Raw genomic sequence first — 115,343 nt, forward strand, 5'->3', positions numbered from 1 at the left:
GATGGACAGAAAGCCAAAAGCACCGTGCAGAACTTTTATTCCAGCGATTTCCTCTTCTAAAAAAAGCGTATGATCTGGGCATAGCATTGGGAGATATCTTCAATAAATGCAGAGACAAGAAAGTCGCATTTACCAAACTTGGCCTATGGCATAATCAGGTAGAAGCCTCAGGGATAGCACCTTTTGAAAGCGTGGCCAGATCTATCGCTGCCCATCATCCCTATATCCTACATTACTTCGATAACAAAAGCACCAACGCTTCAGCAGAATCCTTCAATGCCAAACTGAAAGCATTCAGAAGTGTCTTCCGGGGTGTTAGGGATACTCAATTCTTTCTTTATAGGGTAATGAAATTATATGCTTAAAAATTATCTTCCCCCAAAGATTCCGCTTGATCCCAATTTTACATTTATAGCCGGGGCGGTGGCTGCAGGGAAATTTGTACTTGATCCGGAAATACGCCTATAGGCATAAAAAAAGGTCTTTTTTTTAAAAAAGACCTTTTAATAAATTTATTGCTCCTGAAGCTGGGCTCGAACCAGCGACCCTCTGATTAACAGTCAGATGCTCTAACCAGCTGAGCTATTCAGGAATCTGGCTATTTGTTTCCGAGACCTCATTTCCGTTTCGGTGATGCAATTATCGGAAGTTTAAAGGATTTGTCCAAATATTTTTTTCATTTTTTACACAAGTCATTCATTGCCAACAAGAATAATTTTTAAAGCAAAACACCCGATAAAAGTAAGGTTGCAAAAGTGAAATAAATAATTAATCCGGTAACATCAACAAGTGTCGAGACAAAGGGAGCGGACGAACTAGCCGGATCAGCTCCCATCTTCCGTAAGATAAAGGGAAGCATAGAACCCGTTAAAGACCCCCACAGCACTACACCTACTAATGAAAAACTCACAACCAACGCAATCAAAAACCAATGTTCACCGTAATGATCTGTAAAAAACTGCCAAGTGGCTATCCTGATAAAGCCTAGTGTTCCCAAAATGAGTCCAAGCGCTAAACCCGATAAAATCTCTCTTTTCATGACACGCCACCAATCGGCGAGAGATACTTCTCCTAGTGCCATAGCCTGAATAATCAATGTCGACGCCTGAGAGCCACTGTTACCCCCGCTAGACATAATCAATGGCATCAAAGCAAAAAGTATCACAGCGCTCATCAATTGCGCTTCAAAATGCTCAATAACTGTCGCTGTTAACAATTGTCCTAAAAAAAGAACAACAAGCCAACCTGCGCGTTTTTTGACGAGGTGCAGTACAGATACATCCAGATATGGTTCATCCAGCGCCTCTGTACCCCCAAAACGTTGCATATCCTCTGTATACTCTTCGTTGGCCACCCAAAGGATATCATCAATAGTCACAATCCCTAACATAATCCCTTGCTCATCAATAACCGGAAGTGCAACCCGATTATTCATACGGAACACATTGACGGCATCTTCTTGGGGATCATTCGCATTTAAAGAAATTAAACGATTATCAATCAAGTCGCCCACCATCGTATCTAGCTCCGCCAACAAAATATCTTTTATCCGAATATCATCCATGAGCTTACCATCCGAATCAATGACGTATAATACGTCAATCGTTTCCGAGGCGTTACCATATCTACGGATATGATCCAGTATTCGTGAAATAGTCCAGTGTGCTTTAACAGTAATATAATCGGGGGTCATCAAACGACCAACGCTGTCTTCGGGATATCCCAAGAGAGAGAGGGCTTCTTTGCGTTCCTCTGGCGAAAGCATAATGATCAGACGCTTTACCACGTCACCTTTTAGCTCTCCGAAAAATGACGTCCGATCATCGGGAGGCATCTCATTAATTATCTCTCTAATCTTTGAAGCAGAAAGCTTTTTGAATATCCGCTCTTGTGTCGGAAAGTCCAAAATTCTAAAAACATTGACAGCCCTTTTTAGATGAAGCGTTTCGAGAAATAAAGCACCGTGCTCCGGAAGTTCATCGATCAATTCCTCAACATCAGATATGTTCAACTCATTAAGAAAATCCTCCAGTCCAACCCGATTGTTTTCGTCAATCAACTGTTCAACTTGCGCGACTTGCATTTCCAATTCTTCCATTTACGCCCTCCTAAAAAATATGATCTTACATCGGTCTGTTAATTATTTTTTTATGCTGCAAAAGTCGTTTATTTTAATGAAAAAAAATAATGTTTTTTGTCTAAGTTACAAATAGTATTTTTAAAATATACACACGCACCTCTCAATTAAAAAAACAAAACAACGACATGTTGTCAGAACAAATATCCTATGTTCTAAACATTTCTTTTTGTTCTGTACACGTTTAGAAAAATGATACCAAAATAAAACTCCGAGATTCCGCATAAAAAGCAATCTACTACTCTCTCCATTTTTCATGTTATGCTCTTTAACACATTTTTAAGATATAGCGAGCGCTAAAAAAAACTTAATAACGTCTCACAACTATTAGGTTTTAAAATAAGGACACCTCACAAAAGACTATACATGAAATAGAAATATTAATAAAAAAACAGTACATTCGTTTTGATGTAAGTGATTGCAATTTACCAACATGAACAAGCGCTTAAAAATCAAAATTAACGCAAAAAAATATGACATATTCAATTATAAATAATTAACCATAACACACATATAATCAAATCTTAAAATACAATAACTAAATTAAAGATAAATATAAAAAATTATATTTTAACTAATATTTTTAGCAAACAACAAGATGACCTCAATATACAAAAACAAACATATATATATCAGCATTTTAACACCATTTATATTAACAATAAATTTATCAATAGCATTTGCTCAATTATTTGATGGCTCACAGTCCCATTTTCGTATTAAATGGAGACAGATAAACACCGACAAATTTCAGCTTATCTTCCCGGAAGAATTCTCTTCGGCTGCCCCTACCCTTGCCAACAGACTCGAATTATTTATTGACCAGACAGCTTCCAAATTGAATCGACCCTCAAAAAAAATAAGCATTATATTACAACAAAACCATATCGCACAGAATGGCTTCGTTCAACTAGCGCCTCGTAAATCAGAACTCTACGGCACGCCTTCTTCTATTGCGGATAATCAGGAATGGCTCCCGAATTTAGCACTTCATGAGAGTAGACATTTCGCACAATTTGACAATTTGACAGGAAATTTAAAGAAACCATTTTTTGAACAATTTGCTCTGGCTCTCTTCGGGCTTAATCTTCCTGCTTGGTTTTTTGAAGGTGATGCCGTGCTTCAAGAGACTCTTTTTTCAACTGGCGGACGAGGAAGATTGGCTTCATGGAACATGCCTATCCGCGCGAACATCCAGTCTGATCTATCATTCGATTTTAACAAATATGTCCACGGTTCTTTCAAGGATCTTGTTCCGAGTTACTATACCATCGGGTATTTTATGAACAGCTACCTCTATGAAAAGGACCCCGAAATCCATGGCAAAATTTTGGATGAAATGAATGGAAAATTAGTTCGACCTTTCAACTTTGAGCATAGTTTAAAAAAGTATTCAGCGCAAAAGAGTAATCAACTTTTTAAATCCACAATGCAAGATCTCACTAAAAAGTGGGAGAACCTAACCGGTATAAATTCGCGAAGTTCAATTGAAATAGTGGATCGATTCCCTACGGATTACCTTCTTCCTCAAATGGCAAATAACACCGTATACGCACTTCAACATAGTCGACAGTTTACACCGAGAATCGTCCGTTTAGAAAGCGATGATACGAAACAACGCTATAAAAAAGTCGTGCAGATCGGTCAACAATTAACACCTTACTTTCATTTGCAAGGCCATCTCATGGTATGGGATGAATACCGAAAGGATCCGAGATTTGAAAAACAGACGTATAACATCATTAATATATATGATATCAACACAGGAAAAATACGCAGTCTTACCCACAAGACACGCTATTATTCTCCCGTGCTTTCAACAGATTTGAGTGAAATAGCCGTTATAGAAGTAAGTTTAGCAAACCGTGCTCAAGTTATTTTTCTGGATATTAATAACGGCAACAAACTTGACTCGATTCCCATGCCAGCGGGCACCCACATTCAGCAGCCACACTTTAACAGAGCTGGCGACAAGCTTATCGCGATAGCGGTGAATGAGAAAGGCACTAACCTTATTGAGATAAACAGAAAGAATAAAGAACTAAAATACCTGCTCGACTGGTCTAATTTTCAATTGGAAAGACCTGTATATGCTGGAGAACGTATCGTTTTTAAAGCCAACTTTAACGATAAGGATGACATTTATGTATTTGAGAACAACAGTATTTCATCATTGACAGATAGTCAATTTGGGGCGTTTAATCCTTCTGTAGACAAAGACACCTTGTATTACAACACGTATACCACCAACGGTTATAAAGTAAAGAAGAAGTTGTTGGTAAATGATACTGAAAAGAGGACCATCCCTTCGATTGCACATACGCTATATCCCAGCCAAAATGAGGCTTCATACGATTTACTATCCCCTGTCAAGGATTACCCTATTCAGCATTACAATGTCACAAAACACAGTTTTAACTTCCATAGCATTACATTAAGTGGTAATGATTTCGAAAGTTTTGACAATTTAAAACCTGGAATATTTTGGATTTCGAATGACATATTGAATACCACCACAGCAAAACTTGGCTATGAATACGATACCGAAATCGAAAAAAGCACCTATTCGGCAGAAGTAAGTTATCAACGATATTTCCCTAAGATATCTCTTTCTTATAAAAACAGAGGACAATTGGGACAGGCTACACGTAACAGTAACCGGGATTCGATTATTAATTTTGATTATCGGGAACATTATTTTGCAGCAGATATCCAACTTCCCTTTAGCATATATAGGGGAAATAAAATATACAGTTATGGCGTCAACATGGGAACTTCTTATCAAAAAAGATACGACCTTAGCCTGACTACGTTAAGCAACTTCAACGATGTCATCAGCTTTCCATTAAATTACCAAATCTATTTTAATAAAAACAGCTTACGGGCGACCATGGATCTACTCCCCCGCTGGGGACAAAACGTTAGTTTTATCTATCGTCACCTTCCATTCGAAAACGAGTTAAATGGAGACATCTGGTCGCTCCGCACTAATTTCTACTTTCCGGGAATCCTGTTAAACCACAGCCTACAGGTACGTTATTCCATGCAGGAATCCTCGGGAAGGTATTTATATTTGAATGATATCCCTCTCGTAAATGGATTTGCTAATTTTCGCTCTCCGGTAGTAAAAAACACATTGCTATTTGACTACAGACTGCCAATTGCCTATCCGGATTGGTCTATCGGTAATATAGCCTATTTAAAAAGAATTAGAGGGGTTGTTTCCGCTGACTATCAAAACCTGACAGAAGCGGATTTGTCACCCAAAACTGTTGGTGCAGGTATTTCATTTGACTTCAATGCCTTTAAGTATCCTCTCCCCTTATTTACACTGGGTTCTAGATTGACATATATTAACGACAACACGGCAAAAACCCGAATAGTACCTACGTTTAGTTTGGGGTACAGTTATTAGTGGAATACTCATAGAACATTTGGCGGTTATTGGGAAATAGTGAAAGACTTGACTTAAATTGGGCATTTTCTCTGAAAACTTTAAAACAAAAAATATGTGAAGACGTTATATTAATTACAGCAAATAGTAAATCCCTCAACAAAACAAGTTATAATATGGCAATTATATCTACTGAGGCTGAGATACAAGAAAGATTATCCGCCGTTTATGAAGAATTAATAAATACAAAAAATGTCATCCGGAATGAACTCATTGAATCTCGGCTAAATTATAATAAAGCCTGCGACAAGCATATTCAAACAGGTTTTAGTTGCGAATACGAATGGATTGATGCAGAGATCTCACACCAAGAACACTTCATAAAATATGACATCTATTGCCATCTTCTCGAAATTGTGAATGATTTCCGAGATCTGTACGGACAATTCCCTGAATACCATCAAATGTACGTGACACTAAATTTAATCATGCTTCAATTGGCTAGAGAGGAGAAATATGAATTAGCCGCAATACTTAAAAATTGGGTAGACCGGATAAAACGTATAATAAAAGAAAGATCTCCACAGCTGGCTGATTGATGTATTATCTTTTATTTTATTAGACCCGATCAAAAATCTGTATACCAGGGAAAACATCCGGAATATTACAATTACTATGCGTCTATTTTTTAGCGAAATGTAGGACAGAAAAAATGATATATAGAACAAATATCATGGGCACTGCCAATACTTTGACTATTAAAACCAGTATAAAGGACACTATAAGGAAGAGGTATTTGAATTTATTCTCCATCCATCCTAGGGAAGAAAGCTTCATCGAAAATAACCTCAATTCGCAAACAAGCAAATAACTACATACCAATACAATGGTCAACAGCACGTATATATTTTGCAATATAGATGGGTATTGTACCCCGACAAAGGGCAGCGAAATAATAAAAAATGTATTCATCGGTGTATTTACACCTATAAAATCAGAACTCTGACGTGCGTCTATATTAAATTTTGCTAAACGTAATGCCGAAAAAATGGTAACAATAAAACCTAAAAATGGGATATATTCATTTGTTGTCACATTTTCCAATAATTTAAACATGACGGATCCGGGAAGAAATCCAAAACTTATTACATCAGCTAACGAATCCAGCTCTTTACCTATCAACGATTTCACATGTAGTAATCTAGCAACCATACCATCAAAGAAGTCAAAAATACCGGAAGCCAACACGCAATAGAAAGCTGCTACAAAATCTCCGTTCAAAACAAACAGGATCCCAATACATCCGCTAAATAAATTCAAACATGTAATGGTATTCGGTATATATTTCTTCATCAACTGCAAATAAAAAAGCCATCTAAAATTAGATGGCTTAAACTTAGATAAATTTGCCTTTATATGCAATTATAATCGCATTGAATATAAAGGCAAATTTTCGGTCTCTCCTCCGCCTTTAAAAACTCATTTATAGAGGAAAAATATTAATAATTCAGGGATTATCCATTCATACTTATTAAAAACTCTTCATTGGATCTTGTTCCACGCATTTGTTGTAACAAAAACTCCATTGCTTCAGTAGAATTCATATCTGATAAATGGTTTCTAAGCACCCAAAGTCTTTGTAAAGCATCTCTATCCATTAATAGATCATCACGACGCGTGCTTGAAGCAGTCAGATCGATAGCAGGGAATATACGCTTGTTAGATAATTTACGATCCAATTGCAATTCCATGTTACCTGTTCCTTTGAACTCTTCAAAGATTACATCATCCATCTTAGAGCCTGTTTCCGTCAATGCCGTTGCCAAAATAGTTAACGAACCGCCATTTTCGATATTACGTGCCGCGCCGAAGAAACGTTTTGGCTTATGTAATGCATTTGCGTCCACACCACCAGATAAGATCTTACCAGATGCCGGAGCGACCGTATTGTAAGCACGAGCCAAGCGGGTGATAGAATCCAATAAAACAACTACATCATGTCCGCATTCTACCATGCGTTTCGCTTTTTCTAAAACGATATTTGCAATTTTGACATGTCTTTCAGCAGGTTCATCAAATGTTGAAGAAACTACTTCAGCACGTACATTACGTGCCATATCTGTCACCTCTTCCGGACGCTCATCAATTAAAAGAATAATCAAATAAACTTCAGGGTGGTTCTTTGCGATGGCATTAGCTACTTCCTTCAATAAATTAGTTTTCCCCGTTTTTGGCTGTGCAACGATCAATCCACGCTGGCCTTTACCAATGGGTGTAAACAAATCCATGATACGTGTAGAATAGTTGTTTGATCCTAAGTCCAAATTCAACTTTTCATCCGGAAATAATGGTGTCAAGAAGTCGAAAGGAACACGATCCCTTACTTCTGCAGGATTTTGTCCGTTGATAGATTCGATACGTACTAACGGAAAATATTTTTCCCCCTCCTTAGGAGGACGAATACTACCTCTTACATTATCTCCTGTTTTTAGTCCAAAAAGTTTAATCTGCGATTGAGACACATAAATATCATCCGGAGAAGTCAAATAATTATAATCTGATGAACGTAAAAAACCATAACCATCAGGCATAATTTCCAATACACCTTCATTCACGATAACATTATCGAAATCAGCGCTTGAAGCAGAAGAAATTTCTGTTCTTTTTATTTCTACTGTAGTTGATGATACAGGGGTATATTGTTCTTCAGCTTTAGAACTATCTGTAGGGAATAAGATAGGCTCGTTGTCAGTATCTGCTTTTATACGCTTGGTTACCGGAACAGGATCGGTCTTTAAAGTTCTTGTTCTACGTCTAGGTCTATCTTCTGATTCCTCTTCCACAAGAACAGGTTCAGCTATTGCACTTTTTTCCTCAACTGGTTGTTTTGCTATATCTGAGATCTTGTCGATAAGTTCTTGTTTACGAAGCTTATCAGCATCTGCGACTCCCAAGACCTTAGCTATCTCGCGTAATTCTGACACGAGTTTAGAATTCAATTCGGTGATATCCATTAATGATATTTATGAGTTTTGGATTTTATTTTTTGAAACTCATTCTAGGCAAACTCAGATATCTTTTTTCTAAGCTTTTTTATTCAAAACGAAAAACAAGTAGTTTCTTATTTCTGAACTAGAACAAATTTGAGAATGCACAAAGAAAAACATAACTATTGTAAAAACAAAAAAAAAATAAAAAAAGTTTTCCAAAACAGGACATATTAATGGCTTACCTGTTAATAAATTGATTTAGCAATAAAATGAATTAAGAAAAACTATTTTAATTCTCAAAATTAAGTTCGTAAGTTTATCCCCCGATAAAACCACGAAATATGAATGATAAACTGAAAGAAACCAATTATCCTGCTTTATACACCTTAATTGTTGTATTCTTTTTTTGGGGATTCATTGCAGCCGGCAATAGTATATTTATCCCATTTTGTAAAAACTACTTCCATTTAGATCAATTTCAATCGCAATTGATAGATTTTGCTTTCTACACAGCTTATTATATAGGCGCATTACTCCTTTTCATCTTCAGTACATTTTCAGGAAAAGATATTGTTGGCAAATGGGGCTATAAAAAAAGTATTGTTTATGGTCTTCTTTTTTCTGCATTAGGTGCCGGCGCGATGATCATTGCAGTAGAAGTCAATTTGTATATTGGCATGCTTATAGGGCTATTCATAGTCGCGCTAGGCTTTTCTTTACAGCAAACCGCAGCGAATCCTTTCGCTGTTCTATTGGGAGACCCCCGCACAGGTGCATCCCGTGTAAACTTAGGCGGTGCGGTTAATTCATTCGGTACGACAATAGGGCCCCTTGTTATTGGTTTTGCTTTATTTGGCACATTCGAAACTATCTCGGATACGGAAATTGCTAATTTACCACTTAACAAAGTAATATATCTTTATATCGGAGTCGGATTGCTCTTTATATTGGCTGCGGCTTTATTCCATTTTTCGAAAAAAGTTCCTGCCGGAATGAACAACGAGCCAATGGAATCAGCCAATAAAGCAAAAAATATGCTGATCATTATGACCATCCTGTTGTTACTGATGTTTGTTCCGGTATTCTTAAGTTACAAAAGTGATACAGCTCTACAGCTTGAAGCTTTAAGCGCACAATTAGCGGGCACGACCGATGCAAATACGGTCACGCAACTACAGCATCAAATTACAGACTTAAGTCATCCCCTCGAACTCCAACGCATGTCCTGGTTATTAGGTGCTTTAGTCGTCGTTGTGGGGTGTTTAATATTTGCCTACAACAAGGCATCTAAAAAACCGCAAGGCTGGGGTGCTATGAAATACCCACAATTGGTTTTGGGTATGTTAGCCTTATTTATCTATGTAGGTGTAGAAGTAGCTATTGGCAGTAACTTGGGTGAACTTTTAAAACTGGAAGAATTTGGAAACCTACAATCTTCCGAAATCACGCCCTATATTTCGATGTATTGGGGTGGTATGATGATCGGTCGGTGGGCAGGTGCTATTAGCGCGTTTGAATTTTCCAGATCAACCAAACAAATACTGCTGGTTGTCGTTCCTCTTCTTGCTTTTGCATTAATAATCGGTGTTAACACCGTGGCAGGATTCGATATGTCGCACCTCTATTTCTTCCTTGCTTGTGTAGCTGTTCAAATTATTGCATTTTTTCTAAGTAAAGAGAAACCCGTTCGTACGTTAATTATTTTTGGCACGTTAGGCCTGTTATCCATGCTGATCGGGTTATTCTCGGTTGGAACTACAGCGATATATGCGTTCTTAACGGGTGGTTTAGCCTGCTCTATCATGTGGGGATCTATATTTAGCCTTTCCATTTTAGGGATCGGGAAATATACGGAACAGGGATCGGCTTTTTTGGTAATGATGATCTTAGGTGGTGGTATCATCCCTCCTATACAAGGAAAGCTGGCAGACATTATTGGTATCCATAATTCGTACGTATTACCGTTATTAGGATTTATTTATATTATATTATTTGCTTTCTTAGCAAGAAACTTCTTGAAGAAGCAAAATATAGATACGGATAATATCCAGGCCTCAGCTAGTCATTAATCAATTACTAATTGTACAAAATACACTAAGAATTTTGATACAAAAAACGGCTTCCAAACATATTTGGAAGCCGTTTTTTATTCCTAACGGATTCCTGTGTTAAAATTAAATTAAAGTTGTGTGCTGTTTTTTGTTTAGAAAAATGTATCTTCGGAAAGCATATAAACATTGAATACTGAAAAAATTTTAAACAAACAACAATGATAATTATTGCAGATGGCGGATCTACCAAGACCAATTGGTGCCTATTAGATGATAATCAAAAAAAGATTTATTTTAACACAGAAGGGTACAATCCTTACTTTGTAGATAGCGAATACATTCTTAACTCTTTGAAAAAAGGTCTTCCGAATGATTTGCCTCTTGACAAGGTAAAAGAAGTAAATTATTACGGAGCGGGAGTTCATAATGATGAAAAAGCCAAAATCGTAGCAACTGCGATTGAAGCGTTATTCCCGAATGCAAAAGTTGAGATTGGACATGACCTTCTTGCTGCAGCACGTGCATTACTAGGTGATGAAGCAGGTTTTGCGGCTATTTTGGGTACAGGCACGAATACATGTATTTATGATGGCAACGAAATCACGTTCAATATTAATTCAGCTGCGTATATATTAGGTGATGAAGGAAGTGGTTGTTATATTGGAAAGAAATTATTAACAGATTTTGTCCGCGATATAATGCCAAAAGATGTTTCGAGAGTCTTCTTCGAGACCTATCAGCTTACTCCTGATGAAATCATTGATAATGTATATACAAAACCATTAGCAAATCGCTTCTGTGCAAGTTTCAGTAAATTTGTGTACGACAATAATGTAAACATTGAATATACACGTAAAATTGTAGATGATGCATTCGAAGCTTTCTTTGCGAATTTGGTAAGTAAATATCCAAATTATCAGGAATATACTTTCAACTGTATTGGATCTGTTGCTTACAATTTCCGCAACGTACTGGAATATAAAGCGACTCAATATGGAATGAAAGTCGGAAAAATTATCCGTTCTCCGATAGACGATTTGGTCAAATTTCACATTGAAAGAGCTGTTGAGAAGAGCTAAAACAAAAAGCCACATTTAAAAAATGTGGCTTTTTGTTTATATCCAAATTCTTATTTTCTTATAAGATGACCGTTTCTCCTATAGAAGGAAGTTCTAATCTCAACCCTGATTCATGAAATAATGCGGTTGCTGCCGTTTTATTAATAACAATGGGAGGAAAAGTATCATAATGTATACCAACAATGTTATTACAATTTATAAATCCGGCTGCCTTTATCGCATCGAACATATCCATTGTATAATAGCCTCCTATTGGTAAAAAAGCCCAATCCAAATCTAAATCATCTAATAATTTCATCTCCAGTGTCAAGCCAGTATCGCCTGCGAAATAAATTCTTCTTTCCCCTACAAAGAAGACATAACCACACGGAAGTCCACCATAATTTCCATCCGGAGTGGAATTGGTATGGAGCGCATACACCATTTTTACCTTCCCAAATGGCAACGCTAATGTTCCGCCGAAATTAAATTCAATGACTTTTTCAGGGACGATGCCTTGCTTTCTCACCCATTCTGCAGTTTCAACAATAGCCACAACAGTCGCATTGCTATTCTTCTGAATCAGTTCCACGTCAGCTACATGGTCTTGATGTCCGTGCGACAAAAAAATGTAATCCGGCTGTATAGAACTAACATCAATACCTTTTGCCAGAGGATTATGGGTAATAAAGGGGTCTAAAAGCACCTTAACCCCATTAAAATTAAATTCTACACAAGATTGTCCATAATATGTTACCGAAATCTGATCTGCCATCTGATTATAAATTTAGTAAGTATAAAAAATTTGCTGCTAGCCCTTGTTAAACAAATTACCCAATCCCCCAAACATATCCTGTGTAGCAGCCTGCATTTCTGTTTGACTTACATTCTCCGCTTGCGTCAATGCTTTATTCAATGCCACAATTAGTAATTCCTCTATTTGTTCCTTATCTCCATCCTGAAATATTTCCTCACTGATGACTATCTCTTTAATCTCCTTATTAGCGGTAGCAACGACACGCACTTTTCCACCTTCTGCCTCTCCCGATACAGAAATATTATTCAATCTAGCTTTGATTTCTTCTGCTTTTTGTTGAGCTTGAAATAATTTATCGAACATAGTTTTTATGTATTAATATTTAAGGCAAGTTACGAAATCAGTATTGTAGCTCAAAATTCGGATTTGTATTAGGTTAATACAAAAGACCTAGTTACCTTTGCAACATGGCAAAATACGAAGAACTGATCGAGGAATTAAAATCGGTTAACCCGGAAGAAGCAGCGCGTTTGGAAGAAGAAATTGACATTATTGTACATAAGTTAAAATTCCTTCCTGCAGAAAGTTATTCTAATGTGATTTTATTGAATCAACAGGAAGATTTTGAGCCGTATACATCTACTGCCATAGCTGAAAAAGTGAAAATCGCTGGCGGCAACTTGATGGATAGTCTAGATGCTAATCCCGATAAAATCATTATTATACAACAAGACGAATCTCTTTATAGTACGCTTCCATTACTTCTTAATCAACCCACGATTATACATTCGAAAGCGTTCACAAATAATGAAATTTATATCATCCATCGCATCGAATTCGATAAAGAAGATATAGACTACCTCGCCGATACCGAGATTTTAGCCGAGATATTACAGCCAAAATATTTCTTCTACGGAAGAGATGGGGTCGACTGGGTTAAGTTTGAAACAAACTAAACAATAAGGGCTTGAAAAATTTTCAAGCCCTTATTGTTTAGTTTAAGAATTTCTTCCGAAGAATGACATATAATTTATCAACAGTTTGCGGCTTTTCAGACCAGCCGTTCTTCAATGCGTAATTAGATTGTAAAAAAGCATCCGCCTCGGCAAAATTATCAAAACGATTTAACAGCTCTACTGCTTCACTGTAAGCCAAGCTGTAGCCATTGAACAGGTCTTTTATAAACAACAGTTTATCATTTAAACTTATGGCAGATTTCAAATCTAAGATGCGATCACTTGATGTAGAAGTCTGAAATTGTTGTGTAAAATTCGTTCCGGTTTGTTTTTGTTGTTGAATCATCTCATTTAGTGTAAGCGGACGGGACGGTTTCACAGCTTCTTCAAACCTCACCGACTTCTCCTCCACTACCACATGATTGACAATCGGGTCTTCGACCGTTTTTTTAACCACTTCGGCTTGTACATGAGATACAGGCTGCTCGATTGTTTGTTGCTGGATGATAGGCTGCTCTTGTTTTGGAACTTCGGTGATTTCTGCTATCACTGTTTCTTCAACATCGCTCTGAACGACTTCGGCTTGTACCGAGATTTCATTAACGGTACTAACTTCTACAATCTCTTCCTTTATTTTTTGTGTATCTAATTCTTTTTGTCCCAATACAGATGGAGGTGTAAAAACAGGATCAGAAAAGTCTAAGGTTGCCAAATTTCTTAAAGCGTCTATATGGACAGACAGATAATCTATTTTACCGGCAAGCAAAACCAATTCTACCGCATCGGTATTCTCTTCTGCTTTTATATCGGCATATTGTGCATGTATTTCTGCTAATAAAGTATCGATTATCGCTAACAATTGTGATTTAGACTTTGCCATTAGATATATTAAAATTTATAGTAATCATTAAATTTGTTTAAGAAATATGACACATCAAATCTCTTTATTATGATGCAGTTCAAAAATATCTCTCACACTCATACCTCAAAAATAATATATAATTTCGATATTCGTGCAGAAGTATCGCAGGTTTTATAGAAACTTAACAGTTTCTGATGTACATTCAAATTATGCTTTTTTCGGAACACAATTTCAACAATGAAAATAGACAGGCCGGGAGTATTGAGGTCATTTGTGGCTCTATGTTTTCGGGGAAAACAGAAGAATTAATACGTCGGATGAGAAGGTCACAATTTGCGAAACTCAAAGTAGAGATTTTCAAACCTTCTATGGATATCCGCTATGCGGATAAAGAAGTCGTATCTCACGACAGCAATAGCGTCCCCTCTACTCCTATCAGCCATTCGTCTGCGCTATTACTACTAAGCAACGATATAAAGGTAGTTGGAATAGACGAAGCTCAATTTTTCGACGACGAATTGCCTAATGTTTGTATTCAATTGGCAAATAAGGGTATTCGTGTAATTGTTGCCGGGCTAGACATGGATTATCAGGGAAGACCCTTTGGTCCAATGCCGAATCTCCTAGCTATAGCCGAACATATTGTGAAAGTTCATGCCGTGTGCATGCAATGTGGAGCACCCGCAAATTATTCGTATCGTTTTAACGATAATAAAGATATCGTTTTACTGGGCGAAAAAGAAAGCTATGAACCGAGATGTAGATATTGTTACTATAAATTAGTCGAATCTATTTAATAGAGTACTCTCTTACAATTTGCTAACAATGCTTTTGTCAAGTGGAGTCACTGCTGAGCGATACCTGTGTACCAATGTACCCTTTTCATCGATTAAATATTTCTCAAAGTTCCATTTTATATCACCTGTAAAATCGGGATTAGCTTGTGTATTCAAATACCTGAATAACGGATCTATATTATCGCCCTTCACCTCTACTTTCTCAGAAAGAAGAAATGTAACACCGAAATTTTTCTCACAAAACGATTGGATCTCAGCATTAGTGCCCGCCTCTTGATTTCCAAAATTGTTTGCCGGAAAACCAATGATGACAACCTTATCACCGTAAAGGGTATGCAATTCCTGCAATTCTTTGTATTGCTTGGTAAAGCCACATTTTGAAGCGGTATTCACTATCAAAATTTTCTTCCCCTTGAAATCTGACAGACTTACTTTTTCTCCATCCATAGCGGTAAAGGAGAAATCATAAATAGATGTTGGTGGAAGAACCATATTCAACATTACGATTAAAGACATGATAAGCATAATTTTTTCTTTTTATATTACAGCTGCTGGTAATTCATTTCACGTTGAATTACAAATTCATACAGTTCTTCTATTGGTGATTTCAAAATTTTACCAACCCTTACACCATGTACTTCACATACTTCGCGCAGGTGCATATCAAAATAGTAGGCTATCCTTCCCACAAAGTTACATTCGTATTCCCAATAATTGGGATAGCTCATTATATGCGTCCGCACATATTCGTCAAATCCGTTTCTCAACAAGTTATCGATAAAGGGATGCAGCCTATTTTCATTCATAAACTCAGCAAACGATGCTAAATATGAATTAGCGCGTTCCTTTTGGTATATATTTTTAATAACAATTTCTTTGGTCAATCTGTATTTTTCGCCAAATATCTTCGCTAAATCACGGGGCATTTTTTCATATAGATAACTTGTTATCAACTGCTTTCCAAACCATGCCCCTGAACCTTCGTCTCCGAGTACATATCCATTACCATGATGACTTGGTGATAGATTTTCGCCGTCAAAAAAACTAATATCTGATCCGGTCCCTACAGTAGAGACATAACCCTTCTGATGCCCACAAGTAGCGTATGCAGACCCCAATAAATCACTCTCTACAGCTATAAAAGCATGTGGAAATAAATTTGTAAGTGCATTCGAAACAATTTCCCGCCGATCGGGTGTGACACAACCTGCACCAAAAAAATATACTTCTCGTATTTCATCGATATAAGGAATAATTTCAGGAACTTCTTTTATCACTTTTTCAATATCTTTTTCATTCATAAAGAAGGGATTCAAACCTTTAGTTCTAAACTGCAAAGGTTTGCTATCCGGAACATTCAACATCCAATCTGAGCTTGACGAACCACTATCAGCCACTAATATCATAGTTATACTATTTTTTAGGTATCTACACGTACCTCAAACTTAGATAAAATGCTTTGCATTCACGAATACTTGATAAAAAAAATAATTTATGAGTAATTTACTTTTATATGCAACAACCTCTCTCCTGAATCCCGTAAATATTTATTTTGAAGTAGGCTACTTTAAAGTTAATTTTGTCAATTAACGTCATTCACGCAATAGCTTTTTTCTTATCATGTCTTTACCATCCATATTTTTCCAGATATCCTTTGTCGAACCTCAAGCTCATTATGCGGAAATAACCATGCAAATTGAGGGACTACAGAAACCTTTTATAGATGTAAAAATGCCTGTATGGGCACCAGGATCTTATCTAATACGTGAATATGCCAAAAATGTAGAACGGTTCCAGGCATATCGTTCTTCCGAAGAGTTGATTCCACATGAAAAGATCTCTAAAAACACGTGGCGCATATATTCGGACAATAGTGACATCCGAATTCGGTATAGCATATATGGTTTTGAAAATTCGGTACGTACAAATTTCATAGATGACTCCCATGCTTTTCTGAGTCCAGTGGGAACATTTATGTATGTAGACGGTTGCCTGGACTATCCTGTACATGTTCACATTGAAATGCCTGATTATTGGTCAAAAATATCCACCGGATTGGAAAAATCTGTCGATTTAGTGAATACCTATACAGCACCGAATTTTGACATTTTATTCGACTCACCTATTGAAATTGGCAACCAAGATACCTGGTCATTTGATATCGAAGGAACATTGCATGAATGTGCTATGGTAGGTGAAGGAGCTTACGACAAACATAAACTTACTCAAGATATAAAAACCATTGTAGCCGAAGAAAATCGGATCTGGGGATCCAATCCCAATGCATACTATCTCTTTATTACTCACAATTACCAAAGTAGCACTGGAGGGTTAGAACATCTCAATTCGACCGTACTTGCCACTTCAAGATTTGGTTATAGTCAAGAGTCTACCTACAAAAGCTATCTAAGCCTGATCGCACATGAATATTTTCACCTCTGGAATGTAAAGAGACTAAGACCGCAAGCATTAGGACCCTTTAACTATGACGCAGAAAACTACACAACCGGGCTTTGGATCATGGAAGGGTTTACATCATATTACGACAATCTGATCATCAGGAGATGTTCTTTTTATGACGAAAAAGAATACCTTCAGATGCTTGCATTGGATTTCAATACCGTATACAACAGACCGGGACATGAAGTACAAAGTGCGGCATTAGCCAGTCATGACACATGGATAAAACAATATAGGCCAGATGAAAATTCACACAACACCAGTATTTCCTATTACAATAAAGGGGCGATGCTTGCCGCTGCCATAGATTTAAAAATACTCGCAGAGACTCGTGGTCAACAACGGCTAGACGATGTACTCAAAAGGGCTTATCAGAAATTTTATCTGATCGAAAACCGTGGATTTGAAGAATACGAACTCATGGAACTCGTACAGCAGGTTACCAATATAGACGTGTCCGAAATATTCCATGCTGCACACACCTTGGAAGAACTAGATTACAATCTGTATTTCAACAAGGTGGGCTACGAAATTATTGATCTTAATGCCGATGTACAACCTCTTTCAATGGGTATAAAAACAGTGAATAACGACTCACGGATAGTTGTTAAAAATGTAGATCGTGACTCAGGTGCTTGGAAAGGAGGAATCAATGTGGACGACGAAATTCTTGCTATTAATGGTTACCGAGTAGATCCGACCGGTCGCATAATCGATTACATTTTAACGAATTCCAAAGAAGGTGATCGTATAAATATGATCGTTGCACGTGATGGGTTAATCAAAAATCTGGACATACAACTCCAGTATTCCAATAAAAAAACTTTCATCATTCAACGCAAGGAAACCGCTACTGTAGATGAGAGAAGATTGGGAAATATATGGCTTTCTTTAGATTAACAATAAAGGGTGATAAAAAATCACCCTTTATTTTGTTAAAACTTATACCGTATAGAGAGCCCAAAAGGATCAATCAATCGGATTGAACTTTCCTGTATAAAATCAAAATATGGTTTTACATCTAACGATACGGCTAAAGGCGTTGTAGGTATGTTATACTCCACACCTATAATACCATCCACACTAAGGGCTAATTCTGAAGAAGCATTTATTTCATCTCCGGCTGCATTTTTAAAAGCCTTATATGTATGACTCCCTACACTGCCACCTACACCGTAAAACCACGAAAAATCTCCCGTGAGGGGTTTATGCCATTCGTATAAACCAATTACTCTAAAACGACTTGATCTTGAATTACTCTGCACGCTCATGATACCTTCTATTGCGCGATCTTCAGCCAACGTATACCGATAAGTAATACCGGTCGCACTACCGAATCTTGCTCCTACTGCGTGCTGGCTAGGAAGCTGGGCAAATGCATCTTTACAAAAAAATAAAACTGTACCTAATAAAAAAATACTGCGTAGTGTGTTCTTCATATATAAATTTAAAATATTCAACTGTCAAAAGTAATACTATTTTTAAACGTATAAAATTAAAAATAGGTATATATTTAGTGACAATTTATGCGCACTAAAAAGAGTTATTTTGTTATATTCCCGCTATATATAAATTTCCCAAGACAGAGGAGACCTGCCTGCCGGTAGGCAGGGATCGAAAACCGCGTAGCGCTCATTCATCCCATCAAAACTCACATTGATGAATAATTTGTTTTTTTACAAACGTTGTTTCTTTGGAGTTCAAGCCGCTCCGCTGGTATATTCAATGCGATTATACTTGCAAATAAAAGCAAATTTCTCTAAGTTTAGAACAGTTGATCAAAAACAAATTATAAACACACATTAAATTCCACCTATATGAGTACTGCAACTAGATTATTCGACTTATTAAAAGGCAATATTCACGCTTCTTCTGAACAACTCCTTGTTGCAAAACGCCATGAAAACGGGTGGCGTGAATACGAATTAAAGGAAATACTACATATAGTAGACAATCTGAGTAGAGGACTGTTGGCTAAAGGCTTAAAAAAAGGCGACCGCATCGCGCTAATGTCTGGAAATAGACCTGAATGGAATTTCATAGATTTCGCCTGCAATCAGTTAGGTATTGCATCAGTTCCCCTTTATCCCACATTATCCAGCCAAGATTTATCATACATTGTAAAAGATGCAGATGTAAAATATGTCTTTGTCAGCAATGCAGATCTAGCCGCAAGAGTCGACACCGCAATAGCAGAAAGTCAACTTAGCCTTGCTGTCTATACCTTTGAGGATGTCGCTGGCAAGCCAAACTACCAAGAGCTTATCGAACTGGGAAAAAGCCAGGAGACAGACCTTAAACCTTATAATGATGCCGTGGATGAACAAGATTTGCTGACACTGATTTACACTTCAGGTACCACCGGAAAACCTAAAGGTGTATATTTAACACACAAAAACATACTAAGTAATGTAAATGCTTCTGCACATCTACTGACAGATGATTACAGGAAAGCACTTAGCTTTTTACCACTGTGCCATATTTTTGAGCGGATGGTTGTATATCTCTATATTTCGAAAGGCCTCCGTATCTACTATGCAGAAAATCTGGATAACATTGTTTTAGATATCAACAACGTAAAACCCGACCTATTTACCACTGTACCACGCGTTTTAGAAAAAGTGTACGACAAAGTGGTAGAAAAAGGAAAGGCATTGACAGGCATCAAAAAATCCCTGTTTTTTTGGGCGCTGGATTTAGGCCATAAATATCAAGAGCCTCCTTTAAACAGTTGGTGGTACAACTTTAAATTAAGTATTGCGCGCAAATTGATTTTTTCCAAATGGAAAGAAGCGTTAGGGGGAAATATTAAATTAATTATTTCTGGCGGAGCAGCTTTACAAGAGCGTCTTGCCCGGGTATTCTGGGCTGCAGACATCAAAGTCTTAGAAGGCTATGGTCTGACTGAAACATCGCCCGTAGTCGCGGTAAACTCATGGGTTGAAACGGATGTAAAATTCGGAACAGTAGGCCGTGTGCTTAAAAATCTGAGTGTAAAAATCGCGTCAGATGGCGAAATTTTAGTAAAAGGCCCTTCTATTACACCTGGTTATTATAAAAATGAGGAAGCAACCAAAGAATCGATCGATGAGGATGGGTACTTCCATACCGGAGATATTGGCGAATTGACAAAAGATGGCTTTTTACGGATCACCGATCGTAAAAAAGAAATCTTTAAAACCGCCGGAGGTAAATATGTCGCCCCTCAGGTACTGGAAAACAAATTGATGGAATCTACGTTAATAGGTCAGGTAATGGTAGTCGGCGAAAATCAACGTTTTCCTGCTGTCTTGATCGTTCCGGCGTATGAAGAGCTGGAGAAATGGAGTAATTACAAAGGGATATCCAGCACTTCACGAGAAGATCTCATAATAAATGATAAAGTTCTTGCCAAATATCAGCAAGAAATAGAAAAAGCAAATTCCAATTTTGGTCAGTGGGAAAAAATTAAAAAATTCATACTGTTAACGAAGGAATGGACCATTGACAATGGCGAGCTAACACCGAAATTATCTTTGAAGAGGAAGGTTATATTACAAAAATATGAGAGCCAAATAAAAGAAATATATGCAGAGCACCAATAATGCAAATACAACAACCGAGAAAGAATCTTTTTTAGTAAAAGCAAAAGGATTTGGCCGATTATTAATAGATGCAGGAAACGGATTTCTGGAAGACAAGTGCATGAAACTCAGTGCATCCTTAGCGTATTACACTGTCTTTTCTATCGGACCGTTGATTATAATCTTGATTTGGGCGCTCGGATTCTTCTATGGCAATCATCTGGATACATCAGGTGGCGCTCGTGAAGAAGTAATGGATGAACTGAATCATCTTTTTGGGCGGGATATTGTAATATTGCTGGAAGGAGCGATTCAGAAAATATCATTTGAAAACAAATCTAACATAGGTTTGATCATCGGTATATCCACTTTGGTCATCACTTCGACAACCATATTTCTAGATATACAGGTTTCGATCAACGAAATTTGGAAAGTAAAACCAAAACCAAAAAAAGGATGGTTAAAATTAATCATCAACAGGCTCATTTCCTTTTCAATGATATTGGGTTTAAGTTTTCTATTAATGGCCTCCCTTCTAATTAGTAGTATTATTGGTGTCTTCACCTCACATTTGGAAAAGCTATTGGAAAATTGGAATATTCAATTGTGGGATTGGTTAAATACAGGAATCACTTTTCTGGTTATCGCTGTATTATTTGGTTTTATTTTCGCTTTTTTACCTGATGCAAAAGTTCGCTTTAAGGATATTTTGGGAGGCTCACTATTTACGGCTCTCCTGTTCATGATAGGTAAATATGGTATATCATTTTATTTGATCAATAATGCAACTGCAACAGCGTATGGTGCTGCAGGGTCTATTATTATTCTTCTGGCATGGGTTTATTACTCATCAGCTATATTATATTTCGGAGCGGAATTCACAAAAGAATATGCCATAAAATATGGACATGGAATCCAACCCTCTTCCTTCGCCGTTCTTATAAAGCAAACCGAACTAGAAATTGATCCGGAAACAGGTAAACGAGAAGTCGTCAAAAAGCACAATGAGCCCGTACAATAGTGGTTCGATAGACCCGGCTAAGCGCCTAACCTATCAAACTGCTTATTTCACATTGTAATAATAAACTGCGCGGCCTATTTTTCCGGCATCATCTATTCCTTCTACTACTACTTTGTATTTACCATTCCCATCCGCGTTATAGTACTCCAGAGTAACCTGTCCATTCTCATCAATCGCCACAGAAGGATTCCAATATACTGTGCTGCGATAATCATTCGTATTCCGACTTTGATCGGTATCGTATTTTGGAGAGTAAAATGTACGTTCTTTGATATAGCCCAACGGATACATGTCAATAACGTTAGATTTTGGCAACAAGGCTTCTATTTCCGCCAACGACATACGTGGTGCTTTTGGCTTGTCCTTTTTTGTAATGATAGACACTACACCGTCATTTTGATACATACGGCTCACTGTCCCCAGATCATCCCGCAGAAAAATCTCAATAACCTCTATCTCAGCGGGCTGAATGGAATTGAGCGAGGGCTCATCAATTGGCATCCCATTTAAGAAAAACTGTACGGGAACACGGCTACCTTGATTATAATTTCGGGAAATGTAATATTTCAATGTTTGCGAATCATATATGATCCCTGTAAGCATCGAGCTCAAGCACATCGTCAACATATTACATCCGCTAAGACGCTCTCCTTCTATACGATGATCGGACATCGATAGTCCTGATAAAGCCGAAAACTCCTTACTTGTACGCTGCTGTTTAACTACGCCGGTAACTGTTACCTCGTCAATTAGAACAGATGTTCTATACTCATTCTTACTATTCGTAAGGTATGCAGTAAGCTGTTGATCTATATTCAGAACTTCGTTGCTAGTATAAGGATTTCTCAGATCTATAGCGGGATAAAAAGATTGATCCATATTAATCACCAAATTGCGGTAATTGTCATTACTTCTTGCATTTATAGTTACTTTGACAGAATCGGGAAAGACTAAGTTTTCAAACGAAAATCGTCCATTCTGATCCGTATAGGTATCTTTACGTAAAGAACGGGCCGGGATCGACAATAACAGCCCCCCATTTGGATACGGTCTACCTGTATTCAGACGTAATGTACCCGATAGGGAAATACCCTGCTCCGGCAAAAAACTTACTTGCGGAAATTTTTCAGCAATCAAATCATTGTAATCAAATCTCCGGAATCCTTGAGTCATCATTAAAGCATCCAGTGCTTCGGCACGATTTTCTACTTTTTTGTCAAAATAAAAGTTAGGTTTTTCAACATATCCTTTTAAATCCGAGGTCAATAACAAACTACTTATAATTGTATTTTCCTGATGGTCATCATACGGGACTTTCGCTTCATCTATCACGGATACCGAAAGGTGACTAGGTAATTTTTCCGTTGAAATATTCGTAATATCTAATTTAACAGCTTCCTTTTTGCTATAATCCTGCTTATTTAATTTCACCTGAATATTCAATTCAGAATTTCCATTATTAAAGATTAACCGCTCACTAATGGGTTTGCCTTGAGGAGTCAAAACGGTGAATTGTATAATACCACTTGGCAATTCTTCTTTGGGTACAGAAATCAGTAAGGATGAATTTTTTAGCGTAGCCTGTGCTGCGTAAACCAAATGTCCGTTTAGCTGCGCTAAAATATAAAAAGTAGCGTTTTGAATTTTCGAAAAATAATTTTCACTGGTAACAAGACCTATCTGAATAGCCTTATCATCCGATTTATGATAGACTAAATTTACGGTCTCTTCTTTAACGGCAGGCAAATCAAATGTACGGTCCTGTTCACCTTGAATAGTTATCACCGCTTTATAGGATTCGCCCGCTTGAGGATGTAGTAAGAAGTACCCCATTCCCATACCTAAATCTGAAAATTCCGCTACTGTATTTTTTTTACCATCTATCACTACCCCCTTTACAGCTAAGCCCTTTCCATCGGACCCAATAGCTTTGAAGGCAACATTTTTGGCAACCCCGGCAATTAAGTCTCCCCCTTCCGGAAAAAATTGAACATCCGTATCTTTCAGCGCATTTTTAAGCGGAAAGTCACCGACCAAAGCATTCGTACTCTCTCCTTCGACTTTTACGATCAAACGCCCATTTTTCAACAGTTCTTTCTCTTTTGAAGAGAAGGTAATCGTCGCTCTTCCCATATCATCAGTTTCAGATTTTCCTTTGTCAAACGAATCCCATCCATCGATCGCCTCCCAAGTGATTTTGCGTCTGCTTAATAAATCGCCTCTGCCATCTTTAAACTGAATCTGTGCTTTAGTTTTATTGCCTTCGGGTATATACGTAATCGCCGTTCCTAATTTTTTATTAATCGCATCACCTACAGGAACGATTTTATTAAAGAAATATGAACCATCAAAATTCATCATCCATTTTGTATATGCTCTAAATCGATAGTTGTCTTGCTTTACATATTGCGGATCAAGCACCAGATATCCATTTCCGGTACCTTTATTATCTAACGGAATCCGCAATGTTTGCACGAGGGAATCTCTTCCGTTAATAATCTCCACATAACCTACTTTACTGGGGTCGTACTCTACTAAATTGCGGTGTAGATACATTTTAAACCACAAGGTATCACCAACTGCATAATAAGGTTTATCAAAATGAAGATGTACTTTCTCTACCGGATAAACACCAAAATACTTTTGCACACGCTCTACAACAGTATTAATTGGAATTTTAGGTAATTCTTGCCCCTTAGCAGGCAAAATGATCAGCACAAATAATAAAAGGAATAATAAACTTTTGATTTTCTTCATAATACTAAATTAACAGAAATAAAATGATTCATCAAAAAAGGACACGTCTTTCTCTTTTCTCGATCAACCATTTAATTTAGCTAAAGATAAAGAATTTTATTTTTCCAAATCTTTAAAAGAAGTTAAGATTTTTAAACAGATTAAAGTAAGGGTGCAAGAAGCCTGCAGACAGAGTCGATTCCTCGCTTCCAACCAGGCCGCGATTGCCACAGATCTAAGGTCAATAAATCACAAGACAGCTTGTCGATTTCAAATTGTTGCTCCATTTCGATACATAATTTTTGATCCGAAACTACCGCTGCGACCTCATAGTTGATATAAAAACTGCGTATATCTAGATTTACCGTCCCGACAAAAGCCAACTTTCCATCAACCGTAATTGTTTTTGCATGCATAAATCCTTTATTATACAGATAAACTTTTACGCCACGTTCCAGTAACGGTTTCAAAAATGAAAACGAAGCGTGATGTACAAAATAGGAGTCCGATTCTGCCGGGATCATTAATTCAACCTCCACTCCCGATGAAGCTGCGATCACTAAGACAGAAGCCAGCTCATCGCTAGGTATGTAATAAGGTGTGCACAGCTGGATTTTCGTATCCGCCTCGCCCAAAGCAATAAGGATCGCCTCCATATTGAACGGTCCTTTGGAAGCAGGATCACTTGACACAAAAGCAACAGCTGCGTCCTCTTTGCTATCCTGATACTGTCTTGGTTCTTTTAGATAACCTTTTTCAAGCATAAATGGTTCGCCATCGGCTTGATTCCAAGAATGCCAAAAGCCAACTTGCAACATGTTGATTGCCATCCCTTCAATACGTATCGAAGTGTCTCTCCAATATACTGAATTATCGTTTTTTGGATCATTGATATATCTGTCCGAAATATTAATCCCGCCAATAAATCCGACCTCTCCATCTATTACCGCTACCTTTCGATGATTTCGATAATTACTATTTGCCAGAGAAGAGAATGTAACCGGTAAAAACGCTTTAAATTGAATATTCGATTTGGCACATTTCATGTATCTAACCAAAGCCGGGGAACCAAAACTGTCTACAACAAGCCTAACTGCAATACCCTCATTTGCCTTACTCTCTAAAATATTCAAAATCTGAAGCCCGATATTATCCGGTTCGAAGATATAGTATTCCAAATGGATAGAATGTTTAGCTGCGGCAAGCGCCTCTATAAAATATGCAAATTTTTCCTCTCCGTTTACTAACAATTTCACCGTATTATTCATCGTGGGTGACGATAATCTTTCATTCTTTAAAAAAGTAAAAACCCGCGAAAGATCGCCTATGTCATCACGAATATCATGGATAAGTTCCTCCATTATAGGATTCAAGCGTTCCCATTCTTTTTTTAACCGTACCGCCTGCCGCTGATTAATCCGCTTCATCTTTTTTACTTTGGAGAACTTTTGTCCAAAAAAATAATACAGTATGAGGCCGAAAACAGGCAAAAATACAATAACAAGAACCCAAGCCATAGTTTTGCTCGGATTTCTATTTTCAATTAGAAGAGTACTGATTACGCCGATATATAGCAATAATGCGGGCAACCAATACCAGTCATGCAGTATATGAAATAACTCCTGTATTTTTTCAGTCAGTACGATATTTTGCATATTCAGCGATTAATGTGGCAGCTATTCTATCAAATAAGCTACTCAACTTCCTAAAGTTAATCAGAATTAAATGTAATTGAAAACCGGAATAGCTATTGCTGCGACAAGGGGTACTTGCTTAATGGGGCAAGGTTCGCGCCAGCATGGAGTAATATAAAAGCTTCCGTATTAAATATGGAAGCTTTTATATGATTTTAAATCGTTCGGTCAGAATCCCAATTTTCCAGATAATCAGCGACTCTTTTTATAAATGTACCACCCAACGCTCCATCTATGACCCTATGGTCATAGGACATGGTGATATACATCATTTGCCTTATGGCAATTACATCGCCATGCTCCGTTTCGAGTACGGCAGGTTTTTTCTTAATCGTGCCCACCGCTAAAATCGCAGCTTGAGGTTGATTAATAATAGGCATTCCGAAAATATTTCCAAATGCGCCAATATTTGTAAATGTAAATGTGCCTCCCTGCGTGTCATCCGGTTTGAGTTGATTGGCACGGGCTCTATTAGCGAGATCATTTACAGATCTACTCAGTCCAACCAGACTCAATTGATCCGCATCTTTTATAACAGGTACAATCAAATTACCAGTTGGCAGTGCTGCCGCCATTCCGATGTTAATATGTTTACGCTTAATAATATTATATCCATCGACCGACACATTTACCATCGGAAAATCTTTCAACGCTTTGCTTATCGCTTCAATAATCAACGGAGTAAATGTAATATTCTCTCCTTCGCGTTTCTTAAATACATCTTTTACTTTATTTCTCCAGTTGACAAGATTGGTAACATCTGCTTCTACGACCGAAAAAACGTGTGGCGATGTTTTCACGCTATTAACCATGTGATCTGAAATCAACCTACGCATTCTATCCATCTCAATGATCTCGTCTCCATTCATACTTTTCACAACCTGAACCGATGTTGATACGTTTGCATTTGAACTACGTGGAGGAATTATCGGCTCTACTGAGTCGATATGAGCAGATGATTGATTTGAATTTGAATCTCCTTTCGCAGCAATATAATCCAGTACATCCTGCTTTGTAACACGACCATCAGTACCAGATCCTAAAATTCTATCCAATTCATCCTGCGCAATTCCCTCTTGTTGTGCAATACTTTTCACCAAAGGTGAATAGAACCTGTCGTCATTTGTTATAGCCTTCTGTGAGGATTCCGGAGTTAGAAGTTCTTTATTTTCCAATACGGCTAAACCAGGTGTCACAACATCGAACTTGTCGTGTACTTCTCTTTGCTGTTCTACTTCTTCAGCAGCACTTTCACCCTCCACCTCCAGGATTGCAATCACGTCGCCCACTTGTGCAACCTCTCCTTCTCGAAAAAGAATTTCCTTCAGTTTACCCGTCACGGGCGAAGGAACATCAGAATCAACCTTATCCGTAGCGATTTCCACTACCGCTTCATCTTCTTGAATAGTATCTCCTACAGCCTTTAACCAATTTGTTAAAGTTGCTTCAGAAACACTCTCCCCCATTTTTGGAAGCACTAGTTTATATATTCCCATATTGATTTCGTCTTTAAAACCCCTAAATTAAATATTTATGAGTAAAATATCCGCAAACAAAAATTAAATATTTAGAATTAAACAAAATTCAAAATATAATTTCAACACCTAGACCAATTCCTTTACATACAAATTCCATAGCAAAATGAGCGCCTGGATTGTACCTCTTTCTATATTTATTTGTCGATCATTATTAAACTGGAATTTCTTTGTAACCGTTTCATTTTTACCTGCTACCGCTATCCAAACTGTGCCAACAGGTTTTTCAGGTGTCCCCCCATCAGGCCCTGCAATACCGCTTGTAGCTACCCCGTATTCCGCACCACTTACGCACTGCACGCCCCTAGCCATTTCAACAACAGTCTGCTCACTTACTGCTCCAAATTCGTCAAGCGTATTTTTTCTGACACCCAACACATCTTGTTTAATATGATTTGCGTAAGCCACTATTCCACAATCAAATACTTTACTTGCTCCGGTGTATTGAGTCAAACTACTTGCAATTGCACCTCCGGTACAACTCTCTGCAAACGCAATTTTCAAATGGGCTTCACCAAAATTTTTGATGATCGCTTCCTCCAAAGAAATATCCTCATTCGCTACCACATATTTTTTTAGTCGTTCCGAAATACGATTTGCAAAGTTTTCCGTCTCAGTTTGTAATAATTTCACATCTGTTCCGGTAGCCGAAAGTCGCAGTCTCACTAATCCAATTTTGGGTAAATAGGCTAATTTAATATAATGAGGTAAAGACTCTTCAATATCGCCGATTTGTTCTGCCAAAAAAGACTCGCCTAATCCTACGGTAAGAATATGACTGTGATAAACGTGTATATGGCTTTTCATAGCCCTCAATCTTGGCATTACCCGTTTTTCCATTAAAAACTTCATTTCAAATGGAACCCCGGGTAAAAACGCGAAGCAGCTATTATCTTTTTCCAGCCACATGCCGGGAGCAGTACCTACATCATTAAATAAAACTTGTGCACATTCCGGCACATCGGCTTGTGCGTAATTGGATATTGGCATCTCACCACGACCTATGCGCAGAAAGAGTTGTTTAACATGATCGAGTACCTGCTGATTTCGAACGAATGGGGACTTAAAAAATTGTGAAATAGTTTCCTTGGTTACATCGTCTTTTGTGGGACCTAAGCCACCCGTTACAATCACAATATCCGAACGTAGAGAAGCCTCCAGCAATGCTTTTAAAATATCTTCTTTACGATCAGATATTGAGGTTATACAGCGGATAGCAATATCTGCCTCTCCTAGATACCGGGCAATCCACGCGGAATTGGTATCCACGATTTGACCAAGTAAAATTTCGTCTCCTATGGTTATGATATCAGCGTTCATAGCACATAGTTACCAAAAAAATATTAATAATTATAATGACTGTTTCGCTTCGTCAATTTAAGATCTTGCAGAATACTGGCTTTAGCTCGAATGGTTACATTATAACTTTGATATCTACCAAAAGGCACCCAACCAAAGGACATGTCCCAACAGTGAAGATCACGATAAATAGAAAACTGTGTCAAAGAAACTTCCATTTGCCTAAAATCGTATCCGCTATTGAATTGCACCTTCCATTTCGGTGTCACATTAAAATCACCATGCAAATTTACCGTAGCTGTATAGTTTCCCGTTTCTTTACGTTCCACTGCATCAAATCCACGGGTATACTGAAAACTGAAAGATCCGGCCAAATTCCAGGGAATATTAAAGTCTACAAAGGCATTTGGATCCGTGCTTATCCGGGCTAAAGCATCGGCCTGTTCTTGCGTCATGGCAGGCATTTTATTGCGAAGGGAATCAAGATTATCGTTTCTGCTTTTTGAAGCATCGGGATTAAAAGTATAGTCAAAAGACAAACCAAAATTGGTAAGACGTGCGAGCTTACCATCCTCAATAGTAAACCGATTGTAACGTTGTCCCCGTTGATCAAGCTGATAAGGGTCAAATGATCCGTTAAAATTCAAATTTATCTTCTGATTAAATAAAGAGGTTCTTCCTGAAAAACTGATCGTCGAAAGTTTCAACGAATCGGCTGCGAAATTGTAGTTCCCGCTGAACGTTAACCCCTGTATAATCGGGACTTTCTTAAATCCTTTACCAGTAGTATCATTCTGTGTTCTAACTTTTGCTTCGATATTGTTATCTACAGAAAATCCTATTCCTGCCGATTGTCCTGATGAAGGAGAACCGTAAATCCCGCCTTCAAAAATGGAATAGTTTCTTAGTCTACCGCTCTCATCAATATAAGATTTATAAAAACCATACATCGGATCAGAAAAATCGGGGCGGTAGTTAAAATTCACAGATGGTGTTACTACATGACGTATGGCTTCTACTTTACCAATTTTGGGATACATACCATATACTTTGGTAGAAAGTCCGCTCGAGAAAGAATAATCATACGCCCTTCTAAATCCTTGAATCGTATCTCTTACAGTTTCAAATCCGTTAATTGTATTTTCCAAACCATTTCGAACGGTCTGAAGGTACCATCTTTCCGTATAATTCATCGACGTATTAAATTGGAAATGTTTAAACGCGTTCAAACTCAAACTAACGGGTACACTATGTTGGAATCCATTTACAAAACGTTTTAAAGATTCTTTCTTAAACAAGGTCGAATCTCCCGTAGAGATGGTATTTCTTCCCTGCAAACTATATCCCACCGTAATACGCTGATACCACTTCTGTTCACCTACATGATCTTTAGATTCAAACGGATTGAAAGTGGCCACATTTAAACTAAAAGTAGGTAGCTCCAAATCCACTTTACCGGAAGTCATATCTTGACGATGACTCAAACTGGACGTAAAATTAACTTTACCATCTGCAAAAACTCTACCGTAACTGATTGAAGAAGACATGTTATTACGGGTCAGCTGGTCATAGTTGTACGTACTATTTGCGCCGGTATTTTGAAAATATGAACCAGTACCAAAATTAACGGATGCTGAAAAAGAAGTCCCGGGATTAGCCTCTTGACGTTGCGTATGATTCCAGGTCACGTTAAAATCCTTATTGGTACCATAATTATCAGCACCTTCAACCCCCGTCTTGGTCCAGGCATAGCGTAGATTAAAACCACCGCTATATTTATAATTCACCATGTAGTTGGTCCGCATAGAAGCCTCCCACGATCCTTTGGAATAAAAGCTTCCTCTAAATTCGGTGTCCCAATAATCATTAAATGTCAAATACCAACCCAGATCACGTAAAGCAAATCCCCTCGCTGCATCCTCACCAAAAGACGGAAATAAAAATCCGGAAGATTTTTTGTCCTGCTTCGGAAAGAAACCAAAAGGAATTGCTACAAATTTAATGGGGATACCTTGTACAACCAAGTAAGAGGGACCGGCTATAATCTGTTTATCGAGAATCAAGCCTTTACTTATATGAATACCGAAGTGGGTATGTGGCTCCGGAAGGTCACAGGTACTGTATAAGCCGCGATAGATAGACATCTCATCATACAAATTTTTACGAACTGCACGTGCTTGAATAAAACCGCCATCCACCTCTGTCATTACACCAAAGGTCTTACCTTCTTGTGTTTTATAATTATACATCAAAGAATCTACAGCTTTAGGGGTATCATTTGGAAACAAAACCACAGGTCTCCCCACGTACTTACCATTGTGATCTGTTGCACCACTTGCATATAGCAGGTTATTATTGCGATCTAAACGGATATAATCCGCAGACAGCTCAAAGTCTTGGTATTTTACTTTCGCACCCTTGTATAAATGGACGATATTTTTGCTGACCTCATTCCAGGAGGAGTCATTCGCCACGATAGTCACTACCGTTTCTAACCCACTTTCATCCTTCATCATAACAGTATCTTTACCAGAGGAAGTCCGCAAGTTATTTTTACTGGTGTCCTGCACAATTAAACTTGTATCTTGCACGTTGTTGGCGGTATTTGGTGTTACGACTTGTCCGATGACGGAATAAGATCCTAACAAAAGGAAAATAAAATAAAATAAAATACAAGTTAACGCCTTCAAAATGAATTACGAATATTATTTTTGTGGTAAATTTAAACTGTTGTTGGCAAAATTAGTCAAAAAACAGTTAGAAAAAACTAGTATTTTTCGCATGTTCCATTATTCAATTTATCGTTGTCGCACATCATCAATGAAACTACAACGACAAATTTGTAAAATATTATACAGATGAAGTTTATAAATAATGTTAAAAAATTAAGTTTAGCCGTAGCACTTTGTTTTATAACCCTCATTTTTACAGCTTTTCATCCAAATAAAAGTGACATCGACCCTCCAAAAAACAGTTTCGTTGTGGTTATAGATCCAGGCCATGGAGGAAATAAACCCGGGGCAAAAGGCAGACAATCTGTTGAAAAAGACATCGTTTTAGACGTATCCAAAAAACTAAAAAAAATGTTAGAAGACAGTATCCCTGAGGTAAAAGTTATTTTGACTCGTTCCACAGATATCGATGTTGAATTCTATAAAAGGACAGATATTGCCAATAAAAACCACGCTGATATTTTTATATCTATACATGCTAATTCAGCGGATCGGGATATTCGTGTTAAGAATAGACAAGGGCGATTAGTCAATTCCGTCAAACGTAATCCGGGTGTAACAGGCACCGAAACATTGGTATTGGGTTTCCATCGAATCAATGAACAAGATGTAGCCATCCGTGAAAATGCAGATATATTGTTAGAAGACAACTACGAAGAAAATTATCAAGGCTTTGATCCCAAAGATCCCTCAAGTTATATTGTATTCAAATTGATGAAAAGACAATTTAGAGATCAAAGCATTAAATTAGCATCGCTCATGCAGCACGAATATAGTAAATCCTCCCGTGGCAATCGGGGTGTTAAGGAACAAGGGCTTGCTGTTTTATCCAAAGCAGGGATGCCGGCTGTATTGACAGAAATCGGATTCATAAGTAGTCCTGATGAAGAAGCTTATATGCTGTCTCAAAATGGACAACACGAAATCGTAACGAACCTTTTTCAGGCTATCAAAACGTTCAAAACTGCAAATAAAAAATAACGACCTTACTACCTCAACGGGGAAGTAGCTAAAATCTAAAATAATACTGACATTGAAAAATTACCATAGAAAAAACATATCGCATTCAGCAAGCACAGCCATACTACTATCCGTATTCATATTGGTCACCGCGTGGATGCCCAGCAGGTACTCCGAGCCTATTTCATCGGGAGGTATGGAATATAAAATGAAAACCATTGTCCTTGATGCCGGTCACGGTGGCAATGACCCGGGTGCGGTCGGCAGAAAATCAAAAGAGAAGGATATTGCCCTGCAAGTGGTATTAAAGCTTGGAAAGCGAATAGAAGAAGACTTACCCGGTATAAAAGTTATCTACACCCGTACGACAGATGTGTATCCCAAACTATACGAGCGTCCGGCATTAGCCAATAAACATAAAGCTGACCTATTTATTTCTGTACATTGTAATTCTGGAGGTGCGACTACCCGCAGGGTTAAGAATTCAAAAGGCCGATACGTGACGACATCTGTATTGAACACGTCCGCAAAGGGAACGGAAACACTGGTATGTGGTTTCAACAGAATGGATCAGCAAGATGTGGCTATTCGCGAAAATGCCTCCATCTTATCCGAAGAAAATTATCAGGACAACTATAATGGATTCGACCCCAATGATCCGTCCAGTTATATCGTGTTCAAATTGATGAAAAGACAATTTCGAGATCAAAGCATTAAATTGGCTACGTATATGCAGAATGAATTTTCAAGTTCGTCGCGTACCAACCGTGGTGTGAAAGAACAGGGGCTTGCCGTATTAGCTACGGCTGGTATGCCAGCAGTATTAACGGAGATCGGTTTTATCAGCAATCCAAGTGAAGAAGAATTTATGATGTCATCCGCTGGGCAACGAGAAATTGTCGAAAATCTTTTTAATGCTATTAAAACTTACAAAACATCCGTCGAAAAATAAATAATTTACTATTTTCGTATACTGACGTATTAGAGTTCCCTAAAACATATCATTTTGAAAATATCAAACGAAACAAAAGTAGGTGCCCTTACAGCAATAGCCATTGCTCTTTTATTCATTGGATATAGTTTTCTCAAAGGAAATGATGTTTTCAGCAGTGAAAGCATCTATTATACCGACTACGACAATGTAGACGGACTGACGGTATCCAAGCCTGTAATGGTAAATGGGTATCAGATCGGTCGTGTTTCAAAAATGAATCTGTTGACTAATGGTAAAATAAGAACTGAATTCAAGATCAACGATGACTATAATATTCCATCCAATACTGTAGCACGTATCATAAGTGCTGATTTGTTGGGAAGCAAGGCTATTGTTTTCGATCTGGGAAATAGTAAGACATTTGCAAAAAGTGGAGATCCGCTCCTTTCAGATGTACAAGCCAATTTGATGGAAAAGGTGGAACCCCTTCAAAAAAAGATCGAAAATTTAGTCGTCAAACTGGATTCGGTATTATCAGCAGTCAATACCGCATTAGATGACGAATTTCAACGAGATTTCAAAAGCAGCTTAAGCAGTATCTCTATCTCTTTGAATAATATGGAAAAGATCACAAGTGAAGTAGAAGGGTTAGTTGGATCTGAACGAATTAGGCTAGCCAAAATTATGCAAAATCTGGAGTCAATTACAGGTAATTTCAAAAACAATAACAGTAAACTCAATTCCATATTATCTAATCTGGATAATTTTTCAGATGATTTAGCGAAGACCGAAATCAAAGCTACTATCGATCATGCAAATAAGGCGGTGAAAGATGTCCAGGCTATAACGGACAAGATTAATAACGGAGAAGGCTCAATTGGGCTATTGGTCAACGATGACCAACTGTACAACAATCTAAATAATGCTTCCGAAAATTTAGACCAATTGGTTGAAGATGTCAAAAATAATCCGGGTAAATACCTAAAGATTTCAATCTTTGGTAAAAAGGACACAAAATAATAAAAAAGAATCCCGATTTGAGCACTCAAATCGGGATTCTTTTTTTGTTGCTATTTTACAGCGTTTCTTTCAACCATCCAAAAAATTCACGTTGCCATACCTGAGCATTATGCCCTGAAAGAACCCAGTGATTTTCTTCCGGCAGATAGACCAGTCTACTTTTGACACCTTTCAATTTTGCCGCCTGAAAAGCTTCCAAACCTTGCCCGATCGGAACGCGATAATCCTTTCCTCCCTGAAAAATTAATAGTGGTGTATCCCATTTGTCTACATGATTAATAGGATTGAACGCCGTATATGTTTTCTCATTTGCTTTATCCCAGTATGGTCCACCTAAATCATGGTTAGCAAAAAACAATTCTTCTGTAGTGCCATACCATGAAGTCATATCAAACAATCCGCAATGCGAAATAAACGATTTGAAGCGCCCCTCATGTACACCTGCCAGCATAAAAACTGAATAGCCTCCGTAACTCGCTCCCACCGCGCCTATACGCTCGTTGTCTACATAAGGTTCCGTCGCCAGATCATCAATCGCCGACAGGTAATCACGAATAGATTGTCCGCCCCAATCTTTGCTGATATCTTCATTCCATTTCACCCCCCAACCCGGCATACCCCGACGATTAGGTGCGATAACAATGTATCCCTGTGAAGCCATTAGTTGAAAATTCCAACGAAAAGAGTACGATTGCGTTGTTGCGGATTGAGGTCCTCCCTGACAAAATAATAGCGTAGGGTATTTCTTAGTGGGATCGAAATCCGGAGGATAAATAACCCAGGAAAACAGGTCTTGCCCGTCCGAAGCTTTTGTGAACCGGCCCTCCACTTTCGTAGGAGCAATTTGTGCATACGCTTCATCGTTCACTTTGGTGATCGGATTCAATTTTTTAGATTTAAGATGATACAGATACACTTCCGTTGCTTGCGTTAACGTAGTAGACGTAACCACTAAACCCTCCTTTGTTTCTCCTACAATTCCTGTAATATCAAACTGCCCTTCTGAGATCTGCTGAATCTTAGACAGCGCTCTGCTCTTAAGGTTAGTCGGAATTTCGACTTCAAACAATTGTACCGTACCCTTTACTGGTGCTACAAAATAAATCTTACGATTATCTTTACTCCATGTAAACGAATTGATGGTTCCGTCCCAATGTGCGGTCAAATTCAACTTGCTATCTGCATCAGCATCCCAAAGGATAATATCATTCTTATCTGCCTCGTATCCGTCGGTTTTCATGCTCAGCCAAGCCAACATCCGTCCATCTGCGTTATACATCGGGTTGGTATCGTAGCCGTTCATTCCTTCAGTAAGGTTTGTTGTCCTTTTCGAAATCAGATCGTAACGATAGATATCGGTATTTGTACTTTGCGCATAATCCTTTCCGAATTTCTTTTTACATACGTATAAAACCGACTTCCCGTCAGGCGACCATGCGAAATCTTCAGCTCCTCCAAACGGAGCCTGTGGACTATAATACGGTTCGTCTGCCAACAAGTCTATTGCTTCGCCAATCTTACCCTGATCATAACTCGCCACAAAAGGGTGATTAAAACGTCCATCATTGAATGAATCCCAATGCCTATAGTCCAAATCGTCATAGATATACACATTCGATTTAGACAAATCTGCATATTTGTCTACACTGTGATTCTTATTTATTAGCACCGACTTGCTAAAGAGGATATGCTTTCCATCGGGCGAAAACTTCACATTCTCCAATCCACCTTCAACATCCGTTAATTGTACTGCTTCACCTCCTTTGATATTTTTACGCCACAATTGACCTTTGTAGGAATAAATTGCATCACCATTGTCTTCTATATGTAGCAGCGACTCTCCTCCAGCCTCGGAAGTAAACTGAACAGGACTCCCTCCTTTTACCGGTACTACGAAGAGATTCTTCTCTAATTTATTTTCATCAAAGTTGTAGTTTGAAACCCCATAAATCAGCTGGGTGCCATCGGGGGTTAATCCTTCCGCAGACACACGCCCCAGTTCCCACAATCTTTCAGGACTCATGACTTCTTTGCCTAAACTTTGCATCCTATGGGTAATAAGGGATTTATCAATTGTTTTTTCCGGGGTACGCTGTGCAAATGTTGATGAACTCAACAGCAGTGTAAACACCAGAATAGAACTCTTTCTCATCATAACCGTTTTATTAAAGCCGCAAGATAACAAAAACTGATGGTTTTTATCACATCATCTGTACCTCCTCTGCATGATCCACAGCACGGTTAAGTACATTTTTATATAACACCATTTCGTACCCATCACATTTTATTTTCGATCAAATTGATACCAATTTATTCGGGTCGACACGCGCATCAATACCGCTAGAATAATAAATATCCCGATAGTTCCTACAATTAAAGAATAGTCACGTAATTGCATTAAAACAAATATAAATCCGTAAAACAAGCTCAGAATTCCGGTAAAAAGCAATGCTATTTTTAAATCTTTTGTGATCGACTTAATAAAAGAAGCAATCAATCCAACGGTGGCAACAGCAGCCAAAATATATGCGGTGTTAAAATTTAAATATTCAGAAATCGCTAACAATAACGAATAGAATAATACCATAGACACACCAATTAATATATATTGGATAATATGGATACGCTGCTTTTTAATCATTTCCGTAAAGAATAAGGATGCAAAAGTGAGGATGATGACTAATATACCATATTTAGCGACCCGCGTTGTCTTCTGATAATTATTTACTTCGGGTAAGAAATTGATTTGCACCATATCCGCATCGGATGATTTGGCAAAAGACGATGGCGTATTTCCAGATGGATTTATTTCGGGCGTTACATCGTCTGGGGTAGAATATCTGTTTTCAGTTAAATCGATGCCTGAAAAAGAATACAGGCGACCGGGGTTCCCCACCCATTGTGCAGGCAGACTTCTGCTGAAACTTGGTATTTGCCAAGTCGCTTGAAATTGATTAGCTTCTACATTCCGATCCTCGGGCAAATATCCGCCGTTAAAACTCGGATTATTCCATTTTCCTGCAACGTAAATAGAAGTTTGATTCGCCAGGGGGAAATAATTCAACGACTTGGAACCTCTTAAATCCATTTTTATCGCGAAAGACTTTTTCGTATCCATTATTGACGACAGCGAAACATTGGCCACCAGATTGCTTTCGAAAAGTTGCAACGTTTTCTCGAACGTTCCTATTTCCATTACCGTAGTATCCCAGGTTAATGTTGGAGAACTCAGCAGCCCCTTGAGATCACGGATACCAAAAACCAGTTTTGCGTCGTTCCAACGCACACTCGTAAGATCCATTCCCAGTTTCTCCGGTTCAAGTCCTGAAAAATCTCCTTCCATTTCAATCTGAGCATTATACACAACAGATTGATAGATCCCTCTTTTCAAATATTCAGGGGTCACATTCGTCTTGATATTAACTTGATTCGGCAATAAAAATAGCCAATCCTGCTGTATACTTTTTATCGTATTCTCGTTCCCTTTTTCATCTCTTTCAGTAGTTTCACGCACATAGTCATAAGGTATAGCAAGTACCGGGCTCGAAATCACTTGTTCTCTTCCCCATTTGGAAGAAATTTCTGCGGTGACATCTTGCTCTCTATATTTCCTTTCTCTAATGAGATCATCTACCAACGACATTGGTAAAAGTAGCAGTAGAATGAGAAAAAAAATAACACCCAGTTTCAAGAGAACAGAATTAAACACCCTTTCCCAAAACGGAGGTTCATTTGGAGGTAATTGCGGAGGCATGTTGTGTGATGTAGTTTCCATATTAATTTATTTTATTGTAATTAAGTTTGTTTTTAACGTCAAAGAAGCGCGCAGTTCGTCAACAGAACGATGCAGAAGCACTTTAAATTCGATTTCGTAAAAAGGAGCCATGTTTCTTCCCTTTTTAAAGGCCTGCATGTAAGACGAAAAATATTCCGGGAAAATGAATCCGCCAATAAAAATCATTGCAAACAAGTATACACTCAATTTCCCATTGCCCAACAAGAGATATTGCATGGCAATCTCGTCTTGAATTTTCGTGTCCGTATCCGTAAGGATATGAAATACATCGTGATTTTCTAACTTAGGCATCACATCAAAATCATTGCGCGAATAAAAATCACCTAACGCCTTTCCCAACGTGCCCTCTGGATAAAATGAGAACTCGGTCGTAGTTATTCCCCACGCTTTCTTATTGATTTTAAACGTATTGGCATACACTCGTGACGACCATCCGTATAGGTGTAACATAAATTTCAAACGTAAACCTCCCATATATTAACAATTTAAAAGAACTTTGAATTTCAAAGTATATAGTTAAAAAAATTATTTGTATTGTTGTTTTATTAAATTTTCTAAAGCTTTTAAGTGGTTTTCAAAAGATCGTTGTCCTTTTTCCGTCCTGCGGTAACGCGTATTGGGTTTTCGATCAACGAAACTCTTGAATACGGTTAGATACCCTTCTTTTTCCAAACTTTTCAGATTAGATGCCAGATTTCCATCGGTTACATCCAACAAATCCTTCAATGAATTAAAGTCGTATTCCTCATTTGCGACCAATACGCTCATGATCTGAAGACGTATCCTGTTCTCCAACACCTTGTCATATAATGAAAAATCCAAACTCACTATTCGTATCTTTTATAGACTATCAAACCATAAATAATATGCAACACTCCGAAACCGAAAGTCCAAAACCAGAAGCCATAACCCGGAAAACAAAGTGCCAGAAGACCTAATATGATTTCAAAAATACCGAGCCATTTTACCTCCTTAAATGTATAGGTACTTGCAGCAGTTAATGCTAATCCGTAAAAAATCAATAAGGAAGATGCTATTAATCCGTAGTATCCTCTGGCAAATACAATCAGCGAAAATATTCCTCCCGCCATCAGTGGAACAGCCAGTGCAAATAGCAACGAACGGCTGCTGACATTCCAAATCGATTGATTTACTCGTTTGGCCTTACGTTTGGCCATTAACACACCCGTAATAATAGAAATCAGTAAAACTGTTAAGGCAATGAGCAGTAGCTTAAAAATAATATGCTCGTCAGTAACAAAGTAATCGCGATATCCAAATTGACTTCTAAAACCATATACTGTTATATAGCCCAGTGCAGCTCCAATTATTGCGTAAGTACCAATAAGCACGCCTGATAGGCCGCTAATAGAAATGAATTTGCTCGATTTTTCCATAATTGAGCGAATTTGTCCTATTTCTTTTATAATGTCCCGTTGATCCATAAAAGTACTTTGAAAAACAAAGTAAAAGAATAATAACGACTTACACAACATAATTTTCATAAATTATTTTTTTTTGAAAAAAAATCAAAAAAAGACTTGACAGATATAGTAAACGTTTCTATCTTTGTGGCACAAAAGAAATCCTAACTGCGGAAGTGGCGTAATTGGTAGCCGCACCAGACTTAGGATCTGGCGCCGCAAGGCGTGGGGGTTCGAGTCCCTTCTTCCGCACTTGATATCCTCCCGAACACAAAGACATCGGGAGGATTTTTTATTATAATGCGAAAAATAACGCTAAAGAAGAGTATGAATATTTCACACCAAAAAATTGATGACATCAACGCTAACATTATAGTTGAGTTAACGCCAGAAGATTATAACCCCACGGTTGACAAAGCTATCAAAGATCAAGCAAAAAAAGCAAAATTACCTGGATTCCGCCCTGGATTAGTACCAACTAGTCATATTAGACGCACCTTTGGTAAATCCATTTTATTTGATGAGGTCAATCGCATTATCAATGATAAAATCTCTGAATATATCGGTGAACAAAAATTAGAAGTATTAGGCCAACCTCTTCCAAAAGAAGAAGATGCTGAGGTCACTTACAACTGGGATTTTAAAGACACTTTCAAATTCAACTATGAAATTGGTTTAGCGCCGGAATTTGATATCCCTTTTACAGCAGAAACTGAATTTATAGAATACGATATCAAAGCCGACGAAGCTACCTTACAAGAGCGTATCAAAAACTTACGCCGCAGCTATGGTAAAATGACAAATCCTGAAGTTTCTGAAGAGGGAGATGTCTTATACGCCGCTTTAAAACAAGATAAAGAAGAAGGAATTGAAAAAACAACTTCTATCCGCACAGACATCATCGAAGATGCTAAGATCAAAAAATCGTTAGCGGGTCTTAAAAAAGAAGACACAGTGAAGATAGATGTAAAAAAAGCATTTAAGGTATCTGACTTAGCTCGCATTTTGGGTGTAACAGAAGAAGAAGCCGGGAATCTAGATGTCACAAAATTTGAACTGACTGTTCAAAACATCAACCGTCTTGAAGAATCTGATTTAAATCAAGAATTCTTTGACAAATTATTCCCTGCCGGCGAAGTAACGACAGAAGAACAATTTAATGCGAAAGTCACAGAAGAAGTAGAAAGCTTATTCAAACAAAATTCAGCACAAAAGTTGCGTAACGATATGTATACTTTTGGAATGGATAAAGCAAACACTAAATTTCCGGAAACGTTCTTAAAAAAATGGTTAAAAGCAACTAATCCAAATCTTTCTGAGCAAGAAATTGAAGAAGGCTTTGCTGACTTTGTTAGCAATTTGAAATGGACGATCATTGAAAACCGTGTGGTAACAGCCAATAATCTTGAGGTAAAATACGATGAAGTTATTAATTTAGCTAAAGAACGTATCTATGCGCAAATCAAGATGTACAACATGAACGAAGAACCTACCGATGAGCAATTAGGTCAGTTTGCACTTCAATTATTGTCTGATAGAGAGCAAGCAAATCGCTTATTTGAAGAAGTAAAAGCGTTAAAGGTATTTGACAAGTTGAAATCAACAGTTAAAATCAAATCGAAAAAAATCGATTATGATAAATTCGAAAAGCTAGACAAATAGCCGAATTTATTTCGACTCATATACAGGTACAAGAGGTTAACACAGTATAATGCCCCCAAGAAAGTTAGAAGCTTTTGGGGGCATTTTTATTATCCCCTATTTTTTAAATCACCCCCTAAAACTGAATATTATAACCAATAGAAATGCGGCCAAATGGAAATTCACGATGAAAATCATCATATTGTGGGTCATCAAAATTCCCTTGTAATGAGAAATATCCTGAACTGGCATTCAGTGAGAATCGATTAAAAAGTCGAAGACTCGCTTCTATTGTACCAGCATGCAGTACATAGTGCGAGTCATTACCACTAATGGTATAGAATACTCCGCCGTTATAATCCGCCGTGAGCATCAGTCGATTCAATACGCTCAATTCACCACGGTAGCGATAACTTAAACCCGAACCGTAATTATAATTCCGACTTTCGCCATACAGCAGGTAGGGATCAGGAACAGCTGCCAACACGACAGCACCAGCCCCGGCGCTCATATTGAGTCTGTTGTTTTTCCTATATCGAAATTCTGAGACCCAATTATAATTAATACTTTGAGCTCCATAAAAGAACGCATCATTATTATAGAAATCATAATTTGCATTTAACGTTCCAAAATGGCTACTTTTCCTACTTTTAAAGAATTCGGCACCATACAATAGCGCATATACATTCACGGCATTGATAAACGTGCTATCACCATCCCCTACTTCGAAATTAACATAAAACTGATCGAAAGGTCTTTTATAATTATGAGCCCCATTACTGTATTTAAAGCGTAACCGGGCATAAAATGTATTTTTCCCTTTTGTTAAGAAATCTCCTTCCTTGGCATCGTGTCGCCGTAAGCCTGCATCTACTTCGGCACTGATAACGGAAGAGTCTACTGAGTTGTAATCGTCTACTTTTCCCCATTTACCATCTAATAATCGATTAAGACCATTAACAGGATTGACAAGCAAAGCAACAATCTCATTCCCGATTCGATTCCCATATTTCCCCCTCGCCAATATATTCCGCGAAACCCGGTGTGTCATTTCTCCCAAAATAATTCCTCCGAAAGTTGTATTTACCAAATCATTAATGGAGGGATGTTGTGTTTCAGCTGCTGTTTCCCACATATACGAACCCAGCACAGTGGCCACACTTGATTGGTAAAAGTTATACCCATTACTTCGAAACGCATTAAAATACAATTGTCCGTGATAGGGATGATCGATTTGATTGGTCGTGAATTGATTATCATCCCAGTCCCAGGCACTGATACGCTGGTGATCGATAAAATTTTGAAACGAAATATACGAATATGGATCGCGTGTAATAAATCTATTGAACGATGCCGGAATAGCCTGTGCTAAAAACCACTCTGCACCAGCCCGCCAAAAATGTTTTGGTCGAATAGGGTCTATATTTTTAGTAAACGTATCCTGAATAGAATAATTAGTCGGTATATCACTCTGCCTCTTTCCTTGATCCGGTGACATAGGATCCACAATGTGCTGTGCGAAAGATACGGAATGGTAGCAAAAAAACAGAAGTAAAAACAATTTATCCACAATAGAAACAACGTTTAATCGATCTAACTTTTGTCACCTCGTAATTTACTCAGAAATTCAGGTGTAATGCCAATATAGGAAGCGATTTGCTTCTGTGGCAATGTATTAATTAATGTAGGGTATAGGTCGCAAAATTTTTGATAACGCACCTTCGCGGGAAGGCTCAGGTAGTCCAACGTTCTGTGGTTACTACTGGCCAATGCGTTTTCGGTTAATATTCGGAAATAGCGTTCAAGTTTCGGAATCCGATCGAAAATATGTAATTGACAATCCCGACTTAAAATCAATACTTTTGAATCCAATAAAGCATCGATGTTCAATTCACTTGGCCTTTGTTTCACAAAACTGTACATATCTGAAATCCACCAATTTTCGGGAGCGAATTGTAAAATATGCTCGAATCCATTTTGGTCGATGGTATAAGAGCGTAGGCAACCTTCCAGCACAAAAGCCGAATACTGTGCTATTTCTCCCGCCCTATGTACGAAATGTTTACGTGGGACATTCTTCTCTCGAACCAGTTCCTTTACGATTTCGCCCTCTTCCTCCGTCAAAAGACATATCCCATTAATATGAGAAATTAATTTATCAACCATAGATGCAAAATATCAATTTTCAGGCACTAAAACAATTTCATCCTAAAACAAAAAAAACCGGTAAATGTGATTTTACCGGCTTTTCATCTCTATGTAGGATCAACTGCTTTCTATTTGATTTCTTTGTATCCAACTCCCATATTTTGAAGCATAAAAGCCCATTTATCCACTTGTTCGGCAATGACCATAGCGGTAGATTTACCTGCACCATGTCCTGCCTTGGTATCAATACGAATCAGAACCGGATTCGATCCTGTATGATATTCTTGCAGGCGTGCTGCAAATTTAAACGAATGAGCCGGTACAACACGGTCGTCATGGTCTGCTGTCATCACCATAGTAGCCGGATAGGTTGTATTTGGCTTTAACGTATGATATGGTGAATACCCATGCAAACAGGCAAACATATCTTTATTATCGTCCGCTGTTCCATAGTCAAATGCCCATCCCGCTCCGGCCGTAAATTTATGATACCGAAGCATATCCAACACTCCCACCGCAGGAAATGCTACTTTAAATAACTCCGGTCTTTGCGTCATACATGCTCCCACTAACAGTCCACCATTCGATCCCCCCGAAATAGCCAACCTGTCGGAAGATGTATATTTTTCCTGAATAAGGTATTCTGCCGCTGCAATAAAATCATCAAACACATTCTGCTTCTGGAGCTTGGTACCCGCTACATGCCAATTTTCACCATATTCACCTCCACCACGCAAATTCGCTACCGCATATACACCACCTTGTTCCAATAATACGATATTGCTCGTGTTAAAGGAAGGTGTCAAACTGATATTAAAACCACCGTATCCGTACAACATCGTAGGGTTGGTACCGTCTAATTGAATACCCTTCTTATAAGTAATAATCATGGGCACCTTCGTGCCATCTTTAGAGGTATAAAACACCTGTTTCGATTCGTATTGTGAAGGATCGAACTTAATCTGCGATTCTTTATACACTTCCGAACGACCAGAAGCAAGCTCATACTTATAGATCGTACCCGGATTCACATAATTGGCAAACGAGTAATACAACATTGTATCCGTTCTTTTAGCACCAAAACCAGCCGCTGTTCCAACACCGGGTAATTCGATCTCACGTTCTAAATTACCGTTACGGTCAAATTGTTTGACTTGAGATGTAGCATCTTTAAGGTAAGTAGCAAAAATCTTACCCCCTCCTATCGATGGAGAAAGCACTTGTTCTGTTTCAGCAATTAAATCCTTCCAGTTTGCTGTCGCCGGATTAGAAAAATCAACCGTCACTATTCGTCCATTAGAAGCATTCAACTCGGTATAAATAAACAGTTTATCCCCCTCATTATCGACAACGTAATGATTTTTCTCCATATTACCCACCACAGTTACAAAAGTTGCATTCGGGTTTGATAAATCCTTTATATACAACTCATTTCCGGAAGTTGTATTTGCCGCTGAAACAACCAAAAAGCGTTCATCCTCCGTCAGACTGGCTCCTATATACCTTCTGGCAAGCTTATTCCCTCCAAAAACCAATTCATCTGTCGATTGTGCCGTATTCAACCTATGGAAATACAGTTTGTGCTGATCGGTCATAGCTGATAGAGCAGAGCCATCTTTTGGCTTATCGTAACTTGAATAATAAATACCCTCATTGCCCTTCCAAGCCAGCCCGGAAAATTTAACATCAATTAATGTATCGCCGATCACCGATTTATCTGACGTGTTCAAAATAATGACTTTCCTCCAATCTGAGCCACCTTCAGATATCTGATAAGCGACCAGGGAGCCATCCTTACTAAAAGAAATACCTGCCAGCGATGTAGTCCCATCCGCCGAGAATTTATTAGGATCCAGAAAAATCTCCTCCTTTCCGTTATCGCCTTTTTTACGCCAGAGCACATATTGATTCTGGAGTCCGTCATTTTTATAAAAATAGATATAGTCACCCTCCCTGTTCGGTGCCCCCACCTTCTCATAGTTCCACAAACTTTCCAAGCGCTTATAAATAGCATCACGGAATGGAATCTGTCCTAAATAATCTTGTGTTACTTCATTTTGGGCGGTTACCCATTGTTTTGTTTCATCAGATAAATCATCCTCTAGCCAACGATACGGATCTTCTACATCTGTTCCAAAGTAGCTATCCTTTACATCTACTTTTTCTGTCTTTGGATATGGTTTCAGATTAATTTCTTTGTTCGCTTCGATCCTTTTTTGCCCCTGCTGTCCGCATCCCACGACCGTCAATACTGACAATAACATAATACTAAATGATTTATTCATATTCTAATACTTAATACGACAAGATAGAAGTTTTTTTAGGATATAACAAAAAAAAGGATACCCACACGTGGATATCCTTTTTTGAAGCGGTCTGGACGGGACTCGAACCCGCGACCCCATGCGTGACAGGCATGTATTCTAACCAGCTGAACTACCAGACCTAAGATTGAATTTTAAAAAGAAATTAGCGGTCTGGACGGGACTCGAACCCGCGACCCCATGCGTGACAGGCATGTATTCTAACCAGCTGAACTACCAGACCTAAAATCCTTTTAATCTTTTTTAAGAACGTTTGAAAGCTAAATCTTTCTCTTTTTTGAAGCGGTCTGGACGGGACTCGAACCCGCGACCCCATGCGTGACAGGCATGTATTCTAACCAGCTGAACTACCAGACCTCAACCCTTCTTGTTAGAAGGTGTGCAAATATAGCGCTATTTTCTAATAAACCTAAATTTTTTTAAAAAAATCTTAGTCTACGGTACCGTCTTTCATCTTTTCCGCGTTCTCAGCAAACTGTAATGCATCGATAATATCCTGAATATCACCATCCAAAATAGCCGGCAAATTGTATGTTGTCAATCCAATTCTATGCTCTGTAAATCTTCCTTGGGGAAAATTATAGGTCCGGATTTTTGCAGAACGATCGCCCGTCGAAACCAATGTCTTCCTCCGAGCTGCAATATCGCCATTCTTTTTATTCAGTTCGATTTCATAAAGTTTGGTACGAAGCATTTCCATTGCCAGTTCACGGTTCGCTAATTGCGAACGTTCCACCTGACATACGACTACAATACCAGAAGGCTTATGCGTCAATTGCACTTTAGTTTCTACTTTGTTGACATTCTGTCCACCTGCTCCTCCGGAACGGGAAGTCTGCAACTCGACATCAGCCGGGTTGATCTCCACGTCTACTTCTTCAGCTTCGGGTAAAACCGCAACAGAAGCAGCGGAAGTATGCACACGACCCTGTGTTTCGGTGTCCGGAACACGTTGTACACGGTGCACGCCTGATTCATATTTTAGCTGGCCGTAAACATCTTCACCAATTACCTTCAAAATCACCTCTTTGTAACCACCAGAAGTTCCTTCTGTTACATCCATTACTTCATTTCGCCATCCTTTAGTCTCGAAGAACCGTGTATACATACGGTATAGGTCACCGGCAAATAAAGCAGCTTCATCACCTCCTGTACCGCCACGGATTTCAATTATCGCGTTTTTAGCATCTTCCGGATCCTTAGGAATAAGCATCAATCGTATCTCCTCTTCTTTTTCTTCCTTTTGAACAAAAAGAAGATCCTGCTCTTCTTTTGCCATCTCCCGAAGTTCCTGGTCTTTTTCGTTGGAGAGGATATCTTTATTCGTATCGATATTGCTAACAATGTTTCTATAGATATGGTATTGATCTACGATTTTGCCGAGGTCTTTATATTCCTTATTTAATTTAGCAAAACGCTTCATATCGTTGATGGTTTCCGGGTTGCTTAATTCAGCTTCCACCTCTTCCCATCGTTCTTTAATGGCTTGTAATTTTTCTAACATAATACTTTAACTAGGGGGCATATAAGCCCATTAGGGAGTACAAAAGTACTTAAAATTTATGTTATAGAAAGAAGTAATTTCTAATGGCTTGAAACAACTTTAAGCCCCACGATCGAAGCTATTAATGTAAAAATAAAAAACACTCGCCAGAAGTCCGCAGGCTCTTTAAAAAAGATGATCCCCATCAATACCGTTCCTACAGCACCAATCCCCGTCCATATAGCATACGCTGTACCTAGCGGCAATGTTTGTGTCGCCTTTATCAATAAAGCCATGCTGACAAACAGGGAGATAATAAACCCTCCGTACCACAGGTACATTATTGCACCGGAACTTTCTTTAGCTTTACCAAGGCATGTTGTAAAACCGACTTCAAATAATCCAGCAATAATCAGTATAATCCAATTCATAGCATATTTAATTACAAATTCGTTTGTTAATTACGAATTACGAATTGCTTTCTCACTACTTCTCGTAATTCATCAATCGTAATTCTTCACCATCCCATACCGCATACGTTAAATAGTTGATCCACTCGCCTAAATTAATTATTTGCGTATTGTTACCCAATTTAATGTTATATGGAAAATGGCGATGTCCAAAAATCAGGTAATCGTAATGCTTTTTTGTAAGCAACTCTTTCCCATACTGAATAAGCCATTCGTTTTCCTCTCCAAGGAACTTCTCTTCTGCGCTGCTTGCGGCTCTGCTGTGTTTAGACCAACGCTGTGCTATTCCAATCCCCAAATTTGGATGAAGCCGAGCAAAAAGCCATTGACAAGCCTTGCTTCGAAATATTTTTTTCAGAAACTTATAGTTGTGGTCGCCGGGGCCTAATCCATCACCGTGATGAATATAGAAACTTTTTCCGTTGAGGTTTAATTCCAATTCATCCGAAATAATAGTAGCACCTAATTCCTGTTCTAAATAGCCGAACATCCACATGTCGTGGTTGCCCTTAAACAGCGTGATTTTAACACCCAGATCGGCCAGCTCCGCCAGCTTACCCAAAAACCGAATATAGCCTTTGGGAACAACTGTGGCATATTCAAACCAAAAATCAAAAATATCACCCACCAAATATAATTCTGCCGCATCAGACTTAATCGAATCCAGCCAGGAGACAATGGAACGTTCCCTTTGTTTAGAAGATTCATACGGATATGATCCTAAATGAAAATCTGAAGCAAAATATATGTGATTACGAATAGACATCTTTGCGAAGCTAGGCAATTGCCGCGAATTTTCAAACTTTGGAATAGCAGAAGGAGATCACTAACAAAAGAGGGCGCACACTGCGCCCTCTTTCATATTTATCAAATATATCTATTGATCAGGTTTTCTAAATACTCCTGTCTTCCGCTTCGTACTTCAGGTTCACCGTGCTCTATTGCATATTCACGCAGGTCTTCCAAGCTCAGTTTCCCGGCTTCAAATTCCTTTCCTTTACCACTATCAAAAGACACATACCTTTCCGTCCTTATCTTTTTATATTCTGAGCCTTCCAGGATTTGGTCAGCTATAATGAGAGCACGCGCAAACATATCCATTCCACCGATATGGGCATAGAACAGATCAGCCGGATCGGTCGAGTTTCTGCGGATCTTCGCATCAAAATTAATACCACCACCTTGCAAACCACCACTTCCGTGAATAATCAGCATAGACTCTACAATCTCATTGATATTATTTGGAAATTGATCGGTATCCCAACCATTTTGGTAATCACCTCTGTTAGCATCTATAGACCCAAGCATTCCGGCATCTGCGGCAACCTGAAGCTCATGCTGAAAAGTATGCCCTGCAAGTGTTGCATGGTTCACTTCCAAGTTGAGTTTAAAGTCATTCAGCAGGTCATATTTCTGAAGAAAGCCAAGTACCGTTGCCGAATCGTAATCGTACTGATGCTTTGTCGGCTCACAAGGTTTAGGCTCGATGAAAAACGTTCCTTTAAAACCATTCTTACGGGCGTAATCCTTCGCTGTATGCAGAAATCTGGCCAGATGTTCCTGTTCGCGCTTCATATCCGTGTTGAGCAAAGACATATAGCCTTCGCGTCCACCCCAGAACACATAATTCTCTCCTCCAAGCTGGATGGTTGCATCCAGGGCTGTCTTTACCTGTGCGGCACCGTGGGTCAGTACATGGAAATCAGGATTTGTAGCAGCGCCGTTCATATATCGCCTGTGCGAAAACAAATTAGCAGTTCCCCACAATAACTTTATCCCGGTTTCCTGCTGCTTTACTTTAGCATAATCCACCATGACCTGCATCCTTCGCTCATTTTCTTTGATATCATTGCCATGATCTACTACATCGGTATCATGAAAACAGTAATAAGGAATATCCATCTTAGTCAGAAATTCAAATGCGGCATCCATCTTATCCTTTGCACGTGCTATCGGATCATCTTGAACATCCCATGGGAAAATATGTGTCGCACCGCCAAATGGATCTCCTCCATTTCCACAGAACGAATGCCAGTATGCACCTGCAAAGCGCAGGTGATCTTTTAAGGTCTTCCCCGCAACCATCCTTTCAGGATCATACCACCTAAAAGCAAGCGGATTGTCAGTTCCTAAACCTTCAAATTTAATTTTTTCAATTCCTTTAAAATATTCGCTTTCAGCACTAGCCTTTGTCATATAATATAGTATTATTTGTTCGATGATTAATTAACAACTTGTTTAGCTCTTTTTGACCGCATATAAATCACCAGTCCACCGAAAGCTACGATCAGCACAATAGGAATGACTAATGTAGCCTGCAATACTTCAGGTCCGGCCAAGTTTTTAGCTTGAGCCAGGGCGAGCGAAGCTGTCGATCCTTCCGGTGCTTTTGAATACGCATCGAGAGTAGCATCTGCAGGTAAGTGTTTAACGATGAGGTCATCGTAAAAACCACCCATAAAAATGGTATAAATGGAAACAGCAAACATCCCGGCACCCCCCATCAGATTTAACCCTAATGCACCTGATTTGGGAATATTTTCAGCAACAAAGCCGATCATGGTAGGCCAGAAATAACAAACACCTATTCCAAAAATAACTGCTGCAAAAAAGATAGAATTGCCCGTCATCGTGCTCAGCATATACAGTCCGGCAGCTGCAAATATCGCAGAAAGCAGCAATACACCCTGCGGAGCCAGGCGGTGAACAACAGGCTCCGCAAAGCCACGTCCGATAACCATAATCCCGGTGGTAAGCGTCAGTAGTAAAATAGCATTATCTGTTACATTTTTAAGAAGGAGGCCTATCCATTGTCCGGTAAACAATTCAGTAATAGCTGTTCCGAACATACATATAAACATAAAGATAAATAAAGGCGAGAATACGGCTTTGTACATATCGGCGTTTGAATAACCCGAAGAAACCCTTTCTGTAACCGGAAAATCGAGTTTCGAAAACAGATACCCGTAAATTATAGTCGGGATAAGCATCATGGCAACCTGTATTTTCCAACCCAGACCTACATGGATGAAAAAGGTAACCAGCAAGGTTCCGATTACAATACCGCCCGGGAACCATAGATGGAAATAATTCAAGCGTGTAGTTTTGTTTTTAGGATACAAAGCCGCGACAAGAGGATTACATGCCGCTTCTACAGTTCCGTTTGCAATACCAATGAGCAAAGTCGAGAAAAACAGCGTCCAGTACCCTTGTGCAAAAATAGTAAGTACAATACCTGCAAGATGAAAAACAAAGGCCAAAACCAGTAAGCGTTTCATCCCAATAGCATCTACAATAAATCCTCCGACAACAATCGCTAATGGGAATCCCCAGAATGCTGTTGCAGTAATGGTGCCCAATTGTGTTGCATTTAACTGAAAATCGATACCAAGCTGATTCATCATCCCGGCACGAATACCGAAAGAAAGCGAGGTTACGAGTAAAGCCAGGCAGCTTGCCCAGAATAATTTAGTGGTTTGAATGTTAGACATATATTTGGTTTTTAGTTTAATTTACATGTATTAGTTCCGGAGTGTTAAAATTGCTTTTCAAGCAAATCTTTCCAATCCAGGTAGTACTCCTCCAGATCTATCCCATCAGGCTCTATTAATTTTACCGGCTTTTTATTTACAAATGCTTCGTCTACAGCATGAAATACGTCGGCGCCAAGTCCTGCACCTATTGCTGCCCCGTAGCTGCCATCATTTTCATAAAGTTCCACAGGCACACCGGTAATATTTACAAAACTCTGCGTAAACACCTCACTTAAAAAGAGATTAGCACGTCCTGCCCTGATGATTTCAGGTTTCATATCGTTTTCCTTCAAAATATCGAGCCCGTATCGGAAAGCAAATGCTATCCCCTCCTGCACCGCACGGTAAATATGCGATTTGGTATGCTGATTAAGGTCGAGATGATGAAAATGAGCACCCACAAGTCTGTTGTTCAGCATCCTTTCGGCACCATTGCCAAATGGCAATATGCGCAGACCATTGCTCCCGGCCGCAATACCCTCGGCGGCTTTATTTATCTGATCGTAGCTGATAACATCTCCAAAATTGGCTTTAGTCCATCGGTTCATACTACCGGCCCCGTTTATACACAGCAGTACACCGAGTCGTTGCTCCTCGGCGCTGTGATTAACATGGGCGAAAGTATTGACACGGGAGCCCTTATCGCAAACCAGCCGATCTGTAACACCATAAATAACACCTGATGTCCCTGCTGTTGCAGCAACTTCTCCCGGCCTTGTTACATTAAGTGAAAGTGCGTTATTGGGTTGATCTCCCGACTTATATGCTACAGGTATCCCTGACTTTAACCCCAGGAGCTCTGCTATAGATTTCAACAATGTCCCGTGTGATGAAAAAACAGGTCTTATCTGCGGAATCATGGAATAGTCGAACCCAAAATAAGTCATCACATCATCTGAAAGTCCATTCTTTTTAAAATCCCAAAAGATCCCTTCTGATAAAGCAGAACTGCTTGTCGTGATTTCTCCCGTTAGTTTCATGGCAATAAAATCACCCGGCAACATCAGCTTATCGATTTTAGCGTACAATTCAGGTTCATTTCTTTTCACCCAGGCGAGCTTGGCCGCTGTAAAGTTACCCGGTGAATTGAGTAATCTTTCCTGCAAACAGGCTTCACCAAGTATAGCACCAGCTTCCGCTCCTATTCCAACAGCCCGACTATCGCACCATATAATACTGTTCCTTAAACTGTTTTGATCTTTATCAACCACTACCAGTCCGTGCATCTGATAGGCAATTCCTATCGCTGCAATATCTGCCGGGTTATAAGCATGCTGCTGATTACAAATCAAGATAGCCTGTTGCAGATGGCTCCACCACATTTCCGGTGATTGCTCTGCCCAGCCACTTTGCAGACTAATGATCTCCGACTCAACCGGAGGATAGCTTGATGTACCGATAATAGCACCCGAAGAGGCATCTACTACAGATATTTTAATGGATGACGTACCTAAATCAATACCGAGTAATAACATTTATTTGGTTGTTTGAAAGATGAAGTTAAGCAAATAATCAATTTATGTCCTCAAATAAAATGACATTTTTTTAATTATCTTTTATTTTTTCAAACATAGTAATCGCTGTAAACAATACACCGGCCTCTCCTCTAAACGTACCGGATCCTCTTGGTTCGTTATCTACCGAATACCATTCGTAGAAACCATTATTGTCTTTCACCCGTTTTACCATAGGAAGTATCTGTTCGTAGGCTTCTTTAATAAATCCATATTTGATCAATTGCTGAATCGTTCTTCCTCCAAACCAAGTCCAGTCACCCCCATTTTGGTAACTGTATTCCGGATTCATGATTTGGTTCACAAAATAACCATTAGGATAAGGAGGATAAAGTGTTAACCCTATAGAAGCCGCCCCCGCCTTTTTTACTCTTTTCACCATTTCATCCAATGAAGCTTTTACCTCCTTTTTGCTTAACAATCCCGCTTCCATGGCCACGGTAGTTCCTCCAAAATAGAAAATATTGTTCTCGTCAAAATCGGCCGGAAAAGGAGATCCGTCCAAATACAGATGCGGAATAAATTTTTGTCTTTTGGAGTCCCAAAGATACTTACGACAGTTTTTAGCTATGCTGGCTTTAATTTTTCCCCATTTCGCTTTTGTTGATGGAATCATTTCTATCATATTGTCCAACGCTACAATAAACATCGCATTATCATAAATATCACAGGCAAGATGTGTATTTTCGTCCATATCTACCCCATAGCCTGGTTCAGGCTGCACATCTCCCCAATCGGCAGTTGTAGCACCGATAATTAAACCATATTTCTGAGTATATCTTTGTTCCATCAGGAAATCCATAGCCCATTCCAATCTTTCGGCAACAGTTTTATCGCCTACATTTTCTGCTAAGATTGATTCATCCCCTGTCAATTGAATATACTTATAAACCGTCTGCACCAGAGAGGTTTCCTGATCGGTTTCGACCGTATTTTTATGTGCAGCATACCTCGGCTCTAATTTCGAATAAGAAAGATCTGTTTCCTCTGCACTGATATTTCTTTTAGGCGTATAACCGTCAATAATATTTCCGTCATCGCCCTGCATTCTAAAAAACACCAAAATATTCTCTTTAATATCTTCTGTTTTCATGACTTGTGCAGCCAATTCGATAAAGGTATTATAATCACGGATCCACACTTCACGGTAACCATCTCCGGCATTCACCCCGGTTTTCATCACCTCCAAAGCCTTGTCTTTCACAAAAGGAAAATAGACCTCACTTTGTGCTTTTGCGGCCAGGATTTTATCACCCTCCTTTTTCACTTGTGCCGCGCTTGTAAAAACAAATAATATAGCCAGCAACGCTGCGTAATAACTTTTCATTCTATTATATTTTTTATATATCTAAAATTTATTTACCCGTACTCATTGATGGAGGAGGCGTTTTTATTCCCCATCTGGTATTGGCATTCGCCCCCATATCAAAAATTAAGGTTCCCCCATCTGTTAATTTTTTACGGTCGACCCAGGCATTGTCTACATTTTTTCCGTTAAAAGAAGCCGATTGGATATACATATTTCCCTTCGAATTGTTGTTGGCTTGAATAACCAGCTCATTGCCTTTATAATATTTCTTATCTAATTTAATGGTTATTTTATCAAATAGCGGGCTTCCAAATTGGAATGTCGGGTTCATGGCTGCATGCCCCTGCACATCAAACAATCCCATCGATGCCATCACAAACCAAGCTCCCAATTGACCTTGATCTTCATCCTGACCAAATCCATAACCATGCAGTGGTTCAGCGCCATAGAACTCATCGCAAATGGTGCGCGACCATTTTTGCGTCAACCAGGGTTTTCCAGAATAATTAAACAAGAAAGGCTGGTGTAAACAAGGTTGATTGCCATGATTATACAATTTTTCCAATCCTGAAAAACTATCAATGTCTTTTCCTCCGCCAAATGTTGACTTTTGGCTTTCATCAAAGGTCGTTTCCAGGCGCTTGTTGAATAATTCCAAGCCCATTGCGTTGATTAATCCCGCCGGGTCTTGCGGTACATACCACGTATATTGGTAAGCATTTGCTTCCTGGAATCCTTCCCAAGCTTTCATTGGGTTAAAATTCTCGATGAATTCACCATTTGGATAGCGTGGTCGAATGAATTTAGTTTCGGGATCAAAAAGATTTTTCCAATTCCCGGCCTGTTTCATTAGTCTTTCGTAATCCTCATTTTTGCCCAACGCTTTTGCAAATTGAGAAACACCATAAGAAGTATAAGCAAATTCGACCGTGTGCGATGCCCCGAAGTTGAATTTCCATCCGTTTGATATAATGGTATCTTGAAAAGGGATATATCCATCGTTCACAAAATACCTCAAATCGTATTTTCCCGAACCGAAAGGACGATCTTCATATCCTGTTTCATTTTTATAAGCAATATGGTATGCTTCTTCCACATCAAAATCACGGATCCCACTGTTATAAGTCGCAGCGATCATCAAACCGAAACAGTTTGTTTGAACCCCATTTGCATTTGCTCCGGCTGCGACCCCATCATGTAGCCAACCGGTTTCTTTTGCAAAATCGAGATTCGATTGAATATATTCACTCAAATAATCAGGATACGCCAAGGCCCAAAGCTGGCCCAAATTCCAAAATCCGCCCCAAATTCCATCTGTGTTGTAATGATTGTATGTTGGTTTTCCGTTTACATCCAAAGGAATATACCCTATCGTTCCATCGTGTCTTGGATAACTTCCATTCACATCACTCGCTAAGCCACGACCTAAAAGAGCATGGTACAAACCCGTATAAAATTTCACCTTATTGATACTATCCTGAGTTTCCACTTTGATCCTTCCCAATTTCTCATTCCATTTTTGATGCGCTGCTGCTTTTACCACATCAAAAGTTTGCCCTTCGGTTTCGGTTTTTAAATTCAGCTTTGCATTTTCGATACTCGTATACGAAAGCCCCACCTGCATTTCAACAATTTCTCCTTGTTTAGTCGCAAAGTTAACATACATACCGTTTCCGATACCTTTAGTTTCAGCCTGATTGTCGAAAGCTTTATCCTCCACAAAAGCGCCGTACGATTCAGGTATTTTGTTCATCCTAATCACAAAATACATTTTCACACGTTTTTCGGGATCACAAAATTTCAGGTATTCGGGATAGGTTTCTATCGACCCTTCCAACATATTTTTGCCCGAAAACTTCATTATTGCTTCAGTTACCCCACTGCTTTCACCTTGACGATGGCCGATGTCGAAAATAATACGTGATTCTTTTGATTCAGGGAAAGTATATCGATGAAAACCAACTCTTTCAGTAGCCGTTAATTCGGCTTTGATACCGTATTCCTTTAGAAAAACTGAATAATAACCAGGCTCGGCATGTTCGTCTTTTTTGTCAAAAGCAGCACGATAACCCGTTTCCGGATTTTCTAACGTTCCCGGAGTAGTTTGCAATTGACCCGTAATTGGCATAGCGACCAATCCGCCTATTTGGAATTCGTGAAAGTGACCAAAACCTTCAATTGAGTTATGGCGATCGTCATAACCACAAGGTGTCCAGCTACCGCCACTTCCATAAGCATTGGTATGCGGAGCCAATTTAGCCATCCCAAAAGGCAAGGAAGCCGGTGTATAAAAAAACCAACGGCCGTGCACCGAACCAATTTGCGGATCTACCCATGCAGATGGCGTAAAAGAATCAGTTTTTTCCGGAGCTGTACATGCAATAGTCAGCATTAGCACCACAATTTTAAAATATACTTTTTTCATTTTTGAGTTTTATTTTAAGATCTACGAATCCAAGTTAGAAAAAGAAAATCACTATTTAACATTTGTAATGTTTCGGGTGTAATCGCAAATACAACTTCCTTTTCTTCACCTGCTTTCAATTCAGAACAACTCGGGATAATATTTTGCAATCAGTTGTCGATCCTCTTCGTTCAAGTCTTTCAGGGACACAGGAACATCTTGTGGGCGTAATCCCTTCTGATTTATCCGATTCATCAAACTCCAATCTTTTACCGGATGTTCGGGACTTGGATCAGCTGGTTCTGAAGCCGGAAGGTCGTATCGTGTAAAGTCGATCACCATTTCTGGCGTGTTTTTATGCCAGTTGCGCAGTAATGCCAACCTGAAACTTTTATTCATAAACCAACGTATTTCTTCGTTGGCATAGGAGTTCCCAATACCTAGCCCTTTCTCTTCAAAACGATAATTCCATTTATCATTGTTCGGATATTGCTTCCGCCAAATCTCACCATACTCTCCGAATGTGATAAATTGAACATCCGGCCATCTTTGTTTCGTATCAACAACCCACTTTTCCATCGCTTGCATGATAAATTTATCTCCCCTATCTTTTCGTTCAGGAGCTTTCACCAGCGAGGCCTCCCAAATATTTGGTATCCATCCAAAACCATTCAGTTCAAACCCACGATCGAAATGGAGAGATTGTGTATGCATAACGGAGTAATGACCCATTTCCAATCCAAGTTCACAGTAGCTTTCTATCGGCCCTACCCCACGTCTACTAGAAACCGCATTAAAAGGTGTAGTTCCCGCCATACCCCCACTCACTTTGGCACATAAGAAATCTACACTCCAACCATCCAAGTTAACGCAATCGATAAAATCAGCTTTGCTTTGGGCTGGTTTACAATAATGTTCCTTTGATGGATAATATGGATAACTAGGAGAACCATCTGCCCCTCCGGCATCAACTGCGTGTTGGCTCCATATTACTCCATGTGCTACATGTATTTTTTCTACTTCAGCAAGATAGCGCAAACTTTCAGCCGACATAAATCCTCCAATTATGCATTTTGGACGGTATCCACGGCCCACAAAATTGGTAATAATTCGTAATGCTTCTGTTATTTCTTGATTAACTCGCTGCCTAGGAAGGTACATTCCCGGGAAATAGCCTGGAAAATAGGTAACTTCATCACCATATTTCTTTTGGCACTCAACCACATACTTTCTAATATCTACATAATTAGCACGTTTATCTTCCAATGCGTTAAGGGTAAAGCCCCATGTAAGGCGTCCATTAGGATTATTCTTTGCAAAAGCTTCACGCATACTACGAACGACATCCAATGTGTGAATAGCCGATTCGTCATCGGGAAGCAATTTAACATCTCTTGAAACTTCCCATGGCGTAGTACGGATCATAATGCAGAGTGTTACAAATCTACCCCCCATTAATGGCTGTACAGATAAAAAAGGTAGAGGTTCATTGGCTGCCAATAAATTATTTCCCACTGATGAGGCCATTAATCCTGCCGATGCTAGCAGTGAATTCATAATAAATTTACGTCGTTCCATATTAAAGTTTTATTTTAAGATCTACGAATCCAAGTTAGAAAATGAAAGACTATTCAACAACAGTCACTATATCTCTTAGCCTGATATCTTTTGATGAAGCGCCAATCATTATTCTGAATTCTCCCGGTTCAACTACCCATTTCATTTCACTATTTAACATTTGTAATGTTTCGGGCGTAATCGCAAATGCAACTTCCTTTTCTTCACCTGCTTTCAATGAAACCCGCTGAAAACCTTTTAATTGTTTAATTGGCTGCGCTATCGAGGAAAGCAAATCTCTAACATACAATTGCACTACTTCGTCGCCATCACGGGAACTTGTATTTTTAACCGTGCAATAAACCATTGTAGAATCCCCTTTATCAAATTGCTTCTTCTCAAATCTTAAATTACTGTATTCAAAACTGGAGTAACTCAGTCCGAAACCAAAAGGGAATAAAGGCTGTCCATTAAGGTTCACATAGTCATCCGTTCGACCTGTTGGCTTGTGATTGTACACCAACGGTAACTGCCCTTCGAATACCGGGAAAGTAATAGGGAGACGACCTGCCGGGTTATAATCTCCAAATAATACATTGGCTACAGCATGCCCGCCATCTTCTCCGGGATACCAAGCATTCAAAACCGAAGAAACATTATTTATCCACTTAGACATCGTAATTGCGCTTCCCCCAATTAAAACCACCACTACGGGCTTTCCTGTTGCAGCAACCTGATTAATCATTTCTTCCTGATGCCCCGGTAAATTCAGATACGCTCTATCAAATGATTCTCCTTCTTCAATACCCGCGACAATAACAGCGACATCGGCATTTTTGGCTGCAGCTACCGCTTCATCAATTTTTTTCTGCCATTCATTGGTAACACCAATGTTCCACACCAGTTTGAATTTTGCATATCCCTGAGATTCAAAAAACTCAATTCTTATATCATACAGTTTATCTTTTTCGAAATAATAATCAGCTAATTGGGTGGTAAACGTTTGGCTTTTCCAATTATCAATAATTAATTTTCCATTCATAAAAAGTCTATAGCCATCATTTCCTTCTATCCCAATTTTAAATGTCCCGGTAGCAGGTGATTTTATTTTCCCGGTCCATTTCACTGAATAAAAATCATAATTAATGGCAGGATCCGGACCATATAATGTCCATCCAAAATCTATTGCATTATCAATTCGTGTAATTATCGGCTTTCCTGTTAATTGAACATTATTAAAATACTCTCCCAGTAAACCATTTGATTTTTCACCATTTACGGTAGCAAATAGATTCGCTGAAGGCACTGTCACCCATTCCGGAGTGCTACGTCCGCAACCATCTGTATAAGATACGTTAGCAGATTTGACTAGTTTATTTCTAATCCCTTCAAGAATATTCACTTTCCCGTTACCCTCGCCACTGTATCCTCCCAGCCTGGCCTCTACAGCATCCGTACCTATAACAGCAATAGATTCTATTGCTTTATTAAGTGGTAGTATATTGTTTTTATTTTTCAACAATACCATCCCTTTTTGGGCAGCTTCCCTAGCTAATAGTTTATGATTGGGATTCCCGTTCCATTTGTTTACTTCTTCCTCCTTAGTATAAGGATTTTCAAAAAGTCCCAACTCAAATTTCAATCTTAATACCCTGGCAAGCGCCTCGTCCATCGTTTTATCAGCTATTCTGCCATCCAAAAAAGGAGGTTGAAATAGCTGGTAATGTTCATAGTGACTTTGAAAAATAACATCCAATCCATTATTCATCGCATTAGCCGAGGCATCCGGATAATCGTTGGCGGTATAATGTAATACATTGGCTCCACCTACGGCATTTGCATCCGAGATAATAAAACCCGAAAAATTCATCTCCTTTTTCAACTTTTCGTTCAACAACCAATTATTTGCTGAACACGGACTCCCACCAATACTGTTATAAGAGGTCATTACACTTCGACTCCCACCTCGCGTAAAACAAGCTTTGAAAGGCGGAAAATAGATTTCTTCTAAGATTCTTTCATTCAAATCTATAGGATAACTATCCCTGCCTCCATCACCACTATTCGCTAAAAAATGTTTGGGTGTGGTAATCACTCCCATTTTTTCGAACGAGGAAACGAAAGCAACGCCCATTTCAGCACTCAAAAAAGGATCTTCTCCATAAGTTTCTTCAACGCGTCCCCAACGCACATCGGTTGCAACATTAACAACAGGAGATAATATCTGGCGAATCCCACGACTTTTCGTTTCCAATGCAATTGCGGTAGACACCCGTTCCATTAGAGGAACATCCCAACTTGATGCCAGTGCAATAGATTGAGGGAATATTGTAGCACCATCTCTCACTAAACCATGTAACGCCTCATCAAAAGCAATAATTGGTATACCAAGTCTTGTTTCTTCGACAAAATATTTTTGAATACTATTAATCAGCTTGACGGTTTCTTGGGCATTTCCGGCAGCGCTATAATCTAATATTTGTGCGCCCCCGTCAGCTCCACCTTTTGCACTTACCTGAAGCCCGAATATGCCGTTTTTATATCTCTCTTTCCCATCCGTCAAATCTCCCGGCACCATAAAGAGCTGCCAGAATTTTTCTTCCGGAGTCATTATGGAAATAAGATCCTTAACCCTTTCTTCAACGGATAGTTTTGGATTTTTATACTTCGGGATACCGGAGGAATTATTTTTCACTTGTGCTGTACCGGCAAAAGCAAGCATTAACAACACAATTTTAAAACATATTATTTTCATTTTTATGCGTCTTAATTTACCCGATTCATCAAACTCCGATCTTTTACCCGATACTCCGGACTCAGATCAGCAGGTACTATAGCCTGAAGAACGACATATCGCGTCAAAGTCAACCACCTTTTCGGAAGTGTTTTTATACCCATTCGGCGACAATGCCTCTCCTCAACATTTAAATTAAAATAAAAGAAGCCGGCTGATTCGCATTCATCTTGACTTCGAACACATTATTTTTAACAGGAATTGCCTCCCCTGTTTTCTCCCCTCTCAAATTACACGGTTGCACTGATTTATATGTATTTCCAGCCGGCAAAGTAACGGTACACAAACTTGCTTTACCATTTTGTTCCCACAAACGGATTAAATCACCTTCTCCATCCCTGTTTTTCCCAAAGAAAGTCACTAAAACACCTTTTTCAGATACAGAAACCCCTTTCGAACTGTTTGCTTGATTTCCTGCAGCACCGCCTGTGTACCCGGCCATTAGCGGATTTCTGATTTCTTCTGACGGGATCACGATTGCACTTCCGTCAGCATAGTTATCAATACTCCAGATATAGAATTTTGCACTCCAGGAACCTTCCACCCATTCCGTAAAATTGGTACTCCATTGGTTATTGTACAAATTAAAGAACACGTTCCCTTTTTGTGGCACAAAATCAGTTGAATATTTCCATAGTCCCGGACGGTCCAGGCTTACACCCGGTACATCAGGAGAGGTCACTCCAAATCCCTGATTGCTTTTATCCAGAACACCAACTCCTGTAGTTACAAAGCCATAATCCAAATTAGAACCTTTTACAAAATCTTTGGCCGGATCGACCACAGCACCCAAACGCCCTAGCTTAAACTGTGCTTTTTCAATATTAAAAGGAAAGCTAATCCATCCACCTTCGGGCCAAGCCTCGGCAGGCTTTCCATTGATACTCCAAATCACCTCTACAGCAGGCTTATTTTCATACAACGTGAAAAACATTGAATAATTGTGGTTCAAATCAGCATCTCCTTTGAAAGTCATCATCGCGGTAACCGACAAATCATCTTTCGAAAACTCGATTACTGCATTTTTACCCGATGCTTTCCGGTAAGGCGTATCATCAAGATTTATTCGCCCTAACTCCGCATACGCCCAGTGCCAACCTGCTTTGATGTAATCCTTAGCATATTTGTCAGTTTGTGTTTTCGCGAAGCGCTCATACACGTATTGCCCAAATTTGAAATCAGCATTCGAATTCACCATTTCTTTATTCGATTTTTTGTCAATCAACGATTTTATCGTTCCACTTTGCTCATCGAAAGTAATTTTAAAAAACTCATTCTCCATTGTTACTTTTTCGGCATCAAAAGAAAGATTCGATGCTGGCACCACTGCCTCCTCATCTGTAGCAACAAAGGTCATATAGCCCATTGCCGGAATACGATTGGCTTGGAATTGAAGGATATTTTTATTTTTCACAAAGGAGACAATCTCTCCCGTTGCCAGATTTTTTAATGCCTTTTTAAAAGAAGTACCCGTTTGAATAGTTACCATTCCACTACGTTCCCATGGTAATGGATTATAAACCACTATACGATTCCCTTCCACGTTTACAGCAGCAGCCAACCGTTTCAGCTCTCTGCTGAAAGTCGGAAGAATTAATTTTTCTGAATTGGTGACGTAATCCCCTTTTTCTTTCCACGAATATTCAATAACATCATAATATCCCTTGGCCCTCAATTTTTCAAATTCCGTACCATACGCCCAGTACCCCGAATGGCCGTGGCTCATAGACAGGCCCCAGGTATGCTCGTCAAACAGATTAATATTCTCTACCGATTGGTCAACAATGGCATGAATCGGCTCTTCCGGTTTTCTTCCCCAAATAGCAGACAGTGTCGTAAAGGCTTCTAAACTCAATGTCGATTTACTCAGGCCTCTACTTGACTTCATTTCGCGTGGCATCGACATATACCCATGGATCCAGGTGTCCGGCATGTCACCCTTTACGGTGGTCAACTTCGGGTTTTCCTTAATAATAGTGTTGTAAAAATCAGCCATACTACCCACACGAACTTTTGCCCCCGGATTTAGCTTTTCAACATTCTCAATAGCTTCCCGATATTCCGTATAGGTAGGTGCCCCTTCGTTATCGTTAGTCTGGATAATAGCCAACCAGGTTTTATGTGGCCAGTCTTTTGGCGGTGCCGGACTTGTTCCGTAGTATTCACCATAGTAAAAAGTCATCAACTTTGACTGATCCGGCCCTTCCCACCAAAACAACAATGGCACTTCGGGCGATCTTGATGCAGGGTTACAACCTATATGAAGAAATTTAGCTCCGGCATTATGCAATAAAGTAGGCATGATCCAGGAATAACTCGGCACATCCGATACTTTAGCATCTATAGGTAGCGACAGCCCTGCATCTCTGCTTATTTTTGAAGAATAGCCCAACGACTGTACCAAAGGTTCCAAATCACTAGCCTCGGTTTCCACTGAAAAAGGCAAGGCATGAACGAAAAAGTTTCCTTCTTTAATTGCACGCTCAACCCTTGCTTTCACATCGGGTTTCGCCTTTAGCAGAATCTCCTTCATTGGCCATCCCGAAATTGTCCATTTAAATTGTTTGTCTTTAGGCAAATCCTTTGACTGGTCTACGGTTTTTAACGCACTTGCAATCATTGAATTGGCATAATTGTACCGCACATTGTCCGACCAATCCGTATACCCAATATCAAAGTGGGTTTTAAATACAACAATCACTTCCTTTACCTGTGTCGTATTTGTTTGGGCCACCATACCGGTACTTATCAGCAAAAGGAAGAGTAAACCAAAAATAGAATATTTCATTTTTTGAATGTTAGATTTAAAAAACTATACCGTTCGAATTATTTTATACCGGCATCATACAATTCCTTATAGTCGACCTTAGGGATTTTGTCGCCCAAAGCCTCCAATTCTTTGTCACCATCAAATAACAACGGAAAAAAATTACTATCAAGAATTTGATCCTGAGGCATATCCGGAAATGTTTTCAATGCGTCCAGCCGATGATATCCTGCTGTATTTCCCAACGTAGTAGAACTCATAGCGTTAATTACGGTAGCCCTCCTCGGACGGTCGGAGGTATTGGCATAGGAACCGTGCATCATAAGCGGATGATGAAAACTACCATATCCTTTTGGCAACTCATTCGCTACCCTGTTATCAAAAGCTTCCAGTTGTTCCGCATTCAGCACCCCTCTTACGGCATCCATATCACCTGTAAGCCCTGTAATTGGAAGCAGGCCCCATTTATGACTTCCGGGAACAAAGTAAAGGCAGCCATTCTCTTTATTGGCATCATCTAAACCTATCCAGCAAGTCAGATGGTGCATGGGTTTGGTAAACGTCCAATACGAAAAATCCTGATGCCAGGCCACCACCCCACCGTGCTTAGCCGGCTTACAAAACAACTGGTCATGGAAAATCCGAAACGATTGCCCCAACAATTGATAGGCCGCCATCCGAAATGCCGGAGCCCATAGTAAATCATGAAATCCGGGTGTTAACCGCCATGCGCCAATAGCATGAAAAAGCACTTTATTTGGATCTTCTGATTCGTTACTTTCGTAATGATAAAACAGCTTTTTCTCCTCTTCATTCAGGGATTGCAATTTTATAAGTTCAGCATTAAGCAAATCGACCTGTTCTTCTGTCAGAATTTTAATCCCTTTTATAAACCCTTCGTTTTTAAAAGATGTGATTTGTTCTTCAGTCAACATATAGGGTTCCCATTCCGCTGCTGTTTTGGGTTGATTAAATAGGGTACCAATTGGATGGCCATAATCTGCCAGATCTTTAGAAAAATTTAAACTTTCCATCATTAATATTTTAAAGTTTATACCATTGTTTTTTAATTCCCCGCTTTACTTGCAATATCTCTCTTTCAGCAGATGCTTCATGTATAAGTTAATATCCCATTGACTGGCAACAGGCATATTGGTAAAAGGCAGATGAACCATATACGGTGCTGGACCAAATTCGGTCGTAATTGTTAACACCTCCCTTTTTTGATCCTCATATACTTTTACGATGGCATCCCACCATTTTATATGTGCCTCCAATTCATTCTTAAATGCAGGCAAACGCGGGTCAATTACCTGTGCCCCTTGCGTGTGTCCGACTCTTGAATGGATGTGTTCTACTTTTTCACAAGCCGCTGCCATAGCCTCTTCCTGGTCTTCCAATAAGCTTTCGGCTACGTTACACCAATGCGAAAAATCAGCTGTTATCTTCAATTCGGGCAACTTCTTTAAAAAATTATATGCTATATGAGCCGCAAATAACGCCTTATTCCGATGCGTTTCGTGACCTATAGCAATACCTGTTTCCCTGGTAATGGCATCAGCAATGGCAAATAACTCGGCATTTTGGTCAAAACTGAAATAATCTTTACCCGTTTGCGCATTAATTTTTACCGGTTGTGCCGAAGCAAGCAAATACAATAGCCTGGTATAATTAGCTTTATGCTCTTCGAAATCTTTTTCAAACGACTGATAATATTGACCAATCAACTGCAAACCACTATCTTCAAGCACACGCAAAATTAGTTCCCGCTCTTTTGTATCCTCGGGAAGAGGTGCTTCAACACCATCATAACCTGCCTCTTTGACATTCTGGCAAAAGGTATCCCAACTTATATTTTCCGACCCCCATCGAGGATAATAGAATTGTATATTCATTCGCTATTTAGTTTCCGTATTCCATGCTTTTTCGATTTCCTCCAAACTTTTCCCCTTGGTTTCAAATAATTTCCTTTTGGCATATATAAAAGACAGCATACAGAAGAACGCGAAAATGAAAAATGTAGTTGCGATCCCTAAGCCATCCCTCATCATCGGAAACAGCAGGTTTACTACCCAGTCAGAAACCCACATCGTCATAATACAGATCGACAAAGCCGTTCCCCTGATGTGCGTAGGAAATATCTCTGTCGAAATCACAAATTTTAATGGCCCCAAAGAAAAGGCGAAGAATAAAAGGAACAAAATGATAGTCGCTAACATAAACCATCCTGTGATATCCATTAAGAAGCAAACCCCGGTTAACGTTAACGCGACAGCAGCACTTATTGAACCATAAATATACAAGGGCCTGCGACCCCAGGTATCCACTTTTAAAATAGCGATAAATGTAAAAAGCACATTGGCTACCCCTAATATTACCTGATAAAATAAAGCATCGCTGGTTACAATACCTGCCGACTTTAAAATAGTCGGGCCATAAAAAATAACCCCGTTAATACCGCTAAATTGCGACAATGCGGTCAGTATCATAGCCAATGTTAAAAGTTTACTTAGCGGCAAACGCAGGAGCTCCCTAATACCACCCGATTTTTGACTGGCCATTTCATTTATAGAAACCAATTCCGACTGCCCTGTTTCTGTTCCGTTTATTTTAGTTAGGATACGTAAAGCTTCTTCATTTCTTCCATATTGTACCAACCAGCGTGGACTTTCGGGTACGATGAGTAACAATAAGCAAAATGCCCCGGCCGGGATCACCCCAACCAAAAACATGCCTCGCCATACATCTTCAACGAATAACCAATGCAATATACCATCACCGGCACCCGCATTTGCGGTCGCATAGCGTTGTAAAAACAAATTACTGATATAAGCAGCCAAGATCCCAACGGTAATAGCGAGCTGATAAAAAACGACCAACCGACCTCGATTTCTTGAGGGCGCTATTTCTGAAATGTAAAGTGGTGAAACATTAGAAGCCACCCCTACAGCTACACCGGCAAGCACACGGTAGAAAATTAACATCGCGTAGTCGGTTGAAATCGAAAAACCGATGGCACTTATTAAAAACAGTACCGCAGCGATAAACAATACTTTCCGTCTGCCAATTTTATCACTGAGGTAGCCCGAAAAAGCCACACCACCAATACAGCCCAATAAGGCGCACGACACAAACATTCCTTCTGCAGCAGAAGATAATCCATATTGTGATTTTAAAGGCTCGATAATGCCACTTACGACGGCCATATCAAAACCGAACAAAAAGCCTCCCAACGCTGCAATCAGCGTGATGAGAAAAACAAAATAGGTTGACCCTTTTTCTTCCATCATAGTTTTATTTTTGGTTCTTTATTGAATAAATTTATTTGGTTTCATCAATTTCAGCAACACTCCTCTTTCATATAGGCAACTACTAAAAAGGCGTTGTGTGTTCCCAGATTACGAACGGTGTACTGCGCTATAGAAGCCGGGATTACAAATGTTTCCGCATAGTTGAATACCGTACCGTTGCTTTCCACTATTACCTCTACTGACTCCCCTTCTACCAGCATACATACATGGCATTGTCCTGCTGTAGCAATAACTGCTTCATGAGCAAACTCATATCGGTCAACAGCATAAAAATGCTCCTGATGTGTAGGGAGTTTTAATTTCCTTCCATTATCCCATTCGCTCACAACTTCTTGTTTTGAAATCAATTGGTCTGGAACATAATCACCTTTTCTGTCAAAATAAAGGTTATTAAACGCGTGGTCTATATTGATCGGGCGTGGGTTACCATTCAGATCCAGACGAAGCCAATCATACATTTTAAAGGTAAAAATGTATGGTGTACTACTAATTTCCAGTACCATATTATTTTTTCCGGACGCATGAATTGTACCGTTCGGAATCAGGAATAAATCATGTTTATTGGCCTTAAACTTCTGCACATACTTTTCTGCCTGCATTTCTATACCTTCATTTTGCGCATCAAGTAAAGCTTGTTTAAACGCATCCGGATCAATGTCCTCCTGAAAACCTAAATACACATCGGCATCCGGCTCACAATCCAAAATGTAATACGTCTCATCCTGCGTAAACGTTTCTCCAAAATGTTCCCGGATATATGCGGGCCTTGGATGGCACTGGATAGAAAGATTACCCCCATCGTAGGTATCCAGGAAATCAAAACGGATTGGAAATTCATTACCAAATCTACCTGCAGCCTTTCCCAGTAATTTAACGTTGTTCTGAAACATAAGAAAATCAAAAGAAACCTCCAGCAAGTTGGTTGTATCTCCCTCAATTACGATTCCATTTTCAGGTGTAATTAATTCGAATGACCAGGCATAATTTATTTCGTCAGGCGGTAATCCTTCTAATTTTTTCTTCATCCAGTTTCCGCCCCATATCCCCGCTTCAAACCAAGGCTTCGCTCTGAAAGGCCGCTCAAGCATAATATTCAGTGTATTTCTGAAATCATCCCCCTTCATCCAGGTAACCTCACCAATACGTTGCTCATCCACGATATAATCAAGCTTGCCAAGCAACATTTCTTTATGTTTGTTTAGCACCTGCCAGTCAACAAAATAAAACCGCTTGTACACTTGGTAATTTTCAAGTTCTTCTTTCGAGCCAAGATTCTTAATGCTTTTTGCCCGCATCCGATACTGAATTTCGTTTTTCGGAACATCCAGATACACATACTGACATGGCCAGTTAACCAGGGCAGCACCTGTTCCGTACACAATACACAAGTCCGCATTATTGTCGGGCACCAATTGTTGTACGTGCTCCACATCAAAGAAATCAATCAGATTACCCGTATATTTCTTTCCAAACACCAAATCATCACCATTTACATTAACAGCAATCATTTCATTTATTTCTTCAGGACTTTTTAAGCAGGAATCGATGGAGATCCACGCTATTTTTTTGCCATAATTATCAAAATGCCGTTGCAGATTCATCCGAAACGATTCCCATAATACGCCTCCAAAGCCATCGACTACCAGCGTCTTATGCGTCAATAAGTTTTGAGCAAGCGTCTCGTAACCATCGTACACGGTATATGGTGCTTTAAACGTTGGAACAATATTATAGCTTTTATAAGTACGCAACGAATTGCTAACTGGCAATACATGTTGCGTAGTTTTTCGTAAGGTCTGCTTAGATGCTTCCATTATAATTTATTTACTTTTTTATAAGGTTTATTTATGCGGCACTGTTTTTCTACAGCGATCTGACAACGAGACATTGTCTATATGTCCGAACATATCACGAATATATACTAGTTTATTTGAATTTCAAAGAAAATTCTTGGGATATAGCTCACGCAGAATTAAACCGGCTACCTTCCGGCGAGGCGCGATGACTGATTTGAAAGTCTCTGGTAAGGAAAACATCCTCATGATCTTAGGGTAATGTCAGTGGCTTTACGCAGGTAATAACCACTATTTTCCCTAATCCCCGACCCGTTGCGCATTATTCCTTCAAAACTGTCATCCTGAAGACAGGAAGCCTGCCTGACGGCAGTCAGGGATCTAAAAATCGGGTTATAGATGCTTCGGCTTCGCTCGGCATTAAAGCGTTTTACGATTTCATCATGCACAACGGGTTAATACCAATAAAAAAAGGGTTCAACTGCTTTTGCAGTCAAACCCTTTTTAAATCATTTACGTAAAATTTTGGGACGTGTCTTAATTCGTACTTTGTTGCACCATCTCTATCATGACAGCAATTTCTTCAACGGTCGAATCGATACCTCCCGAGAAACCCGAAATCGCAAAGCGGATATTCCCATTCTTGTCGATCACAAATTTTGCAGGAATACCTTTCACCTTAAAATCTGTAACCACTTTATTGACACCTGTTGCCGGATCTTTCAGATCCATTAACACATTAAAAGAATAATTATTATCCGTAATAAATTTCGCTGCTTTCGCAGTAGCCATTTTTTGTTCATCTTGCTCCCGGGTATGGATAAACAAGAACTCAACATCCGGGTCGTTTTTGTATTTGTTTACAGCAGCCTGCATCGCCGGGAATGAAGCTATACATGGGCCACACCAGGTAGCCCAAAAATCAACGATCACAGTTTTTCCCCTGAAGCTTTCCAGAGAAACAGGCTTTCCGTTAACATCTGTTAACGTGAATGCCGGAGCCGGTTCATTCATGATTTTCTTTTCGAGGTCTTCCTTGATTTTCTCTGTCATCGCTTTTTCTACAGTTGCCATATATTCATCAAACCCTGCATCACCTTTCACCTTTTTATACAACACTTGTAAATCTTCCTTCAGTTCAGTACCTAACAGTCCTTGCCGAACCAATTCATCTAGTTTTTCGAACGCTTCCTGATCCTTTCCTAATTTCAAGCATATTTTAGCAAGGAATTCGTTCAACCTGATCCTTCTGCTGCTATCTGTTTCGTTATACGCCTTTTGCTGATAAATATATGCTTCCTCGTAATTTTTTTCCTCATACAAAATAGTTGCATTCATATTCAACAAAACAGGGTAAAGTGAAGCCGGTCCACGGGCCCCGACAGAGTCCTTCCAGATGGTTGTGTAATTATAAGAATTGTCTATTGCTTCCTTTAGCAAACCTTTTGCTTCTTGATAATGCCCATATTTCATGAACGAACTAACGGTAATATATGCAGCCGCACATCTAGCAGATTTTGATTTCAACAAATCCATATAGAACAACGTTTTTTCGACGTTATTCTCCTGTGCAAACGCAGCGATCACAAATCCAAGGGCAATTTCGTGCGTCCCTCTTTCTCCTATTTTTTGGGCGGGGAACTTCAGCAGTTCATTATAAGCAACCTCAAGTTCCTCCCCACTCTTTGTTTTATCGATAGCTTTTCTGAAGGCAACATCTCCTGCATGGTCTGCATCAGACTTATTGTCTTGTGCAAACCCCGAAAATTGACCGCATAACGCGATCATAAGGATCGCCAGAGTTATATATTTTTTCATTTCGTTCGTTTTAAAAGAGGCTGTCTAAAAAACAACATTTAGCCTGTTTAGACAGCCTCATACTATGCTAATTATATCCCGGGATATCCCGGGGTCTGTTTCAGGTTTATCCCCACGTTGACTTCTGCTGCCGATATTGGAAAATACTGCCAGTCAGCACTCCAAACACCTCCCTTTTCGGGACACACCACATTCATTACGGCGTTCACGGTTCCTGTCCTTTTCAAGTCGAGCCAACGATGGCCCCATTCGGTGAAAAGTTCGACCTGACGTTCGTGCAAAATAGCTGTTCGTAAGCTTTCCTTGGTGGCAGCCGCAGTTGCACCCAAGCCCGCTCTCGTACGGATTGCGTTCAAATCTGTTGCAGCACCACCAACATTCCCCTGCTCTGCCCTGGCTTCTGCACGGATCAGGTATTGTTCGCCCAAGCGTAGAACGGTTGAATATTCTGTAGGCGTTCCTGCCACCAGACCAACCTTATATTTATTGGCATAGTGATACTCGTTCGCTCCTGCTGCTACACTTGCTACCCAGCTAACTTTCCGCTGGTCACCGGGCTCAAAAATATTCAACAGACGATCGCTCAAATAAACCGGATATTCCGGATTACTGATCACATTGGGTCCTGTAGCCGGAAGTACAAATATAGCTCCCTCTCCCGTATTGGCTTTATTCGGGTGTACAGTAGATCGTACAGGTTGTAATTGCCAAATCGCTTCATTGTTATTTTTAAGAAACGCATTATTCAATGGCTGCAAACTAAACTGTGCAGTATTAGCGATCACCAAAGAGGCTTGAGTTTCGGCGTTAACGTAATTGCTTATCTCGCCTGTGAGGTTACCATAATACAAATAGGCTCGTGCCAGTAACGCTGTCGCCGCCCACTTCGTTGGTCTCACTCTTTCTGTGGTAGAGATTAATAAATTAGCATCCAGGTAATTGGCACTCAGCAGCTCTTGAGCTTGCTTTAAATCGGCAATGATCTGCTGCCATACCTGTGCTTTTGGTGTTCTTCCCAGCACTGCATTGCTATTGTAGTCGGTGCTGATTACCAATGGCACATCACCATACAGATTAACCAAGTAGAAATAACTAAAGGCCCGTGTAAATAGTGCTTCGCCCAGCAATTGCTGTTTCACAGCCGGGGATAAACTTGTAGAGCCATTTAATTTTTCGACAGCTGCATTCAAATTATATAGCTGCCCATAGGTTTGTGACCAAAAAAATGTCGCAGGGGCTGTTGTTGGCGATATATTGTTGGTGTAAAACTGAAGATACGTAGTATTACCAATGTTAAACAACGTGAGCTCATCTGCCAAAAGACCACCAAATAAGTATAATGATGCAATCCCGCGATTATTGGATGTATTACCCACGTTGTCGAGGCTCATACCGGCGTACACACCCGTTATTGCCCCAATCGCCGTCGCGTCACTCGTAAAAACACTCGCATCACTCAAGGTCGACGCCGGAGGAGGAATTTCGACAAACTTGTTGCAACTGGTATTGCCTGCCACAAAAAGTAGCACAAAAGCACACATTTTCATGCTCTTTGTCCATATATCTATTGAATACCGATTGGTATAGTTCCTGTTAAATTTCATTTCTATATCTTTTAATGTTGAAATTAATTTCGTCTATTAGCCTGCAGCTCTTATAACCCTACCTTCACACCAAGTGTAATTACCTTTAACGGAGGCATCACCGCCTGAAAACTTTGTGTTTCGGGATCAAGCCCCTTAAATCGTGTAAATGTGAGCAGATTTTGGCCATTGATGTAGATTCTAGCATTGCTTACGCCTACTTTCTGTGCCATCACACCAGGCAATTGCCACGATAATGAGGCGTTTTTCAATCTGACAAAAGAGGCATCCATAAAGGCTTCATCACTCAGTGTAGCTGCAGCAAAAGGATTTAAGTTTTTCATTCCGACCTGCTGTACCTGAGTGTTATCTCCCTCCTGCTGCCAAGCTGATAGAATAGAAACAGGTTGATTAACAATCAGTCCGGGTAGATTTCCGAATCTGTAAGAAGCATTATTTCCTAGCTGATTTACAAACTGGAAAAAGATATCCAGTTCAAAATCTTTATAACTGAAATTGTTTTGAAATCCGCCATAAAATTTAGGATTGATATCAATAATTTTGGTTAAATCAGCCGGATTACTCGGATTAGGTTTTAGCTGACCATCCGCACCGATATATTGATAAACCCCGGTAGTAGGATTAACCCCCGCGAAAGCTGATGTTTTAATGATGTTTACAGGCTGCCCTATAATTAGCCTATTGGCATAAGAAGAGGTTTCCAAATTAGGAAAAGCTATCAATTTATTCTCGGGAATAGTCAGGTTAGCTGAACTTGTCCACTTAAATGTATTTGATTTCATATTGATGGTATTCAACGAGAATTCCCAGCCTGAGTTTTGTATCGTAGCCGGAAAATTTTGGGTAATTCCTGAAAAACCAACGAATACAGGTAAGGCATAATCAAGCAATTGATTGGACGAACGATTCAGGAAATAATTCGAGTTGAATAATATCCTGTCTTTTAAGAAACCCAAATCCAACCCAATTCGAAATTTATTAGTCGATTCCCATTGAATATAGGGATTAGACAAGTTATTAGCTCTAAATCCGGGTATGCCCTGATAGTTTACACCAACATTCGGAACGTTGACATAGTTCGCAAGATATAAGTAGTTCGGGATTTGATCATTTCCGGTTATACCATAACTGCCCGATAACTTTCCATGGCTCAATACAGGAAGTATTTCTTGGATTAATTTTTCTTCAGAGAAAATCCATGCACTTCCTACACTCCAAAAATTATGAAATTTATTTTCAGACCCGAACCTGCTACTTCCATCACGGCGAGCGGTTAGGTTAAGAATATATTTGTTATCCCAATTATAATTAACACGTCCAAACATAGCATTATACCTGTAAATCGACTGATTTGTGCTAGCCGTAACAGTTGCCCCCGTAAGGCCGAACAACAACTCATCAGACGGATAACCGGATGCATTTATCGTATTTCCAAACCTGTTGTTGCGTTGAAATGTACCTCCGATTATGGCGCCTAATTTCCCTTTTCCAATCACCTTGTCATAGTTTAACTGCGGCTCAATGATCCAGGAATTCGTACTGTGATTCCCAAATACTGAGCTTCTTGGGACAAGTGATCTGTATTGTGGGGGTACAACTGTTGCAGGAGTCGTCCTGGTTTCGTCTAATTGATGCAAGGTATAGCCAAAACTACTTTTTAAAACCAACCCCTTAGCAATCTGATAGCTTAAAACTGAATTACTGATCAGATTTTGGGTTTTTAACAGGCTTTTTCCTTGTATCGCAGCAAGCGGATTGTCCCATGTTGAAGATCCATCTGCAAGTGGTGCCCAGTTGATGGTACCATCGCTATTATAAATTTCCGGAGCATTAGGAGGCAAGGTCATGGCTAGAGCAGTGAAATCAGTTGTCGGCAGATCATTGTAGTCGTACTGATAACTTCCGGTCAACTGGAACTTAAACCTCTTATTCATTGAAGTGTTGGTAAGGGAGAAATGCACAGAAGCCTTCTCGTCGTAATGGCTGGTAGGGAATACCGTAGTTTCCCGGTGGTATCCTCCACCTGCAATAAACTGGGTATTGGTATCTCCACCCGATATCGACGCTTGCAGGTTGGTATATTTAGCTGTACCCCCTATCAATACTTCTTGCCAATCGGTATAACGCGATTGGTCCCATGTTCCATTAATATCATATTGGCTGGGCATCAGAGCGTTTTGTACAACGACATCCGGAAGTCCGGTATTTTTCATCGCTTCATTTCGCATCGCCAAATATTGTTCCGTATTCATCAGATCTAATCTATTGGCTACCACACCTAGGCCATGTTGAAAATTAAAGACCGCAGCGGTTTTCCCGGCTTTACCCTTTTTGGTGGTGATTAAAATGGCACCATTCGCTGCACGGGAACCATAGATCGATATGGCATCCGCATCTTTTAATACAGAAATACTCTCGATATCCTGTGGATTAATAAATGCCAAAGGAGATGCCGGTGGCCGAGGTGGCATGTTCTGACCATTATTGATATTGATTCCTCCCCCCTGCTGAACGGCATTATTCGGTGTGATGACATCGATCGCGTAAGGGACACCATCTACTACATATAACGGAGTTGTACCTCTACTTATACTATTCTGACCATGAATCTGTACCGACACACCACCTCCGGCCAGGCCACTAGCCTGCTTGATCAACAGGCCGGGTACACGTCCCTGCAAAGCCAGGAGCGGATTAGAAACAGGTTGGTTCTCGATTGTCTTAGACGAAACCGTCGCTACGTTACTGGTACTTAACCGCTCGGTTGTTTGACCATATGCAATTATCTGCACTTGATCCAGTTGACTAAAAGCTACCTCCAGTTTTATTTCGCCAAGTTCTTCGGCAGCATTAAGTTCTTTTTTCTGATAACCTAAAAAGCTGACAACAATTAGAGCCTTCTGATCTACATTTTTCAGGGTAAAATAGCCTTGCGCATCACTTATCGTTGAGTTAGCACTGCCTTTTACCGTGATCGTTGCACCAGATATAGGCTGCCCGGTTTCATCCATTATCCTACCATGAACAAGAATCATATTCAGGTTGGACGCAGGCTTCGCCTGAGATAAAACAGTAGCTTCCATCGCTTTAATCACCACCGTCTTCTCTACGATCTTATAGGCTAAAGGAGTGTTTTTTAAACAAGCCTCCAGTGCCTTTTCGATGCTAACGTTACTTACATTAACATCTACGTGTTGTCGGCTGAGGTCGATATCACCCGTAATAAATACGTAGCCCGTTTGTTCCTTAATGGATTTCAAAACGCTAGATAGGGATGCACGCTGTGCATTAAGGGTAATTTGACTATATCCTTTGGCACTTACCTGAACAAGGCCTATCATTAACAGGAATGTTGTTAGTTTGATCACCAATATAATTTGTTTAAGCGGCAACTGCCTTGCATACCGCATTGTTATACAATTAGTAGTAAATTTCATTACATTTGTAAAGTTTGGGTTAAGAATTAAACTCGTTTCGTCAATAAGTTTATCCCGATACTTTATCGGGAAAGGGTTAATCCAACATGTAACCGTAGCAGTGCTCCAACACTTCTGCGGTTTTTTTGTTAACCTAACCGATTCTTCAATTTACGTTCTTAGCAATGTTTTCATATTTAGCTTCATTTAATGGTAATTGATTAGATATTTTAATTAGTTTTATTGGTCACAATGATCTTTTTTCCTTCGATCCTAAAGTTGACGTTCAGGTAGCTGAGCACCTCGAAGACCTGGGATGCCTTCATATTTCTGTAAGCCTCTCCATTGATGGTCATACGGGGAATGTTGCCTTCATACACCACATCTACGTTATACCACCTGGCGATCTGATTCATGACATCCTTCAGATCGGATTTGTTAAAATGGAACAATCCATTTTTCCAGGCAACCGCCGCCTCAATATTAGCATCATTTTGTATCAAAATTTTATTATTCACCTCCGGATAACCTACAGAAGCCTGCTGTCCCGGGTAAAGCAGCCCGCTTTGTTCACCACAGGATAATTTAATACTTCCCTCAATAAGGGTGGTTGTAATCACCGGTTCATCCAAATAAGCATTAATATTAAATGCTGTACCCAGCACTTCTACTACCTGTTTTGAAGTAAATACGCGGAATGGTTTTTGGGCATGATGAGCCACCTCAAAATAAGCTTCTCCGCTAATCAACTCTACTTGACGTTCATTCCCTACAAATGTCGCTGGAAACCTGAGTTTTGATTCGGCATTTAACCACACTTTGGTTCCGTCCGCCAATGTGATCTGATACGTACCCCCTCTTATTGTCATTAAAGTATCATAGCGAATCTCAGTGCGCCCCTTATTGCTCAGGTCTACCCGGTAATCAAGTTGTCCGTCCGCCTGCTTAGTCACCAGTACATTCTGATGTTCAGCAATGGTGCCATTCGGCAAATCTGTCAGATTGATTTTACGACCTCCTGAAATCAGTACCGCGTTATTTCCACCCGGTAACAAATCCTGTTGCTGAACTTCAGCAAGTTGTTGGTCAGTTTTTTTATCGAGTACGAAGTACCCGGTGACTGAAATAGCCATGACGATAGATGCAGCAACTGCAATACGTAACCACAACGACCTAATCCCTTTTTTATCTGTATCTGCTATTTTCTCCCAGATTGCCGATTCGATCTGTTCTTCTATCAGTTTCTTTTCTTCCGTCCGCAATTTTGCAATAATATCCTCTTCATCTTCAAAGAAAGCATAATAACCGTCAATGAATTTGATTTCCTCAGGAGTTGCATTGCCCTGAAGATATTTTTGTATCATGCTTAATAAATCTTTCCGATTGTTGTACATATCTTTTTCCAGTGTCCTTTAACTGATATGTACCGGAATATTGAAAATGTACTAAGGCTAATAAAAAAAAATTTAATTTATTTACGTCATCATAGAAATGACCACAATTACAGACAGCGAATGTGTAAGCCTGGTTCGCAAACTTCGGGAAGCAGTATAGATTTGAGACTGCACAGTATTTTGGGAAAGCCCCAGGCGATTCGCTATATCTCGTGTCGAAAGCTCTTCTTTATAATAAAGCAAAAATATCTGACGCCTTCTTTCGGGGAGTGTTGCCAGCCACAAATTAATGATATGCTGGATTTCCTTTTCCTTTAATCCATCATCCGCTCTAATTGGCGAAGAAATAATTTCTTCGAAACTGTCGAGAAATAGCGCCGATTGGGGCTGACGCGAAATTTGTTTATACAGCTGAAACTTTACAGCCGTATGCAGATAGGCCGGCAAATTATCTATCGCTGTTTTATCGCGCCTTGACCAAAGGTCTGTAAATACATTTTGAACAATATCCTGACACTGTTCCCTATCTTTTGTTCTTTTAAAAGCAACGTTGTAAAGAGAGGACCAATACCGCTTATAAATTTGGGTAAAGGCCACCCTGTCATCTTGTTTAACAAGAAGAATAAGTTCTTTGTCCTCTAAATCTAAATAATCGTTCATAATCTAGATATAATAACGAATCAAGGGTATCTCTTGAAATCTCCTCAAATTTCGCTGCTCGATCGGATAAAACGAATATACCATAAAAAATGTTAAATAAAATCCAATTCTATTTTTATTTAAAAGCATATCCTGTCTACGAAAACATTTTGAATGAATCGCAGACCTCCTTTTCCCGGTATGGTATGTTGTCCGGAAATTTACGAATTAACGGGAACACAAAAAAGGGTGTCCATACTTTTTTTATACGAACACCCTCTTTCTATGATTTATTTTACACCACTTTATTCGGCCATAACAGCAAATTCAGCCCCCGATGCAAAGTCCTGTCCGTTTTGCGAGCTTAACGCCGTAAATCGGATAAAACGCCCTTTGACGGGTTTATTCAGTGTAACCGATTTAGGCTTGGAATTATTTTCAAATTTGCCCTCCGCAACAGAATCACTCCAATTCTTCCCATCGGTACTCACCTGTAGTTTATATTCTTTGATGTTGCCATTGGGACCGTCCTGTCTCGGTGTAAACGTAAATCCTTTGATTGTTTTCACATCACCTGCATCAAAATCCACCCAGTGCGGGTATTGTGCCACTGTTACCGAGTACATCGTATGCCATATCGTCGATACATCGCCATCAACCAGATGCGACGCATTCCCCTCTCCTCGTTCTTCACTAGAAGAGAAAACAACTGTCATCGGAATACTTTCAATCTTCTCAAAATCAAATGCAACGGTTAACTTTTCGTTCTCTTTGAGCCAAGCGGTAACTTTCCCTCCATTACGCAGGTTGAAAGGAGAAGTATATACGCGTGGCTTGTCGTTACCTATAACATAATAGATCGCTGCATCATCTTTCTCTGTAGAGATACTGATATCTCCATTACGACTGCGCGACATCGTCAAGGGTCTGTCGCCTGCAGGAGAGACAGCTGCTTTGGCCGTACAATCATTTCCCTTAACGGGTCGGATGATAAAGCCAAAAGTGTGCGCGTCCGCTTTTACGCGATCTTTTTCCAAAGGTGGGCCTTGACCGCAGCTATTCCCGCCCAGTCCGGTTACGGCAGCATTGAGGTATAAATGCGTACCCGTGCTTTTGGGCAGTTGATACGTATGAGGAGCCAATGTCATCTCCAGTTCACTCCATGGCAATGCTGAAGTCGCCATCTGCTTGTTGGCAATAAAAATGGCACCATTACCCGAATCGTCTGTCAACGAACTCCAACGTACTTCCTCCCTGTTCCCTGTACTTTGTGGATTAGGCCAGGCTACATACTGCTCCTTCACCGTACTCTTGTACAATTCGATGGATTGTGCTGTTTTACGATCTGCGTAGTTGTTTACCGGTCCACGTCCGTAATACTGAAAATTGCCATATTTCTCCGGTACTTGTAATGCATATCCAATATGTGGCAGTGCCAGCGCGGCATTATTAGAAGTCACACTTGATTGCAGTTCAATAGATCCATCGGCATAAACGGTCCAAATCTGATTGGCAGTAAATTTAAAATCTGCGCCACTAAACGGCCTGTCCGTGTGCTCGGTGATGGTATAAGTTCCGGTACTCCCTCCACGTATAGTCGCACCATTTGGCGCCTGAGACTCCACGCTAAACGATAAAACCACTGAACCATCCGGTTTGGTATATGTGTTAGTCGAAAGGGCTTTATGCTTCAGGTTGTGAAGACCTTTTTCGAACCACTGCTGATAAGCCCAGTTATCGTTGTCTAACGGCGCTCTTAACGCATCCAATTTAGGACCTTCCCCGTCACGGATAATTTGTTCGTTGCCATACATCAAACTGTAAATCGTACCGGTCCGGGTATCAAATCTTACTGTAAATCCGTCACCCTTAATTGTTTTAAAATCACCTTCCGAGCTGATTTGGATTGTTCCTCCTTTTGCTACTGCAGCAATCAGCGGCTTATTCTCCGCTTCTTTCACGAGCAATTGTTCTTCCATTTGCACAAAGCCTCTTTCAGCCCAAAACTCATCCTTAGCTAGTAAGAATTGAATTTTCACAAAGTATTCAGACTGTGGATCCAATGCCGAAAAATCAAACGGTATGGTGTACTCCTTGCGTTGACGGGCTCCTGTGAAATTATTATCCCCGGCAAACGTGGTGCTTTTCTCTATTTCGATTCCATCTTTATACAAAGACCATTGCATCGTATAATCGCTTAACGGAACAAAATAATTCTTATTGAATACCTCTATCTTTCCTTGTTTTATATCTACAGCACGTACCCCTACATTTTGATACACCTTTTTTACCTCATAATAATGTGGTTTCGGGGTCATATCCGCGAATATGAGTCCGTTCATCACAAAGGTACCGTCATTCGGCTTGTCACCAAAATCTCCCCCATAAGCCAGGTACTTTTCGCCCGTCACCTTATCATAATAATACATCGACTGATCGATCCAATCCCAGATTGCACCACCCATAAAGAAATTCGTTGATTCAATCGCTTCCCAATAATCGATCAGATTACCCGCCGCGTTGCCCATGGAATGGGCGTATTCCGAAATATGAAATGGATATTTGATCTTATAGGTTCCTTTCACCGCTCCACGCACCCAATCGATTGAAGGGTACTGGTTTGATCCCATATCGACAATACTATTATTGCGTTCATACTGCACCGGGCGCGATGTATCAATCTGTTTGATGGCTTCGTAGGCTGCCACAAAATTCTTCCCCGGCCCCGCTTCATTACCCAAAGACCAGATAACGACCGACGGATCATTGATTGTCGCATGTACCATTTCCACATTACGTGCGACGTGCGCATTTCTCCATTCTATAGGATGCGAAACAGAAGCCTCTCCATAATAATATTGGTGACTTTCTATATTCGCTTCATCTTCCAAATAAATACCGTACTTATTACACAGGTAATACCAATATGGGTCGTCCGGATAATGCGAATTACGCACATGGTTAATGTTAGCACGTTTCATCAACTTGATTTCATGTTCCATTTGTTCACGGGAAAGCACCTTCCCGGTTTCCGGATTTGTTTCATGGCGATTTACGCCTTTCAGCTTCACGGCTTTACCATTGATATAAAAATAGCGGCCCGCTAGTCCAAATTCATCGTCTTCTGCCTTCGTATCTTTAATCTCTACTTTACGGAACCCGACAATCACCGAAACGGTCTCGACCGTACGGTTTTTATGATCCTTCAGCTCGCCGATTAAGGTATAACGGTACGGACGCTCTGCCGACCACTTGTGGGGAGCGCTAACCGGAAATGTTATTGCTGTAGAAGCAGAACCTCCTGCTTTTATCTCTTTCGCAGTAGCCACTACAACAGCTGATCCTACGGCAGTATTATTGTCACTATACAATTCATTTGCATAGAGACTGTACACCATTTTATAGCCTTTTGCGTCCTTCTTATCGAGGTTTCGGATATCCGCTTTGATCTGTAATGATCCATTTTCATAATTCGCATCCAGATCAGGAATAGCGATCAGATCCCGAACGTGAATTTTAGGTTTTGAAGTAAGGGAAACCGTACGGAATATACCGGGAAGCCGGAACATATCCTGTGCTTCCAAAAAAGAAGCATCCGAATTCCGATACACCTCCACCGCGATCGTATTCTCTCCGCTTTTATTCAGATAGGATGTGATATCAAAAGAAGCCACATTCCGGGAGTTCTTCGAAAATCCTACATATTTTCCATTTATCCATAGATAGAAAAAAGAATCTACCCCATCAAAGTTGACAAATATTTCCCGCCCGTCCCAGGAAGAAGGAACGGAAAAAGTACGCCGATATGATCCCACCTCATTACGGTAGATATACGTTGTCCAATGCTGCGGTGGTGTCCGCATTACACCGCCACGCCAATCGTCCACTTTTACACTATGTTGAAAAATCACGGGCTGATTGACATAAATAGGCACACCATATTTCAATGCCGCATCTTTTTGGATACCGAGAATATTCCAATTCATTGGCACGGGCACATCATCCCAAGAAGAAACATCCAATTTAGGATCGAAGAAATCTTTCGGGCGTTCCTCAGGAGTTTTTACCCAATTAAATTTCCATGTTCCGTTGAGCGAAATCCAATATTTACTGTTTTCAGGCAATACTTTGCGCGCATGCGCCATATCATCAAATGAGAAAAAATAAGCTCGGGGCTGTTCTTTATTCAAAGATAAATCTTCGGGAGATTCCCACTCCTTGCCCGAAGGAGCTGATTCATTTCCATAGCGGAAACCTGCTAATGCTGCTACATCATGCTGGGAATATGCTGAAAACGATATCGGTAATAAGATAGTTACTAGATACGTTAGTCGTTTAGGTATTGATTGTATCATATTTAATAATTAAATAGAAGGTAGATTGCAAAAATAAAAGCAATACGCACAATTACAACACCCTTCCTTCAATCATTCGATTGCGTAAAATAGTTATACTAAAAAAGATACAATGAACAGCCGCTGTGCGTTATTGTTTTTTTTTCGAATTTATATCCCATATATCCAAAATAACTCCTACGTTTGATCCAAGATTTTTTAAATTAAAATTTAGCAAATAAGGGTTACTATTTGAATTTTAAGGTATTAATAAGTGAGTAAGATAAGACAGATATTACCAAAAGAGATATCGGACCTTGAGATCATTGCGGGCGTCGCAAAAGGAGAGAGTAGTGCTATAAATACGATCTACACTCAATTTTTTCCTTCCGTTGCACGCATGATCGTCAATAATAATGGTTCGGATGAGGAAGCGAAAGACATCTTTCAAGAGGCGGTAATGGTACTGTATGACCGAGTTACTCAGCAAGATTTTGAGTTAAAAAGTAAGCTCAAGACATTTTTATATGCGGTTAGTAGAAGATTATGGTTAAAGCAACTTAATCGAAAAGGTTCCTCTACCAATACCTCAGATATTTCAGATTATGAGGATCTTCTCCATGTAGAAGAAGATATCGAAAAACATGTAGAAATTGAGAGCAAATTTACACAAATGGAAAGTGCGTTAGAACAGCTGGGAGAACCCTGTAAAACCATTTTAAATGACTTTTATATTGCGAATCTGTCGATGCAGGAGATCTGTGAAAAGTTTGGCTATACCAATACAGATAATGTGAAGACACAAAAATATAAATGTCTGCAAAGACTTAAAAAATTGTTTTTTAATAATAAGAATTAAAAATAAATAGCGATCATGAGTAGTATGCGAAGAAACGAGTTTATGGATTGGGCAGATCAATATTTGCGGGGAGAATTATCTGTAGACGATCGTTTTGCTTTTGAAAAATTTTGCCTGGATTACCCCGAATTCCATCAAATTTTCGAAGAGCACAAAAGATTCATTTCTTCCTGGAAAGAAAATGAGCGAAGAGGCTTATTCAAAAAATCACTACACCGGGAATCTTTACATCATCAGGCACCTGCAAAAAACGATACGGCTATCATCAAGATTTGGAAAAAATTGCAGATGAATGCGGGAGTTGCTGCAGCCGTGGCGTTGATCTCCGTCTTTTCGACCTTGTGGCTCACAGGCTACTTTACCAGTATCAAAAAAGCCTCTTCGGATTATAGTGCTTTACGCCGTGAGATGAATACCGTAAAGAAGAATGTGAATGAGCAAAATAAGGCGATCCAGAATATCAACAACGGAAAAGATAAGATCCCGACACCGATACATTTCGGGGCAACAGGATTTATGCTAACCAAAGACGGCTATGTTGTCACAAACTATCATGTTGTAAATGGTGCTGATTCCGTACATCTGCAGAACAATAAAGGTCAGGCGTTCAAAGCGCAGATTATTTATTCTGATATAGAAAAAGATATAGCCATTTTACACATCAGCGACAGCACATTTAAAGCCGCTAAAAGTGTTCCTTATACGTTCAAAAGACAGATCTCTGATATTGGCGAAGACATTTTTACAATTGGGTTTCCACGGGATGAAGCGGTGTATGGTCAAGGCTATTTAAGTTCCAAAACCGGATATGCAGGAGATACCATCGCGTACCAAATTTCAATCCCGGTTAACCCTGGCAATAGTGGTGGCCCGGTGTTGGATAATCAGGGAAATATCATCGGTATTATATCCGGTAAACAAAAAGGTATTGATGGTGCTGCCTTTGCGATCAAAACCAAAGAACTGATCGAAACATTAAATCGAATCCCTGCCGATTCATTAAAAGGAAATGTGGTTTTGAACACCAAAAACACATTGTCGAACTTAACACGAACTGAGCAGATTAAAAAGATACAGGACTATATTTATATCGTGAAAGTATATTAATTTAGTTCTTTTGCACATTTCCTTATAAAAGACTCCGTCTAAAAATTGAAGTAAAACTGTATAAATTGTCATCCCGAGGCATGCCGAAGGATCTAAAAACTTGAATTATCCGGATAGATTTAGATCCCTCCGGAGTCGGGATGACAATGGTATTAACATTCAGCTTTTTTTATTCAACAATCAGATTAATGCCCGCCATACTGGCCTTATACTTTATTTTTTCAATCAGGCCATAATAACTCCAGTTACGCAACAGGAACTCATCCTCTTTGGCTACCTCTTCTTTATTCGTTTGGTTCACCAGTAAAAGTGTGCCCGCCTGCGATTTCACACAGATATCTATCAACCGGCGACTATACAAGTGCAAACGGCTATTTACATAGTTCTTTTCTTTTTCGCTAAAATGCTCAAGGCTTTTGAGTTTTTTCGTTCTTCCCTTCCCGCTTTTATTAAAGGCAGAGGCTTTCTGAATGCGATGTCTTGCCGCCTGTATGGCCATCCGTCTATACAGGAATTCCTCTTTATTGCCGATCTGAAAATTATCCTTATCAATATTGACTGTAATCGGATGTTCTACGGAAAGAGAAGCTTCTGCTATGACATGATCCTTTAGATCGTGCTGTTTCTTGGGTAATTCCAACGCGATAAGCAGGAATATCTTCCCCTTAACGATCTTAATCGAACTTGCACAGACCTTTATCTGTCCAACCAATGCACGTTGCAGCAACACACGTTTATCCGAGCGATCCTTGCCCAAATAGGTACGGAAGGGAATCTTAAATAAGCTGAATTTGAAATCCCTATCTTTGTCATCATTACTGAATTTAATCTGAACACCTGAGAATGGAATGGGCACGTCCTTTTTATAATTACGAAGCGACTTCTCCCCTTTCCAGTATGCCAGTCGATCGGCGTTGAAGTTCTTAATCAACGTCATATTCATATTCGAAATGATATCCGCAGGCAATTTGCCTTTAAAGTAAGCGGACAGCACCCGATAAGTCGTGTTCATCCGTGAAGTGTTTAGAATACCGTCCGGATCTTTATTGTTATCTGCTAATTTCACCTTCACATCGTCCCGCAGGTAGATCAGGTCTTTTATATTTTCCTGAAGATACTGATGCGTCAGCACCATATTCGAGCCACGGTAGACCATATCCTGCCATTCGAATAATTTCTTAAAATATTCCGCACGTTTTTCCTTCTCATCGCAGTCGACGTAAATCTGTACTTTGCGGGTTAAAATAATCGTATCATTTGCCATAAGTCCTCCTTTTTATGCTGTCTGTTTGGATTGCTTTATTTTTGCGTGTGCTTCAACGAATAGCTTCTTCACCATCGCGGAACTTAGCTGCAAGGCTTCTGAAATCTGTTCAAAGGAGAGCTGCAACTCGTAGCGCATGTGGAAGATCTCTGCCTGCTGGTCATTGAACTCACCCTGCAGTACAATTTTAGCAGGCTTATTTAACAGGTCCATTTTCTCCGAGCTGTTGAATATGGTGCGCAACGTATCAATTGTTTTCTCTACCTGCATACTGACCTCATAATCGGATATCCCACCGAGGTAGTAAGCAATCCGTTCATAGTTGAAGCTATATTTCAAGCATAGTTTGATAAAGAGTTGTTGTTCATCTTTCAGACTGGGCAGGATACTATTTAACCGATTCATCTGTTCCTGCTTTTCGGTTTCCAATTTTTCGAGATAGACCAGATCTTCCTCCTCCTCTTCTTCCAGTTCATAGCCCAATAAAAATTCCTGATAGTCCTCAATACCATCCAGACGCAGTAAACTGCGATTGAAGCGATTCTTTGATTTGCTATAATAGGCTTTTACCGCAGCATTAACCTGTGTTTTGAGAAAAGTAAAAACCGCATCCATGGAGTCGACGTTCTCCCGAAACAACCAGAGCCGTAGAAAGGCTTCCTGAACAATACTTTCTGCATCGCATTCGTCCTTGGTGTACTTTTCTCCCCGGAAATAGAAGTATCCATAGAACTTTTTATAGAAGAAGTCCAAGCCCTTCTCCCTACCGTCGTTGAGCAATGAAATATGCCGTTCAATATCTTTTTTTTGTTGTAATAGTTTACTCATAATTTATCATTTAGTCGTTATTGATTAGATCAACTTACCGCAACCCCGGGGATGTATCTGTCGGTTTTGTGGCCGGGGTTGGGTAAGCTGTATATGAATAGAACGTATTGGTATCGATGATGGAGATGTAAGACTTATTGTGTAGACCTTTCAAACTGCGTTCTTCGGCTCCAAGTATCTTCATTGTCATGCTGAGTGAAACGAAGCATCTCAAAGTATACTGGCAGCATAGTGTTTAGATCTAATGTTGCATCAGCCCCTTAAACCTCCAACACATCCCTGATGCCTGCTCCGCAGTCACTACGTTCAAGATGACAAGAAAAACAGTTTGTGTCGACGGCTAAACTTGACTAGCACCTTTCAAATTGTAGTGAGTAACACCATATCCGAACGGCTGTTTATCTAATATCTGGTTGTGTATACCTTTTAAATTGAGATGAGTGCCCACCACTCAAAGCATCAGTTCAAGCGGTGTTCAGTTGTATATACCTTCCAAATTGCAGCAAGCAAATTTGCCTATTCGCAAATCAGCACATCTTCAATAAAATAAAAAAGTATTCAGCGAGTGGCATATCGCCCTCACCCTACGGCGTCACAAGAAGCCTCTTAATAATAAAACATAATTATTTTCAGTACAATAGCAAAACCCTTTTAACAACATATATCCTGAAATGTAAGAAAGTATTTTGTAAATTTGAATAACAAAATAGATGTTGTTATGGATATTCAAACGAGGAAAATCGAATTTGTGCAAAAGTTTTTAAAGCTTCAGAACGAAGAATTGTTAAGTCGTTTGGAAAAGCTATTGCGTTCCGACAAATCCCAGGAAGACGAAAGTTTTAAAGCGATGACAGTTGCTGAATTTAGCAATCGAATTGATAAATCGTTAGAAGATTCAAAAAATGAGCGACTCACAAATTCAGATGATTTAATTGCGGAAATAAAAAAATGGGGTTAAAGGTATACTGGACCGATTTTGCCAAAAACGAGTTGAAAAACATTTTTAACTATCACAAGGAAAAAGTTAGTCTAAAAATCGCTCGACAGATAACTACTCAAATTGCCGAAAGTGCTAAGAACTTAAGTAATTTTCCGGAGATTGGAGTCCACGAAGAACTTCTACAAGAAAGACCTCAGAACTTCAGATATATCGTCAGCACAAATTACAAAATCATTTATTGGGTCAACGGCAAAAAAAATAGAGTTGAAATTGTCGATGTATTTGATGCCCGACAAAATCCGATTAAAATTAAGCGAGCTAAATAAAAAACTTTCAAATCGGGATGAGCAACACCGCAAAAAATGTTTTTATAAAGTTGTTTTTTATGGTATAGACTTTCAAATTGAGGTGAGTAACATCGAAAAAAATGAAAGTGTGGAATTTCGATCAGTTGCATATACCTTTCAAATTATGTTCTTCAACACCAAGTATCTTCATTGTCATGCTGAATGCAATGAAGCATCTCAAAATATGCTGACATCATCGTGTTCAGATACTTCGGCAGGCCTCAGTATGACAAGAAAAACAGTCTGTGCAGATTATCAAACTTGACTAGCAACTTTCAAATTGTAGTTAGCAACACCTAATGTGCAGCAAGTCCTATTTTTCTCCAGTTGCGCATACCTTGCAAATTGGGATAAGTAGCACCCTAAGAGCCAAATGCAGAAAGCCATTATCAGTTGCGCATACCTTGCAAATTGGGATAAGTAGCACCAGCTGGAATTTGCAGCCGAGACTCTATTGCATATACCTTCCAAAAATCTATCCCCTATTTCCTACCCCCTAACACCTAAAATAAAAAAGTATTCAGCGAGTGGCATATCGCCCTCACCCTACGGCGTCACAAGAAGCCTCAATTATATATTTCACTTTTTTATCAATACCAATACGTCAAAGAACATAGCGATACATTTCGAAGAGCTACACAAAAGGCAAACCTCTTCCCTGTCGTCTTTCGACAACACCGCATCTTGATTAAAATAAAATGATGGAGATCCTATACGCTTTTAATTGGTTTTCTTCACGTGGTTTGGCGTTTCATTTAACTATACAGGATCAATGCTCTTTATAAAAAGGGAACAACCCAGATTAATCTGGAGATTTCATAATGTTTTTAAATAGCCCCTTTCTCATAGTTTATAATTTCATACTGTTTGCAAACTATCTTATTATGACTTTGTTTATATAACAAATATATAAACAAAAAATATAAAAGCAAAATTTTACAACATTTTTTATTTAATTATTTGCGCAAATAATAATTCTATTTGTTATGTGAGTATTCCAAACAAAACCATATTAGTGGATATTGGTAAACAAATCCGTACACGCAGGGAGGAATTATCTTATGCACAGAATGATGTAGCCAATATGACAGGGCTCACCATTAACACTGTTGCGTCACTCGAAAAGGGTAAAGGTGCAACGTTAAATAACTTTCTGCTAATCTGTCGGGCTTTGGAAATACAGCCTAAGCATATTTTTAAAAGCGACATCAATTTAGAACCGCTTTATAGTCTTCCCCCAGATTCAAAAAGACGTATAGAAATCACCCAAAAACTCGACAACCTTGTTTATCACTCTGATTTCTTTGCAAACCCAAAACGTGTCGCCGATGTCATCCAGGAATTGGACACCGAAAAAAGTGACAGCAACAAATTTTCCGTTTATCTTACCGGCTATTGTAAAGAAGGTGAACTGGAATATATCAAAGAGGGTAATATCAAAAAGTACATTAAAAAGAAAAGGTAACTTCATCATTCAAGTTTGACCAAGGCATCCTCCATCACGATTGCCGTAAACGGTATCACCAATACGACAAACGTCATACCGATTGCGGCATCCTCCATCACGATTGCCGCAAACGGCATCACCAATACGACAAACGTCATACCGATTGCGGCATCCTCCATCACGATCGGGATAAACGGCATCACCAATACGACAAACGTCATACCGATTGAGGCATCCTCCATCACGATCGGGGTAAACGGTATCACGATTGCGACAAACGTTATACCGATTGCGGCATCCTCCATCACGATCGAGACAAACGGTATCACCAATACGACAAACGTCATACCGATTGCGACATCCTCCATCACGATCGGGGTAAACGGTATCACGATTGCGACAAACGTTATACCGATTGAGACATCCTCCATCACGATCGAGACAAACGGCATCACGAATGCGACAAACGTTATACCGATTGCGGCAAACGTTATGCAGAACGGTGAGTATAAACTCACCAAAAACACACAACTCCATACAAATCTTCACATCAAAGTTGGCAGTTACTCATTTAATTGCTAACTTTAAATCAAAGAACAACCATGCGGACCTTTTGGATATACTTTTCTATTTTTTTGATAATGTGCCTGTTCACGCAATTGTTTCTCTATTTTTCGGCTCCGGAGAAATATAACTTTGACATTATTCATTGTGCAGGCTATCTCTTTATTATATGTATATCGGCTTTATTGACCTCTTATATTTTGAGAAAACGCAAATACTCACATAACAAAAAAGCCAACCTGTAGTTGGCCTTCTCTTGATTATTATAATTACTAATTTTTAATTGTTACTATCTATTCGGCTGCGGTGTCGTACGTAAATACGGCTTTATCTCTTTAAATCCCTTTGGAAATTTAGCGGGAATATCTTCCGTCCTGATAGCCGGTACAACGATAACATCTTCTCCATCCGTCCAGTCCGCGGGTGTAGCCACAGAATATTCATCTGTTAACTGCAACGAATCGATCACACGTAAAATCTCATTAAAATTACGACCGGTAGATGCAGGATACGTCAGCGTCAGTTTAACCTTGCGATCCGGACCAATAATAAAGACAGAACGAACAGTTGCCGTTGCCGAAGCATTGGGATGAATCATGTCGTACAACTCCGCTACAGTACGATCCTGATCTGCAATGACCGGGAAGTCTACATTGGTATTCTGAGTCTCGTTAATGTCCTTTATCCAACCAAAATGATCCTCTATAGCATCTACACTCAAAGCCAACACTTTTACATTGCGCTTTTCGAATTCGCTTTTAAGCTGTGCGGTACGACCCAACTCCGTGGTACATACGGGTGTGTAATCCGAAGGGTGAGAATACAATACGATCCAGCTTCCTTCTGTGTACTCATAAAAATCTATATCTCCTATTGTTGTCTGTGCCCGGAAATTTGGCGCTTGATCTCCTAATCTTAAACTCATTTTTATACTATTTAAAACCAATAATCTATTTACCCCACTAATATAGTAGATTTTATTTAATGCCCAAAATATTTTTTAGTACAACTTTGTTATTTCCACACTAATGGGATCAGGAATGATGCAATTACTTAAGATGCTTGTCAATCGTTGCCAAATGCCCAAAATCTTCAAAAGAAAAATTTCCGGTCTTGGCAGCTTGATATTCCAGCAATAATTTTGCTTTTTGGAGTAAGATCCTCTCCTTATTCATTAAGCCGTCGTACAGGAACAATAAAGCTAAGGGACGGACTTGTTCAGATTCCAAACTATCTGCCAACTGCTTTAATTCATCCTCTCCCAATACCAGCAGATCCCCACGCTCCCGTTTAAAAAAATCGCTATATCCCGTTTCAATGTCAACCGGAGCCTGCGACTCGTCAAAGTCTTCCCACTTCCCTACGACCAACCTTAAAAACTTGCCCATTTCATTGATCCAATTCAGAATCGTGTCTTTTTCGTATCGTATTCCCATTCCTTAAAGTTAAAAATAAAAAGTCTAATACGCGTTACCTGTTACCCGTCACTCGTTACTCAATCCTCGTCACCTGTTATGCGTTACGCGTCACGCGTTACCCGTCACGCCTTACCTCACTTGCCCATTACCCGTTACTAACCATTTTTCAGTCACCAGCTTTTCCAGTGCAAAAGGTCCTCTGGCATGTAATTTTTGCGTAGAAATTCCTATTTCCGCCCCCAGCCCAAATTCCCCTCCATCCGTAAAACGTGTCGACGCATTCGCATAGACCGCAGCGGCATCGACTACATTCATAAAAGTAGCGATACGATCCGGGTTAGCCGAAACAATACATTCGGAGTGTTTAGATGAATATGATGCAATATGATCTAAAGCCTGCTGAAAACTGTCGATCACTTTCACCGAACATTTAAAATCCAGAAATTCCCTTCCAAAATCAGATTCCGTTGCCTCCTGAAGAAGAGGATAGTTCAAATTTTTCAATGTTACAAACGCGTCCTTATCTGCAAAAATCTCGACATCGGCGTCTTGTAATAAAGGAGCCACTTTGCGCAGAAAGTTTTCAGACACCCTGCGGTCCACCAATATTGTATCCAGGGCATTGCAGACCGAAGGGCGCGAAATCTTGGCATTGGCGACAATCTTAGCCGCATCTTCCAGGTTCGCAGTTTCCTCCACATAGGTATGACACACACCGGCTCCGGTTTCGATCACCGGTACTTTGGCGTTCTCCCGTACAAAATCGATCAGTGACTGGGATCCCCGCGGAATAATAATATCAACATATTTCGTCGCTGTCAGCAACTCAGCGACAAACTTCCGATCCGTGGGAAGGAGCTGAACAATATGCTTATCCAGATCAAACGCAGCGAGAGCGGTATGAATCAGACCAACTAATATGCTATTGGTAAACCAGGCATCCGAACCGCCCCGCAATAAACATACATTTCCCGACTGCATACAGAGGGCAGCTACATCAATGGTTACATTTGGCCGGGATTCGTAAATAACACCCACAACCCCCAACGGCACCGATTTCTTTTCAATACGCAGACCATTATCCAATTGTTTAGCGAGCAGCACCTTTCCGGCAGGATCTTCCAGTCGGCTTACCGCTATTACACTGTGGGCCAAGCCTTCAATCCGCTCTTTATTCAACACCAGCCGATCATATTTCGGATCAGCTTTATCTATACGATCCAAATCCTTTTGATTGGCGGCCATAATTTCTTCCGTATTCGCGATCAAAAGAGAAGACAAGCCTGCCAATACGTTTCGTTTCATTTCTACAGAAAGAGGTTGAATAACCTGTTTTGCACGGCTCGCGTCTTTCAGTTGCTGTTCTATGGTTTCCATCTCCTATAATTATAAAAGCACAATATCATCGGCATGCGCAATTTCTAAATTCCTTTTATTTGCTTCGTTTTTCAGTGTAGACGAATCCAACTTAGACTTGGCAACGGCAAAAATGATTCCCTCACCGTTGGCGATCTGAAATACCTCACCAACCTCAAAATCCTGCACGACATCCTTCACCCCTACCGCCAATAAACTTTTTCTACTTTGCAACGCCTGTATCGCCCCCTCATCCACTGTTACCAGTCCTGAAATCAAACTGCCGCTTGCCAACCATTTATTACGGGAAGATACTTTTTTCTTTTGCGCATAACACACCGTTCCCGTCTCTCCTTTTACAGCTTTCAATATGCCATTTTCGATCTGCATACTAAAAATAACAGCCTTAATCCCCATTTGATTAGCCAAGCGCGCAAAATTCAATTTAGAAGTCATTCCACCTAGTCCGACCGCAGACTTCTCCTTGCGTGCTAAAGCAAGTGCAGCCTTATCAATCACCTTAATTTCGGGAATAACCTGACCTTTAGCATCCAAAACACCGGGAACCGATGTACTGAAGAGAATCTGTTCGGCTCCGAACCCAACAGCTATTAACGTAGCAAGCTCATCATTATCCGAAAATTTGAGCTCCTTATTACTCACCACATCATTTTCATTTGCAATTGGAATAATATTATTTCTCCACAATGTTTCGTAAGTACTTTTTAGCTGGAGAAACTGATCCCGGTTTGCAAAATGATGACGTTCACAAAGACTTTGCGCTAAAGCGATTTTAAACGGTTTGAAATACGTTGCATAAGTTCGTACCAATAACGGATTGCCAATAGCCGCGGCTGCTTTCCGTTCCGAAAGGGTACCACTGTATCCGGGTAAATATCTCTTTCCGGCAGCGACAGCCCCCGAAGATACCAGTACAATATTATAGGAAGATTGCAGTTGAGCAGTTTGTCTTGCGATTTCCAAAACGATCTGCTCATCTATTTCGCCATTCGTGGTAATAGAAGCAGAACCGAATTTGATAACCAATATTGGCTTCTTCATTTAAATTTTATTAAAAATACACGTTTATATTTTGGAAAAATATAAATATATAGCGAATTTTTAACAAAATAAATAAAATTTCAATTTTCTGACTCCGTAAAATCCCCCAAAAAAAACCTAATCTATCTGGCAGTGACCGTACCATTACCCAAATCGATCCATATACATTTTTTCTAACGCGAACATTTCGTCACGTAGCTTAGCAGCTTCCAGAAAATCCATGTCTTTAGCCGCTTTCTCCATACGCTTACGCACCGTATCCACCGCCTTTTTCATATCCTTCTCGCTCATATACTCCATCAACGGATCAGCAGCCAGCATAGAACCTGCATCCGGTTCAATATATGCCTTCGCTTCTCCCGGCTTATAATCCACCACAGAAGTTTGCTCCAGAATTTCTTCACGGGTCTTACCCACCGTACGCGGAGTGATGCCGTGTTTTTGATTATAAGCCATCTGCTTATCTCTCCTCCGGTTCGTTTCCTCGATCGTAACCCGCATACTTGCCGTCACCTTATCCGCATACATAATCACACGTCCTTTATCATTACGCGCCGCACGGCCTATCGTTTGGATAAGTGATCGTTCCGAACGCAGAAACCCTTCTTTATCCGCATCCAGGATGGCGACCAACGTGACCTCCGGTAAATCTAATCCTTCCCGCAGAAGGTTCACGCCCACCAGTACATCAAATTCCCCTAAGCGCAAACCTCGCAGGATTTCCACCCGCTCTAATGTTTTAATCTCGGAGTGAATATAACGTACCTTGATGTTAAGTCGGCTCATATATTTTGTCAGTTCCTCAGCCATACGTTTTGTTAACGTAGTCGCCAGAATACGCCCCCCTTCCCTGATCGCCTTATCTACCTCTTCCAGAAAATCATCAACCTGATTCACAGCAGGTTTTATTTCAATCACCGGATCCAATAAGCCTGTCGGACGGATTACCTGTTCCACGACGACACCCTCCGTCTGCTGCAGTTCATAGTCTCCGGGCGTAGCCGATACATAGATGGTTTGATTCGTCAACGATTCAAATTCGGGGAAATTCAACGGTCTGTTATCCAGTGCCGCGGGCAACCGGAAACCATACTCGACCAACGAAATTTTACGAGAGCGGTCACCGCCATACATCGCGCGGAGCTGGGGTAAGGTAACATGACTCTCATCAATCACCAGCAGGTAGTCTTCCGGAAAATAATCCAACAAACAGAAAGGCCTCATCCCCGGTTGCCTGCCGTCAAAGAATCTGGAGTAGTTCTCAATTCCTGAGCAGTATCCCAGTTCGCGCATCATTTCCAGATCATAGTTCACACGCTCTTCGAGCCGCTTTGCCTCCAACATTTTCCCCGCTTCTTCCAACTGCGTTTTCCGCTGCACCAATTCTTCCTGAATCTGCCAGATAGATTCCGTAAATTTATCCTTAGGTGTCACGAACAGATTGGCCGGGAACAGGGATAATGCTTCATGCTTAACCAAAGTTTTTCCACTGCCGGGATCGATTTCGCTCAGTTCATCAATTTCATCGCCAAAAAATGATATACGATAAGCAATATCAAGATAAGCGGGATACACATCCACCGTATCCCCTTTAACCCGAAAAGTTCCCCGCTTAAAATCAGTCGTTGTCCGGGAATACAGAATTTCAACCAACTTATGCAAAAATGCGTTGCGTGAAACCGTAGTACCAACACCAAACCTAAAAATAGAACGCGAAAAATCTTCCGGATTCCCCATACCGTAGATACACGATACAGAAGAAACCACAATAACATCTCTACGGCCCGACATCAGTGCCGATGTCGTTGCCAGACGCAACTTTTCAATCTCCTCATTAATGGCTAAATCCTTCTCAATATACGTATTCGAAGAAGCTATAAAAGCTTCGGGTTGGTAATAATCGTAATAGGAAACAAAGTACTGAACAGAATTTTCCGGGAAGAATTGTTTAAATTCGCCATACAGCTGAGCCGCCAATGTCTTATTATGACTCAATATCAATGTTGGTTTTTGAGTTTGTTGAATCACATTGGCAACAGTAAATGTTTTACCCGATCCGGTTACCCCCAATAGCGTTTGATAGTGCTCTCCGTCATTCACCCCGGCCACTAATTCCCGGATAGCCTGCGGCTGATCCCCTGTCGGTTTATACTCAGATGTTAATTGAAATTCCATATTACTTCGTGAAGTGTAAACTTAATAAAAATGTTCGTCATCTTATTATTCCATACAATTAATGTCGCCTGAAATAAACATTCAATGATTTTTTTTGTTAAATTGGTAGAAATTAAAACCAATACGCTATGATAACCATTCTCACGCAACATAACAGCATAGCCAATCACTTTTTAGCCGAATTGCGCGATGTACATATCCAACAAGACAGGTTACGCTTTCGTAAAAACTTAGAGCGTATGGGTGAGATTATGGCCTACGAAATCAGTAAAACATTTCAATATGCACCTCACGAGGTCGAAACATCCCTGGGTGTCGCCACAGCGCATCAGCTGGTCGAGCATCCTGTTCTGATTACTATTATGCGTGCGGGCTTACCTTTCCACCAAGGTTTTCTACATGTATTCGATAAATCGGACAGCGGTTTTATAGCGGCTTACCGGCACACCAAAAAAAGCGGTGAATTTGAAGTACATAAAAAATACATGAATACACCCAATCTGGACAACAAGACTGTCGTTATGGTCGATCCGATGCTTGCCACAGGAAGAAGCCTCGTCTTATGCTGCAAAGAGCTGTTGGCAGAATATGACATCAAGGAACTTCATATTGCCGCCGTCATTGCCTCCGAGGAAGGCATCCAGCATGTGCGGGCATTCGTACCCGAAGCGCATATATGGATCGGCGACGTGGACAACGAACTGACCAGCAAATCCTATATCGTCCCGGGGCTGGGAGATGCAGGAGATTTGGCCTACGGTAATAAAGAGTAACCATGATGCCCTATCGGCTCATCAGTAAATCAGTTAAAAATTAATACGTAATTAACAAAAAATGAACACAATAACTCTAAATTTAATATATCAAAAAAAACAACATTATGGAATGGCACAAATACAATGGCGAAGTCATACGGATGCCTATCAACGAAGCTGTTGAAGACATCATACGTAGAGAAGCCCATGTAGGTAACAAGCTCAAGGTTTACATCGGAACCGATTCTCAGGTAAAACGGGGAATTATCGAATTCGCAACCGTCATCGTTTTCTTACGAGAGCACAAAGGAGGGTTTATGTTTATCCAGCGAGACAAAAAGCAGCATCGAATGAGTATAAAAGAACGTATGCTCACAGAGGTTCAAAAATCGATAGCAATAGCCTATCACCTCTGCCCCCTCCTTGACCAATACCACATCGACCTCGAAGTCCATGCCGACATCAACACCAACCCAAATTTCCAATCCAATGTAGCGCTCAAAGAAGCGATGGGTTATATCATGGGCATGGGATTTATTTTCAAGGCCAAACCCGAATCATTTGCAAGTACAGCCTGTGCCAACAAGGTAGTACAATAGCAACCGGAGCGGTTTTTCCTGTTTTACGTGTATCTTTAATTGCAAAAAACAATTGAGGTGTACCGGGTTTTCTCTCCTGATTTTACAACAATCTGCACAAACCACTGCTTTAGAACAGGCAGGCACGTTATTTATTGGCTTACTTTTGCTATTATTGCATAGAACGGTTTTCCAGGGTGAACGAAAACCTGATAAATGTGTAAAAAGGATTCATAAACGTGAAAAAGCATATAAAAAAAATAGCCGTCGTTGGCCCCGAATCCACCGGAAAATCCACGATAGCGACATATTTAGCCGGGCAATTGGACACAGTTTGTGTACCGGAATATTCCCGCTATTATTGCCAAGACCTTCATAATACGTACACCTTGCAGGATGAAGTGAATATGTTCCACGGTCAGGTCGCATTAGAAGAGGCACTGATTCCGTTGGTAAAAAATGAAATTATCATCCTGGACACGACGATTCTAACCGTAAAAATATGGTGTGATTACCTGTTCCACGATACCCCGTCGCGTATAAAAGAAGAAATAAAAAACAGGCCGTATGATCTGTACCTCCTGATGGATATCGATCTCCCCTGGCAGGATGACCCGTTGAGAGACTTCCCCGACCAACGTGAACATTTTATGGAGATCTGGAAGAAAGAACTGGCCGATTTGCATGCCAGGTATGTAATTGTCTCCGGTTTGGGTGATGACCGCCTGCACCATGCTTTAAAAGCGGTAAAAGAAAATGTGTTTCAATAAAAATTAACTATAAAAAGTCCTGTTCTTCGTCAGAACAAGACTTTTTTAATATTGAGTTGAGCTTCGAAAGCCCGGTCCGACTTAGTATCTGTAAGCGTCCGATTTGAAAGGACCATCAACCGTCACACCGATATAAGCAGCCTGCTCTTCCGTTAACGTATCCAATTCTACACCGATATGTGCTAAATGAAGACGAGCTACCTTCTCATCCAAATGCTTAGGCAAGGTGTACACTTTATTTTCGTACGCCGCTGTATTTGTCCAGAGTTCTAATTGCGCCAACGTTTGGTTGGTGAATGAATTTGACATCACAAAAGACGGATGACCTGTAGCACAACCTAAATTCACCAAACGGCCTTCTGCCAATACAATGATATCGTTTCCGTCGATGGTGTATTTGTCAACCTGGGGTTTGATTTCAATTTTGGTATCACCGTAATTCGTATTCAGCCAGGCCATATCAATTTCATTATCGAAATGCCCGATGTTACACACCACAGCTTTATCTTTCATCGCTTTAAAATGCTCCGCACGCACAATATCCTTATTACCTGTCGTTGTTACGACAATATTAGCTTCCTTTACCGCATCCGCAAATTTTTTCACTTCAAAACCTTCCATTGCAGCTTGCAACGCGCAGATCGGATCAATTTCAGTAACGATTACACGTACACCTGCCGAACGCAATGATTCTGCAGACCCTTTTCCCACATCACCATAGCCTGCTACTACAGCGACTTTACCTGCCAACATTAAGTCCGTTGCGCGACGGATCGCGTCGACCAATGATTCGCGACATCCATATTTATTATCGAATTTAGATTTCGTAACAGAATCATTAACATTGATAGCAGGTAAGTGTAACGTACCGTTTTTCATACGCTCATACAAACGGTGTACCCCTGTTGTTGTTTCTTCTGAAAGTCCTTTAATTCCGTCAATCAATTCCGGGAATTTATCGAAGACCATATTGGTCAGATCTCCCCCGTCATCCAGGATCATATTTAGCGGTTGGCGGTCTTCACCGAAAAACAAGGTTTGCTCGATACACCAGTTAAACTCTTCTTCCGTCAATCCTTTCCACGCATACACCGGAATACCCGCGGCAGCGATAGCAGCAGCAGCGTGATCCTGCGTAGAGAAAATATTACAAGAAGACCAGCTTACATCCGCCCCCAATTCGACCAGGGTTTCGATTAATACCGCGGTTTGAATCGTCATGTGAAGACATCCTGCAATCCGGGCTCCTTTTAATGGTTTGGCAGCACCAAATTCTGCACGCAAACTCATCAACCCGGGCATTTCTGCCTCAGCCAATTCTATTTCTTTGCGTCCCCACTCTGCTAGCGTAATATCTTTTACTTTGTAAGGAACGTAAGTAGTTTCTAATGATGACATAATGTATTCTTTAAATATTTTAGAAGGGCAAAATTACTTGAAAATCAACTCAATTCAAAGTCTTTAATTATATTAAGTATGCAAAAGTGACATTATATTGAGGATCCGAACTTGACGCGCGCAATTTTATAATTTATATTTGCATTAGACATTCATCCGGTACAATGACGATATTGTCGATGTAGTGTCTTACTGTTTTTTAATTTTGACTTTTTAAATTTAACAACGATGTATCCAGAATATTTAGTAGCTCCCATGCGTCAGGAACTGGTAGACGCAGGCTTCCAGGAACTTAAAACCTCCGAAGAAGTTGATTCCGCAATCCCTTCAGAAGGAACGGTTTTTGTCGTGGTAAATTCCGTATGTGGATGTGCCGCGGCCAATGCACGTCCGGCAGCGAAAGCAGCCGTTAAAAACGAAAAACATCCCGACAAATTAGTTACCGTATTTGCAGGAATGGAAAAAGATGCCGTGGATAAAGCCCGTCAATATATGTTGCCTTATCCTCCGTCTTCTCCGGCAATGGCTTTATTCAAAGATGGTAAATTGGTACACATGATCGAAAGACACATGATTGAAGGTCGTCCTGCTCAAATGATTGCAGACAATCTTGTTGCAGCATTTGATGAATACTGTTAACAACTACCTGTTGGTTTTTTGAATTTAAAAAGGCTTCTCTTTATCCGAGAAGCCTTTTTTATGCTTAGCTATTCAAAATCAACCGCCTTGTAATAATTATTCTTTCTGATCGGGAATTCGTTTCTCGACAACATAATCGTGTATGCCTGACCGGTTGCTACAACTGCACCCCGCTTGTCGGGGTTTGAAGGATAGGTCATACTAGAGGTATGCGAATAACCAATCATGTGACCTATTTCGTGTACCGTAATCTCACATACATCCTTAGTCAGGTAGTCTTTTAAAACATGGTTAGCCAATCCGAAAGTAGATCCTCCACCTAAGCCGGAAACATTGACTACTACGCCACAATGGAATAATGGAATATCGATTATCTTTTTAAAAACCTCTTGTTTTTGCTCGGTACTCATCGCTACATTATTGTTATCTGTAATTGGCTCAGCAATAAATGCGGTTTTGGTTGATTCTGCCTGAAACAAATACGCCAGATTGATGATGATCCCCGAAAATCTCCGAACATCTTTGGCATCGATATTATCCTTCCAGTTATTGCCCGGATCATCATTGGGGTCAAAATCATGGTATTTGATTTTCCATTTTAGTTTACCCAATAACTTCAGTTTTTTGATCAGGTCAGTCTCTCCGGTGAAATCAAAGGACACGTTTGCGATAGGGATACCTGTTGTTTTATACTGTGCTAAATCTACCTCCTGATCATCAATGTCGAGGAATTTTGTATCGCCATCGATGAATGGATATTTGATCTGTTGAACGGCATGTGCCCTGATCTTTCCAATATTAAAAAGTTTGATCGGCTTTGGATGCCCTTCGATGGTTACCAATATAGTAGCATTAACAATATCCGTTGGTGCAAAGTTGGCTACTTCCAGCGTAGTCAAATCTACGGCTTTTACCCGCAATACCTGCCCGATGTCATAGCGCCTTTCCTCCGAGGTAAGCAGTGCTATTGATTCTCCATCCTGGAACATCAAACTCGAATTGTTATCGTTGTCAAAATTAATTTCGATAGTTGTTGTTACCGGTGGTGGTTCAGGAGTTGGTTCAGGGGTTGGTTCAACAGGCTTCTCACAGCCATAAAATAGTGCAACCCAAAGAAATAAAATAATTTTTTTCATAACCGGACAATTTCGTTTATTGTTGATAAAGTTTAATGTTAGATACGTTAAATATATCAATAATATCTGATGATTCAAATTTGCTTCATCCCGAACAAGGAAAAAGCTATTGCGTGACCGCATCAGTCTCTCGTTGCCCGGACATACATTACGCCTAAAAAAAGGACTTCTCCGAATTGGAGAAGCCCTTTTTACGTTTAGTTTGTTCCTGTTTTAGTTTGTTCCTGTCCTTTTCACCGTTTCAACATCCGAAATGGTTATATTCATTTTGTGATCCCCCTGAGGTGTATAAAAAGTTTGCTCGCCTTTAGTTTTCGACTTAACTTCACTTAGAATTCCGGCTTTCGCATCCACCTTTATGTTAGTTTGGCTATCAAAAACTGCCGTAAGGTTAAAATCGCCCATTTCCTCCATACCCTCCGGTACCCCATCAACAATTGATTTCCCTGTGGCATCGATGTAGATCTGATCGCCATCAATGCGGTTAAGGGTGTAGTTAACCGTTGTTTTAGTGGTGATACCTTTTTTAAGATCTGTAATGGATCTGTCCCATTTAGCACCGGCTACCGGTGTTTGGTCCGAGATCGATCCACCAAAAGCACCCTCTACTCTTCTTTTCAATGCTTCATCATCCTGGGGAAAAAGATTGGTCCCCGGATCCAAAGGGCCCGGTTGTTTTTCCGCTGCTGCTCCTTTAGCGAGCCCCTCCTTAATAGCGGTTACTTTATGCGTGTTGGCATCGATGGTAAAAACATAACTTTTTCCTATCACTCCCTTTACCGCTTCGCCCATCTCTCCGGCCATGTCTTCCCCGTTCTGCGAATCAAAGGTAATTTCGCCCTCCGAACCAGGAGAACCCGCCTTAAACTTCAGGAAACTATATGTCACTTTCGCATCATAGGTCCCCCCACCGGCACTCAATATCTCATACGTAAAACCCACTATATTTTCGGTATGGTATTCAATTGTTTCTCCGCTCGGTTTCATGTCCTGACGGTGGGAGGTTCTTTTTAATTCCTGATGTAATTTATCACCTACCTTCAGGTTTATTTGTACTTTTTTTTGCGCCATCCCCTGCAATGCAGCCAGCACAAAAAACACGATCATTATTGCTTTGTTTTTTTTCATCAGTATATCTATAATTATAAGTTTAATCCGTTGTGCATTATTACTTCAACGCTGTCATCCTGACGGCAGTCCAATGTCGTTAAGTTAAGAACTAAATCGTTCTTTTTTGTCATACTGAGGCTTGCCGAAGTATCTGTTCGCTGCACAGAAAGGCATAGTTTACAGATCCCTGACTGCGGTCAGCATTAAAGCGCTTTACGATTTCATCATGCACAACGGGTAAGTTTAGTTTTTGTTTAGTTTTAATTTATCCTGAAAATCCCTCCGCTTGTTTCCATTTCTTTCTTCTTCGCCTCTATTTCTTTCTTGAATCCGTCCGGGCTTAGTTTTTTCCCTTCGGCAGACGGTTTAATATCCGCTAAAATTACTTTATCTGTAAGCGCTGTTGCCTTATACAGGATTACGGCAAAAGCAGTATTTTCTTCCAGTTCAAGCACTACACCCGGCAGTTGCCCCTGTACTTTCGGCGCTGCCGGTACAGGAATCTCTGTGGTAAACCATGCCGTCATCGTAGTGGTATCGGGCACTTCCACGGTGACCACCTTACCATCTTTCATCGAGCCTTGTATCCGCTTGCCAATAATGGTAGCGGTAGCCTTTTGACAGGTAAACTTTAAAATGGTCTTCTTTTCCCCACTCATTTTCCAATCCAGCTTCACAACAGGTTCATCTACCAGATACAATGTATTAAAAACATCTTTTTGAGTCGTATTCACCCCTGTTCCGAAATCACAAAACACCACATCGTTTACGCTGGCTCCAAATTCTATAGCTCCGCTAAATACCATACCTTTTATCTCCTCTTTCAGCTTTTTCATGGTCATTTTATTATTACCAAACAGCAATTCATATTTATCAGGCGGCGGTGCCGGGGCTTCTTCCCCACTCCCAATAACCATTCCATTACCTGAAATGGTGCCCGTCTTAACTTTCTCTTTATACGTTTTACTGTACTCATAAATTATTTTCCCTTCCTTTTGCTGGGCATTGCTCACAACGACAAACAGGGATAAAATTGTCGCGATCATCATCTTGTTCATATTCATATATTTTTTGTTTTGTTTATAATTATTTACTTAATAGTTCGTCCAGTTTCTTTTCAAGTGCATCGCCCCATAAATTCTTGGCAATGATGACCCCTTTGGGATCAAGTAGATAATTTTTGGGAATTCCACTGTTAATGCCATACGTTTTTAAGATACTATCCTTCTCGTCGAACACGTGCAGCCAATAGCTCTTTTCATCTACAATGGCTTTTTTCCACCTCGCTTTGCTGCTATTAAAAGCCAGCGATACCCCAAAAATGGTAAAGCCCCGGTCTTTGTATTTCTCGTAAGCCTTGGCCATGTGAGGAAATTCCATGCGGCAGGGACCGCACCAATCCGCCCATACATCCACCAGTACATACCGCCCCCGTAAAGAAGACAGAGAAAGATTCTGTCCCGATGTATCGGGCAGCATGATCTCCGGGGCTACCTTTCCCACTTCCGTAATGCCGTTCATCTCTATCGCCCTTTTCAGCCGCTGGGCAAAACCCAACGCTTTTACCTCCGGCGAAAGCTGCTCAAGCAAAGGGTATTGCAGGTCGTACTTGTACTCTTTGGTAAACCCTCCGATCTGGAACAATGCCCATAAAGACACCGGCGATCCTTGATTTTTTTTGATGTAGGGAACCAAAACACTGCTGTTCAAAACACTGTCCAATCCCCTCTCCGACCAATAGCCTATCGCTTTGTACTTAATGGAATCCCTTTGGTATTCTTGAAGACCGTAAGGAGCCGGGGCTGTTCCATTTTTATACATAATCAACCAGACATTCAGGTCCATCGCTTTTTGCGATAGGTTGTAAATGGAATCTTCGGTACGCTTCACCTCCCCCATTAGGTATTGGTAATCTTTGTTCCATTTGCCACCCGGCCCGCTTACCTGAGTATTGCCCAGGCTCTTGTCCGACCGGAGCTGCACATTGCCCGGTGTCAGGTACAGGTCGTAGCGATTGGCAGCTTCATCAAAATCGTTGTCTCCGGCCTTACCCTCGCCCTGCAGATGTATAATCGTAGGTTCGGTCAGGGATCCGCTGATGACATATTGTCCGTTCTTAACCTGCGCAACGATGGGTTCTGCATTGCCATAAGTAGCGGTCACCCGGACGATCCGGGTATTGCCTTTTATACTACCGGTAATCTTAAAGGGTTGCGGGGCCGACCGGGCATAGCTTACCCCTGTAAGTACAAGGCTGTACAGCACGGCTATTGCTATGTGGATAATCTGTTTCAATTGTTTTGTTTTTAAAAGTATATTGTTATTTCTTATTTGCTTTTTTCTTCGCCCAACAGCTCGTCCAGCGTTTTTTCCAGATCCATCACATTCCTGGCAATGATCACCCCGTTCGGATCCAGTAAAAAACTAACAGGAACCCCGGTGACCAGGTATAACTTATCAACCTCCTTGTTTTCGTCGAACACCTGATACCAATGGTTTCCTTCTTCTACAATCGCCTTTTTCCACTTGGTTTTATTTGTTCTCCAGGATACCGATACCCCCAAAATGGTAAAGTCCTTATCCTTGTATTTATTGTAGCCTGCCCTTAATCCGGGGAACGAAGCCCGGCAGGGACCACACCAATCGGCCCAAAAATCAATCAGTACATATTTGCCCCGCAACGACGAGAGGGAAAGCTGCCGCCCCGAGGTATCGGCGAGCGTAAAATCGGGTGCTACTTTACCTATCCGTAGCATATCTTCATGATAAAGCCTTTCTTTAAAGGCCTTGGCTACTTTCAGGGCCTTTATTTCGGGCGATAGCTGCTCGAATGCGGGAACCTGTAGCTCGCATTTAAACTTTACATCCTGCGCATTCCTGTTGATACCGCCCATATTCATCAAGGCCCACAACGCTACCGGCGAGCCCGGGTTTTTATTGATATACGGCATCAGAATTTCCTGTATTAACCTGTTTTCCTCTTCGCCCCTCAAATGGTTATTGTTCGATACCTTGTATGTTTTATCGAAAATATTGACCGCTTTGGCCAGCGACTGGTAATCCTTATCCCATAAGGCTCCGGTGCCACTTGCCTGCGTATTGTCCAGGTTCTTGGTCGACTGAAGTACTATTTCGCCGGGCACCAGGTACAACTCGTACACATTGGCTTTAAAATCAAAATCCTCATCGTCTTCCCGGCCATGGCCTTCCAAGTGCAAAATCGTAGGTTCACTAATGGAACCACTGATGGTGTATTGACCGTTCTTTACTTCAGCTTCATAGCTTCCAAACTCGCCATAACTTCCTGCTTTTCCACCTCCAGTCCATCTGCCAAGCACCTGGTAAGCGGTAATTTTCACGAGATTTGGGTTGCCGCTAATCTTGCCGGTAATTTTAAAGGGCTTTGCCTCCGGTGTTTGGGCATAGCTGATGCCTGTACAAAGTACAAGGCTTAACATAAAACAGCTGATTAATTTCATCACGTACTTCATTGTCTTTTCAATATGTTAATTTTAAAACCATTCTTATTTCCCCATTACTCCCCGAACAACTCTTTCAACTTCGCTTCCAAAGCCTCGCCACGCAGATCGCATGCAATGATTACCCCATTGTGATCCAGCAAAAAATTACGGGGAATGTAGCTTATCGAATATTCCTTAGTGGCTTTCTCTCTGTCGTCGAATACCTGTGGCCAATTGCATTGCTCTGCTACGATCGCCTTTTTCCATTTGCTTTTATCCGTATTCCACGGTACCGATACACCCAGTATGGTAAAGCCCTTAGACGCGTATTTGCTGTAGGCCTCACGCAAAAAAGGAAACTCTGCCCGGCAGGGCGCACACCAATCGGCCCAGAAATCGACCAGTACATATTTACCCCGCATAGAAGCCAAGGACAGGCGCTGCCCTAAGGTATCGGGCAGTACCATATCAGGGGCAACCTTGCCCGGAAAGGTAGCAGCCAACTTATCTAAGTACACTTTAAGCAGCCTGGCACCACTTAAGGCCTTTACCTCGTCTGTAAGCAGCTGGTACAAAGGAGACTGGATACTGTAGTTGATGGTCTGGCCTCGCTCCATATTCGTTAATGCCCATATCGCCAGCGGAGATGCCGGGTTTTTCTTGATATATGCTGTTAAAACAGCACTATCCAGTGTATTGTACACACTATTCGCTAAATCTCTTACTTCTTCATTCAGGATAGAATCCCTCGTGTATTCCTTTAGTCCATAACCCACTTCGCCCTTGCCCCTTCTATACAGCTCCATCTTGATATAGAGATTTTGTTGATCATTTCCGGTTTTCATGAATAAATCAAATGCGCGCTTTACCTCCCTAGCCAGGTACTGGTAATCCTTATTCCATAAGGCTCCGGTACCGCTTGCCTGCGTATTACCCAGGGTATTGGTCGACTGGAGTACCACTTCGCCGGGTACCAGGTACAACTCGTACACATTGGCCTTAAAATCAAAATCCATGTCGTCTTCCCTGCCATTGCCTTCCAAGCGCACAATCGTAGGTTCGCTGATGGAACCACTGATGGTGTATTGACCGTTCTTTACTTCAGCTTCATAATCTCCAAGCTCGCCATAGGCTACTTTTGATCCCCCAACACCCAACGCACCAATCTTATGACTGGCAGTAATGTTTACGAGCTTTGGGTTGCCACTAATCTTGCCGGTAATTTTAAAGGGCTTTGCCCCCGGTTTTTGGGCATAGCTGAGGCCTGTACAGAGTACAAGGCTTAACATAAAACGGCTGATTAATTTTATCACGTACTTCATGATATTTCTCTTTTAAAGTGTTACCCTGTATAATCTATATCAATTATTATTCCCCGAACAACTCTTTCAGCTTCGCTTCCAAAGCCTCGCCACGCAGGTTGAGCGCAATGATTACCCCATTGGGATCCAGCAAAAAACTACGGGGAACAGTGCTTATCGAATATTCCCTAGCGGTTTTCCCGCTTTCGTCGAATACCTGCGGCCAATTGCATTGCTCTGCTACGATCGCCTTTTTCCATGCGGTCTTATCTGTACCGGAACGTATCGATACGCCCAGTATGGTAAAACCCTTAGACGCGTATTTGCTATAAGCCTCACGCAAAAAAGGAAACTCTGCCCGGCAGGGCGCACACCAATCGGCCCAAAAATCGACCAGTACATATTTACCCCGCATAGAAGCCAAGGACAGGCGCTGCCCCGAAGTATCGGGTAGCACCATATCAGGGGCTACCTTGCCCTGCAAGGTAGTAGCCACCTTATCTAACTTCGTTTTAAACGACTTGGCAGCCCTTAAGGCCTTTACCTCGTCCGAAAGCAGCTCGTACAAGGGAGACTGGGTATCGTAGTTGATGATCTTGCCTCGTCCCATATTCGTTAATGCCCATATAGCCAGCGGAGATTCCGGATTTTTCCGGATATACGCAGTTAAAACATCACTATCCAGTGTTTTGTACACATTACTAAATGATTTTTTTGCTTTTTGGTACAGGATAGAATCCCTCGTGTACTCCTTCGGGCCATACCCCACTTCGCCCCTGCCCCTTTTATACAGCTCCATCTTAATAGAGAGGTTTTGTACATCATCCCCGGTTTTCATGAATAAATCAAGTGCGCGCTTTACCTCCCTGGTCAGGTACTTGTAGTCCTTATTCCATAAGGCTCCGGTGCCGCTTGCCTGCGTATTGCCCAGAGTATTGGTCGACTGGAGTACCACTTCGCCGGGTACCAGGTACAACTCGTACACATTGGCCTTCAAATCAAAATCCTCATCGTCTTCCCTGCCTTTGCCAACCAAGCCCACAATCGCAGGTTCGCTGATGGAACCAGTGATGGTGTATTGACCGTTCTTTACTTCAACTTCCCCCGACATCGCAATGGAAGGAGAGATCGCAATTTTTACGAGATTTGGGTTACCGCTAATCTTGCCGGTAATTTTAAAGGGCTTTGCCTCTGGTTTTTGGGCATAACTGATGCCTGTACAGAGTACAAGGCTTAACATAAAACGGTTGATTAATTTTATCGCGTACGTCATTCTATGATTTTTTTAAGGTTATACTTGTCCATCACTATTTTATCTGGTTTTTAGCAGTTCCAAAGCAGCGTCTGTTGCTGTATTGATATAAATATCGGTACTGATCCCGTTCAAAAACCCTTCTCTGTCCTTGGTACGATCCCCTACCGGGACACGTACCGACAGCTTCGTCTTTAACTGTGCCAGCGCTGCCGATTCCTGTATCCGCTTGGTTATTTCCTCCCGTGAGGCAACATACTCCTCCCAGTTCAGCGAAACAGGTTGCTGCCGGGCCTTCCTTAACCAAGCTTCGTTCTCGGCAATACGCTGGTAAATGGTATCGTTGTTTACCTCGGCCTGCATTTTCTTTTTAACCGATTCCAGATCGAAGCCAAAATTCCAGAAAGGATATTCTACCGCCGCAATGCTATCCCAGCCTATAGGATATTTCCTGTCGGCTTCCCGCATACCGCTGTAATTTTTGTAATCGGGCAGCAGCACATCGGGTATCACTCCTTTTTGCTGTACCGAATTACCCGTAACACCATAAAATGTCACGGTGGTCAACACCAGTTTCCCAAATGAAGAGCCACCGTTGTTATACACCGGAGCATAGGGATTCTTCCTGTCTAAAATGGGTACAGTCGCCTGTCCTACCCCTTTTCCACCGGTAGGAGCGCCTATCACTAAGGCACGGCCGTATTCCTGCATCACCTGTGTAAACATATCACCACATGATCTTGTAGCCGGGTTAACCAACAGCACCAAGGAACCCGTAAAATTCATATTCTTTTTATAGCTCGTCAGGATTTTTAGTTCTCCATCTTTCTTTCTGTTCTGAAAAAGGGGACTGCGCGACAGAAATTCGCCCATCGCAGCAATGCAGGCGCCCTCAGCCCCTCCCGGATTGTTACGCAGATCGATCACAAGAGCCGATACATTTTCGTTCTGCAATTTGGTCAAGGCTTTAACTATGTCGCGCGCCGTCTCATTGACAGGATCTGAATAGAAAGAGGGCAATAGGATATAACCTGTTTTCTGGCCGTTCTTTTCGATTACCGCGGTGTTGATCACGGAGCTGTTGAATGCAGAACTGCTGATCGTAGTTCCTCCCTGGGTTAACTGGACCCTTTCCAAGGTTACCGAATACCTCGAACCGTCAGGCCGCTCGCAGCCTAAGGTCACTTTCGTACCCTGGGTACCACCTATGAGGTCCGACACAAAATAATGTTCATAGCCCGAAATATCCTCCGCTTTGGATTTACCTTCTCTGACCGTAACAATGACATCGCCCACGTTCATCTTGCCCGATTGTGCTGCCGCCGCCCCGGCTACCATTGAAGTCACCTGCATCCTGCCCTCCACATCGGTCAGCACCACCCCGATACCGCCTCTAATTCCCGCAATACCGTCTTTTTTCTTCTTGGCACTCTGCTCACCGAGGTAGTACGAGTGGGCATCCAAAGTTTTGCAGAACTGGGTCATATAGTCGCCGAAAGAATCTTCACGGTCTCTCTTGGACCAAAAGCAGACCCGATAGCCCCTGAACCTTCTCCATACGGCGGCACGAGCCCGCTGTTCCAGTTCGGCCAGTGAAACATTTCCCTGAGCCATCATGATCTGATACATTTCGCTCTGTACCCGCATCGTGAACACCTGGCGCCATCTTTCCTTTTGTGCATCCAAACCATCCGGATAGCCATTCGGCGACTGATACTGTTCCCGTTTGGTAAGGTCTAACGGGCTGCTTAAGATCTCGTCCCAGATGGGCTGCATTTTTTTCAGGCGCTTCCTGAACAGTTGGTCAACTTCGAAAAAGAAACGAAGCGGTGCACCGTTAAATTCATCGTCGAGCCTGGTTTCATATTTCTTCCTTAAGTCCTCAACATCCCCCTGCAAAAAAATACCATGGTAACTGTCTAATGTACTCAGGTAATCGTTAAACAAGGTCTTCGAAAAGGTATCATCAACGTTGTTGCAGGTGTAGTGTATTTTTTTGGCGATCTTTGCCGATATATGCGCGATCGAATCAAAACGGCTTTGTTCTTTCCGGCTCTGGGCATGCACGCTTACCATGCCCACGATCACCATGAATAACGGAATTAAATAGTTTAGTTTACGTTTCATCTATTTTACTTTTTTTCTATCAGTTTCTCCAGCATCTTTTCCAACCTAAACACCTCTACATTTCTGGAGATAATAGTGCCATCCTTATCTATCAGATAACAACGGGGAATGCTACTTACCTGATAAAGTTTACCTATTTCATGTTTCTCATCCAACACCTGATACCAGGGCATTTTTTCTTCTTCTAAAGCTGTCTTCCATTGTTGCCCATTCTTATCAATAGAAACGCTGAGGATTTCGAACCCCTTATCCTTATACTTTTCGTAGATCTCTTTTAACATCGGAATTGTGCCTCTGCATGGGCTACACCAACTGGCCCAAAAATCAACCAGCACATATTTCCCTTGTAACGACGATAGCGAAACCAGTTTTCCCTGCTCATTGGGCAAGGTTATATCCGGCGCTACAATACCCTCTCCAGTTTTAGCGGTACGCTCCAGCATTTTAGCAAATTGCTGTAAAGGATAAGAATTCTTGATTTCGGGTGAAAGTAGATCAAACGCAGATTGAGTAAGGTTATATTCCATCGAACTCGCCACCACACCTAAAGCCGTATGCGTAACCGGTGAGTTGGGATTCTTCCGGATATAGGGAATCATTACATGGTGAATTAACCTTTGCTTGAGTGCCGGAACTTCATCGTTGATAAAACTCAACGTTGTCGAATCGCGCACATAGTTCGCATGGCTATAAGGCGGTTGCTCCCCGGCCGCGACGGCCTTCTCGTAGTTAGCGACCCGTTGGCTGGGCATCCGGAATTTATACATCAAATTACCAATCGAATCGCCATTTAACTTTATCTGTCGAGTCAATGCCCAATAATCCTTATTCCAGATCGTTCCCTCTCCGCTCAGTTCCATATTATTGAAAGTGTTAGCCGAGCTGATATTGATTATGCCGTCGGTGAGGTAAAGCTCGGCCTTGTCGCTTGGCATTACACCCTGTTTGGCCGATGGCTTGTATTTAACCGATATCGTGAACACCTGTGGCGCATAGATGGAGCCCATAAAGCTGTATGTGCCCTCGCTAATCCGGGCGGTATCGGTCATCTTTTTCCCCAGATTGGAATAACTAAGCAGCACCAGCTCTGCATCGGGCATACCGGTAAGTGTACCGTTAATCTGGAAGAGGTTGGGCGTTTGAGCCCTGACCATGCTTATGGTAACGATGAATACCGCAATTAAATATTTTAGTTTCAGTTGCATTTGTTTTTATTAGTTAGTTCAAGGGACTAAGGACAGCCTACTGCTCCAGCACACCATCTACTGTATAGCCTTCTCGGCGTAGGGCCGGGATAATCCCCTCATCACCAAATAAATGGGCTACACCTACGGCAAGGAATATTTGTTGTGTCTTCATTTTTTCCTGCATCCGGGGTATCCAAAGCTTGTTTCTGGTATCGAGCATCACCTTATCTTCCTTTCCCCTCCCCATAGTAGCCCTTATGATGCTGTCGAGCGAGATCATTTCTTGGTTAGCGTAAAATTTCATGATGTCGAAAAAATCGCGGTTCGCCTCCGGGTTCTTTACCCTGCGAATCGTCTCCAACAAACTTTCGGCCTGCTTCTTATACGGAATGCTATCGCTAAATGAGGCCTGCTCTTTGACACTGGAAATACCGCTGATAGGAAGGTTGTACGTATCTGCCAGTTCGTGCAGCTCTCCCTCCATGGAGGTCTTCTCTGCGCAAGTGAGAAAATTATTCGACACATCCCCTTGCAAAAGGAAAGGCCTTAATATCATCACCCTCTCCAACGGATATTTGCTAATCTCGGTGGTAAAATAATCGGTAATGATTTTCAACTGTTTCTTGTTTACCAGCTGCTTTAAATTGGTTCCATTGGCCATAGTGCTATTGCTCAGTCCCGCAACAATCATTGCGGCCGTATTGGTGATGTCTATTTCAAACATCACTTCGTTGCAGTCCTGCATGGCCTGTTTCAACGCCGGCGTAAGCACTTTTTCGGCATCCGCTTTGCAAATGGAATGGATGGTCCCGAAAATGTATGATGGTTTGCTCAGGCCATTGCCCGATACACGCCACAACAGGGTATTCGCCTCGGGAGCAACGCTGGCTTGCGCCGATACCGACAGCCCGCTGACGATAAAACCCAGTGAAAAAAAAACTGAACGGATAATCTTCTTCATAAATGATGGATTATACCGCCTGCCATAAAAAGCAGGCGGTAAAATATATACTATTTTCTATTTTAATACGCTGTCGATAGCCTTTTTCAAATGCTCGCCGATCTTGTCGGAACCGCCCATTTCAAAAAAACTAACTTTTGAATCCTTATCGATCACAACACTCGTAGGGAAACCCGTTATTTTATATTTATTGGCCAGTTTCAAGGTATTGGCAACAATGCGGTAGTCGAATTTATGCGTCTTTAAAAATTCGTTGATGGTTTTCTCATCGTCATTGCAAAGGGAGATAAATTCAACGTCCTTGCCTTTGTATTGCTCTACCAACTTGTTCAACAATGGCATCTCGGCCACACAAGGCTTGCATCTGGTGAACCAGAAATTGAGTACCACCACTTTTTTACCCTTATATTGCGACAGGCTTACATCAGCACCATTGATATCTTTCGCAGTGAAATCATCGGCTTTTTTCCCAATCGCAAAAACGCCTTCCACACCCTCAGGGGTGATTACCTTTTGTTGGAAGGAGGCTGTAGACTGCATGCTGCCACCATTATTGTCTCCATCGCTGCTAGCAGCAGCCTCTTCAATAAGGGCTGTTGCCGTCACCGTTTGCCCTCTTCCTTTTTTCTCCGCCAAGGTTGCCGGAACGAAAACGGAGACCTTGATCAGGCCTGTCTCGTCTTTATAATGCACTATCGAAAAATTCGCATCGTTCAAATATTTATTTACGGTCGGGTTTGGCGTTTTCCCATCCGGCAAGAAATAAGGAATAAATTTCCCCTTTTCGTCATAAAGGGCTGTTCTGGAAGGATTGAACATGACAATACCCGGCCCTAATTTGGCTGGTTTTTTGGTCAGGCCTTTTAGCGCATCTTCCAGCGTTCTGTTTGGATCAAATTGCAGGGGCATGTACTTGTCGGGACTACTCAAATCGGGTGCATTCGGATCTACTCCGCCCGGAAAATCCTCCCAGCCCATTGCTTCCTTAATCAATTTCAGCGCCTGCCGTTCATCGGGCGTACACTTGCGTACCAATATTGCCAAAACGGTATTTCTATCGCTTGGGTTTACATAGGAAACCTTGATATAATCGATACCAGCCGTATATCGCGCCAAATCTGACAAGGTAATTTGGCTACCGTCTTCGAAATAAATCTCTTCACTGTTTTCTATATCGAAACTCTTGTCTTGTTCGGGCGTAGTTTTAAACGGATCTAAGGGAACCAACCCTTTTAACTGTTCGATTTTATCGGCCGGCTTAGCCTCTTGTGCTTTCAGGCTTACTCCAAAGGCAAGGAATAAGACCAACAGGGAAAGGGGTATCAGATTTTTTGTTTTCATTGTTTTCATTGTCTTCGTATTTTTAATTAATGTTTAATTATTTAACTGCTTTTGATTGATTAACAGGTTAACCTGCTGATTTATTGATATTCTATATTTTGCACCAGTTTTTTATTAATTTGTAGTTCTTCTAACGGTATCGGGAATATATAGTACTTAGGCGTAAATGTTCTCTGATACTGTACCGTACTGCTATTGGGCGTAAGGGTCATCACAGGGGGTGCGAATGGATTGAGGGGGTCCTTTGTTATCGTACCATTAAGACAATCATATACATCTTTGATTACCTCAGGCCCAATTTGCCACCTCACGATATCGAACCAACGCAGGCCCTCGCCCGCCAACTCTACTCTTCTTTCACGGCGCACTAATGCCCTCAATGCGGTCTGATCGGGATGGGTAGAGGCATCTACCTGTGGCATCCCTGCGCGCTGCCTTACCTTGTTGATCGCATCATACACCGATTGATCTGTTTGCCCGGCTTCTATCTTAGCTTCGGCGTAGGTTAATAAGACCTCGGCATAGCGGATCACGATGACATTACCACCTGTGTTGCCTAGTGAATTAAGCCCATAAGCGGTATTCCAGTAATCATTTAATACACTCAGGTATTTTTTAAAATTATAACCGGTAGTTGAATTGCTAAACCCTTTTTTATAATTGCTGGCGTTTAAGGTGTAGCCGGCAGCTGTACCACCGCCGCCGCCACCACCAATGATGACTGGACCACCACCACCACCGATGGTACCGCCACCGCCAATAGTGCCGCCGCCACCGCCACCACCAATGATGACTGGACCACCACCACCACCAATGATGATTGGACCACCGCCACCACCCGGAGGCGTAATGGGATCGAAAGTAATACCGTTGTAAGACTGGCCAGGGCAAATAACCGTAGCTGCTAAACGGGGATCCCTGTTTTGATAAGGCTGCAAAGGATCGTAGCTGGCATCCTGATCAATGGTTTTCCCATTCATCGTTTCAAAGGCATCAACCAAGCTTTGGGTCGCTATAACCCTGCTGCTTCCGACAGGATATAAGGCTAATTGCGCCAACTGCGACTTCTGGTTATAATTTAAGGCGTATTGAGACTCAAGGATGATTTCACTATTGATAGCACTGTTTGCAAACTGTGGACGAAACAGGTCCTGAAAATTAGCATACAGGCTATAATTAAAAGGAGCCGACATCAACTGGTTACAGGTAGCAATACAGTCATCATATTTCTTCGTAAACAATTCGATCCGGGCTTTTAAGGCCAAGGCAGCCCCACGCGTTATACGTCCTTTATCGTTCGCATTCGTATAGGATAAAGGTAAATCGGGGGTAATGGCTTCCAATTCTGCTAAAACAAAGTTAATTATTTCTTGTTGTGACGATGGTTCCTGCATACGGGCTTCTACAAGGCTTTGCGTATGCAATACCATGGGCACATTGCGAAAAAACTGCGCCAGAAGGAAATGGCGGTAAGCCCTTAAAAAACGAGCTTCGGCTATGATGCGTGCTTTATAACCCGGATCAATATTTA

At 40.5% G+C, this 115,343-nt stretch carries 88 protein-coding genes and 5 tRNA genes (1 of these 93 running past the window's edge); 24 read left to right on the forward strand and 69 right to left on the reverse strand.

Going from position 1 to position 115,343, the window contains the following annotated elements:
- Positions 1-365: transposase (locus tag E4F24_RS11860; protein WP_140939052.1), on the forward strand; the 365-nt coding region annotated here is incomplete at its 5' end.
- A 153-nt stretch (positions 366-518) separates the two neighbouring features.
- Here the strand turns inward: E4F24_RS11860 and E4F24_RS11865 are convergent.
- Positions 519-592: transfer RNA gene (locus E4F24_RS11865), tRNA-Asn, on the reverse strand.
- Positions 593-718: 126 nt separating this feature from the next.
- On the reverse strand, positions 719-2,098 hold the full coding sequence (gene mgtE, locus E4F24_RS11870) for a magnesium transporter (protein ID WP_140939054.1): 1,380 nt from the start codon (positions 2,096-2,098) through the stop codon (positions 719-721).
- Between the two features lie 637 nt (positions 2,099-2,735).
- Here mgtE and E4F24_RS11875 point away from each other — a divergent pair.
- Together E4F24_RS11875 and E4F24_RS11880 are read left to right on the forward strand one after the other, a co-directional pair.
- Positions 2,736-5,552, forward strand: coding sequence for a hypothetical protein (locus E4F24_RS11875; protein WP_140939056.1), 2,817 nt, complete (start codon positions 2,736-2,738; stop codon positions 5,550-5,552).
- A gap of 155 nt (positions 5,553-5,707) precedes the next feature.
- Positions 5,708-6,130, forward strand: a complete 423-nt coding sequence (locus E4F24_RS11880; RefSeq protein ID WP_140939058.1) for a hypothetical protein — start codon at positions 5,708-5,710, stop codon at positions 6,128-6,130.
- Positions 6,131-6,212: 82 nt separating this feature from the next.
- Here E4F24_RS11880 and pssA read toward each other — a convergent pair whose 3' ends face one another.
- Both pssA and rho read right to left on the reverse strand, forming a co-directional pair.
- Positions 6,213-6,884, reverse strand: a complete 672-nt coding sequence (pssA, locus tag E4F24_RS11885; protein WP_140939060.1) for a CDP-diacylglycerol--serine O-phosphatidyltransferase — start codon at positions 6,882-6,884, stop codon at positions 6,213-6,215.
- 161 nt (positions 6,885-7,045) lie between these two features.
- Positions 7,046-8,545 carry a transcription termination factor Rho gene (rho, locus tag E4F24_RS11890; protein ID WP_140939062.1) on the reverse strand — a complete coding sequence of 500 codons (1,500 nt, stop codon included), beginning with the start codon at positions 8,543-8,545 and terminating at the stop codon, positions 7,046-7,048.
- Between the two features lie 317 nt (positions 8,546-8,862).
- Between rho and E4F24_RS11895 the strand changes: the two genes are divergently transcribed.
- On the forward strand, positions 8,863-10,590 hold the full coding sequence (locus E4F24_RS11895) for an MFS transporter (RefSeq protein ID WP_140939064.1): 1,728 nt from the start codon (positions 8,863-8,865) through the stop codon (positions 10,588-10,590).
- A gap of 200 nt (positions 10,591-10,790) precedes the next feature.
- Positions 10,791-11,651: an N-acetylglucosamine kinase gene (locus tag E4F24_RS11900; protein ID WP_140939066.1), complete on the forward strand. Its 861-nt coding sequence runs from the start codon at positions 10,791-10,793 to the stop codon at positions 11,649-11,651.
- A 58-nt stretch (positions 11,652-11,709) separates the two neighbouring features.
- Here the strand turns inward: E4F24_RS11900 and E4F24_RS11905 are convergent, their stop codons facing one another.
- Both E4F24_RS11905 and E4F24_RS11910 read right to left on the reverse strand, forming a co-directional pair.
- A complete protein-coding gene (locus E4F24_RS11905) occupies positions 11,710-12,405 on the reverse strand; it encodes a metal-dependent hydrolase (RefSeq protein ID WP_235891215.1) in 696 nt (231 codons plus the stop codon).
- 36 nt (positions 12,406-12,441) lie between these two features.
- Positions 12,442-12,750: a YbaB/EbfC family nucleoid-associated protein gene (locus tag E4F24_RS11910; protein ID WP_140939068.1), complete on the reverse strand. Its 309-nt coding sequence runs from the start codon at positions 12,748-12,750 to the stop codon at positions 12,442-12,444.
- 104 nt (positions 12,751-12,854) lie between these two features.
- Between E4F24_RS11910 and E4F24_RS11915 the strand changes: the two genes are divergently transcribed.
- The gene (locus tag E4F24_RS11915; protein ID WP_140939071.1) at positions 12,855-13,343 is read left to right on the forward strand and encodes a hypothetical protein; all 489 of its coding nucleotides are present in this window, start codon (positions 12,855-12,857) and stop codon (positions 13,341-13,343) included.
- 37 nt (positions 13,344-13,380) lie between these two features.
- Here the strand turns inward: E4F24_RS11915 and E4F24_RS11920 are convergent, their stop codons facing one another.
- Positions 13,381-14,223: a hypothetical protein gene (locus tag E4F24_RS11920; RefSeq protein ID WP_140939073.1), complete on the reverse strand. Its 843-nt coding sequence runs from the start codon at positions 14,221-14,223 to the stop codon at positions 13,381-13,383.
- Between the two features lie 176 nt (positions 14,224-14,399).
- On the opposite strand from E4F24_RS11920, the gene E4F24_RS11925 reads away from it, so the two are divergent.
- Positions 14,400-15,002 (forward strand): thymidine kinase, encoded by a 603-nt coding sequence (locus tag E4F24_RS11925; RefSeq protein WP_235891216.1) that lies wholly within the window; start codon positions 14,400-14,402, stop codon positions 15,000-15,002.
- A 12-nt stretch (positions 15,003-15,014) separates the two neighbouring features.
- On the opposite strand, the gene E4F24_RS11930 is transcribed toward E4F24_RS11925, so the two are convergent.
- Together E4F24_RS11930 and E4F24_RS11935 are read right to left on the reverse strand one after the other, a co-directional pair.
- Positions 15,015-15,527: a glutathione peroxidase gene (locus tag E4F24_RS11930; RefSeq protein WP_140939075.1), complete on the reverse strand. Its 513-nt coding sequence runs from the start codon at positions 15,525-15,527 to the stop codon at positions 15,015-15,017.
- Between the two features lie 17 nt (positions 15,528-15,544).
- Complete coding sequence (locus E4F24_RS11935; RefSeq protein WP_140939077.1) at positions 15,545-16,408, reverse strand: N-acetylglucosamine kinase; 864 nt, start codon at positions 16,406-16,408, stop codon at positions 15,545-15,547.
- Between the two features lie 214 nt (positions 16,409-16,622).
- On the opposite strand from E4F24_RS11935, the gene E4F24_RS11940 reads away from it, so the two are divergent.
- Positions 16,623-18,362 (forward strand): M61 family metallopeptidase, encoded by a 1,740-nt coding sequence (locus E4F24_RS11940; protein WP_140939080.1) that lies wholly within the window; start codon positions 16,623-16,625, stop codon positions 18,360-18,362.
- Between the two features lie 35 nt (positions 18,363-18,397).
- On the opposite strand, the gene E4F24_RS11945 is transcribed toward E4F24_RS11940, so the two are convergent.
- Positions 18,398-18,901: a hypothetical protein gene (locus E4F24_RS11945; protein ID WP_140939082.1), complete on the reverse strand. Its 504-nt coding sequence runs from the start codon at positions 18,899-18,901 to the stop codon at positions 18,398-18,400.
- A gap of 378 nt (positions 18,902-19,279) precedes the next feature.
- On the opposite strand from E4F24_RS11945, the gene E4F24_RS11950 reads away from it, so the two are divergent.
- Positions 19,280-21,046 carry an AMP-dependent synthetase/ligase gene (locus E4F24_RS11950; protein WP_140939084.1) on the forward strand — a complete coding sequence of 589 codons (1,767 nt, stop codon included), beginning with the start codon at positions 19,280-19,282 and terminating at the stop codon, positions 21,044-21,046.
- A complete protein-coding gene (locus E4F24_RS11955) occupies positions 21,030-22,046 on the forward strand; it encodes a YihY/virulence factor BrkB family protein (RefSeq protein WP_235891217.1) in 1,017 nt (338 codons plus the stop codon). The genes E4F24_RS11950 and E4F24_RS11955 overlap by 17 nt, the downstream gene beginning before the upstream one ends.
- A gap of 42 nt (positions 22,047-22,088) precedes the next feature.
- Here E4F24_RS11955 and E4F24_RS11960 read toward each other — a convergent pair whose 3' ends face one another.
- The 5 genes from E4F24_RS11960 to E4F24_RS11980 form a co-directional block, all read right to left on the reverse strand.
- Entirely contained in the window at positions 22,089-24,803 is a 2,715-nt protein-coding gene (locus tag E4F24_RS11960) for a carboxypeptidase-like regulatory domain-containing protein (RefSeq protein ID WP_140939086.1), read from the reverse strand.
- 140 nt (positions 24,804-24,943) lie between these two features.
- Positions 24,944-26,437 (reverse strand): cardiolipin synthase, encoded by a 1,494-nt coding sequence (gene cls, locus E4F24_RS11965; RefSeq protein WP_140939089.1) that lies wholly within the window; start codon positions 26,435-26,437, stop codon positions 24,944-24,946.
- A gap of 194 nt (positions 26,438-26,631) precedes the next feature.
- Positions 26,632-27,972: a dihydrolipoamide acetyltransferase family protein gene (locus E4F24_RS11970; protein ID WP_140939091.1), complete on the reverse strand. Its 1,341-nt coding sequence runs from the start codon at positions 27,970-27,972 to the stop codon at positions 26,632-26,634.
- 108 nt (positions 27,973-28,080) lie between these two features.
- Entirely contained in the window at positions 28,081-29,331 is a 1,251-nt protein-coding gene (locus E4F24_RS11975; protein ID WP_140939093.1) for a competence/damage-inducible protein A, read from the reverse strand.
- A gap of 23 nt (positions 29,332-29,354) precedes the next feature.
- Positions 29,355-31,958, reverse strand: a complete 2,604-nt coding sequence (locus tag E4F24_RS11980; protein ID WP_235891218.1) for a putative LPS assembly protein LptD — start codon at positions 31,956-31,958, stop codon at positions 29,355-29,357.
- Between the two features lie 210 nt (positions 31,959-32,168).
- Between E4F24_RS11980 and E4F24_RS11985 the strand changes: the two genes are divergently transcribed.
- From E4F24_RS11985 to E4F24_RS11995, 3 genes are all read left to right on the forward strand, one after another.
- Positions 32,169-33,023, forward strand: a complete 855-nt coding sequence (locus tag E4F24_RS11985; protein ID WP_140939095.1) for an N-acetylmuramoyl-L-alanine amidase family protein — start codon at positions 32,169-32,171, stop codon at positions 33,021-33,023.
- A gap of 136 nt (positions 33,024-33,159) precedes the next feature.
- Entirely contained in the window at positions 33,160-33,954 is a 795-nt protein-coding gene (locus E4F24_RS11990; protein WP_140939247.1) for an N-acetylmuramoyl-L-alanine amidase family protein, read from the forward strand.
- A 54-nt stretch (positions 33,955-34,008) separates the two neighbouring features.
- The gene (locus E4F24_RS11995) at positions 34,009-34,956 is read left to right on the forward strand and encodes an MlaD family protein (protein WP_140939097.1); all 948 of its coding nucleotides are present in this window, start codon (positions 34,009-34,011) and stop codon (positions 34,954-34,956) included.
- 55 nt (positions 34,957-35,011) lie between these two features.
- On the opposite strand, the gene E4F24_RS12000 is transcribed toward E4F24_RS11995, so the two are convergent.
- The 5 genes from E4F24_RS12000 to E4F24_RS12020 all read right to left on the reverse strand — a co-directional run bounded on the left by E4F24_RS12000 (position 35,012) and on the right by E4F24_RS12020 (position 40,149).
- A complete protein-coding gene (locus E4F24_RS12000; RefSeq protein ID WP_235891219.1) occupies positions 35,012-37,111 on the reverse strand; it encodes a S9 family peptidase in 2,100 nt (699 codons plus the stop codon).
- 129 nt (positions 37,112-37,240) lie between these two features.
- Positions 37,241-38,731, reverse strand: a complete 1,491-nt coding sequence (gene creD, locus E4F24_RS12005) for a cell envelope integrity protein CreD (protein ID WP_235891220.1) — start codon at positions 38,729-38,731, stop codon at positions 37,241-37,243.
- Between the two features lie 6 nt (positions 38,732-38,737).
- Positions 38,738-39,202: a Coq4 family protein gene (locus tag E4F24_RS12010; protein WP_216629170.1), complete on the reverse strand. Its 465-nt coding sequence runs from the start codon at positions 39,200-39,202 to the stop codon at positions 38,738-38,740.
- Between the two features lie 75 nt (positions 39,203-39,277).
- The gene (locus tag E4F24_RS12015) at positions 39,278-39,580 is read right to left on the reverse strand and encodes a winged helix-turn-helix domain-containing protein (RefSeq protein ID WP_140939102.1); all 303 of its coding nucleotides are present in this window, start codon (positions 39,578-39,580) and stop codon (positions 39,278-39,280) included.
- The gene (locus E4F24_RS12020; protein ID WP_235891221.1) at positions 39,580-40,149 is read right to left on the reverse strand and encodes a hypothetical protein; all 570 of its coding nucleotides are present in this window, start codon (positions 40,147-40,149) and stop codon (positions 39,580-39,582) included. Before E4F24_RS12020 ends, E4F24_RS12015 begins: the two co-directional genes overlap by 1 nt.
- A 197-nt stretch (positions 40,150-40,346) precedes the next feature.
- Between E4F24_RS12020 and E4F24_RS12025 the strand changes: the two genes are divergently transcribed.
- Together E4F24_RS12025 and E4F24_RS12030 are read left to right on the forward strand one after the other, a co-directional pair.
- Positions 40,347-40,428 (forward strand) — tRNA-Leu (locus tag E4F24_RS12025).
- A 75-nt stretch (positions 40,429-40,503) separates the two neighbouring features.
- Positions 40,504-41,838, forward strand: a complete 1,335-nt coding sequence (locus E4F24_RS12030) for a trigger factor (RefSeq protein ID WP_140939106.1) — start codon at positions 40,504-40,506, stop codon at positions 41,836-41,838.
- 115 nt (positions 41,839-41,953) lie between these two features.
- On the opposite strand, the gene E4F24_RS12035 is transcribed toward E4F24_RS12030, so the two are convergent.
- The 27 genes from E4F24_RS12035 to E4F24_RS12165 form a co-directional block, all read right to left on the reverse strand.
- Positions 41,954-43,315, reverse strand: coding sequence for a DUF3943 domain-containing protein (locus E4F24_RS12035; RefSeq protein ID WP_140939108.1), 1,362 nt, complete (start codon positions 43,313-43,315; stop codon positions 41,954-41,956).
- A gap of 95 nt (positions 43,316-43,410) precedes the next feature.
- Positions 43,411-43,983, reverse strand: coding sequence for a Crp/Fnr family transcriptional regulator (locus E4F24_RS12040; protein ID WP_140939109.1), 573 nt, complete (start codon positions 43,981-43,983; stop codon positions 43,411-43,413).
- A gap of 110 nt (positions 43,984-44,093) precedes the next feature.
- Entirely contained in the window at positions 44,094-46,250 is a 2,157-nt protein-coding gene (locus E4F24_RS12045; protein WP_140939111.1) for a prolyl oligopeptidase family serine peptidase, read from the reverse strand.
- Positions 46,251-46,337: 87 nt separating this feature from the next.
- Positions 46,338-46,411 (reverse strand) — tRNA-Asp (locus tag E4F24_RS12050).
- Positions 46,412-46,438: 27 nt separating this feature from the next.
- A tRNA-Asp gene (locus E4F24_RS12055) sits at positions 46,439-46,512 on the reverse strand.
- A gap of 60 nt (positions 46,513-46,572) precedes the next feature.
- Positions 46,573-46,646, reverse strand: a tRNA-Asp gene (locus E4F24_RS12060).
- 73 nt (positions 46,647-46,719) lie between these two features.
- Positions 46,720-47,793: a peptide chain release factor 1 gene (gene prfA / locus E4F24_RS12065; RefSeq protein ID WP_140939113.1), complete on the reverse strand. Its 1,074-nt coding sequence runs from the start codon at positions 47,791-47,793 to the stop codon at positions 46,720-46,722.
- An 80-nt stretch (positions 47,794-47,873) separates the two neighbouring features.
- The gene (locus tag E4F24_RS12070; protein ID WP_140939115.1) at positions 47,874-48,203 is read right to left on the reverse strand and encodes a DMT family transporter; all 330 of its coding nucleotides are present in this window, start codon (positions 48,201-48,203) and stop codon (positions 47,874-47,876) included.
- A gap of 55 nt (positions 48,204-48,258) precedes the next feature.
- A complete protein-coding gene (locus E4F24_RS12075) occupies positions 48,259-49,008 on the reverse strand; it encodes a UDP-2,3-diacylglucosamine diphosphatase (protein WP_140939118.1) in 750 nt (249 codons plus the stop codon).
- Between the two features lie 101 nt (positions 49,009-49,109).
- Complete coding sequence (gene xylA, locus E4F24_RS12080; protein ID WP_140939120.1) at positions 49,110-50,438, reverse strand: xylose isomerase; 1,329 nt, start codon at positions 50,436-50,438, stop codon at positions 49,110-49,112.
- Between the two features lie 26 nt (positions 50,439-50,464).
- A complete protein-coding gene (locus E4F24_RS12085) occupies positions 50,465-51,733 on the reverse strand; it encodes an MFS transporter (RefSeq protein WP_140939122.1) in 1,269 nt (422 codons plus the stop codon).
- A gap of 44 nt (positions 51,734-51,777) precedes the next feature.
- Positions 51,778-53,250, reverse strand: coding sequence for a xylulokinase (locus tag E4F24_RS12090; RefSeq protein ID WP_140939124.1), 1,473 nt, complete (start codon positions 53,248-53,250; stop codon positions 51,778-51,780).
- A gap of 70 nt (positions 53,251-53,320) precedes the next feature.
- Positions 53,321-54,616 carry a GH36-type glycosyl hydrolase domain-containing protein gene (locus E4F24_RS12095; RefSeq protein ID WP_140939126.1) on the reverse strand — a complete coding sequence of 432 codons (1,296 nt, stop codon included), beginning with the start codon at positions 54,614-54,616 and terminating at the stop codon, positions 53,321-53,323.
- Between the two features lie 28 nt (positions 54,617-54,644).
- Positions 54,645-57,023 carry a GH92 family glycosyl hydrolase gene (locus E4F24_RS12100; RefSeq protein ID WP_140939128.1) on the reverse strand — a complete coding sequence of 793 codons (2,379 nt, stop codon included), beginning with the start codon at positions 57,021-57,023 and terminating at the stop codon, positions 54,645-54,647.
- A gap of 120 nt (positions 57,024-57,143) precedes the next feature.
- On the reverse strand, positions 57,144-58,559 hold the full coding sequence (locus E4F24_RS12105; RefSeq protein WP_235891222.1) for a DUF3863 domain-containing protein: 1,416 nt from the start codon (positions 58,557-58,559) through the stop codon (positions 57,144-57,146).
- A 70-nt stretch (positions 58,560-58,629) separates the two neighbouring features.
- Complete coding sequence (locus E4F24_RS12110; RefSeq protein WP_216629171.1) at positions 58,630-61,314, reverse strand: glycoside hydrolase family 3 protein; 2,685 nt, start codon at positions 61,312-61,314, stop codon at positions 58,630-58,632.
- Between the two features lie 169 nt (positions 61,315-61,483).
- The gene (locus E4F24_RS12115) at positions 61,484-64,141 is read right to left on the reverse strand and encodes a glycoside hydrolase family 38 N-terminal domain-containing protein (RefSeq protein ID WP_140939131.1); all 2,658 of its coding nucleotides are present in this window, start codon (positions 64,139-64,141) and stop codon (positions 61,484-61,486) included.
- 38 nt (positions 64,142-64,179) lie between these two features.
- A complete protein-coding gene (locus E4F24_RS12120; RefSeq protein WP_216629172.1) occupies positions 64,180-65,157 on the reverse strand; it encodes a phytanoyl-CoA dioxygenase family protein in 978 nt (325 codons plus the stop codon).
- A gap of 42 nt (positions 65,158-65,199) precedes the next feature.
- Positions 65,200-66,015, reverse strand: coding sequence for a sugar phosphate isomerase/epimerase family protein (locus E4F24_RS12125; protein WP_140939133.1), 816 nt, complete (start codon positions 66,013-66,015; stop codon positions 65,200-65,202).
- A 3-nt stretch (positions 66,016-66,018) separates the two neighbouring features.
- Entirely contained in the window at positions 66,019-67,410 is a 1,392-nt protein-coding gene (locus tag E4F24_RS12130) for a sugar porter family MFS transporter (RefSeq protein ID WP_216629173.1), read from the reverse strand.
- Positions 67,411-67,460: 50 nt separating this feature from the next.
- A complete protein-coding gene (locus tag E4F24_RS12135; protein WP_235891223.1) occupies positions 67,461-69,245 on the reverse strand; it encodes a class I mannose-6-phosphate isomerase in 1,785 nt (594 codons plus the stop codon).
- 516 nt (positions 69,246-69,761) lie between these two features.
- Positions 69,762-71,042 carry a TlpA disulfide reductase family protein gene (locus tag E4F24_RS12140; protein ID WP_140939135.1) on the reverse strand — a complete coding sequence of 427 codons (1,281 nt, stop codon included), beginning with the start codon at positions 71,040-71,042 and terminating at the stop codon, positions 69,762-69,764.
- 71 nt (positions 71,043-71,113) lie between these two features.
- On the reverse strand, positions 71,114-72,646 hold the full coding sequence (locus E4F24_RS12145; RefSeq protein ID WP_140939137.1) for a RagB/SusD family nutrient uptake outer membrane protein: 1,533 nt from the start codon (positions 72,644-72,646) through the stop codon (positions 71,114-71,116).
- Between the two features lie 50 nt (positions 72,647-72,696).
- Positions 72,697-75,987: a SusC/RagA family TonB-linked outer membrane protein gene (locus tag E4F24_RS12150; RefSeq protein ID WP_181182465.1), complete on the reverse strand. Its 3,291-nt coding sequence runs from the start codon at positions 75,985-75,987 to the stop codon at positions 72,697-72,699.
- Positions 75,988-76,292: 305 nt separating this feature from the next.
- Complete coding sequence (locus tag E4F24_RS12155; RefSeq protein ID WP_181182466.1) at positions 76,293-77,426, reverse strand: FecR family protein; 1,134 nt, start codon at positions 77,424-77,426, stop codon at positions 76,293-76,295.
- A 111-nt stretch (positions 77,427-77,537) separates the two neighbouring features.
- The gene (locus E4F24_RS12160) at positions 77,538-78,116 is read right to left on the reverse strand and encodes an RNA polymerase sigma factor (RefSeq protein WP_140939142.1); all 579 of its coding nucleotides are present in this window, start codon (positions 78,114-78,116) and stop codon (positions 77,538-77,540) included.
- 284 nt (positions 78,117-78,400) lie between these two features.
- Positions 78,401-82,450: a glycoside hydrolase family 2 TIM barrel-domain containing protein gene (locus E4F24_RS12165; RefSeq protein ID WP_140939144.1), complete on the reverse strand. Its 4,050-nt coding sequence runs from the start codon at positions 82,448-82,450 to the stop codon at positions 78,401-78,403.
- 253 nt (positions 82,451-82,703) lie between these two features.
- Here E4F24_RS12165 and E4F24_RS12170 point away from each other — a divergent pair, with 253 nt between their 5' ends.
- Both E4F24_RS12170 and E4F24_RS12175 read left to right on the forward strand, forming a co-directional pair.
- The gene (locus E4F24_RS12170; RefSeq protein ID WP_140939146.1) at positions 82,704-83,288 is read left to right on the forward strand and encodes an RNA polymerase sigma factor; all 585 of its coding nucleotides are present in this window, start codon (positions 82,704-82,706) and stop codon (positions 83,286-83,288) included.
- A 15-nt stretch (positions 83,289-83,303) separates the two neighbouring features.
- Positions 83,304-84,395 carry a S1C family serine protease gene (locus tag E4F24_RS12175; protein WP_140939148.1) on the forward strand — a complete coding sequence of 364 codons (1,092 nt, stop codon included), beginning with the start codon at positions 83,304-83,306 and terminating at the stop codon, positions 84,393-84,395.
- 169 nt (positions 84,396-84,564) lie between these two features.
- Here the strand turns inward: E4F24_RS12175 and E4F24_RS12180 are convergent, their stop codons facing one another.
- Genes E4F24_RS12180 through E4F24_RS13840 form a run of 3 tightly spaced genes read right to left on the reverse strand, consistent with a single transcriptional unit; the run spans position 84,565 to position 86,671 of the window.
- Positions 84,565-85,659 carry a hypothetical protein gene (locus E4F24_RS12180; protein WP_140939150.1) on the reverse strand — a complete coding sequence of 365 codons (1,095 nt, stop codon included), beginning with the start codon at positions 85,657-85,659 and terminating at the stop codon, positions 84,565-84,567.
- A 12-nt stretch (positions 85,660-85,671) separates the two neighbouring features.
- Positions 85,672-86,487, reverse strand: a complete 816-nt coding sequence (locus tag E4F24_RS12185) for a sigma-70 family RNA polymerase sigma factor (protein ID WP_140939152.1) — start codon at positions 86,485-86,487, stop codon at positions 85,672-85,674.
- A gap of 34 nt (positions 86,488-86,521) precedes the next feature.
- Complete coding sequence (locus E4F24_RS13840) at positions 86,522-86,671, reverse strand: hypothetical protein (protein WP_181182467.1); 150 nt, start codon at positions 86,669-86,671, stop codon at positions 86,522-86,524.
- A gap of 510 nt (positions 86,672-87,181) precedes the next feature.
- On the opposite strand from E4F24_RS13840, the gene E4F24_RS12190 reads away from it, so the two are divergent.
- From E4F24_RS12190 to E4F24_RS12200, 3 genes are all read left to right on the forward strand, one after another.
- On the forward strand, positions 87,182-87,445 hold the full coding sequence (locus E4F24_RS12190) for a hypothetical protein (protein WP_235891224.1): 264 nt from the start codon (positions 87,182-87,184) through the stop codon (positions 87,443-87,445).
- Positions 87,436-87,753 carry a type II toxin-antitoxin system RelE/ParE family toxin gene (locus tag E4F24_RS12195; protein WP_140939156.1) on the forward strand — a complete coding sequence of 106 codons (318 nt, stop codon included), beginning with the start codon at positions 87,436-87,438 and terminating at the stop codon, positions 87,751-87,753. The genes E4F24_RS12190 and E4F24_RS12195 overlap by 10 nt, the downstream gene beginning before the upstream one ends.
- A 1,009-nt stretch (positions 87,754-88,762) precedes the next feature.
- On the forward strand, positions 88,763-89,239 hold the full coding sequence (locus tag E4F24_RS12200) for a helix-turn-helix domain-containing protein (RefSeq protein ID WP_181182468.1): 477 nt from the start codon (positions 88,763-88,765) through the stop codon (positions 89,237-89,239).
- Between the two features lie 5 nt (positions 89,240-89,244).
- Here the strand turns inward: E4F24_RS12200 and E4F24_RS12205 are convergent, their stop codons facing one another.
- From E4F24_RS12205 to uvrB, 6 genes are all read right to left on the reverse strand, one after another.
- Positions 89,245-89,673: a hypothetical protein gene (locus E4F24_RS12205; RefSeq protein ID WP_216629174.1), complete on the reverse strand. Its 429-nt coding sequence runs from the start codon at positions 89,671-89,673 to the stop codon at positions 89,245-89,247.
- Positions 89,674-90,074: 401 nt separating this feature from the next.
- Positions 90,075-90,710: a peroxiredoxin gene (locus tag E4F24_RS12210; protein WP_140939163.1), complete on the reverse strand. Its 636-nt coding sequence runs from the start codon at positions 90,708-90,710 to the stop codon at positions 90,075-90,077.
- Between the two features lie 124 nt (positions 90,711-90,834).
- Positions 90,835-91,221, reverse strand: coding sequence for a hypothetical protein (locus E4F24_RS12215; RefSeq protein WP_140939165.1), 387 nt, complete (start codon positions 91,219-91,221; stop codon positions 90,835-90,837).
- Between the two features lie 111 nt (positions 91,222-91,332).
- Positions 91,333-92,580: a glutamate-5-semialdehyde dehydrogenase gene (locus tag E4F24_RS12220; protein ID WP_140939167.1), complete on the reverse strand. Its 1,248-nt coding sequence runs from the start codon at positions 92,578-92,580 to the stop codon at positions 91,333-91,335.
- Between the two features lie 9 nt (positions 92,581-92,589).
- Positions 92,590-93,621 carry a glutamate 5-kinase gene (gene proB, locus E4F24_RS12225; protein WP_140939169.1) on the reverse strand — a complete coding sequence of 344 codons (1,032 nt, stop codon included), beginning with the start codon at positions 93,619-93,621 and terminating at the stop codon, positions 92,590-92,592.
- Between the two features lie 144 nt (positions 93,622-93,765).
- The gene (uvrB, locus tag E4F24_RS12230) at positions 93,766-95,796 is read right to left on the reverse strand and encodes an excinuclease ABC subunit UvrB (protein ID WP_140939171.1); all 2,031 of its coding nucleotides are present in this window, start codon (positions 95,794-95,796) and stop codon (positions 93,766-93,768) included.
- Positions 95,797-95,924: 128 nt separating this feature from the next.
- Between uvrB and upp the strand changes: the two genes are divergently transcribed.
- The 3 genes from upp (at position 95,925) to E4F24_RS12245 (ending at position 97,899) form a co-directional block, all read left to right on the forward strand.
- Positions 95,925-96,569, forward strand: coding sequence for a uracil phosphoribosyltransferase (gene upp, locus E4F24_RS12235; RefSeq protein WP_140939173.1), 645 nt, complete (start codon positions 95,925-95,927; stop codon positions 96,567-96,569).
- A 107-nt stretch (positions 96,570-96,676) separates the two neighbouring features.
- Positions 96,677-97,150 (forward strand): ribonuclease H-like YkuK family protein, encoded by a 474-nt coding sequence (locus tag E4F24_RS12240; RefSeq protein WP_140939175.1) that lies wholly within the window; start codon positions 96,677-96,679, stop codon positions 97,148-97,150.
- Positions 97,151-97,368: 218 nt separating this feature from the next.
- Entirely contained in the window at positions 97,369-97,899 is a 531-nt protein-coding gene (locus E4F24_RS12245; protein WP_181182469.1) for an AAA family ATPase, read from the forward strand.
- Positions 97,900-97,980: 81 nt separating this feature from the next.
- Here the strand turns inward: E4F24_RS12245 and ahcY are convergent, their stop codons facing one another.
- Positions 97,981-99,297 carry an adenosylhomocysteinase gene (gene ahcY / locus E4F24_RS12250; protein WP_140939179.1) on the reverse strand — a complete coding sequence of 439 codons (1,317 nt, stop codon included), beginning with the start codon at positions 99,295-99,297 and terminating at the stop codon, positions 97,981-97,983.
- Between the two features lie 228 nt (positions 99,298-99,525).
- Between ahcY and E4F24_RS12255 the strand changes: the two genes are divergently transcribed.
- A complete protein-coding gene (locus tag E4F24_RS12255; protein WP_140939181.1) occupies positions 99,526-99,936 on the forward strand; it encodes a BrxA/BrxB family bacilliredoxin in 411 nt (136 codons plus the stop codon).
- 68 nt (positions 99,937-100,004) lie between these two features.
- Here the strand turns inward: E4F24_RS12255 and E4F24_RS12260 are convergent, their stop codons facing one another.
- From E4F24_RS12260 to E4F24_RS12315, 12 genes are all read right to left on the reverse strand, one after another.
- Positions 100,005-101,072: a hypothetical protein gene (locus tag E4F24_RS12260; protein ID WP_140939183.1), complete on the reverse strand. Its 1,068-nt coding sequence runs from the start codon at positions 101,070-101,072 to the stop codon at positions 100,005-100,007.
- Positions 101,073-101,285: 213 nt separating this feature from the next.
- On the reverse strand, positions 101,286-102,200 hold the full coding sequence (locus E4F24_RS12265; RefSeq protein WP_140939185.1) for a hypothetical protein: 915 nt from the start codon (positions 102,198-102,200) through the stop codon (positions 101,286-101,288).
- A gap of 242 nt (positions 102,201-102,442) precedes the next feature.
- The gene (locus E4F24_RS12270) at positions 102,443-103,246 is read right to left on the reverse strand and encodes a GLPGLI family protein (RefSeq protein ID WP_140939187.1); all 804 of its coding nucleotides are present in this window, start codon (positions 103,244-103,246) and stop codon (positions 102,443-102,445) included.
- Positions 103,247-103,268: 22 nt separating this feature from the next.
- A complete protein-coding gene (locus E4F24_RS12275) occupies positions 103,269-104,477 on the reverse strand; it encodes a TlpA disulfide reductase family protein (RefSeq protein WP_140939189.1) in 1,209 nt (402 codons plus the stop codon).
- Positions 104,478-104,509: 32 nt separating this feature from the next.
- Positions 104,510-105,640 (reverse strand): TlpA disulfide reductase family protein, encoded by a 1,131-nt coding sequence (locus E4F24_RS12280; protein ID WP_181182470.1) that lies wholly within the window; start codon positions 105,638-105,640, stop codon positions 104,510-104,512.
- 77 nt (positions 105,641-105,717) lie between these two features.
- Positions 105,718-106,965 carry a TlpA disulfide reductase family protein gene (locus E4F24_RS12285; protein ID WP_140939193.1) on the reverse strand — a complete coding sequence of 416 codons (1,248 nt, stop codon included), beginning with the start codon at positions 106,963-106,965 and terminating at the stop codon, positions 105,718-105,720.
- A gap of 46 nt (positions 106,966-107,011) precedes the next feature.
- Positions 107,012-108,217, reverse strand: coding sequence for a TlpA disulfide reductase family protein (locus E4F24_RS12290; protein WP_140939195.1), 1,206 nt, complete (start codon positions 108,215-108,217; stop codon positions 107,012-107,014).
- A 39-nt stretch (positions 108,218-108,256) separates the two neighbouring features.
- Positions 108,257-110,323, reverse strand: coding sequence for a carboxy terminal-processing peptidase (locus tag E4F24_RS12295; RefSeq protein WP_140939197.1), 2,067 nt, complete (start codon positions 110,321-110,323; stop codon positions 108,257-108,259).
- 5 nt (positions 110,324-110,328) lie between these two features.
- The gene (locus E4F24_RS12300) at positions 110,329-111,528 is read right to left on the reverse strand and encodes a TlpA disulfide reductase family protein (RefSeq protein ID WP_140939199.1); all 1,200 of its coding nucleotides are present in this window, start codon (positions 111,526-111,528) and stop codon (positions 110,329-110,331) included.
- Between the two features lie 37 nt (positions 111,529-111,565).
- Entirely contained in the window at positions 111,566-112,471 is a 906-nt protein-coding gene (locus E4F24_RS12305) for a TraB/GumN family protein (RefSeq protein ID WP_140939201.1), read from the reverse strand.
- 57 nt (positions 112,472-112,528) lie between these two features.
- Positions 112,529-113,812, reverse strand: a complete 1,284-nt coding sequence (locus E4F24_RS12310) for a TlpA family protein disulfide reductase (protein ID WP_216629175.1) — start codon at positions 113,810-113,812, stop codon at positions 112,529-112,531.
- 80 nt (positions 113,813-113,892) lie between these two features.
- On the reverse strand, positions 113,893-115,343 hold the 3' portion of the coding sequence (locus E4F24_RS12315; protein WP_181182471.1) for a RagB/SusD family nutrient uptake outer membrane protein. Its footprint extends 364 nt past the window's final position; 1,451 of the gene's 1,815 nt are visible here — the last part of the coding sequence; its start codon lies off the right edge, out of view; it ends in the stop codon at positions 113,893-113,895.

This window comes from Sphingobacterium lumbrici (genome assembly GCF_006476045.1).
GTDB classification, from domain to species: domain Bacteria; phylum Bacteroidota; class Bacteroidia; order Sphingobacteriales; family Sphingobacteriaceae; genus Sphingobacterium; species Sphingobacterium lumbrici.

What these genes read in the sequence shown, in the direction of transcription:
- E4F24_RS12145 (WP_140939137.1), bottom strand. Translation starts at nt 72,646, where the DNA reads ATGAAATTTAACAGGAACTATACCAATCGGTATTCAATAGATATATGG.
- E4F24_RS12040 (WP_140939109.1), bottom strand. Translation starts at nt 43,983, where the DNA reads ATGGTTGATAAATTAATTTCTCATATTAATGGGATATGTCTTTTGACG.
- E4F24_RS12135 (WP_235891223.1), bottom strand. Translation starts at nt 69,245, where the DNA reads ATGGAAGCATCTAAGCAGACCTTACGAAAAACTACGCAACATGTATTG.
- E4F24_RS11985 (WP_140939095.1), top strand. Translation starts at nt 32,169, where the DNA reads ATGAAGTTTATAAATAATGTTAAAAAATTAAGTTTAGCCGTAGCACTT.
- E4F24_RS12115 (WP_140939131.1), bottom strand. Translation starts at nt 64,141, where the DNA reads ATGAAATATTCTATTTTTGGTTTACTCTTCCTTTTGCTGATAAGTACC.
- E4F24_RS12180 (WP_140939150.1), bottom strand. Translation starts at nt 85,659, where the DNA reads ATGGCAAATGATACGATTATTTTAACCCGCAAAGTACAGATTTACGTC.
- E4F24_RS12075 (WP_140939118.1), bottom strand. Translation starts at nt 49,008, where the DNA reads ATGTCTATTCGTAATCACATATATTTTGCTTCAGATTTTCATTTAGGA.
- E4F24_RS11905 (WP_235891215.1), bottom strand. Translation starts at nt 12,405, where the DNA reads ATGGCAGATCAGATTTCGGTAACATATTATGGACAATCTTGTGTAGAA.
- rho (WP_140939062.1), bottom strand. Translation starts at nt 8,545, where the DNA reads ATGGATATCACCGAATTGAATTCTAAACTCGTGTCAGAATTACGCGAG.
- proB (WP_140939169.1), bottom strand. Translation starts at nt 93,621, where the DNA reads ATGAAGAAGCCAATATTGGTTATCAAATTCGGTTCTGCTTCTATTACC.
- E4F24_RS12210 (WP_140939163.1), bottom strand. Translation starts at nt 90,710, where the DNA reads ATGAGTTTAAGATTAGGAGATCAAGCGCCAAATTTCCGGGCACAGACA.
- E4F24_RS12110 (WP_216629171.1), bottom strand. Translation starts at nt 61,314, where the DNA reads ATGAAAATAATATGTTTTAAAATTGTGTTGTTAATGCTTGCTTTTGCC.
- E4F24_RS11895 (WP_140939064.1), top strand. Translation starts at nt 8,863, where the DNA reads ATGAATGATAAACTGAAAGAAACCAATTATCCTGCTTTATACACCTTA.
- E4F24_RS11925 (WP_235891216.1), top strand. Translation starts at nt 14,400, where the DNA reads ATGTACATTCAAATTATGCTTTTTTCGGAACACAATTTCAACAATGAA.
- E4F24_RS12070 (WP_140939115.1), bottom strand. Translation starts at nt 48,203, where the DNA reads ATGAATTGGATTATACTGATTATTGCTGGATTATTTGAAGTCGGTTTT.
- E4F24_RS12285 (WP_140939193.1), bottom strand. Translation starts at nt 106,965, where the DNA reads ATGAAGTACGTGATAAAATTAATCAGCCGTTTTATGTTAAGCCTTGTA.
- E4F24_RS12300 (WP_140939199.1), bottom strand. Translation starts at nt 111,528, where the DNA reads ATGCAACTGAAACTAAAATATTTAATTGCGGTATTCATCGTTACCATA.
- pssA (WP_140939060.1), bottom strand. Translation starts at nt 6,884, where the DNA reads ATGAAGAAATATATACCGAATACCATTACATGTTTGAATTTATTTAGC.
- E4F24_RS12185 (WP_140939152.1), bottom strand. Translation starts at nt 86,487, where the DNA reads ATGAGTAAACTATTACAACAAAAAAAAGATATTGAACGGCATATTTCA.
- E4F24_RS12175 (WP_140939148.1), top strand. Translation starts at nt 83,304, where the DNA reads ATGAGTAGTATGCGAAGAAACGAGTTTATGGATTGGGCAGATCAATAT.
- E4F24_RS12270 (WP_140939187.1), bottom strand. Translation starts at nt 103,246, where the DNA reads ATGAATATGAACAAGATGATGATCGCGACAATTTTATCCCTGTTTGTC.
- xylA (WP_140939120.1), bottom strand. Translation starts at nt 50,438, where the DNA reads ATGACAAAGGCTAGTGCTGAAAGCGAATATTTTAAAGGAATTGAAAAA.
- upp (WP_140939173.1), top strand. Translation starts at nt 95,925, where the DNA reads ATGATAACCATTCTCACGCAACATAACAGCATAGCCAATCACTTTTTA.
- mgtE (WP_140939054.1), bottom strand. Translation starts at nt 2,098, where the DNA reads ATGGAAGAATTGGAAATGCAAGTCGCGCAAGTTGAACAGTTGATTGAC.
- E4F24_RS12260 (WP_140939183.1), bottom strand. Translation starts at nt 101,072, where the DNA reads ATGAAAAAAATTATTTTATTTCTTTGGGTTGCACTATTTTATGGCTGT.
- E4F24_RS12160 (WP_140939142.1), bottom strand. Translation starts at nt 78,116, where the DNA reads ATGAACGATTATTTAGATTTAGAGGACAAAGAACTTATTCTTCTTGTT.
- E4F24_RS12265 (WP_140939185.1), bottom strand. Translation starts at nt 102,200, where the DNA reads ATGAAAAAAAACAAAGCAATAATGATCGTGTTTTTTGTGCTGGCTGCA.
- E4F24_RS12255 (WP_140939181.1), top strand. Translation starts at nt 99,526, where the DNA reads ATGTATCCAGAATATTTAGTAGCTCCCATGCGTCAGGAACTGGTAGAC.
- E4F24_RS12100 (WP_140939128.1), bottom strand. Translation starts at nt 57,023, where the DNA reads ATGAAAAAAGTATATTTTAAAATTGTGGTGCTAATGCTGACTATTGCA.
- E4F24_RS12030 (WP_140939106.1), top strand. Translation starts at nt 40,504, where the DNA reads ATGAATATTTCACACCAAAAAATTGATGACATCAACGCTAACATTATA.
- E4F24_RS12220 (WP_140939167.1), bottom strand. Translation starts at nt 92,580, where the DNA reads ATGGAAACCATAGAACAGCAACTGAAAGACGCGAGCCGTGCAAAACAG.
- E4F24_RS12020 (WP_235891221.1), bottom strand. Translation starts at nt 40,149, where the DNA reads ATGGAAAAATCGAGCAAATTCATTTCTATTAGCGGCCTATCAGGCGTG.
- E4F24_RS12165 (WP_140939144.1), bottom strand. Translation starts at nt 82,450, where the DNA reads ATGATACAATCAATACCTAAACGACTAACGTATCTAGTAACTATCTTA.
- E4F24_RS11910 (WP_140939068.1), bottom strand. Translation starts at nt 12,750, where the DNA reads ATGTTCGATAAATTATTTCAAGCTCAACAAAAAGCAGAAGAAATCAAA.
- E4F24_RS12130 (WP_216629173.1), bottom strand. Translation starts at nt 67,410, where the DNA reads ATGATGGAAGAAAAAGGGTCAACCTATTTTGTTTTTCTCATCACGCTG.
- E4F24_RS12215 (WP_140939165.1), bottom strand. Translation starts at nt 91,221, where the DNA reads ATGGGAATACGATACGAAAAAGACACGATTCTGAATTGGATCAATGAA.
- E4F24_RS12310 (WP_216629175.1), bottom strand. Translation starts at nt 113,812, where the DNA reads ATGAAAACAAAAAATCTGATACCCCTTTCCCTGTTGGTCTTATTCCTT.
- prfA (WP_140939113.1), bottom strand. Translation starts at nt 47,793, where the DNA reads ATGTTAGAAAAATTACAAGCCATTAAAGAACGATGGGAAGAGGTGGAA.
- E4F24_RS12155 (WP_181182466.1), bottom strand. Translation starts at nt 77,426, where the DNA reads ATGATACAAAAATATCTTCAGGGCAATGCAACTCCTGAGGAAATCAAA.
- E4F24_RS11915 (WP_140939071.1), top strand. Translation starts at nt 12,855, where the DNA reads ATGGCAAAATACGAAGAACTGATCGAGGAATTAAAATCGGTTAACCCG.
- E4F24_RS12305 (WP_140939201.1), bottom strand. Translation starts at nt 112,471, where the DNA reads ATGAAGAAGATTATCCGTTCAGTTTTTTTTTCACTGGGTTTTATCGTC.
- E4F24_RS11990 (WP_140939247.1), top strand. Translation starts at nt 33,160, where the DNA reads ATGCCCAGCAGGTACTCCGAGCCTATTTCATCGGGAGGTATGGAATAT.
- E4F24_RS11875 (WP_140939056.1), top strand. Translation starts at nt 2,736, where the DNA reads ATGACCTCAATATACAAAAACAAACATATATATATCAGCATTTTAACA.
- E4F24_RS12205 (WP_216629174.1), bottom strand. Translation starts at nt 89,673, where the DNA reads ATGCCGTTTGTCTCGATCGTGATGGAGGATGTCTCAATCGGTATAACG.
- E4F24_RS12095 (WP_140939126.1), bottom strand. Translation starts at nt 54,616, where the DNA reads ATGAAAAGTTATTACGCAGCGTTGCTGGCTATATTATTTGTTTTTACA.
- E4F24_RS11970 (WP_140939091.1), bottom strand. Translation starts at nt 27,972, where the DNA reads ATGGGAATATATAAACTAGTGCTTCCAAAAATGGGGGAGAGTGTTTCT.
- E4F24_RS12105 (WP_235891222.1), bottom strand. Translation starts at nt 58,559, where the DNA reads ATGAATTCACTGCTAGCATCGGCAGGATTAATGGCCTCATCAGTGGGA.
- E4F24_RS11920 (WP_140939073.1), bottom strand. Translation starts at nt 14,223, where the DNA reads ATGGCAAAGTCTAAATCACAATTGTTAGCGATAATCGATACTTTATTA.
- creD (WP_235891220.1), bottom strand. Translation starts at nt 38,731, where the DNA reads ATGGAAACTACATCACACAACATGCCTCCGCAATTACCTCCAAATGAA.
- E4F24_RS12120 (WP_216629172.1), bottom strand. Translation starts at nt 65,157, where the DNA reads ATGATGGAAAGTTTAAATTTTTCTAAAGATCTGGCAGATTATGGCCAT.
- E4F24_RS11935 (WP_140939077.1), bottom strand. Translation starts at nt 16,408, where the DNA reads ATGATATTAGTGGCTGATAGTGGTTCGTCAAGCTCAGATTGGATGTTG.
- E4F24_RS12140 (WP_140939135.1), bottom strand. Translation starts at nt 71,042, where the DNA reads ATGAAAAAATATATAACTCTGGCGATCCTTATGATCGCGTTATGCGGT.
- E4F24_RS12090 (WP_140939124.1), bottom strand. Translation starts at nt 53,250, where the DNA reads ATGTTATTACTCGGTATTGATTTAGGTACGTCATCCATTAAAATATCT.
- E4F24_RS13840 (WP_181182467.1), bottom strand. Translation starts at nt 86,671, where the DNA reads ATGAAGATACTTGGAGCCGAAGAACGCAGTTTGAAAGGTCTACACAAT.
- uvrB (WP_140939171.1), bottom strand. Translation starts at nt 95,796, where the DNA reads ATGGAATTTCAATTAACATCTGAGTATAAACCGACAGGGGATCAGCCG.
- E4F24_RS11945 (WP_140939082.1), bottom strand. Translation starts at nt 18,901, where the DNA reads ATGAAGAACACACTACGCAGTATTTTTTTATTAGGTACAGTTTTATTT.
- E4F24_RS12000 (WP_235891219.1), bottom strand. Translation starts at nt 37,111, where the DNA reads ATGATGAGAAAGAGTTCTATTCTGGTGTTTACACTGCTGTTGAGTTCA.
- E4F24_RS11940 (WP_140939080.1), top strand. Translation starts at nt 16,623, where the DNA reads ATGTCTTTACCATCCATATTTTTCCAGATATCCTTTGTCGAACCTCAA.
- cls (WP_140939089.1), bottom strand. Translation starts at nt 26,437, where the DNA reads ATGCAAAATATCGTACTGACTGAAAAAATACAGGAGTTATTTCATATA.
- E4F24_RS12290 (WP_140939195.1), bottom strand. Translation starts at nt 108,217, where the DNA reads ATGACGTACGCGATAAAATTAATCAACCGTTTTATGTTAAGCCTTGTA.
- E4F24_RS12035 (WP_140939108.1), bottom strand. Translation starts at nt 43,315, where the DNA reads ATGTCACCGGATCAAGGAAAGAGGCAGAGTGATATACCGACTAATTAT.
- E4F24_RS12125 (WP_140939133.1), bottom strand. Translation starts at nt 66,015, where the DNA reads ATGAATATACAATTCTATTATCCTCGATGGGGGTCGGAAAATATAAGT.
- E4F24_RS11960 (WP_140939086.1), bottom strand. Translation starts at nt 24,803, where the DNA reads ATGAAGAAAATCAAAAGTTTATTATTCCTTTTATTATTTGTGCTGATC.
- E4F24_RS12045 (WP_140939111.1), bottom strand. Translation starts at nt 46,250, where the DNA reads ATGAATAAATCATTTAGTATTATGTTATTGTCAGTATTGACGGTCGTG.
- E4F24_RS11900 (WP_140939066.1), top strand. Translation starts at nt 10,791, where the DNA reads ATGATAATTATTGCAGATGGCGGATCTACCAAGACCAATTGGTGCCTA.
- E4F24_RS11880 (WP_140939058.1), top strand. Translation starts at nt 5,708, where the DNA reads ATGGCAATTATATCTACTGAGGCTGAGATACAAGAAAGATTATCCGCC.
- E4F24_RS11955 (WP_235891217.1), top strand. Translation starts at nt 21,030, where the DNA reads ATGCAGAGCACCAATAATGCAAATACAACAACCGAGAAAGAATCTTTT.
- E4F24_RS12280 (WP_181182470.1), bottom strand. Translation starts at nt 105,640, where the DNA reads ATGTTAAGCCTTGTACTTTGTACAGGCATCAGCTATGCCCAAACACCG.
- E4F24_RS11930 (WP_140939075.1), bottom strand. Translation starts at nt 15,527, where the DNA reads ATGCTTATCATGTCTTTAATCGTAATGTTGAATATGGTTCTTCCACCA.
- E4F24_RS12240 (WP_140939175.1), top strand. Translation starts at nt 96,677, where the DNA reads ATGGAATGGCACAAATACAATGGCGAAGTCATACGGATGCCTATCAAC.
- E4F24_RS12195 (WP_140939156.1), top strand. Translation starts at nt 87,436, where the DNA reads ATGGGGTTAAAGGTATACTGGACCGATTTTGCCAAAAACGAGTTGAAA.
- E4F24_RS11950 (WP_140939084.1), top strand. Translation starts at nt 19,280, where the DNA reads ATGAGTACTGCAACTAGATTATTCGACTTATTAAAAGGCAATATTCAC.
- E4F24_RS12150 (WP_181182465.1), bottom strand. Translation starts at nt 75,987, where the DNA reads ATGATAGGCCTTGTTCAGGTAAGTGCCAAAGGATATAGTCAAATTACC.
- E4F24_RS12085 (WP_140939122.1), bottom strand. Translation starts at nt 51,733, where the DNA reads ATGTCTAACATTCAAACCACTAAATTATTCTGGGCAAGCTGCCTGGCT.
- E4F24_RS11975 (WP_140939093.1), bottom strand. Translation starts at nt 29,331, where the DNA reads ATGAACGCTGATATCATAACCATAGGAGACGAAATTTTACTTGGTCAA.
- E4F24_RS12010 (WP_216629170.1), bottom strand. Translation starts at nt 39,202, where the DNA reads ATGTTACACCTATACGGATGGTCGTCACGAGTGTATGCCAATACGTTT.
- ahcY (WP_140939179.1), bottom strand. Translation starts at nt 99,297, where the DNA reads ATGTCATCATTAGAAACTACTTACGTTCCTTACAAAGTAAAAGATATT.
- E4F24_RS12295 (WP_140939197.1), bottom strand. Translation starts at nt 110,323, where the DNA reads ATGAAACGTAAACTAAACTATTTAATTCCGTTATTCATGGTGATCGTG.